We start from the raw sequence: 115,343 nt of genomic DNA, 5'->3' as shown, positions 1-115,343 counted from the left end.
TTATCCATGAGCCGGGCGTGGACACCTGTGAAGGGCTAAGGCGCATCGTCTGCAGCGGCGAAGCCTTGCCGCTGGACGCGCAGAAACAGGTCTTCGCCAAACTGCCGAACGCCAGCCTCTACAACCTGTACGGGCCGACCGAAGCGGCCATCGACGTGACCCACTGGACGTGCGTCGACGAAGGTGCCGATTGCGTGCCGATCGGTCGGCCGATCGCCAACGTGCGCACCCACGTGCTCGACGCCCAATTGGCGCCGGTGCCGTACGGCGTGTCTGGCGAGTTGTACCTGGGCGGGGCGGGGTTGGCGCGCAGTTATCACCAGCGCCCGGCGCTGACCGCCGAGCGTTTTGTGCCGTGCCCCTTCCATGACGGCGAGCGCCTGTACCGCACGGGCGACCGGGTGCGCCAGCGTGCCGACGGGGTGATCGAATACCTTGGCCGCCTCGACCATCAGGTCAAGCTACGTGGCCTGCGCATTGAACTGGGCGAAATCGAAACCCGCCTGATGCAGCACCCGCTGGTGCGCGAGGCGGTGGTCTTGGTGCAGGACGGCAAGCATCTGGTGGGTTATCTGGTGCTGGAACACACCCACCCGCACGAGCAGTGGCAGCAGGACGTCAAGGCCTGGCTGCTGAGCAGTCTGCCGGAATACATGGTGCCGACCTACCTGATGCCATTGGCCGGATTACCGGTCACCGCCAACGGCAAACTGGACCGCAAGGCCCTGCCGCAACCGGACGCGGCGCCGCAGCAGGCGTTCGTCGCGCCGCAGGATGCGCTGCAGATCGCGCTGGCTGAAATATGGCAGGACGTACTCGGGCTGGAGCGCGTCGGCCTCGAAGACAATTTCTTTGAGCTGGGCGGTGATTCGATCATCTCCATTCAAGTGGTGAGCCGTGCGCGACAGGTCGGTATCGGCATCAATCCGCGTGATCTGTTCCAGTACCAGACCGTGCGCAGCCTGGCCCTGGTCGCCAGCCTCGACCATCACAGTGCGGTGGATCAGGGGCCCATCACCGGCGCGGCCCTCCTCGGGCCGATCCAGCAGCAGTTTTTCTCGCGGCCGATGAACGCTCGCGAGCACTGGAATCAGTCGCTGCTGCTGACCGCTCGCGAGCCCTTGAATGAGCAATGGCTCGACGCGGCGCTGACCTGCGTGATCAATCATCACGATGCCCTGCGCCTGCGCTTTGTGCCTGGCGCGGACGGCTGGCAACAGAGCCACGGACCGCTGCGGCAAAGCGCGGATCTGTGGCTGCGCGAAGCCCACTCCGCCGAGCAATTGAATGCGCTGTGCGACGAGGCGCAGCGCAGCCTCTCCCTGCAAGAGGGGCCGCTGTTGCGCGCCATGTTGGTGAATCTGGCCGACGGCAGTCAGCGGCTGGCGCTGGTCATCCATCACCTGGTGGTGGACGGCGTGTCGTGGCGGGTGTTGCTGGAAGATTTGCAGCAGGCTTACGAACAACTGGCGGCGGGTGGCGGCGTGACCTTGCCGGCCAAGACCAGTGCGTTCCAGAGCTGGACCGCGCGTCTGGACGCCGAAGCGTCGCGCTTTGACGATCAGTTGGCCTACTGGAAAGCCCAGCATCTGGGCGCGCTGGATCTGCCGTGCGACCGGCCCCAAGGCAGCCTGGAAAATGCCCACGGCGCGAAGATCGAATGGCGTCTGGATGCCGAACTGACCCGACAATTGCTGCAGCGGGCACCTGCGGCGTATCGCACCCAGGTCAACGATCTGCTGCTGACCGCGCTGGCCCGCACCATCAGTCACTGGAGCGGGCAGCCGGACACGCTGATCGAACTGGAAGGTCATGGCCGTGAAGCGCTGTTCGAAGACATCGACCTGACCCGGACGGTGGGTTGGTTCACCAGCCTGTTCGCGGTGAAGCTGACGGCCAGCGACGATCTCGGCGGTTCGATCAAGGCGATCAAGGAACACCTGCGCGGCGTCCCGGACAAAGGCCTGGGTTATGGCGTGCTGCGTCATTTGGCGGCACCTTCGGTGCGCGCCGAACTGGCGGATCTGGCGCCCCCGCGCATCACGTTCAACTATCTCGGGCAGTTCGACCGGCAGTTCGATGAGGCGGCGTTGTTCGTGCCCTCCAGCGAAGGCAGCGGCGTCGCCCAGGACCCGACGGCACCCCTGGCCAACTGGCTGACCGTGGAAGGTCAGGTCTATGGCGGCGAACTGGCGATGAGTTGGGGTTTCAGCCGTGAGATGTTCGACCGCGCGACCGTGCAGCAACTGGTCGATCGATACGCCATTGAGCTAAAGGCGCTGATCGAACATTGCGCCAACCTGGTCACGCCGCAAGCCACACCGTCGGATTTCCCGATGGCGTCTGTCACTCAGGCGCAACTCGACGGGCTGCCGGTGCCGGCCGGCCAACTCGACGATCTCTATCCACTGTCGCCGATGCAGCAGGGGCTGTTGTTCCACACCCTCTACGAGCAGGCCGCCGGTGAGTACGTGAACCAGTTGCGGGTGGACGTGCAAGGCCTGGACCCCGAGCGTTTCCGCGCCGCTTGGCAAGCCACCGTCGATGCGCAGGACATCTTGCGCAGCGGCTTCGTCTGGCAGGGGCAATTGCAGCAACCGCTGCAGATCGTCCACAAGAAGGTGCAATTGCCGTTCACGATGCTGGACTGGCGCGAGCGTAGCGATCCGGCGCAGGCCCTTGCCGCGCTGGCCGATACCGAGCGCGCGCAAGGTTTCGATCTGAGCCAGGCGCCGCTGTTGCGCCTGGTGCTGGTGCAGACCGGCACCGACCACTGGCATTTGATCTACACCTATCACCACATCTTGATGGACGGCTGGAGCAATTCGCAGCTGCTCGGTGAGGTGATGCAACGCTACAGCGGCCGCACGTCGGCCAGCGCTGTCGGGCGCTATCGCGATTACATCGCCTGGCTGCAACGTCAGGACGGGCAGTTGAGCGAGGCGTTCTGGAGCGCTCAACTGGCGACTTTGCAGGAGCCGACCCGCTTGGCGCGAGTGATGTCCGCCAGCGAAATCCACAGCGGTCATGGCGATCACTTCCAGACCCTGGACGTTCAGCGCACCCAGGTCCTGGAACAGTTTGCCCGCCAGCAGAAAGTCACCCTCAATACCTTGGTGCAAGCGGCGTGGCTGTTGTTGCTGCAACGCTATACCGGTCACGACTGCGTCGCCTTTGGCGCCACCGTGGCCGGGCGTCCGGCGGACTTGCCGGGCATCGAGCGACAGGTCGGCCTGTTCATCAACACGTTGCCGGTGATCGCCGCGCCGCGCCCGGATCAGTCGGTCGGGGCCTGGCTGCAAGCGGTGCAGGCGCAGAACCTGAGCCTGCGCGATTTCGAACACACGCCGCTGGCCGACATCCAGCGCTGGGCCGGGCAGGGCGGCGAAGCGCTGTTCGACAACATCCTGGTGTTCGAAAACTACCCCATCGCCCAGGCCCTGCAAGAAGGCGCCGGGCAGGGCGTGGTGTTCGGTGAGGTCACACACCAGGAGCAAACCCATTACCCGTTGAGCGTTGCGGTGACCATTGGCCAGAGCCTGGCGCTGCACTACAGCTTCGACCGGGCGCATTTCAGCCCGGCGGCCATCGCTGGCATCAGCGAGCATCTGTTGCAACTGCTGGAACGCTTCGCCGAATCGGCGCTGCGCAACCTGGGGGAAATCGCCTTGGCCGGCGCCGAGGAGCAGGCCCGGCAGCAGGCGGCCAACCACCCGCAGCCATACCCGACCGACATTGCCGTACACCAGCGCATCGCCCATCTGGCGACGCTAAACCCGCACAGTACGGCGGTGATCTTTGACGGCCAGCATTTCAGTTATGGCGACATCGAGCGGCGGGCGAACCAATTGGCCCACGCACTGATAACCCAGGGTGTGGGCCCGGAAACCCGGGTCGGTGTGGCTTTGCCGCGCAGCGAAGGGGTGATTGTCGCGCTGCTGGCGGTGCTCAAGGCCGGCGGTGCGTACGTGCCGCTGGACACCAGCTACCCCCGCGAGCGCCTGGCGTACCTGATCGAGGATTCAGGGCTGGCGTTGTTGCTCACCGACTCCCGGGTGTCGGCGCAGTTGCCGTTGGAAAGCGCCGCCCGGGTGCTGGAACTCGATCACCTGGACCTGAGCCTGCAACCGGTGAGCACACCGTCCGTCCAGATCGACCCGCAGAATCTCGCTTACGTGATCTACACCTCCGGTTCCACCGGTAATCCCAAGGGGGTGAGTGTGGCCCATGGTCCGTTGGCGATGCACTGCCAGGCCATCGGCGAGCGCTATGAAATGCACAGCAGCGATTGCGAATTCCATTTCATGTCCTTCGCCTTCGACGGTGCCCATGAGCGCTGGCTCACCAGCCTGACCCACGGTGCCTCTTTGCTGATTCGCGATGACAGCCTGTGGACCCCGGAACAAACCTATAACGCCATGCGCGAGCACGCTGTGACGGTGGTGGCGTTCCCGCCGGTGTACCTGCAACAACTGGCCGAACACGCCGAGCGCGAAGGCAACCCGCCGAAGGTGCGCATCTATTGTTTTGGCGGCGATGCGGTGGCCAATGCCAGTTTCGAACGGGTCAAGCGCGCCCTGAATCCAGACTTCATCATCAACGGCTACGGCCCGACCGAAACCGTGGTCACGCCGCTGATCTGGAAAGCGGGTCGTGACGTAGTGTGCGGGGCCGCGTATGCGCCCATCGGCAGCCGCATCGGCGACCGCAGCGCCTACGTGCTGGACGCCGACCTGAACCTGCTGCCCCAAGGCATGGCCGGTGAGCTGTACCTGGGTGGCAGCGGTCTGGCCCGGGGTTACCTCAACCGTCCAGGCTTGACGGCCGAGCGGTTTGTCGCCGACCCGTTCAGTGCGGGCGGTGGCTTGCTGTACCGCACTGGCGACCTGGTGCGCCAGCGCGCCGACGGCACGTTCGATTACCTGGACCGCATCGACAACCAGGTGAAGATTCGTGGTTTCCGTATCGAACTGGGAGAAGTCGAAGCCAGCCTGCAAGCCCTCGATGGCGTGCGTGAAGCGGTGGTGGTCGCCCAGGAAGGCAGCGCCGGCAGCGGCAAGCGTCTGGTGGCCTATGTGGTGGCCGATGAATCAATGGTCTCGCGTGCCGATTTCACCGAGCACCTGCGCGACCAACTCAAGGCCACCCTGCCGGCGCACATGGTCCCGGCCTATCTGCTGCTGCTCGAACGCCTGCCGCTGACCCCCAACGGCAAGCTCGACCGCAAGAACCTGCCCAAGCCTGACGTCAGCCAATTGCAGCAACGCTACGTGGCACCGCGCAGCACCCTGGAGCAGCAACTGGTGTCCATCTGGCAGGACGTGCTCAAGCTCGGGCAAGTCGGCCTGCGGGATAACTTCTTCGAACTGGGGGGCGATTCCATCGTCTCGATCCAGGTGGTCAGCCGCGCCCGGCAGGCCGGTATTCATTTCACCCCCAAAGACTTGTTCCAGCACCAGACCGTCGAAGCGTTGGCGGTGGTGGCGCGTCTGGGTGAAACCACGCACGTCATCGATCAAGGCCCGGTGACCGGTGAACTGACCCTGTTGCCGGTGCAACGGCTGTTCTTCGAGCAGGCGATCCCGGAGCGTCAGCACTGGAACCAGGCAGTGATGCTCAAGCCCACACACGCTCTGGATGCCCGTGTGCTGGCGCAAGCCTTGAGCGCGCTGGTGGTGCATCACGATGGCTTGCGCTTGAGCTTCAGCGAACGCAGCGAGGGCTGGCAGGCCTCTTACCGGTCCCCGGCCAGCCACTGCGCAGACCTGCTCTGGGCGGTGGATGTGCCCGACGCTCAGGCGCTGGATAATATTGCCAACCGCGCGCAACGCAGCCTGGACCCGCAAGACGGGCCATTGTTGCGGGCGGTGCTGGCGACGCTGGCCGATGGCAGCCAGCGGCTGTTGCTGGTGATCCACCACCTGGTGGTGGATGGCGTGTCGTGGCGGATTCTGTTCGACGATCTGCAAAGCGCCTACCGGCAACTGGCCGACGGCGCGATGCTGCAGTGGCCGGCGAAAACGACCTCGGCACAGGTCTGGGCCGAACGTTTGCAAGGTTATGCCCGCAGCGCGTCGTTGCAGGAAGAACTGGCCTACTGGCAGACCCAGTTGGAGGGCGTCGATGGGCAGTTGCCGATGGACAATCCCCAGGGCGGCCAGCAGAACCACCTCGCGCTGACGGTACGCACCCGGCTCGATGCTTCATTGACCCGCCAACTGCTGCAAGACGCGCCCAAGGCCTATCGCACCCAGGTCAATGATCTGCTGCTCACCGCGTTGGCCCGGGTCATGGTGCGCTGGACCGGCTCCGACAGCGCGTTGATCCAGCTCGAAGGCCATGGCCGCGAAGCGTTGTTCGATGACGTGGACCTGACCCGCACCGTTGGTTGGTTCACCAGCCTGTACCCGGCCAGACTGACGCCGCTGACGGATCTGGGGAATTCCCTCAAGCAGATCAAGGAGCAGTTGCGCTCGATCCCCAACAAAGGTCTGGGTTTCGGTGCCTTGGCCCATCTGGCGGATAGCCCGACGCAGGCGATCCTTGCCCGGCTGCCGGTACCGCAGCTGACCTTCAATTACCTGGGGCAGTTCGATGCCAGCTTCAGCGAAGCGCAAGGTGCCTTGTTCGTGCCGGCCAGCGAAGGCGCCGGCGATGAATTGAGCGCCCAGGCACCGCTGTCCAACGTCCTGGCGCTTAACGGCCAAGTGTTTGGCGGCGAACTGAACCTGGGCTGGACCTTCAGCCGCGAGCAGTTCAACGAAGCCACCGTCCAGGCTCTGGCCGACGATTACGCCCGCGAGTTGCAAGGCCTGATCGAACATTGCTGCCACGGCGAGCATGGCGGCGTGACGCCGTCGGACTTCCCCCTGGCCCGCCTGAACCAGCAGCAACTCGATGGATTGCCGGTGGCGACGGCGCAGATCGCCGACCTGTATCCGTTGTCGCCGATGCAACAAGGGATGCTGTTCCATAGCGTCTACGGCGACGCCACGGGCGACTACATCAACCAATTGCGTCTGGACGTCGAAGGGCTTGACCCGCAACGTTTCCGTCAAGCCTGGCAGGCAGCGGTGGACGCCCATGACATCCTGCGCACGCGGTTGGTCTGGCAGGGTGACCTGCCAGATCCGGTGCAGATCGTCAGCAAGCAGCTGGACTTGCCTTACCGCTTGCATGATTTGCGGGACGCTGCGCAGCCCGATGAGACCTTGCAGGCCCTGGCCGAAGCCGAGCGCCAGCAGCTGGACCTAAGCGCACCGGCCCTGTTGCGGCTGCTGATGGTGCGGCTCGATGAGCAGCGCTATCAGTTGATCTACACCCACCATCACATCCTGATGGACGGCTGGAGCAATTCCCAGTTGCTGGGGGAAGTGTTGCAGCGCTACAACGGCCAGAGCGTTTCGGTGCACGGCGGTCGTTACCGCGATTACATCGCCTGGTTGCAACGCCAGGATGCGGCGGCCAGCGAAGCGTTCTGGAGACCGGCGCTGCAGCGCCTGGAGACGCCGACGCGTCTGGCCGATGCTGTGGCGAAGTCCGGGGAGGCCGACACGGGCTACGGTGATCATGTGCAGGTCCTGGACGAGGCGCTGACCCGGCGCCTGGAAACGTTTGCCCGCGCCTCGAAAGTCACCGTCAACACGCTGGTGCAGGCGGCGTGGCTGCTGTTGTTGCAGCGTTACACCGGCAAAGACACCGTGGCCTTCGGCGCGACGGTGGCCGGTCGCCCGGCGGACTTGCCCGGTATCGAGCAGCAGATCGGTCTGTTCATCAACACCTTGCCGGTGATCGCCAGCCCCCGGGCCGAACAGTCCCTGGACAGCTGGTTGCAAGCCGTGCAAGGGCAAAACCTGGCGCTGCGCGAGTTCGAGCACACCGCGTTGCTGGATATCCAGCGCTGGGCCGGGCAGGGTGGTGAAGCGCTGTTCGACAGTTTGCTGGTGTTCGAGAACTATCCGATTTCCCAGGCCTTGGAGCAGGGCGCACCGGACGGTTTGCGCTTTGGTCCGCCGCTCACTCAGGAACAAACCAGCTATCCCTTGACGCTGTTGGTGGGGGTGGATCGGCAACTGTCGGTGCACATGAGCTACCAGCAGGCGAGTTTCTCGGCGGCCACCGTGGAACGGCTGGCGGTCCATCTCGCTCAGTTGCTGGGACAGATGACCGATGGCGGCGAGCGTTGCCTGGGTGAACTGTCGATGCTGGAGTTCGATGAGCATCAGCGCCTGACCCACGACTGGAACCCGGTTGATGCGCCCTTCGAACAAGCGCTGTGCATCCACCAGATGATTGCTCGCCAGGCCGAGGCCGCACCGGATGCCCTGGCGGTGACCTTCGCCGACACCCGTCTGAGCTACAGCGAACTCGATGGCCGCGCCAATCGCCTGGCTCACCAGCTCATCGAAATGGGCGTGGGTCCGGAAGTGCGGGTGGGCGTGGCGATGCCGCGCTCCGAACACCTGCTGATCGCCTTGCTGGCGGTGCTCAAGGCCGGCGGCGCCTACGTGCCGCTGGACCCGGATTACCCGGCCGAGCGCGTGGCCTACATGCTCGACGACAGCCGCGCGCGGGTGTTGCTGACTGAACAACCCGTGGCGGCGACGCTGAACGTGCCGGCCGAAACCGCTGTGCTGATGCTGGATCAGCTCGACCTGGCGCACTACCCATTGAGCGCACCGCACACAACGGTCACGCCAGATAACCTGGCCTACGTGATCTACACCTCCGGCTCCACCGGCCAACCCAAGGGGGTGGCGATTGCCCATCGCAACGTGCTGGCGCTGATCGACTGGTCCAGATCGGTCTACAGCCAGGACGACATCCAGGGCGTGCTCGCTTCGACTTCAGTGTGCTTCGACTTGTCGGTGTGGGAGCTGTTCGTGACCTTGGCCAACGGCGGTTCGCTGATCATCGCCCGTAACGCCCTGGAGCTGCCGCAACTGCCGGCCCGCGATCAGGTACGGCTGATCAACAGCGTGCCGTCGGCCGTCGCCGCGTTGCAGCGCAGCGGCGAAATTCCGGCCAGCGTGCGCATCATCAACCTGGCGGGTGAGCCGCTGAAGCAAAGCTTGGTGGATGAGTTGTATCAGCATCCTCCCCAGCCTGTAGGAGCAACGCCTGTGGGAGCAAAGCTTGCTCGCGATGGCGTCCTATCAGCTGACTTGTGCGTGACTGACTCACCGCTATCGCGAGCAAGCTTTGCTCCCACAGACCTGCTCCCACAGTTGGCAGGGATTGAGCATGTCTACGACCTCTACGGCCCCTCGGAAGACACCACCTATTCGACCTGGGCCCGCCGCACCGCTGGCGGCACGGCGAACATCGGCCGGCCCCTCAAGCACACCGCCAGCTACCTGCTGGGCGCCGACCTGCAACCCGTCCCCCAAGGTGTGTCGGCCGAGCTGTACCTGAGCGGTGCGGGCATCACCCGTGGCTACCTCGGGCGGGCGGCGATGACCGCCGAGAAGTACGTGCCCAACCCGTTTTCCACCACCGGCGAACGTCTATACCGCACGGGTGACCTGAGCCGTTATCGCACCGATGGCGTGCTCGAATATCAGGGCCGCATCGACCATCAGGTGAAGATTCGCGGCTTCCGCATCGAGTTGGGGGAAATCGAGGCGCGACTGCTGCAACAGCCCCAGGTGCGTGACGTGGCGGTGCTGGCCCAGGACGTGTCGGGCGGCCAGCAATTGGTGGCCTACCTGGTCGCGCCGTCGCTGAACCTGAAGGGCGCCGAGGAGCAACGCGCACTGCGCGATGAACTCAAGGCCAGGCTCAAGGAACACCTGCCCGACTACATGATTCCGACCCATCTGCTGTTCCTCGATCAATTGCCGCTGACCCCCAACGGCAAGCTCGACCGCAAGGCCTTGCCGGCTGTGGACACCGGTCTGTTGCAGGCCGGTTATGTCGAGCCCGTCACTGAGCTTGAGCAGCAGGTCGCGGCGATCTGGGCACAGGTGCTCACGGTGCAGCGCGTGGGCCTGAACGATCACTTTTTCGAGTTGGGCGGCCATTCGCTGCTGGCGGTCAATGCCGTCTCGCGCATGGCCCTCGAACTGGGCTTGACCCTGACCCCGCAACTGATTTTCCAGCACCCCGTCCTGAGGGATTTTGTCGCGCAACTGGACACCGGGGACGCGCCAATCAATGAACAGAAACTCAGCAAGCTGCAAGCCCTGCTTGATGAAATGGAGGAAGTCTGATGGACAAGAGTGTTGCTTTGACGATTGCCAAGCGCTTTATCACTCTGCCGCTGGACAAACGTAAGCTGTACCTGGAGAAGATGCTCGAAGAGGGTGTTTCGCCGGCCAATCTGCCGATTCCCGAGGTGCGTCTGGGGTTCGAACACATCCCGCTCTCCTATGCCCAGGAACGTCAATGGTTCCTCTGGCAAATGGACCCCCACAGCTCGGCTTACCACATCCCCAGTGCCCTGCGCCTCAAGGGGCAACTGGACGTGCCGGCCCTGGAGCGCAGCTTCAACGCACTGCTCGAGCGCCACGAGAGCCTGCGCACCACTTTCATCGAGAACGGCGAGCAAGCCGTGCAGGTCATTCACCCGAACATGCCGCTGTGCATCGCGGTCCAGGCCTTGACTGCCGGTCCGTTGGCCAGCCTGGACGACGACATCAAGGCGTTCGTCGAGGCTGAAACCGCACGCCCGTTCGATTTGCGCCAGGGGCCGTTGCTGCGGGTTTCGCTGTTGAAAATCGCCGAGGATGACCACGTGCTGGCGCTGATCCAGCATCACATCATTGCCGATGGCTGGTCGATGCAGGTGCTGGTGGATGAGCTGGTGCGGCACTACGCGGCCGACACCGCCGGCCAGCCGTTGGCGTTGCCAGCGCTGAGCGTGCAATACGCCGACTATGCGATCTGGCAGCGTCACTGGCTCGAGGCCGGTGAGCGTGAGCGGCAGTTGGCCTACTGGGTGCAGACCCTGGGCGACGAACAACCCGTATTGGAGTTGCCCCTCGATCATCCGCGCCCGCCCGTGCAGAGCTTTCGCGGTGCACGCCTGGACCTGAACCTGCCGCCGGAACTGGGCGCGGCGCTCAAGCAGTTGGCCCAGCGCGAAGGCGCCAGTCTGTTCATGGTCTTGCTGGCGTCTTTCCAGGCCTTGCTGCATCGCTACAGCGGCCAGCCGCAGATTCGCGTCGGCGTGCCGGTGGCTAACCGCAATCGGGTCGAGACCGAGGGCCTGATCGGCTTTTTCGTCAACACCCAGGTGCTCAATGCCCATGTGGATGGACAACTGCCGTTCGACCGCTTGCTCGCGCAGGTCAAGCAGTCGGCCATGGCGGCCCAGGCTCATCAGGACTTGCCGTTCGAGCAGTTGATCGAGGCCCTGCAACCTGAACGCAGCCTCAGCCACAGTCCGATCTTCCAGGTCATGTTCAACCACCAGACCGCCAGCGACACCCAGAACCGACAACTGCAACTGCCGCACTTGAGCGTCGAAGACCTGGTGTGGGAAGGGCGCACCGCCCAGTTCGATCTGACCCTGGGCACTTATGAAACCGGGCAGGGTGTGGCGGCGGAGCTGACTTACGCCACCGACCTGTTCGAACCGCAGACGATTGAACGACTGGCGCGCCACTGGCAAAACCTGTTGCAGGGCATCGTCGATGCGCCGCAGCAGCGCATCGGTGAGTTGCCGCTGCTCGACACCGCCCAGCAGCGCCGCACACAGCAAGACTGGCACCGTGTGGTCGACCATGGCAGCGCCGCCCTCTGCGTGCACCAGCGCATCGCCGAACAGGCGCGCGACACGCCCGATGCACTGGCGTTGACCATTGATGGACAGGCCTTGAGCTACGGGCAACTGGACGCACGCGCCAACCAGCTCGCCCACCACCTGATTGCCCTGGGCGTGACGCCGGATCAGCCGGTGGGCATCGCGGTGCAGCGCAGCGCCGAGATGATCGTCGGCCTGCTGGCGATTCTCAAGGCCGGTGGCGCTTATGTGCCGTTGGACCCGGCGTACCCCGAAGATCGCCTGGCCTACATGATCCAGGACAGCGGCATCGAGTGGCTGCTGACTCAGGCCCCTTTGCAAGCTCAACTGCCGATCCCTGCGACCCTCCAGACCCTGTTGCTGGACCAGCCGGACGCCGCTTGGCTCGATGCACCGCGCACTTGTCCGGCGGTGCCATTGACCGCCGAGCACCTGGCCTACGTCATCTACACCTCCGGCTCCACTGGCAAACCCAAGGGCGTGATGGTGCGTCATGGCGCGCTGAGCAATTTCGTCACCAGCATGATCGCCCAGCCGGGTCTTACGGCCAGCGATCGCATGCTGTCGCTGACGACGTTTTCCTTCGACATTTTTGGCCTGGAAATCTACGGGCCATTGTCGGCTGGCGCCAGCGTGGTGCTGACCGGGCAGAACGTGCACCAGGATCCGCAAGCGGTGTTGGCGCTGATCGAACAACACGATGTGACGGTGTTGCAAGCCACGCCTTCGAGCTGGCGTATGTTGCTCGATCATGAGCACTCGGCGTTGCTGGCCGGTCGCACGTTCCTCTGTGGCGGCGAGGCGTTGCCCCTGGAGTTGGCGCAACGACTGCTGGCGCTTTCGCCGAGGGTCTGGAATCTCTATGGCCCGACCGAAACCACGATCTGGTCGGCGGTGCATCCGCTGAGTCTGGAAAGCAGCCGTCCGTTCCTGGGCAAGCCGCTGGACAACACTGCGCTGTATATCGTTGGCAGTGACCTGACGCTCAACCCCGCGGGCGCGCCGGGTGAGTTGCTGATCGGCGGTGACGGGCTGGCCCGCGGCTACTTTCAACGTCCGGCGTTGACCGCCGAACGTTTTGTGCCGGACCCGTTCTCCACCCGCGGCGAGCGGCTGTACCGCACCGGCGACCTGACCCGCTATCGGGCCGAAGGCGTGGTGGAGTACATCGGACGCATCGACCATCAGGTCAAGATTCGTGGCTTGCGCATAGAACTGGGTGAAATCGAAGCCGCGCTGCTGGCGCAGGACAGTGTGCGGGAAACCGTGGTGGTGGCCCATGAAGCCCCGACCGGTGCGCAACTGGTGGGTTACGTGGTGCCCGCGACCGGTGAAGTAGCGGACGAGTCTTCGTTACGCGCTTCGCTCAAAGCTGCGCTCAAGGCGCAATTGCCCGAGTACATGGTTCCGGCACACTTGGTGTTCCTGGCACAACTGCCGCTGACGCCCAATGGCAAGGTCGATCGCAAGGCGTTGCCGGCGCCTGATGTTGGCGACGTGCAACGGCTTTACGTGGCACCCCGCAGTCAACGTGAGCAACAGGTGGCAGCGATCTGGCAGGAGGTGCTCAAGCTTGAACGAGTAGGGCTGGAGGACAACTTTTTTGAGTTGGGTGGGCACTCGCTGCTGGTCACCCAAGTGGTGTCTCGGGTCCGTCGGGCGCTGGAAATCGAAGTGCCGCTGCGCAGTCTGTTCGAACACAGCACGTTGCAGGATTTTGTCGGCGCCCTCGACGCCGACCAAGGCGAACAGGCGCCTGCGATGGTGCCGGTGTCGCGTGACACACCGCTGCCGCTGTCGTTTGCCCAGGAACGCCAGTGGTTCCTGTGGAAAATGGACCCCGACAGCGCCGCCTACAATATTCCGACCGCGCTGCGGATACGCGGTGCGCTGGACAAAATCGCCCTGCGTCACAGCTTTGAAGCGCTGCTGGAACGTCACGAAAGCTTGCGCACGGCGTTCGTCGAGGACGATGGCCGCACCTGCCAGGTGATTCGCCCGCAGGGGCAGGTCCACTTCGTCGAGCACCGCCTGGCAGTGGCGGACGAGGCCAGTATTCAGGCGTTCCTCGAGCAGCAGACGCAACGCCCGTTCGATCTGCTCAGCGAGGCGCTGTTGCGCGTGGCGCTGCTGCAGCTGAGTGAGCAGGAGCACCTGCTGGTCCTGACTGTGCATCACATCGTTGCCGACGCCTGGTCGTTGCAGGTGATGGTCGATGACCTGATGAGCCTGTATTCGGCTTTCATTCAGGAGCAGCCCGCGCAGTTGCCGCCTCTGGCGGTGCAATACGCCGACTATGCCGTCTGGCAGCGGCAATGGATGGCCGCCGGCGAACAGGAGCGACAACTGGCGTACTGGACCGGGCAACTGGGCAGCGAGCAACCGCTGTTGGCGCTGCCCACAGACCATCCGCGCCCGGCGCAGCAAAGCCTGCGCGGCGCGCGTATGCCGATTGTGCTGGATCGCGCGTTGAGCGATGCCCTCAAAGCCCTGGCCCGACGGGAAAACATCACGCTGTTTGTGCTGCTGCTCGGCTCTTTCCACGCTTTGTTGCACCGCTACAGCGGTCAGGCCGACATCCGCGTCGGGGTGCCGATTGCCAACCGTCAACGCCTGGAAACCGAGCGGTTGATCGGTTTCTTCGTCAATACCCAGGTGCTGCGGGCCGAGTTCCACAGCGATCTGACCGGCGCCGGTTTGTTGCAACAGCTCAAGCAGACGGCCATGGCGGCGCAGATGCATCAGGACCTGCCGTTCGAGCAATTGGTCGATGCCTTGCAACCGCAGCGCAACCTGAGCCACAGCCCGTTGTTCCAGGCCATGTTCAACCATCGCAACGAAACCGGTGCGACACTGGCCCATGCCTTGCCGGGCTTGGCGGTCGAACCGTTTGGCTGGGCGCAGCGCACCGCACAATTCGACCTGAGCCTGGATACCACCGACAGCCCGCAAGGGCTGCACGCCGCCCTGACCTACGCCACGGATCTGTTCGAGCCGGCCACCGTCGAGCGCATGGGCCGGCATTGGCTCAACCTGTTGCAAGGCCTGGTGCAGGACCTGCATCGCCCCGTTGCGCAGTGGGCGCTACTGGACGATGACGAACGGCGGCGGATGCTGGTCGACTGGAACGCAACGACGGCCCAATATCCCCTTGATCGCAGTGTGCACGGGCTGATCGAAGAACAGGTGCGGCGAACCCCGGATGCGCCGGCACTGGTTTTCGGCGAGCACCGTCTGACCTATGCCCAGCTCAACGCCCGGGCCAATCGGTTGGCTCACCGGCTGATCGAGCTGGGCGTCGGTCCGGATGTGCTGGTGGGCATTGCCGTGGAACGTTCCGTGGAAATGGTTCTGGGGTTGCTGGCGATTCTCAAGGCCGGCGGTGCCTATGTGCCGCTGGACCCGGAATATCCACGGGAGCGCTTGGCCTACATGTTCGACGACAGCGGCATCGGTTTGCTGCTGACCCAGAGCCACTTGCTTGAACAATTGCCGATCCCGCAGGGGCTGCGCAGCCTGGTGCTGGATCTGCCCGATGACGGGCTGCAAGCAGGCCGCGACGCCAATCCGCAGGTCAAACTCGACGGGGAGAACCTGGCGTATGTGATCTACACCTCGGGGTCCACCGGTAAGCCCAAGGGCGCGGGCAATCGTCATTCGGCGTTGGTCAACCGGCTGTGCTGGATGCAGGATGCGTATCGGCTGGAGGCGAACGACAGCGTGCTGCAAAAAACGCCGTTCAGTTTCGACGTGTCAGTCTGGGAGTTTTTCTGGCCGCTGCTGACCGGCTCGACGCTGGTGGTGGCCGCGCCGGGCGCTCATCGCGACCCGACGCAACTGATCGAACTGATCACGGCGCAGCGCATCACCACGCTGCACTTCGTGCCGTCGATGTTGCAGGCTTTTCTGCAAGACCCACACGTGGCCGAATGCACCAGCCTGAAACGCATCGTGTGCAGCGGTGAAGCCTTGCCGGTGGATGCACAACAGCAGGTGTTCGCCAAACTGCCCAATGCCGGCCTGTACAACCTCTACGGTCCGACCGAGGCGGCCATCGACGTGACCCATTGGACCTGTGTCGAGGAGGGGCGCGACAGCGTGCCGATCGGTCAACCGATTGCCAACCTGGGCACTTGCATCCTCGATGATGAACTGTCGCCGGTGCCAGTGGGGGTAGTCGGCGAGCTGTACCTGGCGGGCGAGGGCCTGGCCCGTGGTTACCATCGACGTGCGGCGCTGACGGCCGAGCGGTTCGTGACCGGCCCCTTCGGCAATGGTCAGCGGCTGTATCGCACCGGTGACCTGGCGCGATACCGCGCCGATGGCGTGATCGAATACGCCGGGCGGATGGATCATCAGGTGAAGATCCGTGGCCTGCGCATCGAGTTGGGTGAAATTGAAGCGCGCCTGGCCGAGCACGACGACGTGCGCGAAGCGGTTGTCATCGCTCAGGACGGGACCTTGCTGGTGGCCTACGTGGTGCCGGCGTGCGCCGAGTGGCTGGTCGCCGAAGACATCGTTCGCCAGACCCTGCAAGGTCGTCTCAAGGAGCATTTGAGCCAGGCCTTGCCCGACTACATGGTGCCGCAGCACTGGTTGTGGCTGGAAAAAATGCCCGTTAGCCCCAACGGCAAACTGGAGCGCAAGGCGCTGCCCAAAACTGATGCCACTGCCAGCCTCAAGGCTTACACCGCACCGGTCACCGCCATCGAACAGACGCTGGCCGGTATCTGGCAAAGCGTGCTCGGGCGTGGGCAAGTGGGTGTCAGTGACAACTTCTTCGAGCTGGGGGGCGATTCGATCATCTCCATCCAGATGGTCAGCCGGGCCCGTCAGGCAGGCATCCATTTCAGCCCCAAGGATCTGTTCATGCACCAGACCATCCAGGGCCTGGCCAACGTGGCGACCCTGGGTGACAGCGGGCTGGGTATCGATCAGGGGCCGGTGACGGGAGAGACGCTGCTGCTGCCGTTTCAGCAATGGTTTTTCGACCAGCCTATGGCCGAGCCTCATCACTGGAACCAGTCGGTGCTGCTCAAGGCGTTACGGCCTGTACACGCGGGGCATCTGGAGCAAGCGTTGCAGGCATTGGTTGCCCATCACGATGCCTTGCGCCTGGCCTTCAGGCGTGAGGACGACGCGTGGACCGCTCGCCATCAAACACTCGCCGAACAGCAGGCGGTTTGGCGCCGCTCACCGCTGTTGTGGACCGCTGAGGTGGCAGATGCCCCGGCGCTGGAGCGCTTGGCCGAACAAGCCCAGCGCAGCCTGGACCTGGAAAGCGGCGCGTTGTTGCGCGGTGTCCTGGCGAACCTGGCCGACGGCAGCCAACGGCTATTGCTGGTGATCCATCACCTGGTGGTGGACGGGGTGTCCTGGCGCATTCTGCTGGAAGACCTGCAACAGGCTTATGAACAATTGCAGGCCGGCCAGACGCCGAAACTGCCGGCCAAGACCAGTGCCACCCAGGCCTGGGCGCAACGCTTGAAAACCCATGCTGGCAGTGCAGCGCTCAACACCCAGAGGGCGTACTGGCAGGGGCAACTTGAGGGCGCTCGCGACGATTTGCCCTGTGACCGGCCGCAGGGCGAACTGCGCAGGTGCCACGGGGCGCAGGTCCAGACGCGTCTGGATAAAAATCAGACCCGCCAACTCTTGCAGCAAGCGCCAGCGGCCTATCGCACTCAGGTCAACGATCTGCTCTTGACGGCCCTGGCCCGGGTGATCGGTCGGTGGACCGGGGATGCCTCGACCTTGATTCAACTGGAGGGACATGGCCGTGAGGCACTGTTCGATGACCTGGATTTGAGTCGCAGTGTCGGCTGGTTCACCAGCCTGTTCCCGGTACGGTTGACTCCGGCGGCTACCCCTGAAGATTCGATCAAGGCGATCAAGGAGCAATTGCGGGCGATACCCGATAAGGGCCTCGGATTCGCTGTGCTGCGCTACCTGGGGGATGAGCAGACGCGGCGTACCCTTCAGGCGTTGCCGGTGCCACGGATCACCTTCAACTATCTGGGCCAGTTCGACAGCGGATTTGCGGATGACGCCGCCGGGCTGTTTATCCCGGCCAGCGAATCGGCGGGCACGCCACAGAGCCCGCTGGCGCCACTGGACAATTGGCTGACGCTCAATGGCAGCGTCTACGCGGGCGAATTGAGCATCGACTGGACGTTCAGCACGCAGATGTTCGATGAGTCGACGATCCAGGCGCTGGCCCTGGATTACGCTCAGGAGCTGCAGGCGTTGATCGAACACTGCTGCCAGACCCGGCATCAGGGTTTCACTCCGTCGGACTTCCCGCTGGCCGGGTTGACCCAGGCCCAACTGGACGCCTTGCCGCTGGCTCCGCGGGAGATCGAAGACATTTATCCGTTGTCGCCCATGCAGCAAGGCATGCTGTTCCATACGCTATATGAGCAACAGGCCGGCAATTACATCAATCAGCTGCGTGTTGATGTCGCAGGCTTGGACGTCGAGCGTTTCCGTCAGGCTTGGCAGGCGGCCATGGACGCCCATGAAGTGCTGCGCAGCAGTTTCGTCTGGGAAGGTGATTTCAAGCGGGCGCTGCAGGTTGTACACAAGCAGAGGGAGGTTGCATTCCTGTTCCACGATGGGTGCGCCGCAGCGAATCCATCCCTGGACCTGGACGCCCTGGCGTTGGCGCAGCGCCAGCAGGGTTTCGAGCTGGATGCGGCGCCGCTGTTGCGCTTGCTGGTGGTGCGCGTGGCGGAAGACCGCTATCACCTGATCTACACCAGCCATCACATCCTGATGGACGGCTGGAGCAACTCGCAGTTGCTCGGTGAAGTGCTGCAGCGCTACAGCGGCCAGGCACCGGCCCGACCGTCTGGACGTTACCGGGACTACATCGACTGGTTATCGCTTCAGGACTCACAGGCCAGCGAGCAATTCTGGACGGCACAACTGGCCGAACTGGACGAACCGACCCACCTTGCGGGGGTCTTTGCCCGGGACCATCGCGGCGAGGCAAGCGACGGCCACGGCGAATATGAACAGGTGCTCGATACCCATGCCATGGCCCGGCTGCATGCCTTTGCCCGCGAGCAGAAAGTGACGGTCAACACGCTGGTGCAGGCGGCCTGGCAGCTATTGCTGCAACGTTGCACCGGGCAGTCAGTGGTTGCCTTCGGCGCCACGGTGGCCGGACGCCCTGCGCATATCCCGGGCGTGGAGCAACAGATCGGTCTGTTCATCAACACCTTGCCGGTGGTCGGCAACCCACGTCCGGAGCAGAGCGTCGGTCAATGGCTGCAAGAGGTCCAAGGGCGCAACCTGAGCCTGCGCGAACACGAACACACGCCGCTGTTCGACATCCAGCGCTGGGCCGGGCAGAGCGGTGCGGCGCTGTTCGACACCTTGCTGGTGTTCGAGAATTATCCGGTTTCCCAGGCGTTGCAGCAGGGCGCACCGGACACGTTGCGTTTCGGTGAGGTGGCCAATCACGAGCAAACCAACTATCCACTGACCCTGGCGGTGAACCAGGGGGAAACGCTGTCGTTGCTCTTGAGTTACAGCCGCGACAGCTTCGCGCCAGACGACATTGCCCGTATCGGCCAGTACCTGTGCAATCTGCTGGAGCAAATGGCGCTTGGCGGCGCGCGCGCGGTGGGGCAACTGTCCTTGCTCGATGCGCAACAGCAAAGGGGGCAGCAGGGCTGGAATGCCACCGCGACGGCGTACCCCCTTGATTGCACTGTGCAGCGACTGATTGAAGCGCAGGTGGAGAAAACCCCTCACGCCCTTGCTTTGGTATTTGAAACCCAACGGCTGAGTTATGCCGCCCTTAACGCCCAGGCCAACCAACTGGCCCATGTGCTGATCGAGCAAGGTGTCGGCCCGGATGTGTTGGTGGGCATCGCCGTGGAGCGTTCGGTGGACATGGTGGTCGGCCTGCTGGCGATCCTCAAGGCCGGTGGTGCCTATGTGCCGCTGGACCCTGAGTACCCACAGGATCGCCTGGCCTATATGTTCGAAGACAGCGGCATTGGCTTGTTGCTGACCCAGCGCCACTTGCTTGAACACCTGCCGGTGCCGGCGGGCCTGCGCAGCCTGGTGCTGGATCAGCCGGGCGACTGGCTGGCTGGCCGCAGCGAGGCCAATCCGGTGGTCGAGCTCAGCGGCGAAAACCTGGCCTATGTGATCTACACCTCCGGTTCCACCGGCAAACCCAAGGGCGCGGGCAACCGGCATTCGGCCCTGGTCAATCGGTTGTGCTGGATGCAGGACGCCTATGGGTTGGAGGCGAACGACAGCGTGCTGCAAAAAACACCGTTCAGTTTCGACGTATCGGTCTGGGAGTTTTTCTGGCCATTGCTGACCGGTTCGACCCTGGTGATGGCACCGCCGGGTGCCCACCGCGATCCGGCGCAGTTGATCGAGTTGATCACCGCGCAGCAGATCACCACCCTGCACTTCGTCCCATCGATGTTGCAGGTCTTCATGCAAGACCCTGCGGTCGGCCGCTGCCAGAGCCTGAAGCGAATTATTTGCAGCGGTGAAGCCTTGCCGGTGGATGCCCAGTTGCAGGTGTTCGCCAAGTTGCCGGCCGCCGGCCTGTACAACTTGTACGGCCCCACCGAAGCGGCCATCGACGTGACGCATTGGACCTGCGTCGATGAAGGTTGCGACGTGGTGCCGATCGGTCAGCCGATTGCCAACCTGAGCACGTTTATCCTCGATCACAACTTGTCGCTACTGCCGGTGGGGGTGACGGGCGAGTTGTATCTGGGCGGCGAAGGCCTGGCTCGCGGCTACCATCGTCGCCCGTCGTTGACGGCCGAGCGCTTTATCACCAGCCCATTCGGTGACGGCGCGCGCTTGTACCGCACCGGCGACCTGGCGCGCTACCGTGCCGATGGCGTCATCGAGTACGCCGGGCGCATGGACCATCAGGTAAAAATCCGTGGCCTGCGCATCGAGTTGGGGGAGATCGAGGCGCGGCTGGCCGAGCATGCCGAGGTCCGCGAAACCGTGGTGATCGCCCAGGACGGCACGGTGCTGGTGGGCTATGTGGTGCCGCAACGCCCGGCGTTGTTGAGTGCCGAGGACGATATCCACCACGAATTCGAGCAGGCATTGAAGGCCCACTTGAGCCAGCATCTGCCGGACTACATGGTCCCGCAGCACTGGGTACTGGTGGAGCGCATGCCGGTGAGCCCGAACGGCAAGCTGGAACGCAAGGCGCTGCCTCGGTTCGACGCCAGCCAGTCGCAGCAAGGCTTCGTGGCACCTGAGGGTGAGCTGGAGCAACAGATTGCCGGTGTCTGGCAAGAAGTGCTGGAAGTGGAACAGGTCGGTCGCAACGATCACTTCTTCGAGCGCGGGGGGCACTCATTGCTGGCGACCCAGGCCGTTTCACGCTTGCGCAAGCTGACCCGCTATCCGCTGAGCCTGCGTGACCTGTTCAATCATCCGCAGCTCAAGGCGCTGGCGGCGCTGATGGCCGGCACCGCCGATGGGCCGGTCCGGGCGGGCGATTCCCGTGAGGTGCGGCTCCAGGCCCATGGGCCACGACGTTCGGCGCCGCTGTCGTTGGTGCAGCGGCGTTTGTGGGTCGCCGAACAATTGTCCGGCGGCACTTCGGCCTATGGCATGCCCATGGCGCTGCGCCTGTGTGGTGAGTTGTCGGTGGAGCGTCTGATGAGCAGCTTTGCCGACGTGGTAGCCCGTCATGACGTATTGCGCACTGCCTATAGCCAGAACGAAGAAGGGGATCCGGTGGCGCTGATTGCCGAGAAGGTCCAACTGGACTTCCCGGTGATTGATCTGTCTGGCTTGTCCCCCAGTGCCCGGCAGGAACAGGTGGCCCAGGCGACGCTGGAAAATGCCCGCACCCCGATCGATCTGGAGCAGGCACCGCTGCTGCGTGGGCGGATCCTGCACCTGGGGCCGACCGAACATGTGTTGCTGTACGCCATGCATCACATCATCTCCGATGGCTGGTCGATGGGGCTGTTGATCAACGAACTGGTGCAGGTCTACGAGGCCTCCCTCAAAGGTGAACCGATGCCGCTGGCGCCCCTGGAGATTCAGTACCATGACTTCGCCTTGTGGCAGCAGGCGCTGGAAGAGCAGGGCGTCTTGGCGCGTCAGGCCGACTACTGGAAACATCGGCTCAGTGGCTATGAGGGGCGCCTGAACCTGCCGCTGGCAAGTCCTCGGGGCCAGACCGCCTCCTATGACGGTGATGCGCTGCAGTTCCAGCTTCCCACCGGGCTCACCGAGGCCTTGCGCCGGCTGTCCAGCGAAGCCGGGGTCACGCTGTACAGCACGCTGCTGGCATCCTTCCAGGTGTTGCTGCATCGGCTCTGCGCTGCGCAAGATCTGGTGGTTGGCGCCGACGTGGCGGGTCGTGAACAGCCGGAGCTGGAGCGGCTGATCGGTTTCTTCGTCAACGTGCTGCCCCTGCGTTCGCGCTTGGACGCCAATGCCACGTTCGCAAGCTTTTTGGCGCAAACCCAGGACAACCTGCTCAGCGCCCTGGAGCATCAGGACTTGCCGTTCGACCAGATTGTCGAAGCCTCGGGCGTGCCGCGACACAAGGGCATGAACCCCTTGCTCCAGGTGTTGTTCGTGATGAACAACGTGCCGGTGCGCACCCGCTCTATAAAGGGGTTGAGCGTGGAACTGCTGCCGGCGCTGGAGACCCATTCTAAATTCGACATGGCGTTGTTCGTTGACGAAGAAGAAGGGCAATTGCGCGGCACTTGGCAATTCGCCACAACCTTGTTCGGACATGAGCGCATTCAGCACCTGATTCAGGCCTGGACCGCCCTGTTGGAACAGATCGTCGCTGATCAGAACATTCAATTGGGAGCTATCAGCATGCCAGTCGACCACTTGGCGGCCGCCGCCAGGCCTGCCACCGTCCCAGGGCCCAAGGCCGATAAGCTGGGCAAGTTTCTCAAACGCTCCGTGACACCGCTCGCCCAGCCTCGACCGGCGCGGGTGCGTGAATCACTGGTGGCTGCACCGCTGCGATTCCCGTTGATGCTGGAGCCGGGTGAACCCCAGCTGGATGTCATCGAGTGGATTCACCAGAACCGGCCGCTGATCGAGCAAAAGCTGGCCGAACACGCGGGCATTCTGTTCCGCGGTTTTGAACTGGACGGCATCCAGGGCTTTGAAGCGTTCGCCGAGGCGATCCAGCCCGGCCTGTATGGTCAGTACGGTGATCTGCCGAAGAAGGAAGGGGGCAAGAACACCTACCGCTCCACGCCGTACCCGGAGCGCAAGATGATTCTGTTCCACAACGAAAGCTCCCATCAGGACCGCTGGCCGCGCAAGCAGATGTTCTATTGCGAGCAAGCCGCGCCTGTGGGCGGTGCGACGCCGGTGGTCGATTGCCGGTTGATGTACGAAAAGCTGCCGTCGGACCTTCGCGAGAAGTTCGAAGACAAAGGGCTGCTGTATGTGCGCACCTTCACCGACAAACTCGACGTGTCGTGGCAGCACTTCTTCAAGACCGAGGACCGCCGCGAAGTGGAGGCCCGGTGTCGGGCGGGCGGTATCCAGTGGCGCTGGCTCGACAACGACGAGTTGCAGACCCGCACCCCGGCGCCCGCGATCATCACGCACCCGATCACCGGGGAGAAGTCGTTCTTCAATCAGGTGCAATTGCATCACATCTATTGGCTGGAGCCGGATGTGCGTGAGGACCTGCTGTCGATGTTCGGCCTGGAACGCATGCCTCGGCATGTGTATTACGGCGATGGCACCCCCATCGAGGATGAGGTGATGGCGCTCATTGGTGATGTGTATGAAGCCTGTGCGGTGCGTTTCGACTGGCGCAAGGGCGACGTGATCCTGCTGGACAACATGTTGGTGGCCCACGCCCGCGACCCGTTCGAGGGCCCTCGCAAGATCGTGGTTGCCATGGGCGATATGTATGAGCGCAGCGCGCTGGAGGGCCAGGCCGATGCTGGGTCCGCCGTCCTGGGCATCCGCAACCTGGAGGAAACCGGAGCATGAACGAGGTATTGATGGACCAACAGAACCCCGGCTTTGCCTTGACCCCCGGGCAACAAGCGATGCTCGAGCAACTGTCGAACACAGCGACCTGTGGCGAAGCCTTGCGTTGGCTGAACGTGGTCATCGACGGTGATCTCGATCCGCAGCGATTGCAGTCCGCGTTCAATACGCTCCTGGCGCAGCAGCCAATGCTGCTGGCCAGGCTGGGCAAAGTGGCCGGTTTCCACGGTTTACGTCAGGCTGCCAGCGGTGCCGCTCGCTTCCCGCTGACGATACAGGCAAGCGTGCAACGGGCCGAAGATGTCCAGGCGCAGATCGAGGATTGGCTGGGCCGTGCTTTTGTGGTGGGCGAATCGCCAAACGTCCAGGCTGTGCTTTATCGTCTGGCGCCGCAGCAATGGCAATGGGTGCTGGGTATCGCCCGCTACAGTGCCGATGCGCAATCGCTGAATCTGCTGCTGGAGCAAATCCAGCAAGCGTACGCCGCCGTTCAGGCACCGGAAGACGACGCGCCGGGCGAGTTTGCCCAGTACCTGGAATGGCGCAGTGAGGTGGTGCTTGATGAAGATGCCGCCAGCGCACGCACCTACTGGCAGCAACACCTGCAAGGAGTGCAGACGGACATCGCCACGCCGTGGCTGGCCGCGCGCAGCGCCGGCAGTGAGGCGGGGGCCGCCGATACCTGTGCGTCGCTGACACTGGAACCGGCCCAGCGCGACGCGTTGCAACGGTTGGCCGAGCAGCTCGGTCAGCCGCTTTCCACGGTGTTGCAAGGCGCATGGTGGGTGTTGCTGGGACGTCTGAGCGGCCTTGAGCAGGCGCTGGTGGGCGTGCGCCATGACAGCCGTGGCGACTATGAGTACTTCGCCAATGCCGTGGGGGTGTTCGAGAAAACCCTGCCGCTTAACGTTTCATTGCCCGCGACGGTGTCGTTCAGCGAGTGGCTGGACGAGCTGGCGGCGCGCCTGGAAGCCCATCGTACCTGGCAGGAATACTGGGCGCCGGAACTGTCGCCTGAGGCAGCGCGGCCGACCTACGGCTTTACGCTGGGGCAGGAGAGGCCTACCGGGACCCGTGGCGGTCTGAACTGGGCAGTCGCAGAGTCCGTGCGTGTGCCGGCAGACTCGTTTGAATTGCTGTTGCAGGTTAAATTGAACGCTGCCCAGCAGCTTGCCGCGGTCAATCTGTATTACGCCAGCTCACGTTATTCGCCGGCCTCGGCCAGCGCCGTGTTGGAACAGTACGGGGTGCTGTTGGCGTCGATCCTTGCCGCTCCACACACCGCGTTGGCGCAGCTCAGCTTGCTCAGTCGCAGCGAAGAGCAGCGCTTGCTGGCAATCAACCCAGTGATGCAGGCATTGGCCGATGGCCGTTATCTGCCGCAGCGCATCGCTGATCTGGCGCTGCATACGCCGAACGCCATCGCCCTGACCGATGGCCGTCAGCAATTGAGTTATGGCCAGTTGCAAGCCCGGGTCGACAGCATGGCGCAGGGCCTCAAGCAGCAAGGCGTGGGCGCCGGTTCGATTGTCGCGCTGGCGTTGCCGCGTTCGGTGGATCTGGTGATTGCAATGCTGGCGAGCTGGCGCCTTGGTGCGGCGTATTTGCCCCTTGATGTGCAGTGGCCCCAGGCGCGTCAGGCGTTGATGCTGGAACAGGCCGGCGCGGCAGTGTTGTTGACCGATGCGGCGTATCTGTCGGCCTGGCAGGATCAGCCGTATAAGGCGCTGACCGCGGCTGAGCTGAGCCACCCGGCTATGGCACTGCCTGCGCTCGCTACCCAAGGCAACGACATCGCCTATGTACTGTTTACCTCCGGCTCCACCGGTGTGCCCAAAGGCGTGGTGATCGAGCATCGGCAACTGCTCAACTACACCGCCCAGGCCAGTCAGGCGCTGGGGCTTGCCCAGTGCAAAAACGTCGCTTTCAGTTCCACCGTGGCGGCGGACCTGGGCAATACGGCGTTGTTTGGCGCGTTGTTCAACGGCGCGACTCTGCATGTGGCCAGCGATGAGCAGATGCAGGACGGCGCGCTGTTTGCCCAGTACCTGCAACAGCAACAGATCGATTGCCTGAAAATCGTGCCGTCGCACCTCGGTGCGCTGCTGGACAGTGAACGGGCGATCCTGCCGCGTACGCTGGTACTGGGTGGTGAGCCAATTGCGGTGACGTTGGTCGAGCGCATCGCCCGGTTGCGCAGCGATTGCCGGGTGTTCAACCACTACGGGCCGACCGAGGCCACGGTGGGGGTGATGATTCATCCGTTGTCACTGAACGGCGCTGCCAGCGACTGTTCGGCGCTGACCCAGGTGTTGGGCAACAACCAGGTTTACGTGCTGGACACCGATCTGCGTTTGGCGCCGGTGGGCGTTCTGGGCGAGGTGTACCTGGGCGGAGCGCAGTTGTGCCGGGGTTATCTGAATGCCGAGGCCGATGAGTCTATGTTCATTCAGAGTCCGTTCGATCCGGCGCAGCGTTTATATCGCACCGGCGACCTGGCGCGTTATCGGCCGGACGGGGCGATCCAGCTATATGGACGGCGCGACCAGCAGGTCAAGGTGCGTGGGTTCCGCATTGAACTGGCGGAGATCGAGGCCGTGCTTCTACGCATGCCACAAGTGGCCGAAGCATTGGTGTTGCCGGCAGCGTCGGTCGAGCAGGGGCTCCTGGCCTTTGTAGTACCGCAGTCGGGGCCGTCGACGGGTTTGCTCGACGCCGCCCGCGCTGAGCTGAGCGCCCGCTTGCCCAGCGTGATGGTGCCGCAGCACATGCAACTGATCGAACATTTTCCGCGACTGGCCAACGGCAAGATTGATCGCAAAGCATTGCAGCAGTTGGCGGGGGTGGTAGCGGATGACGCAGACGCCGCGCCACGCGATGCGCTGGAGCAATTGCTCGCCGCACGCATGGCGCAGTTGCTTGGGCTGGAGCGACTGGGCATTGATCGCGATTTCTTCGCCGCCGGAGGGCATTCGTTGCTGGTGATCAAACTGGTGGCTGGTATTCGCAAGTTGTTGCAGTGCGAAATTCATCCGGGACTGGTCTTCGATCATCCGACCGTGGCGTCGTTGGCCCTGGCCTTGCGGGCGCTAGAGAGCAGTCCGGGGCAGTTGGAAAAAATGGCCCAAATGCGCCTGCGCATGGAGGCGATGAGCCCCGAGGAAAAGGCACTGCTGACCGAACAGGCTCGGCAGCTGCAAGCCGCCAAGGCTGCGCCAGGCATCTGAAAACTCATGAACCAAAGGCCGACGCCCACCAGCGTCGGCTTTTTTTTATTTTTTGCGCGAATGATAAATAAACTCATTCCGGTTTTTGACAGGTGCTGCGTCTTACTAAGGTATGTGGGCAAATCGGTCGGGCAGGACGCTCAGGCACCGGGTTTGTTCAGCAAAGATTTCGCCGTCGTCCAGCCGGATGACCGTGCCCGGGGAGGGGGCGGTCGGCCACGCACTAAAACATTGCCCTGGGGCAATCGATCGTGCGGGTTCTCTCGTGCTGGCGAGCGGCGGGCCCTTCGGCCCCATGGACTTTTACTTCTACCAATAATAGAGAGCACGATGTCATCCATTCATGAGTTGAAACCTCTGTTCAAGGCACTCGTCATGTCCCGCGGCCTGCGTTCGCGTCGGGTGTTGACCGGTCTGGGGCTGGTCTGCCTGCTGCCACTCAGCGCTCAGGTGATGGCTGAAGACGTCAGCGTCAACATCCCTGCGCAATCGCTGGCGCAGGCACTGCAAGCGTTCGGTCAGCAGACCAACCAGCAAGTGATCTACAACGCCGGCGATATGGCCGGGCTGAAAAGCAACCGCGTCAGTGGCAAGATGAGCCCGCAGGCGGCCCTCGCCGAATTGCTCAAAGGCACGGGCGTGCGCTACAGCATTGAGGGCAACACCTTGATGCTGGTGCGTGGTTCCGCCGCTGAAACCCTTGAGCTGGGCGCGACCACCGTTAAAGCTCAGGCGTTGGCTGCGACGACCGAAGGCAGCAACTCATACACCAGTAACGCCGTGACTATCGGCAAGGGCACCCACACCCTCAAGGAAATTCCCCAGTCGATCACTGTGATGTCGCGCAAGCAGATGGATGACCAGAACCTGGTCAACCTCAAGGACGCCGTCAACCAGACCACCGGTATTGTCGGCCTGCAGGGCGTCGGGCAAGGCATGATCCTGTCGTCACGCGGGTTCCAGATCGACGACTGGCAGTACGACGGCGTGCCGATCCCGCGTAACACCTATTCGCTGGGCAACTGGGCGACCCAGGACCTGATCTTTTTCGACCGTCTGGAAATCATGCGCGGCGCCTCCGGCCTGCTGCAAGGCACCGGCAGCCCCGGTGGTGCCGTCAACCTGGTGCGCAAGCGTGGCCAGAATGCACCGACCGTGACCCTGACCGGCAAGGCCGGATCCTGGGATCACTACGGCCTGCAACTGGACGCCGGCGGCCCGCTGAACCAGGCCGGCAACATCCGCGGTCGCATCGTGGTCGACGAAGACCAGAGCAATTCATTCGTCGACCATGCGTGGAGCAAGACCCACTCGCTGTACGGTGCCCTGGACGTCGACCTGAGCGAAGACACCACCCTGGGTTTCGCGGTCAGCCAATCCAACGGCGAATCGCGGGGCAACATCCGCGGCCTGCCACGCTACGCCGATGGCAGGATGCCGGACGTGTCGCGCTCGACCTATACGGGCGCGCGCTGGAACCGGTCCGAAATCGACGTCACCACCCTCTATGCCGATCTGGAGCACCGCTTCAACGAGGACTGGGCGCTGAAGGTCGGCGCGGTGCACATGAGCGAAGACAACCAGGCGAAAAACCAGCGCGTCCAAAGGGGGGGTGGTCTCTTGCCTGATGGCAGCGGCGTGCAATATGCCGACTTCCTGACCGATTTCCAGTCCACCAAGGTCGGTCTCGACATGAACCTGACCGGCAAGTTCGAAGCCTTGTCGATGGAGCAGGAAGTCATGCTGGGCGGCAACTACTCCCAGCTGGAGACCGATGACCGCTACGCCCGTACATTCAACAACACCAGTGACTCCATCTTCGACATCGACAATGACCGTCCGGACATCAGCTACGATAGTTTGATCGCCGCGGGCGGCCTGGGCGTCCTCAGCAAATACGATATCCGCCAGAAGGGTGTGTACGGTACCTGGCGCGTCAAGCCAGTTGACGATCTGACACTGGTGCTGGGCTCTCGCGTCAGTTGGTATGACTACAGCTACAAGGCGAAAAACGAAACCTCAGCCGGTATTACCCCCTACTCGGGAACCACCGGAACTGAAACTGGCGTGGTCACGCCCTACGCGGGCATCATCTATGACCTGAGCCGCGAATGGGCCGTGTATGCCAGTTATACCGACGTGTTCCAGCCGCAGACCAATCTCGATGCCAACGGTTCGGTGCTCAAGCCGATAGTCGGCACCAACTACGAAGTCGGCCTCAAGGGCGAGTTGATGGACGGTCGGGTCAATACCTCCCTGGCCATCTTCCGCTACGACCATGAGAACCGTGCCATCAACGACGGTGGTTCGGGGTGTGGCGGCTCGGGTTGCTCGGTAGCCTCGGGCAAAGTGCGCAGCCAGGGTATCGATGCCGAAATCAGTGGTGAAGTGATAGACAACCTGCAGCTGTTCGCGGGCTACACCTACAACACCACCAAGTACCTGGAGGATCCGGACAATGAAGGGAGTGTCTTCAGCACCTGGACGCCGAAACACATGCTGCGCGTGTGGGGCAACTACCAGTTCACCGGCGACTGGAGCCGTGTCAGCACCGGCTTGGGCTTCACCACCCAAAGCCACACGCTGGTTTACGACTATGATCGTGAAGTCCCGGGTTACACCGTATGGAACGCCCGCGTCGGCTACCAACTGACGCCGGAAATCGCTTTGGCGGTCAACGCCAACAACCTGTTCGACAAAACGTACATAACGTCCGCTTACAACCAGATCAATGGCAACAACAACTTTGGTGATCCACGCAACCTGATGTTCAGCGTGACGTACAAACCGCAGTTCTGATCCCCGCAAGAGTGAAATAGACCTGCCTTTTGGGTCATGCTGTTCACTTAAGGAAACGGCGCTTTTCGAGACGGGAAAGCGCCGTTTTTTTTGCCGAGGTGCCCACTGCGCAACACCTGCGCTCGGCCAGCGTGGTAACGGGGCGCCGAGATCAACGTCCACCGCGAGGCGGCCTGTCTCTTTCGGGTGTACACCCATCCGACCTGTTTGAGCAGTGGCTGTGGGAGCAAAGCTTGCTCGCGAAAGCGGCGGCTCAGTTTGCGTAGATGTTGGACGTGCCGACGTCATCGCGAGCAGGCTCGCTCCCACAGGTTTTGTGTCGTCTGCAGATGCTGTGAATGTTCGCAACCCCATGTGGGAGCGAGCTTGCTCGCGATAGCGGTGGTTCAGGCACACCTACCCCAAGCGCTTTTCCCTTTCAATCGCACTGGCCAGAAAACTCTCGATCAGCGAATCAAGTAACCCATCATCAAAAATCATGCTGCGATGGCGTAACGGGGAATGCACCGAGCATTGCAGCTCGCCGGTCAGGCTGTAGTCCTTGATCAAGGCTTCACAGAAGGCCAATTCCTCCGGGGTTTTTTCCGCCTGCGTCCACCAGCAGCTCGGGCGGACTCGTACCGGCTTGAAGGTGAATCCGTCAAACGCTTCCAGCAAACGATCATGCACCGAGAACGCCTGGGCGTTCATGACTTCATCCTTGATGCGCTGCACGGTCGCCAGCAAGTCGCCTCGCTCCGGCTCGATCTGGCTGGCGGCCCAGTCATGGAATGCCTTGACCGTGCTCATGGGGTGCTCACGCCGATAAGCCGCCGTGCGTTCCGTGAGGGTCGGAAACAGCAGGTCGAAGTATTCGATGGCTTCAATCAGGTCTTGGGAGGCCGGGTCGGCTTTTTCCAGGCCTGGCAGATGCCGATGACGCGGCAACGCTGCGGGATACAGATGCTCTGGAACCGTGCTGTCCACCAGGCCGAGAAAACTCACGGTGTGGCCCTGGCTTTCCAGCGTCGCCGCGATGTCCAGCGCAATGGCGCCGCCCAACGACCAGCCCATCAGGTAATAGGGACCTTGCGGCTGGGCCTTGACGATTTCCTGGCTGTAATCGGCGATCATCTCGCGCCAGGCTTCAGGCCCGACATGCGGTTCACTGAAGCCGCGGTGCATGACGCCAATGGTGCGCGCCCGATGTTGGAGTTTGCGCGCCAGCGGCTGGTAACAGAACACGATGCCGCCGCTGGGATGCAGGCAAAACAGCTGCGGTGCGTTGACCGGTGCGTTGTTCAGTTCGACAAGGCACTGGGTCTGCTCCCGATGTTTTTGCGAGACGAACAGGGCCAGCTCGGCCACGCTCGGGTTGGCCAGCAGCTCTTGCAGCCGCACGCTGATATTCAGGTGTGTCTTGAGGTTGGCAATCAGTTCGATCGCCAGGATCGAATGCCCGCCCAGTTCAAAGAAGCTGTCGTTGATACCCACGCGCGCAACCTTGAGGGACTGTTGCCAGAGCTGTGCCAGGGCTTCTTCCAGCTGAGTGCGAGGCGCCAGGTAATGGGAATGCCAAAGACCGGCGTCGGGTTCCGGCAAGGCCTTGCGGTCGAGCTTGCCATTGGCATTGAGCGGGAAATGATCGATGAACAGCAGGTGGCTGGGCACCATGTAGTCCGGCAACTGCGCTTTGAGTGCGCTTAATACGCCCTCGCGTAACTCGGCCGTGGCCGGTTGCGCGGCAATCACGTAGGCGACCAGTTGCAGGCCGCCTGGGCCTTCATGGGTTAACACGACCCCATCTCGCACCGCCGGCAGCGTTTGCAGACGCGCCTGGATTTCCCCCAGCTCGATGCGGAACCCGCGAATCTTGACCTGATGATCCAGGCGCCCGATGTATTCGATGCTGCCGTCGGTGCGGTAGCGGGCCAAGTCCCCGGTGCGATAAAGGCGGCCACCCGGCAGCGGGTCGAACGGGTCGGGGATGAAGCGGGTGGCGGTCAGGTCGGCACGTCGGTGATAGCCGCGGGCCAGACCGGCCCGGCCAACGTATAGCTCACCGATGCAACCCTTGGGCACCGGGTTCAGATGAGCGTCGAGCAAATACCAGGACAGGTCGACGATGGGTTCGCCAATGGGGCTTGCGGCCTCGCTGTGCAAGTCACTCATCGACAACGGCCGCCAGGTGACATGCACGGTCGTTTCCGTGATGCCATACATATTGATCAGTTGCGGCGTCTGGTCGCCGAAGCGTTCGAACCAGGGGCGGAGACTCTGTACATCGATGGCTTCGCCGCCAAAAATCACCTGTCGTAGCCGGTGGGCAAGAGGCTGCCCAGGCTCGCAGGCGACCTGCAGCAACGCCTTGAACGCCGAAGGTGTCTGGTTGAGCACCGTGACGTTTTCCTGGCAAAGCAGGGCATGGAAATCCTGCGGCGAACGGCTCACGGCGTGGGGCACGATGACCAATCGGCCGCCGTGCAGCAGAGCGCCGAAGATCTCCCACACGGAAAAGTCAAAGGCATAGGAGTGAAACAGGCACCACACATCCTGATGATCGAAGCTGAACCAGTGGTCCGTGGCCTGGAACAATCGGCTGACGTTGTGGTGCGCCAGCAACGCGCCTTTGGGCCGGCCGGTCGAGCCTGAGGTGTAAATCACGTAGGCCAGGTTGTCCGGGTCCATCGGCACATTTGGATTGTGCTCGGGGTAGGCGCCATCGGCATCGGCCGGATCCAGCAACAGACAGTTTATGCCAGCGGGCAGCGCCAGCGATTCACGCAGATGGGCCTGGGTCAGGATCTGCGTGACGCCGCTGTCGGCAATCATGTAGGCCAGGCGGTCGGCCGGGTAGGCCGGGTCCAGCGGCACGTAGGCGCCCCCGGCCTTGAGAATCGCCAGCAGGCCGATGATCATCTGTGGCGTACGCTCGACGGCGATGCCGACCAGCACATCGGGCCCGACGCCTTGCTCGATCAGCCGATGGGCCAGTTGGTTGGCCTGTCGGTTGAGTTCGGCATAGCTCATGTGCTGCCCTTCAAAGGTCAGGGCGATGGCCTCACCCGTGGTGGAGGCATGGCTTTCGATCAACGAGTGCAGGCACTGTCCGCGGTGCAGCCGGGTTGGCTGGCGGTTCCAGTCGTTCAGGGTTTTCTGGTGCTCATCAGCGTTGAGCAATTGCAGTTCGCCGAGGGCGCGTTCAGGCGTCTCGATCAGGCTCTGCAACAGGTGCTGCCAGTGCTCGGCCATGCGCTCGATGGTTTCAGTGCGATAGAGATCACGGCTGTATTCGAAGGTCGCCCGTATCTGCTGCTGTGAATAATCGACATCCAGCGACAAGTCGAACTTGGCCTGGTTGTCACCGGTACTGAGAAACTCCAGCTTCAGTTGACCCAGGCTTGGCGCCGACGGTGAGGACGAGCCGGTGCGCCAGTTGAACAAGACCTGGAACAGCGCACTGGCGCCCTGTGCACCGGGACGTTGCAACTGATCAAGGATCAGTTCCAGGGGGTAGTCGGCATGTTCCAGCGCGGCGAGCGACTGTGCGCGCAGGTCCCGGAGGAAATCCAGCGCGCTGCGGGTCGAGTCGATCCGAGCCCGATACACCTGGCTGCTGACGAAAAATCCCACCAGCTCCTGGCTGTCATGGCTGTTGCGGTTGGCGTTCGGAACGCCGACGGTGAGGTCGTTCTGGTTGCTGTAGCGGCCCAGCAACAGTTGCCAGGCACCCAGCGCGACCACGAAAGGCGTAAGCCCCTGGCGTTGGCAGAATGCATCCAGGGCTTGGGCCAGCGCAGGTGCAAGCGTCACCTGCACGCGCCCGGCTACAGGTTGCTGGCCCGCGACGCGGGGGAAGTCTTGAGGAAGTTCCAGCGTGGGCAGGTCGTGGCCCAGGTACTGACGCCAGTATTCGCCACTGCGCTGGCAGGCCGTGCTTTGCACATACTCGTCTCGCTGGTGGGTCGCGTAATCGGCGTATTGCATGGGCAACGGCGGCAGTGGCGACGAATCGCCGAGCACGGCCCGGGCATAGGCCTGGGTCATGTCGTGCATGAGGATTGTGTTGGACCAGGCGTCGGAGACGATGTGATGCATATTGAGCAACAGCACCTGTTCATCGCTGCCCAGCCTGAGAAGTGTTGCTCGCATCAGCGGCGCGCGGGTGAGATCGAACGGATGTCGGGCGTGCTGCTCGATGCGTTGTGCGAGCGCCACGGCACGGGCCTGTTGGTCGAGCGCGCCGAGGTCCTCGCGGTGCAGGCTCAGGCAGGCGTTGCGCTCGACCACCTGGGTGGCGGCGCCGTCGAGGTCATTGAACGCGGTGCGCAGGATGTCGTGTCGGTCGATGACGCGATTGAGTGCCTGCTCCAGGGCGTCGGCATCAAGGTTGCCCGTCAGGCGCAGGGCGCGCGGCAGGTTATAGGCCGAGCGGCTCGGGTCGCGCTGTTGCTCCAGCCACAAGCGCTGCTGGGCGAAGGACAAAGGTGCGCGGTCCGGCCGGCTGCGGCTGGAGCGGGCTTGCATGTCGTCGGCGTCCTCCTCCAGCAGCAAAGTCAGCAGGTCATCATCTAGCAATGGGTTCATGGTGTTCTCGCGGCAAATAGCAGGGCGTCAGGCAGGTTCAGGCAAAGGCTGCGGGGGCTTTTTCACTGATGACCTGACCGGCCTGCATCCGGACCAGTTGATCGGCGATGTCGAAATAGCGGTCGTCGTGGGAAATGACGATGATGGTTTTGCCCAACGCCTTCAGCTCCGGCAGCAGTTCGGTATAGAAAACCCGTCGGAACACCGGGTCCTGGTCGGCGGCCCATTCATCGAACACCAGCACTGGGCGCTCCTCAAGCCAGGCGTTGAGCAACGCCAGGCGTTTGCGTTGGCCGGTGGACAGATCGGTGGTGCTGAAGACCCCGTCGTGAATGCTGACCTTATGGGCGATTTCCAAGCGTTGCAGGTAGCGGTTGGCGTCTTCAGGCACTTGTTGATCGCCTTGGACCAGTTCATCGAACAGGTAGTAGTCGGCGAAAATCGTCGTAAACAATTGGCGATAATCGTCGCGGCCTGCAGCCACTACCGGCTTGCCATCCAGGAGGATTTCGCCGCCTTGGGGCGAGTAAAGGCCCAGCAGCAGTTTGATCAGCGTGGTCTTGCCGCCACCGTTCTCGCCGACAATGAACACAATCTCGCCCTGGGCGATGGACAGGTTGACCGGTCCGAGGGCGAACGGTTGGCCGCCAGCGACCGCCGGGAAGGCGTAGTGCACGTCACGCAGTTCAAGCTGTTGGATCGTCGGCTTGGGGACGCTCTTGTCGTTGAGCAACAGGTGCGGCTCCGGCGAAGAAAATTGCTCGGCCAGTTCGGCGATGCGCTTGAAGGCGATGTTTGCCCGGCTGATCACCGGCAAGGTCATCACCAGATATTCCAGCGGCCCCTTCATGTACAACAACACCAGCACGAAACCGCTAAGCACGGCTTTATCAGTGCCCAGCCACAGCGATTGCAGGGCCAGGACCAGGCCGATGACCACGAAAAACAGCATCGAGCCGAAGGTCTTGGCAATCACGAACGTGTTGACCGAGCGGATGTTGGTGTCGCAGATCTGGTCGGCGGTGGCTTCGATACGCTGGCTGAACATGCGCTGGCGGCGTGGGCGATGGATGCGCAATTCCTTGGCGCCGGCGGCGATTGCGCTGTAGTGCTTTTGCAAGGCGTCTTCGGCCTCGCGGGCCGCTTCGAAACCGCGGATTCCACGGGCCCGTGCCACGTATTGGATGACAGTGCCGATCACCAGCGCCACCAGCAACAGCGCAAACATTGGCAATGACAGGTAGGCCAAGTAGCCCAGGCAACCGAGGGTGACGGTGAAGGCAATGGCCAGTGGCGCGAAGGAAAACGCAAAGTTGCTGACCATGTTGACGTCGTGGGTCAGTATCGGGATGAGCCGATGACTGCGAAAACGTTCGATCTGCTCGATGGGCGCCAGCAGGACTTTCTGGCCGAGGGATTTGCGCAGACTGGCGATGATGTTCTGGCCGACGTGGTTGGTGCCGATGTCCGACAGAATCGACGTCAGCAGCGCCGCCGCGCAAAGCCCGGCGAAGGTTGCGAGTACTTGGGGTGTGGGCCCGGCATCGGCGTTCAATGCGTCGTTGATGGTTGCCAGCAGGGCAGTGATGCTCAGGCCGCCCAGCATGCCCAAGAGGATGGAGCCCACGACAATCAGCCGGAAGGGTTTGAGCAGGATGAACAGTTCATTGATCACCCCGCGTGTTGGTTGGCTCATGGAGGTTTCCCTGCGTGATGAAAAGGGCGAAGGCCATCGCGGGTGGTCGCCGGGAGGGCTTTAGGGCGCAGGCGCGCCTGTCTGTAAGACGGTTGATGTGGGAGGGGATTTAACGGCGAATGGCCTGAGGAACACCGTTTGTGGCGAGGGGATTTATCCCCGCTGGGCTGCGAAGCAGCCCCAATGAATATTGCCTGGATATTCCTGACTGATCTGTGTTGCCTGTTTGGGGGCTGCTTCGCAGCCCAGCGGGGATAAATCCCCTCGCCACAAGGTATTTGGGTGGGCCTACCGATTTACATATCCCGCGCCACCCGAAAGCCGATCCAGTCTCCACGCACACGGGGCACCAGCGCGTTGCGGTTGCCGGAGCGGGAGAAAACCGGGGCTTCACCCCAATCGTTGCCGCGGATGCGCTGGTACTCGCACTTGCCGGTCAGCCAAGCGCTGCCGTCACTGGGTGCGCCGGCGTAGTTTTCGTTGTAGCAATCGGCCGTCCACTCGTAGACGTTGCCGTGCATGTCGTACACCCCGAATGCATTGGGCGGATAAGTGCCGGCCGGTGCCGTGAAGTTGTAACCATCGGCCGCGCCGTAGGTGTTGGCGTGTTGGGCGATGCTGTATTGCTTGCCTTCATCGAACGGGAAGGGGAACGGCCCCGTGGTGCCGCCGCGTGCCGCGTATTCGCGCAGGGATTCACTGACCAGCCGGTAGTGTTTGCCGGTTTTTTTCGACAGCCACGCCACGTAGGCGTTGGCCTCTTCGAAGTTCATGCACACCGCCGGATGCCGGTCGGTGTATTGCTTGCGCGGGTCGCTGCCTTGGTAATCAGGAATCCCGGCCTTGCACGCGCGACCAGGACGTTTATCGCCGTCGGGCATCTGATAGCCGGTGTCACGCAGGTAGGCGAACCATTCGCCCTTGAGCACCTGAAAGCGGCTGATCGCCAGCGGTTTGGCGAAGGTCACCGGGTGCATCGGGCCTTCGTCGGGCTCGCGTCCCACTTCATCTTCCGGGGTGCCCATCTGAAAGGTGCCGGTGGGCAGCACGACCATTTCCGGGCAGTCCTTGCAGTCGCGGAAGACCTGGCCCGGTTGCGACGCCTGGGCACCGGAGGGCAGCAGGGCGGCGAGGGCCAGTGCCGGGAATAGCTTCAAGGAAAAACTGTTCATCCATCTCTCTCGATAGTCAGGTTCAGAGTGTCTTGCCCAGCAAGCCCATGAAGCGATCAATCTCGGCTTCGGTGTTGAGCAGGCCCGGCGCGGTTCGAATGACAGGCCCGGCATCGCGATGCACGGCGTCGGCGATCACCCGGTTTTGCATCAGGTAGGCGGCGATCTCATCGCTCTTGCGACCCTTGACCCGGAAGAAGGTGAAACCGGCCGACACGTCCGGGCTCATGGGTGTAACCAGCTCGATTTGCGGCAACGCCAGCAGCTGTTTTTTCAAGTAGGTATTGAGCGCGTGAATGCGCGCTTGCACCTCGGCCTTGCCCAGTTGCAGGTGCAGCTTGAACGCCTCGTCGGCCGCCCAGCGATGCTCGAAGGCGTGGTAGCCGCCGGGTGTCATGGTGGTGGAAAACGTCGTGGCTTCGGAAAAGGTCGGGATGATCGGCGTGACGTACTTGAGCACTTCGCTGCGGCTGCACACCAGGCCGGTGCCCCGTGGGCCGAACATCCATTTGTGGGTGCCGGCGATGAAGAAGTCGCAATTCATCGCTGGGAAGCTCAGGTCTTCAACACCGAAGCCGTGCACGCCGTCCACCACGTAGATGATGCGTTGCGCATCGCTGCGGCCCTGGTTGTGCTTGTCCACCAGCGCGCCGATCTTGTCGATCGGCAGCTTCACGCCGCTGCCCGAATGCACCCAGGTCATGCCCAGTACGCGGGTTTCGGGGCGGATGTTGCGATCGATGGTGCTCAGGATTTCATCGTGGCTGGCGTTGTGGGCGTTCTCGAACAGTTTGATCTTGCGCACCCGGGTGCCGTCTCGTTGGCTGCGCAGATCGAGAATGGTGTGGGTGGCGTAGTGTTCGTGGGCGGTGCTGAGAATTTCCTGATCGGCGCTCACATGAACACCGCCGTAGATCATCGCCAGCCCCTCGGTGGTGCTGCCGGTGAGGGCGATCTGCGCAGGGTTTGCTTGCAGGTATCGGCCGGCCCAGGCGCGGACGTTTTCCTCACGCTCTTCGGTGACGCCCAGGTCCCAGTCCATCAACAGGCCCGGGTTTTTATCCAGGGCGGCGCGATGCCTGTCGATGGCCTCGCGCACCGGGCGCGGGTGGGTGGTGACCAGGAAATTGGAGAAGTGCAGGTAGTCCGGGTCCTGGTTGAACAGCGAGCGCAACTGCGCCCATTTGTCTCGGGGCAGCGGCGGCAGCGGATCGGCGATAGCGGTGCCAGGCAGGCTGGTGGCCAGCGGCAAGCCGGCGGCGAGGATCCCGGCCTGCTTCAGGAAGGTACGGCGTTCGTTCATGGTTGGCCGGCCTTCTGGTTCGAAGCCACGGCGGGACGAGCGGCTTGCTGGACCTGATCCCAGACCCGCAGAAAGTTGCCGCCCCACAACTTGGCAATGTCCGCTTCTGAATAGCCGCGGGTCAGCAGTTCGGCGGTGACGTTGCGAATATCCCCCACGTCTTCCCAGCCTTTGACGCCGCCGCCTTCGTTGAAGTCCGAACTGATGCCGACATGGTCGATGCCGATCTTGCGCACGGTGTAATCGATGGCGTCGCCCAGGTCCTTGAGGCTGGCCTTGGGTTCCTCCTCCAGAATGCCGTAGAGCTGGCCGGCGTATTCACCGAATTTCTGTTCCGGCCACGCGGCGATGATCGGATCGCCCGGCATCAGCGCCATGGCCAGGTTGGGCAGCGGTGGCAGGTCGAAACGTTGGCGCAGGTCGTTGAGTTTGTCCTGGGTTTTTTGCGTCAGCGGGCGCAGGTACTGGGAGAAACCGACGACCTGCACCACGCCGCCGCTGGCCTTGATCAGCTGCATTTCCTTGTCGCTGAGGTTGCGCGGGATGTCCACCATGGCCCGGGGTGCGGAATGGGAGGCCACCAAGGGCGTGCGGCTCAGTTGGGCAACCTGCTCCAGGGCCTGGGTCGACATCTGCGACACGTCGATGATCACGCCCAGGTCGTTCAGGCGCGTCACCGCTTGCTTGCCAATCTCCGACAGGCCGCCGAGGGCGTCGGGTGAGTCGTTGAAGAACGGCAGTGGGCGCGAGGAGTCGGCCCAGTCGTTGTTACCGATGTAACTGAAGCCGAACATGCGCATGCCCCGCGCCGTCCACAGGTCCAGCAGGCTCAGGTCATGGCCCAGGGGATAGGCGTTGAGCATGCTGATGAAAATCGCGAACTTGCCTTCGCCATGCAGGCGCCGAAAATCATCCGGGGTGTAGGCGATGGCGACCTGGTTGGGAAAGTCGCGGACCATGCCGGTGATGATCTTGTAGCGCACTTCCTGCTGATTGCGCGCTTCCTCGACAAAACCTGCGGTGGGCTTGTGCGGCGCATTGGGGCCGTTCCACAGCTCCGGCCAGCCGAAAATCGTCAGCGCCGCGCCGGACAGATGCCCGCGGTTGGCTTTGACCAGGTCGAACTGGCCTTTACCGTCCTTGTCCGCCTCGTGACCGGCGGTGCCGAAATTCAGTGGCACGGAGATGTGGCTGTCAAAGGAGAGCAGGCGCTCGTGCAGCTCGCGGGCTTCTTTCATCACCTTGACCGGGTAGCCGGGGTTGTCTCGCCACCAGTGGTCCCAGGCCGCGAGGCCGCCACCGACCACCAGTGCAAGGGCCAGGGGCACGCCGATGAGGAGAGCTTTTTTCGAACGTGGTGTTGTCATTGCCGATCTCGGTCAGGTTCGCTGCGGGGGGCTTTGCTATCTGGGAAGAACGAGTGATCGGGCAGGAAATTTAGGTGAGCCTGATGGTCCCATCGCGAGCAAGCTTTGCTCCCACAGTGGAATTCAGCGCGGTCACCTGTGGGAGCGGGCTTGCTCGCGAAGGCGGCCTTGAACTCATCAAATTTTCATCGAATGTACGCACCTCTATTGTGGGAGCGAGCCTGCTCGCGATGAGGCCCTCACAGCCTCTATAAATTTGTTGGCCCGCCCATCGTTCTAGCTTGGATAACGCCCGCCTCAGGGCCGAACACAGGTAAGGCAATGACGATTTCTCGACGATGGTTCATGGCGGGCCTGGCGCTGACCGGTGCCGCCGTGCCTGCGGTGTATTACGGGCATCGCGAACTGACCCGGCCGGACCCCACCATCACCCCCGGCGAGGCCTCATTCGATGTGGCGGACGTGGCGGGGCAGCGCCGGGCCGATACGCTGCGGGGGATCTGGACGATCCGTTTTTCAGGAAGCGACGCGGGCCTGGACGGCTTGCCCCAGGACGGTCTGCAAGTGTTCCTCGACATTGCCCACAAGGGCCGTGGCTTGGTGGGCTGCCTCGACACCGCTGAACGCCTGCGCGCCGGTGATGAGCCTCATTATCGAGTGCTGGGCGATTTGGCCGGAACCGATCCGAAACAACTGAGCTGGCGCCTGATCGGTGCCCAGCATGGGGCACCGGACTACGAATTCATCATGACCCTGGACGAGGTCTGGGCCGGCTTCGGCAATGCCGGCACCGCGACCCTCAGCGGTCGCGTGTTGCGCCTGGATCGCCCGCTGGCGCTGCCGGAACTCGACAATCAATTCATCGCCCGCAAGCTGCCGTTCCCCGAAGCCCGGGAACGCACGCCGCTGAGCCCGCCGTTGCTGGCCTGGCTGGTGTCGCCGGAGCATCGGCTGTTTCACCAGCTCTGGCATGCCTCGCGAGACAAATGGCACAGCCTGGACGAAGACAAGCGCAACGCCCTGCGTGGCATCGGCTGGCAGCCCGGCCCACGGGACCATGAACGTGACGCTCGCGGCAAGCGCAAGGATCGCAACGGCTCGGGCGTGGACTTCTTTTTCATGCACCGGCACATGCTTGGCACGGCCCGTTCGTTCCAGCCACTGCCGTCGTGGCCGCGCTTCCCGTTGCCGCAACCGGAGCTGGAGCGTGATCGGCTGGGCTTTGCCCGGTATTTCGATAACCACGATGGCACGGCCTTGCCGCCCACTTGGCTGGCCAGCGGCGACGAGCAGTACGCCCAATGGGTGAGTGACATCAAGACTGCCGAGACCTATCACAGCAATTTCCAGGTCTGGGAATCGCGCTACCGCGACCCGCGCTACCTGTCGAAACTGACCCTGGGCCAGTTCGGTTCGGAAGTGGAACTGGGCCTGCACGACTGGCTGCACATGCGCTGGGCTTCGGTGCCTCGCGATCCTTCCAACGGCCACCCGGTGCCCTTCGCCCGCGACCCGGCCGACTTCGCCCAGCGCTGGTATGAGCCGGAAAACGACTTTCTGGGCGATCCGTTTTCCTCCCATGTGAACCCGGTGTTCTGGGCCTTCCATGGCTGGATCGACGACCGCCTCGAAGACTGGTTCCGCGCCCACGAACGTTTCCATCCGGGTGAAGTGAGCCGGCTTGAGGTCAACGGCGTGCCCTGGTTTGCCCCGGGCCGCTGGGTGGAAATCGCCGACCCTTGGCTGGGGCCGGTCACCCACGGTTGCAGCACCACGCCGGGGTTGCAGCCTGGGCGCTCGGTGGAGATGGACCCGGAAACCATGAAACTGGCCCTGCGCATCACCTTCGGCAGCGACGACAAAAAACTCTCTGAACTGTTTCGCCGCGTGCCGCAACGGCCTTGGTATGCGCGCAATCTCAAGGCCAAGCCGGTGTAAAGCTTCGCTTCCCAAAGAAAACCAAAGCGAACGCTGTTGTGGCGAGGGGATTTATCCCCGCTGGGCTGCGAAGCAGCCCCAAACCAGCGCACTCAAAACAACTGACTCACCGAGGTGCCGGCTAATGGGGCTGCTGCGCAGCCCAGCGGGGATAAATCCCCTCGCCACAAATATCACTTGGCTTTAGAGGGCATGCGCCTTTAACGCGGCACTGCGATGTCCAGCGCGCGGCTCGCCAGCAGCTCACTCAGTTCGACCATCTGCTGGATCCCCAAGGCAAAACTCCGTCGCGCGCCGTCCAAATCAAATGCCAGCTCGTTGGCCATGACGTTGACCGAAGCCAGGGTTTCGCTGAGGTTGGCCAGCAGGCATTCCAGATCCGCGCCTTCGGCCACGGTGAACAACTGGCCCGGTGGTGGGTTGGGTTTTTCGGATTTGGGGTCGAGGTAAAAGGCGAGGGCGCGGTCGGCGGCTTCGTTGAGTTTTTTGGAATCGTCTTCGGGGGGATTGGGGGTGATCTTGAACATGGTGCAGCTCCTGATTATTCAAAGGGCGCTGCCAGGCATCACTTGCAGATGATGGGGTGGCAGCTATGCGCGGGTCTGCAAGACCGGGAAACCAGGAACCCGGCAGACCCGAAGGTCTCCCGCACACAGCCGCCATGGAACGAACACAGATGTGTCGACCTTTGGCTATGCGCCTGATATTCGTCGGGCTTGCAGACCCGATCACTGATGAGCAGTGACAGGGAACAAGTTATCGATGGGGTGCCAGGCGCACAAGCCGGCGGATTCTGGCGCAGTTGTAGGTAACGGCGCAAGGCGATGTAGCCTCGCTCGGGAGTCCTACATGGCCGGATAAACAGAACCAAAGCCGAACACCCTTTATTGGGCGGGGAATTATCTGTGGCGAGGGGATTTATCCCCGCTGGGCTGCGTAGCAGCCCCAAATCAGCTACCCCCAATACACCTGATACACCGAGGTGCCGGCTCTGGGGGCTGCTGCGCAGCCCAGCGGGGATAAATCCCCTCGCCACAGGTGTGTGTGGCTTGGCTTGAGAACCTGGGGTGGCGTTACATCACCCGCCAACCCCCACCCAACGCCTTGTACAACGCCACGCTCGCCTGCACCCGCGCCAATCGCAATTGCACGTTCATGTCCTGGGCGGCGTAGAGGGTGCGTTGGGTTTCCAGCACGGTGAGCAGGTCTTCGGCACCGGCCTGATAACGGCGCTGGGCGATGTCGAATGCGCGCTGGGCCTGAAGCAGTTCTTCGCTCTGCCACTGCCGTTGCTGGTCCAGGCCATGGATGCCGTTCAGGGCTTTTTCGACGTCGGCGAAGCCGTTGATGATGGCGGCGCGGTAGGTTTCCAGCAGCTCCTCCTGGCGCGCGGTGGCTTTGTCCCGTTCGGCACTCAGGCGACCGTTGTTAAAGATCGGCGCGGCCAAACCGGCGGTGAGGTTGTAGACGTTGTTGCGCAGCAGTTGCTCGGCGATGTCGGCGCCGGTGGCCAGGCTCAGGCCCAGGGTCACGGAAGGCAGCAGGGCCGCGCGGGCCACGCGGATGTCCGCCTGGGCGGCGGCGAGGCGCGCTTCGGCGGCGGCGATGTCGGGGCGACGACTGAGCAGGTCACTGGGCACCCCGGCGTCGATGGCGGGCCAGTGCAAACGGTCGAAATGCTCATCGTCGAGACTGACCGACTGCACCGGTTGGCCCAGCAGCGCCGCCAAAGTAATCAACGCTTCCCGGGCCTGCTGCTGCACTTGGGGCAACCTGCGCTGCTGGGCCGCCACCAGGCTTTTTTGCTGTGACACCTCCAGGGCCGTGGCGCTGCCGGCGTCGTAGCGGGTTTGTACCAGATCGAGCACGCTCTGGGCATTGGCCAGGTTCAGCTCGGCGATGCGTTGCTGTTCACGCAGGGACAACGCCTGGGTGTAGCTGTTGGCGACAGCGCTGAGCAGGGTCAGCTCCACGGTCGCCCGGTCGAACTGGCTGGCCGACAGGTTGCTCAGTGCACTGTCCCGGGCCGCCCGCTTGCCGCCCCAGAAATCCAGTTCATAACTGGCGCTGAGGTTGGCGTCGTAGTAATCGATGGTGCGATTGTCCCGGTTGACATCCAGTTGGCTGTAACCTTTGCCGCGCAACAACTCCTGGCGATTGCCATTGAGCCCGGCCTTGATTTCCGGCAGTAACGGAGCACCGGCAATGATCGCGCTGGCCTGGGCCTGACGAACCCGGGCCACGGCAGCGGCCAGATCGTGACTGTCCAGGCGCGCCTGTTCGATCAGCCGGTCCAACTGCGGGCTGCCGAACTGCGTCCACCATTGCTGGTGATCGGCGCGAGCGCCTGGTGTCTCGAGGCTTTGCCAGGCCGCGGGCGGCTGGATGCCGCTGTCCGGCACCGGCAGAGGGCTGCCGCAGGCCGCCAGTAACAGGCCCGTGGCCAGGAGGGTCAGGTGCGCTTTCATAAGATGAGGTTCATTCACTGGTGAGGGCCGCGACCGGGTCGAGGCGAGCGGCCTTGCGGGCCGGCATGAAACCGAAGACAACGCCGGTGACCAGGGCGCAGCCGAAGGCGCCGAACACCGCCAGCCACTCGAAGGCCACGGCGATCTTGCCCAGCAGCAGCGCACCGCCCACCAGCAAGGCCAAGCCGATACCGGTCAGTCCGCCGACCACCGAGAGCATCACCGCTTCGGTGAGGAACTGGCGCAGGATGTCCCGCTGGCGGGCGCCGGTGGCCATGCGAATACCGATCTCGCGGGTTCGCTCGCGCACGGTCATGAGCATGATGTTCATCACCCCGATGCCGCCCACCAGCAGCGAAATCGCCGCAATGGCACCGAGCATCAGCGACAGCGTGCCTTGGGTACGCGCCTCGGCCTGGATCATCGCGGCGTTGTTGGTCAATTCGAAATCCTGCTTGCCGTCGTGCAGGCGCAACAGGGTGCGGGAGATGGCCTGTTCGGCCTCCGTGACCTTGCCCGCGTCCTTGGCGGCGATCACCACGTACTCGGGATGCCGGCTGCCGAACAAGCGCACGCTGGCGGCGGAGTAGGGCACGGCGATGCGGTTGTCGGCGTCGGAATCCCCGGAGCTGGCCCCTTTTTCCGCCAGCACGCCGACCACCTGGAATGGCACGTTCTCAATCAGGATGTAGCGGCCAATGGGGTCGTCGACCTCCTTGAGCAGCTTGTGCCGGACCTTGTGACCGATCACCGCCACTGCCGCGGCGCTGCGTTCATCGGCATCGGTGAAGTAGCTGCCCTGGGCCACCGGCCAATTGAAGATGGTCGGAAAATTCGTATCGTTGCCACCCACGTAGCTGGTGTGGTCGAGGTTGCCGAAACGCACGCTGGCGTCGGCGCCGTTGACCGGCATGATCCGCTGCACCTCGGGCAGCGCGCCAAGAGCCGCCAGGTCATGTTCGCTGATGATGCCCTTGGCGGCGCGCGGGCTGGGCGCGCTGCCGTTGAGGTAGATGATGTTGGAGCCGAAGGCGCCCATCTGGGCCATGACCTGACGCTTGCTGCCTTCGCCCACCGCCAGCATCACCACCACCGAGGCCACGCCGATGATAATCCCCAGCAAGGTCAGGGCGGTGCGAAAACGGTTGATCCACATCACCCGCCACGCCGCTTGCACGGCGTCGAGCAGTTCGCCTTTCCAGGCGCCGTTGTGTTCGCTGCCGGCGCTCAGGCGCTGGCGCAGATCCACCGCTTGCAACGCGTTCGGGTTGGCGTGGTGCGGCGTCGGATCGCCGCCGGCGCTGTCGCTGATGATCAGCCCGTCGCGAATCTCAATGATGCGCTTGGCCCGCGCCGCCACTTCGCGGTCGTGGGTGATCAGGATCACCACATGACCCTGGCTTGCCAGTTCGTCGAGCAACGCCATGACCTCGATGCCGCTCTGGCTGTCGAGGGCCCCGGTGGGTTCGTCGGCGAGGATGATGTGGCCGCCGTTCATCAAGGCCCGGGCAATCGACACCCGTTGCTGCTGGCCGCCGGACAGTTGGTGAGGGCGGTTGCCGGTACGGCTGGCCAGCCCCAGGCGTTCGAGCAGGGCGCTGGCCCGGCTGTGACGCTCGGCGGCCGAGGTGCCGGCGTAGATCGCCGGCATTTCGACGTTTTCCTGGGCGGTGCCGGACGGGATCAGGTGATAGCCCTGAAAAACAAACCCGAACGCTTCGCGCCGCAGCCAGGCCAGTTCGTCGCTGCCCAGGCCTGCGACGTCTTCGCCGGCAAACCGGTATTCGCCGCTGGTGGGGCGGTCGAGGCAACCGAGGATGTTCATCAAGGTGGACTTGCCGGAGCCGGACGCCCCGACAATCGCCAGAAATTCCCCAGCGTGAATGGATAAATCGATGCCGCGCAGCACCTCCACCCGAGGGCTGTCGCCACCGCCGTAGGCCTTGCGAATGTCCCGCAGTTCGATCAGGGGCGTGTCCATTCAGCCTCCGCTGCCGGCGGCCGGACCGATCAGCACCCGGTCGCCTTCGCTCAGGCCGTCGAGAATTTCGGTACGCAGCCGATCACTGACGCCGGTACGCACGGTGCGCGGCTGGACATCGCCATTGTCGGCCACCACCTGCACTTGCCCGGCGTGGGCCTGCAACGCGGCGCTGGGAACGGTCAGTACATCGCGTGCCTGGGCGGCAACAAAAAACACCTGGGCGGTCATTTCTGTCATCAGGGCGCGGTCGGCGTTATCCACATCCAGCAACACGGTATAGAGCACCACCCGTTCGCTGCCACTGCGCCCGCCCGTGAGGCTGCCGCCCTGGCTCGCCTCCAGCGGGCGCGGCGGCACCGGCAGAATCTGACGCACGGTGCTGCTCCAGCGACGGGCGCCGCCGGCCAGGGTGGTGAAGTAGGCGGTCATGCCCGGTTTGACGTGACCGATGTCCGCTTCCGAGACTTCGGCCCAGACGGTCATCGGCGACAGGCGGGCGATGCGCAGAATCAACGGAGTTTGCTGTTGGGCGTTGAGGGTCTGGCCTTCCCGGGCACCGACGGCGACCACGGTGCCGCTCATGGGCGCGAAAATGCGCGTATAACCCAGCTCGGCCTCGTCACTGCGCAGGTTGGCCTGGGCCTGGCGGATCTGGGCCTGGAACATGTCGATGCGCGCCTGGGTCGCCCGCACTTCGGCCTGGGCGGTCTGCACGTCTTCCTCGCGGGTGGCGCCGCCGGCCTTGAGCTGCTGCTGTCGGCGGAATTTCTGCTGGGCCAGATCGTGCTGGGCTCGTTGTTCCTGGAGCTGGGCCTTGAGGTTTTCAATGGAGAAGCGTCCGGCGTCCAGCTTGGCCTTTTGCGTGGAGGGATCGATCTCAACCAGCAATTGGCCTTCGCGAACGTCGTCCCCGGCTTCTACATGAATCTTGCGGATCTGCCCGGACGCCTGGGCGCCGACGTCCACGTAACGCCGTGGTTGCAAGGTGCCCAGGGCGGTGACGCTGTTTTCGATATCGCCACGGGTGACGGGTGCGGTCATCAGCGATTCACGGCTCGGGGCCACCGCTTGCCAGGCGGCAAAGGCCACGGCTGGGAGCAGAGCGAAGGTTAAAAGCCAGGCGCGTCGGGTAGGGCGGGGACGTTTCATGCAGGGTTCCGGCCAGTGATATCGGGCCCGTTCCACGAGGGGGCAGGGACGGGAGGCTGTTTTGGTAAACGAGCACTTGGGGCGGGAATTTACTGGCTTGAAACACTTGGTAGCAGGTTGCGGGAAGGCAACTCAGTAGCCGAGCCAGGTGATGTTGTGGCGAGGGGATTCATCCCCGCTGGGCTGCGAAGCAGACCCCACAGCCAGCGACTCGGTGTCTCAGGTGTACTGAGTGGACCGGTTTTGGGCCGCTTAGCAGCCCCAGCGGGGATGAATTCCCTCGCCACAAAACCGTGCCTGACGCCAGATCAACTGAACGAATCAGCCTCAATGCAAACCAAAGCTTTAAATCTATATGAGAATTACTATAAATTACGCGATTGAATTTGCCACTATCGTGCCATTGCCTATCCAGGCACGCCGATTTGGCACAGAGATAGCTGGCGCAGCCATTGCGCACGGGAGTCATGTTGGAAAACTACTATCGCGAGCTGGTGTGTTTCCTGAACGCCAGGCTTGGCAACCGCCAGGCGGCCGAGGATGTGGTGCATGACGCCTATGTGCGGGTGCTTGAGCGCGCCAGTGACACGCCCATCGAGCAGCCCCGGGCGTTCCTCTACCGCACCGCGCTGAACCTGGTGATCGACGGGCATCGGCGCAATACCCTGCGTCAGGTCGAATCCCTGGACGTGCTGGACAGCGAAGAGCGGTTCTTCACGCCATCGCCCCATACCAGCCTTGACCATGGCCAGCGCCTGGACATGCTCCAGCGCGCCCTGGCCGAATTGCCGCCGCTGTGCCGCGAGAGTTTCCTGCTGCGCAAGCTTGAAGGCTTGTCCCACCCGCAAATCGCCGAGCGCCTGGGCATTTCACGGGCGCTGGTGGAAAAGCACATCGTCAACGCCATGAAGCATTGCCGCATTCGCGTGCGGCAGTGGGACGCGCATTAATCCCTCCACGCCGGTCGCATCGCGGTAAATTTTTTTTCACTGTCCTCGTTCCTCTCAACAGACGACTTGCCGGCTTGCCAAAGATCGGTCGGGTCACCCAGGCTTTTCGCGCCCTGTTGAGGGGCCTCTCCAGAGGACACTGGACATGACACAGGCAATTGCTTCGCCCAACGTTCACGACTTGATCGGTATCGGCTTCGGCCCCTCGAACCTGGCGCTGGCCATCGCGCTGCAGGAACGGAGTCCGGTTCAGGGTGAACTGGATGTGCTGTTCCTCGACAAGCAGGCCGACTACCGCTGGCATGGCAATACCCTGGTGACCCAGAGCGAGTTGCAGATTTCGTTCCTCAAGGACCTGGTGACCCTGCGCAATCCCACCAGCCCTTATTCGTTCGTCAATTACCTCAAGCATCACGGCCGCCTGGTGGACTTCATCAACCTCGGCACGTTCTACCCGTGCCGCATGGAGTACAACGACTACCTGCGCTGGGTGGCCAGCCAGTTCAGCGGGCAGAGTCGCTATGGCGAAGAAGTGCTGCGCATTGAACCGGTGCTGCACAACCAGCAGGTCGAAGCCTTGCGCGTGATTTCCCGCGACAGCCAGGGTGAAGAGCGGGTGCGCACTGCTCGCTCGGTGGTGGTCAGTGCCGGTGGTACACCGCGCATCCCCGACGCGTTCAGCGCTTTCAAGGAGGACGCTCGGGTGTTCCACCATTCCCAGTACCTGGAGCGCATGGCGACGCAGCCGTGCGTAAACGGCCAGCCCATGAACATCGCCATCATCGGCGGCGGACAGAGCGCCGCGGAAGCCTTCATCGACCTCAACGACAGCTTTCCTTCGGTGCAGGTCGACATGATCCTGCGCGGCTCGGCCCTCAAGCCGGCCGATGACAGCCCGTTCGTCAATGAGGTGTTCTCGCCGGAATTCACCGACCTGGTGTTCCGGCAGCCCCACAGCGAACGCGAGCGGCTGGTCAACGAGTACCACAACACCAACTATTCGGTGGTGGACATCGACCTGATCGAACGCATCTACGGGATTTTCTATCGCCAGAAAGTCTCAGGCATCGCCCGCCATGCCTTCCGTACCCTCACCACCGTGGAGAAAGCCACGGCCACCGATGCCGGCGTGGAGTTGGCGCTGCGCCACAACGCCACCGGTGAGCTGACCGTGCGCCGTTATGACGCGGTGGTGCTGGCCACCGGTTACGAACGGCAGATGCATCGCACATTGCTGGCGCCACTCGAGCAATACCTGGGGGATTTCGAGGTGGATCGCAACTACAAGTTGATCACCGACGAGCGCTGCAAAGCCGCGATTTACATGCAGGGCTTCTGCCAGGCCAGCCATGGCCTGAGCGACACCTTGTTGTCGATCCTGCCGGTGCGCGCCGATGAAATCGCCGGTTCGCTTTACGAGCACAGCATGCATCGCGGACAGAACCGTTCGGTGCGCGACCTGAAGCTGGCCACGGCATAACCCTTGCTGTAGAAGCTGTCGAGCGAAGCGAGGCTGCGATCTTTTCCCTATCTTTTGATCTCAAGCGAAAAGATCAAAAGATCAAAAGATCGCAGCCTCGCTTCGCTCGACAGCTCCTACAACAGTCGCCTGCGGGCAATTTCTCAGAAACTTCCTACACTCACCTCACGTGTCCTGTCTTTCAGGCAGGGCGCGTTGACGGTTCGCTGTTCCCTCGCTTTGGCAGTCTGAACCCATCAGCCGGTCTCCCTGACTTGAGGTGAAGTCGGTGGTGTTCCGGGCCGACTACGCCAAACGAAACATCCTGATTCAGATGACGCTGTTCTTACGCACAGGCCTGGTGGCGCTGTTGCTGGGCTTATCAAGTGTGGCGCCGCCGGTTGGCGCGGCCCCCGAGTCTCTGCAAGTGCTCGGGCGTTCCAGTGTGAGCGACTATTCGGTGTCCTTGGGGGAGGCCGACAAGAACTGGCTACGCCGCAAGGGGACGTTGCTGTTAGGGGCCTCGGCGCCGGATTACGCACCTTTCGGTATCACCAGCAATGGCCGCGACTATGAGGGCCTCACGGCTGACTATGCCCAGCTGCTGGGGCAGATGTTGCATGTCGATGTGCGGGTGCAACGCTACGCGTCACGGGAGGCATCGCTCCAGGCTTTGCGCAGTGGTGAGATCGACATGCTCGGAACGGCCAACGGCTTCGAAGCCAGCGACCCCGAGTTGGCGATGTCCCAGCCCTATGCCGATGACCTGCCCACCCTGGTGGCCCGGGTCGCGGATAGCCAGGATTTGCCCACGGACCTGGCGGGCATGCGGGTGGCGATGCTGTATCACTATCTGCCCACCGATACGGTCAAGGCGTTTTATCCGGATGCGGCCTTGCAGTTGTACCCCTCGACCTTGAGCGCGATCGGCGCCGTGGCCTTTGGGCAGGCCGACGTCTATCTAGGGGATTCGATCAGTTCCAATTACCTGATCAGCAAGAACTACCTGAACAACGTCCAACTGGCTGATTTCTCACGCATGGAAGTGCAGCCGTTCGCCTTTGCGGTCAGCCGCGAGAACGCACGCCTGCTGCGCATTATCAACGCCGCGCTGCAAGCCATTCCCGCCAGTGAACGCATGAGCATCCTGCGCCGCTGGAGCGCTGGCGGCGCGAGCATCCCCGGTCAGCAACCCCTGCATTTCAGTGTCAAGGAACAGCGTTGGCTGGATGCACATCCGCGGATCACGGTGGCCGTCAACCAGAACTTCCCGCCACTCACGTTTATCGATGAAGGGCATTTGCGGGGTATCAGCGCTGATGTGCTGGCCAGGATCAGCCTGCGCACCGGCCTCAAGTTCGATATCCAGTGGGGTACCTCGCTTCATGATGTGATTGGGCGCGTCAGCAGCGGTCGGGCCGACGTACTGGCCGCCGCGCCACCCAGCACCGAGCTTGAGGGGACGTTGCGTTTTACCCGGCCTTACCTGAGCAATCCGTTTGTGCTGGTGGCGTCCGCCGGGGGCAAGGTCCCGTTGACGTTGGACCAGATGGAGGGCAAACGCCTGGCGCTGATTCGTGGCAATGCGCTGCGTGAATATCTGCTGGAACAATTTCCCCGGGTGCACCTGGTGCCGGCTGAAAACTCAGCGGACGCGATGTCCATGGTCGCCGCCGGTACGGTGGACGGCGCGATCAATTCGCTGATCAGCGCCCGCTATATGATTTCTCGCCAATACCGCGGCAAACTGCACATCACCAGTACCGTGGGGACATTGCCGGCGCGCGTGGCCCTGGCAACTCATCGTGACGCGCCGGAGCTGCATTCGATCCTGGACAAGGCGCTGCTGAGTATTTCTCCCGAAGAAATGGACGAGCTGACCAATCGTTGGCGCAGTGAAGTGGTGATCGACGACAGCTACTGGTTGCGCAACCGCACCACCATCGTCCAGGGGTTTGCCATCGCCGCGCTGCTGTTGCTGCTGGCATTGGGGTGGGCCTTTTACCTGCGGCGTCTGCTGGAACAGCTGCGCGTGGCCAAGCAAAGCGCCGATGATGCCAATCGGGCCAAGACCACTTTTCTGGCGACCATGAGCCATGAGATCCGTACACCGATGAACGCGGTGATCGGCATGTTGGAACTGGCCCTGAAAAAAGCCGACCAGGGTGTCATGGACCGGCTCGCCATCGAAGTCGCGTCAGGCGCCGCCCGCGGCATGCTCGACTTGATCGGTGACATCCTCGACATCGCCCGCATCGAGTCAGGCAGGCTGTCGCTGACACCGCAGCGGGCCAATCTGCGGGAGCTGACCGAGTCGGTGGCGCGGATCTTTGAAGGCCTTGCCTGGCAGAAACACTTGCACTTGCAGTTGGCACTGGATGCCGCGATCAACCGCGACGTATTGATCGATCCGTTGCGTTTCAAACAAATCGTGTCGAATCTGCTGAGCAACGCCATCAAGTTCACCGATCAGGGACAGGTGCGCTTGAGTGTGCGAGCCGAACCGGGCGGTGACGCTCAATGCTTGCCAATCCGCCTGCGTGTTGAAGACACCGGCTGTGGTATTTCGGCCGAGGATCAGCGCCGCCTGTTCAGCCCTTTTACCCAGGCCAGCAACAACACCCAGTCGGCCCGCAGCGGCTCCGGGCTGGGTCTGGTGATCAGCCGCACGCTCTGCGAAATGATGGGCGGCACCCTGACGTTGAGCAGCGTGCCGGGGGAGGGCACGCAGATTGAAGTTCTGCTGAGCTTGCCCGTGCTTGATGCCTTGGCTCAAGCCCCGTCGGCTGAGAGCGAAACGCTGGTGCCCGTACGGGCGCTGAACATTCTGGTGGTGGACGACTATCCGGCCAACCGCCTGCTGCTGGCCCAGCAATTGAACTATCTGGGGCATCGCGTCCGGGACGCCGAGGACGGTGTCCAAGGGCTGCGCGTCTGGCGTGCCGAACCATTCGATGTCGTCATCACCGACTGCAACATGCCGGTGATGAGTGGCTACGAACTGGCCCGCGCCATTCGCGACGAGGAGCGGGCCGCGGGTTTGTCGCCGGGGGTGATCCTGGGCTTCACGGCCAATGCCCAGCCCGAGGAAAAGGTCCGCTGTGTCGAGGCCGGCATGGACGATTGCCTGTTCAAACCCATCAGCCTCCAGGAACTAAATGCGCGCCTGGCTTCGGTCACGCAAGATTGCGCCCCAGCGCCCGATGAAGCGGCACCTTCCTCGGCCACCGACGACATCGATTTGAGCAGCCTTGAACAATTGAGCGGAGGTGACACTGCCTCAATCAAAAAATTGCTGGGGGAACTGGTCAGCAGCAATGCCGCAGATCAGGCGCAATTGATGCGCCTGTTCACCCGGTACGACCTGCCCGGGCTGGCGGACCTGGCGCACCGGGTCAAGGGCGGCGCGCTGATCATCAGGGCCCCAGGCCTGATTGCAGCCTGTGAAGCCCTGGAGAATGCCTGTCGCGAGGCCGACCGGCCGTTGCTTGCCGCCGCCGTGAATGACATGCACCAAACCATGGAACATCTGACTGAACGATTGGAGGCCTATGTGGTGAGGGAGCGTGCTCCCGCTGGGCCGCGAAGCGGTCCCCGCGGGTCTTCTCATGGCTAAGCGAGCCGCGTAGTCATCCCGAAGCTACATGCGAAGTACCTTTTTCCTCCCTTTTTTGGGATTCGTCCTACAGCGCCTCTCAAAAGCTTCCTCTAGCCTGACGCCCCTTAACGATTGGGATGCCTGTCATGCCGAACAAAGCATTACGTATCATGATTGCCGACCCGCAACATGCTCATCGAATGAGGCTTGAATACCTGTTCAATCAACAGGGTTATTTTCGGATCGCCCCCGTGAGTGGCTTGCAGGAGCTGTTGACGCTGGTGGAGTACGGCAGCGAGCCGTTCGACCTGGTCGTGGTCAATGCCGGCCTGGCCAAGGGCGCGCTGGACCTGCACGATTTCATCCTCGACAACCCGCAGCTTCGTCACGCGATGATTTACAACACGCCACGGGGCGGCCCGTCCCCGGCGACTGTCGCGTGTCGACCGGGCTTGCACTTGAGCCCGGCCGTACTGCCTGACCTGGCTTCATTGGCGAGCCTGATGCAGCGTGTCGACCCCCAGGCCAGCGAGTTATCGCGATCCTGGCTGCGCCCCCTCAGGCAAGGTCACGCAGGGTGAAGCTGTACCGTTGGTCGGCACTGTCAGATCTGACAGGTGGCCGGGCCTGTCGTTTGTGCAACAGTCCCGAGCGGTCATGGCATCGGCGCCGTTTGCATTTACGTGGGGAGTTGCCTTGAAAGACGTATTGATCGTGGATGACCACCCTGTCATACGAGGGGCATTGCGGCTCATATGCCAGAACGAGGGGTTCACACGAATCAGGGATGCTAGCGGCGTAGCCGACGCCAGGGCGTTGATCAAGGAAGGGGCGCCAGACCTGGTGATTCTGGACCTGGTGATGAACGGATTCGATGGCATGGACCTGTTGGTCTGGATCATGGCCCAGTTCCCTGGGTGCGGTGTGCTGGTGTTCACTTCCCAGGATGCGCAGCACTTCTGCAACCGCTGCATCTCGGCCGGAGCCAGGGGCTTTGTCACCAAGAAAAGCGACCTGAAAGAACTGAGCAAGGCCATTCATGCCCTCAAATCCGGCTACTCCTATTTCCCTCAAATGCCGGTCAGGCTGGATTTTCAACAACGCACTGAACAGCAAACCCTGGAAACGCTCTCCACCCGCGAGCTATCCATTCTGCGAATGCTGGCCATGGGGATGCGCGGCAAGGATATCGCCGAGGCCTTGTTCCTGAGTCCGAAAACCGTCAGCACCTACAAGACCCGTCTACTGGAAAAACTTGGCCTCAAGACGCTGGTGGGCTTGTCGGATTTCGCCAAGCGCAATCACCTTTGAATAACACCAGAACTTGTGGGAGCGGGCTTGCTCGCGAATGCGGAGTGTCAGTGAAGTAAATGTTTGCTGACACACCGCGTTCGCGAGCAAGCCCGCTCCCACAGGGGGGACTGTGGTGACTTGCAGTTTTTCTGGGTCCTTCATTGTTCTCCAAATAGAACGCTAAGACCGGTTTTTGCTGTCTAGTGCTTCAAGGGGGGCGGTTTTAAGCTATGCCCATCAAATCGCAGTCCCTGATTTTGGAGACACAGCATGAAAAATATCATCGGCGTCTACACCAGCCCCCGAGCCCATTGGGTCGGTGACGGCTTCCCAGTTCGTACGCTGTTTTCCTACGACAACCTGGGCAAGCACATCAGCCCGTTCCTGCTGCTGGACCACGCCGCCCCCACGCCATTCGAACCCACCACTGAGCGTCGCGGTGTCGGCCAGCACCCTCATCGCGGTTTCGAAACCGTGACGATCGTCTACCAGGGCGAACTGGAACACCGGGATTCCACTGGCAGCGGCGGCAAGATCGGCCCTGGCGACGTGCAATGGATGACCGCCGCCTCCGGGATCATTCACGAAGAGTTCCACTCCGAAGCCTTCGCCCGGCAAGGCGGGTTCATGGAGATGGTCCAACTGTGGGTCAACCTGCCCGCCAAGGACAAAATGGCCCCGGCCGGCTACCAGACCCTCCTCAACGGCGACATTCCCCGCATCGACCTGAAGGACAACGCTGGCAGCCTGCGCCTGATTGCCGGCCGCTTCGAAGGGCATCAAGGCCCGGCGAAAACCTTTACGCCCATCGATGTCTGGGACATGCGCTTGAATGCCGAAAAAAACCTGGCCCTCGACGTACACGATGGCCGCAACACCGCACTGGTGGTGCTGCGTGGCACGGTTCAGGTCAACGGTCGCGAGCGGGTCGAGGCCGGGCAACTGGCGCTGTTCGACCGGGCCGGCGAGCAGTTGCACCTGTACGCCAATCAAGACGCGGTGGTGTTGCTGCTCAGCGGTGAGCCTATCGACGAACCCATCGTCGGCCATGGTCCGTTCGTGATGAACAGCGAGCAGGAGATTCACCAGGCTTTCAACGATTTCCACTCCGGTCGTTTTGGCGCGATGGACGACTGAGGCGAAACAACAGCCCCCCAAAGCTATGTGGGAGCGGGCTTGCTCGCGAACGCGGTGTATCAGGCACATAGACGTTGCCTGACACACCGCATTCGCGAGCAAGCCCGCTCCCACACTGGTTTGGGTGATCTCTACAGCGTGTTCAATTTGTGCCAATCTTCGCTCCATGACCTTTCTGGAGCTGTCCCGATGCTGTCGCTGATCTCCGATCACCCACTGCTCAGTGCCCTGGTGCTGCTTGTGCTCGACATTCTGCTGTGGCGGCAGGTCAGCGCTGATCGGACCTATTGGAAGATCGGCGGGCGGCTGCTGATTTTTTCGTTGTTCAGCACGCTGCTGTTCAACGAAGGCCTCAACCCCCTGCAGCCGGCGCAGTGGGTTGACGACGTGCCACGCCATTTGGCGTCCACCGGTTTACAAATTGCCTGGTGGCTGTTCGCCGCGCGGACCCTGACGGTGATGATCGGCGCGGTGATGATGCAGCGGGTGGGGCATACCGGTCGGCTCTTGCAGGATTTGATCGGCGCGGTGATTTTCCTGATCGCCGTCATCGCGGCCCTGGCGTATGTGCTGGACTTGCCGGTCAAGGGCGTCCTGGCAACGTCCGGGGCGATGGCGATCATCGTCGGTCTGGCCTTGCAGAGTACCCTCAGTGATGTGTTCTCCGGGATCGTGCTCAACACCACCAAGCCCTATCAAGTCGATGACTGGATTTCCATCGACGGCACCGAAGGCCGGGTCACCGACATCGACTGGCGCGCCACACGGTTGCAGACCGCCCAGGGCAGCATGGCGGTGATTCCCAACTCCTTGGCAGCCAAGGCCAAGATCGTCAATTTCAGCCGGCCCAGCGATGTTCACGGGTTATCCATCAGCGTTCCGGTCAGCCCCCATGCACGGCCACAAACCGTGATCGATGCGCTGGAGCGGGCGATGATCGGCTGTCGTTCCCTGCTTGCCAGCCCGGCACCCTGCGTGACACTCAAGAGCACCGGCAGCACCGGGGCAGAATATGAAATCAGCGGGTTCGTCGCGTCCATGGGCCAGAAGCGCGAGGTGCGCAATCAGCTGTTCGACCTGGCGTTCCGGCATTTGCAGGCTTCGGGCGTAAGCCTGTTGTCCACCAGCGAAAGCGCGTCCGCCAATGGCGTGTCGCGGCCCCGTGCGTTGCTGGAAAGCTCCAGTATCTTCTCCACCCTACGCCCGGATGAGAAAGACACCTTCAGCCAGAACATGACCCTGCAGACCTTCCGCGCCGGCGACATGATTTTGCCGGCCGGTGAGGTCAGCGATCATTTGTTCATCATCGAGTCGGGGGTGGTCAGCGTGACCCTGTTTCGTAACGGCCAGCCCTTCGAGGCCGGGCGCATGGGGCCGGGGGAAGTGATCGGTGAAGCCGGGATCGTCTCTGACCAGGCCGCGCTGGCGAACTTTTCCGCCAAGACCTTTTGCACCCTTTATCGCATCGAGAAGAGCTACCTCAAACCCTGCCTCGACGCTCGCCGCGACATCAACGACGCCATGAAAAACCTGCTGGACGTGCGCATGCACCTGGCCCAAAACCTGACCCGCGACGTTCCCAAACCGGTCGCCAAAAAGCGCTTCCTGCAATGGTTGCGCAACCGGGCCTGAGCGGGCGTGCATTTGCCCCCTGTGGCGAGGGAGCTTGCTCCCGCTGGGCCGCGAAGCGGCCCCAAAACCCGCTGAATGCGGTGGGTCAGGCATACCGAATCCATCGCTTTACGACTGCTGCGCAGCCGAGCGGGAGCGAGCTCCCTCGCCACAAACGTCATTCTCCATTGCTTCAAGGTAAACCCGACGTCTGCGCCCATTGGCCACCCGAACTTCCCAACAATTGGCTATTTGTACCGCGCCAGCGCAACGCTAACGTAGCGCCACACCCAATTGTTCTGGAGTTCACCATGCAACCGCGTATCGATTTCTACACCGCTTCCCCGGACGCTTTCAAAGCCATGATGGCGTTCGAAACCGCTGCTTCGAAACTGGGCCTGGAAAAGTCCCTGCTGGAGCTGGTCAAGCTGCGCTCTTCGCAAATCAACGGTTGCGCCTTCTGCATCGACATGCACACCGCCGATGCCCGCAAGGACGGCGAAACCGAACGCCGACTGTACGCCGTGACCGCCTGGCGCGAAGCCCCGTTCTTCACCCCTCGTGAACGCGCCGCGCTGGCCTGGACCGAAGCGCTGACCCGCTTGAGCGACACCCATGCGCCAGACGCCGACTACGAACAGCTGAACCAGCATTTCACGCCCAAGGAAATGGTCGACCTGACCGTGGCAATCAACGCCATCAATGGCTGGAACCGCCTGGCGGTGGGCTTTCGCAAGATGCCTGAGGCGTAGTCGAAAGCAGAAACTACCTGTGGGAGTAAAGCTTGCTCGCGATAGCGGTCAGACAGTTTATGCACCATCGACGGACACACCGCCATCGCGAGCAAGCTTTGCTCCCACATAGATTTAATTCTCAGCTTTGAAAGCTTCGGACGACAGGCACTGCAATACGTTTGCTTCGGCTTAATAGGAAGCATTACTATTCACGCCCCATCCCCACAGCGCAGTGCGATGACCCCCACGCCGCCCCGCAGACCAGGCTTTTTCGAACATTACGAAGAGTTGATCGGCACCTGGACCCGTCGTCTGCGCAATCGCCAGCAGGCCGAGGATCTGGCTCACGATACCTTCGTGCGGGTGCTTGAGTCCGATTCGGCCGATGTCCAGCAGCCGCGGGCCTATCTGCATCAGACAGCGCGCAACATTGCGGTGGATGGCTATCGGCGCGAAGATCGGCGGGGCGCCATGGAGGAGGCGGCGCTCGATCACAGCCAGTCGCTTTCGGGCGACCCGGAGCACTACATGCACGCGATCCAGTTGGCAGACTCCATCGAAAGGGCACTGGCCGAGCTGCCGGCCAATTGCCGTACGGTGTTTGTCTGGCAGAAGATCGAAGGCTTGACCCAGGCGGAAATCGCCGAGCGCCTGGGCTTGTCAAAAAACATGGTGGAAAAGTATATGATCCGCACCCTGCGGCATCTGCGCGATCGTCTCGACGGGCCTGGCCAATGATCCGCCGTTATCTTCCACCTGAGCCACAGGACCTTCCATGATGGATAACCGTGAATGCCCGTGCGGGCAGAACCGGGTTCGCGACGAAGCGGCACAATGGTTCGTGCGTTTGCAAGCCCCCGTCATGGGTGTCGATGAGCGCCAGCGTTACGAGGCCTGGCTGGACGAACACCCCAACCACCGCGATGAAATTCAATTGCTGCAGGGCATTTGGAGCGCCACGGATTTGCTGCCCAAGGAGCGTCTGCAAGCGTTGTGCGAACCACCTGCCAAACGTCCCAAGCGTCGACCGCTGTTGCGCTTCGCCGTGGCCGCCGGGCTGCTGGCAATGGCGGTTGGGCTGGGGTTGTTCAGCGGCTTGGGCGCTTCCAGCGATTACAGCGCTGAATTTGCCACGGCCCTGGGCGAGCGCCGGCATATCGCGCTGCCGGACGGTTCGGTGATCGACCTCAACAGCCGCAGCCGTGTGCGTGTTCAGTTTGCCCACCATCAACGGCGCGTAGAGCTGGCCGAAGGTGAGGCGTTGTTTCGCGTCGAGCATGACGCCGGCAGACCGTTTACGGTGGAGGCGGGCAACGGCCGGGTGACGGTGACCGGCACGCGCTTCGATGTGCGCCGCGATGCCGACTCAACCCGGGTGGCGGTGGAGCAGGGCAGTGTCAAGGTTCAGGGGCGCGACGCGTCGCAGGCCGAGTTCGTCAGCCTCACGGCCGGCCTTGGCACGCGTATCGATGCTCAGGGCAAGGTCGGCGCACCTTATGGTATCAACGCCCATGAACTCACCGCCTGGCGCCACGGCAAACTGGTGTTCAACAACGCTCCCTTGAGCGAAGTTGCTCAGGAGGTGTCCCGTTATCGCGCTAAACCCCTGCGCATCGGCAGCGCGGCGGTGGGCAACCTGCGTCTGACCAGCGTGTTTCGCGCCGATAACCCCGAGGCGCTGCTCAAGGCTTTGCCGAACATTCTGCCGGTGGCCGTGCGCACCCTGGATGACGGCAGCCAGGAAATAATTGCGCGGTAGATTCAGGTTTTTTTCGAGTTCTTCGTCTTCTTGTCCAACTGCAACTGGTTTGCATTAACAGGCGCGTATTTTTGCGATTCAACAGGACAAGGTTCGACGTGAAAACCTCCCTCAAAAACAACAACCGCACCCCCGTCCGCTGGCTGCCGCTGGCCCTGACCCTGGCCGTCAGCGCTGCGCTGCCCCAGGCTTTCGCCGATCAGGCGGCCACGCCCATTCACATCCAGGCGCAACCGCTGGCTCAGGCTTTGAGCCAGCTCGGTCAGCAGACCTCTTTGCAGGTGTTCTTCAGTCCGGAACTGGTGGCCGGCAAGCAAGCCCCGGCAGTGGACGGCAACGTGTCCCCGGAAGCGGCCCTCGGCCAACTGCTGCACGGCAGCGGCCTGCAATACCAGATCGATGAAGGTTCGGTAACCGTGCTGCCTGCGCCCTCGGCATCCGCTGATGGCCCGCTGGAGCTGGGGGCCACCGCCATTCAGGTGGTCGGTGACTGGCTCGGCGATGCCAATGCCGAAGTGGTGCAGAACCATGCTGGCGCGCGTACGGTCATCCGCCGCGAAGCGATGGTGGAGCAGGGTGCGATGAACGTCGGCGATGTGCTGCGGCGTGTGCCGGGTGTGCAGGTGCAGGACGCCAATGGCACCGGCGGCAGCGACATCTCGCTGAACGTCGGCGTGCGCGGTCTCACCTCGCGCCTGTCGCCCCGTTCCACGGTGCTGATCGACGGCGTACCGGCAGCGTTCGCGCCTTACGGTCAGCCGCAACTGTCCATGGCGCCGATTTCTGCGGGCAACCTGGACAGTATCGATGTGGTGCGCGGCGCCGGGTCGGTGCGTTACGGGCCGCAGAACGTCGGCGGGGTGATCAACTTCGTGACCCGCGCCATTCCGGAAAAAACCACCGGTGAAATCGGCACCACCCTGGAAACCTCCCAGCGCGGCGGTTGGAAGCACATCGATACTGCTTTTCTCGGCGGCACGGCCGATAACGGCATGGGCGTTGCGCTCCTGTATTCGGGGGTCAACGGCAATGGCTATCGCCGCAGCAACAACGACAATGACATCGACGACGTCATCCTCAAGACCCACTGGGCGCCCACCGAGGTGGACGACTTCTCGCTGAACTTCCATTACTACGACGCCAAGGCCGACATGCCCGGCGGCCTGACCCAGGCGCAATACGACGCGGACCCGTATCAGTCCGACCGTGACTGGGACAACTTCGCCGGCCGGCGCAAGGACGTGTCGTTCAAGTGGATCCGCGAGATCAGCGACCGTACCCAGGCCGAAGTGCTGACCTATTATTCCGACAGCTACCGGGGCAGCACCATCGCCAACCGGGACCAGCGCAACCTGGTGTCCTACCCGCGCACTTATTACACCTTCGGCATCGAGCCGCGGGTGTCCCATGTGTTTGACCTCGGCTCGACCACTCAGGAAGCCAGCGTCGGTTATCGCTACCTCAAGGAAGGCATGCACGAAGAGGCCAGTCGCCTGGCGCTGCGCGATAATCAGCCGGTGGTGCGGCCGGGGTCCGACGGCCATGTCTATCAGGACCGCACCGGCGGCACTGAGGCCCACGCGGTCTACATCGATGACAAGATCGACGTCGGCAAATGGACCATCACCCCGGGGATCCGCTTTGAACGCATCAGTACTGAGTGGCACAACCGCCCGGTACTCGACACCGCCGGCCGCCCGGTTGAGGAGAAACGCCGCAGCATCGACAGCAACGAACCGCTGCCGGCCCTGAGCGTGATGTATCACCTGTCCGATGCCTGGAAACTGTTCGCCAACTACGAAACCTCGTTTGGCAGCCTGCAGTATTTCCAGCTCGGCCAGGGCGGTAACGGCAACAACACCGCCAACGGCCTGAGCCCGGAAAAAGCCAAGACCTACGAGATCGGCACGCGCTACAACGATGACGTGTGGGGCGGGGAAGTGACGCTGTTCTACATCGACTTTGACGACGAGTTGCAGTACATCAGCAACGACGTGGGTTGGACCAACATGGGCGCGACCAAGCACCAGGGCCTGGAAGCCTCGGTGCGCTACGACATGGCTGCGCTGGATCCACGCCTGGAAGGCCTGAGCGCCAATGCCGGTTTCACCTACACCCGTGCAACTTATGAAGGTGATATTCCAAGCTTCAAGGGCCGTGACCTGCCGTTCTACTCACGTCAGGTGGCGAACATGGGGTTGCGTTATGAGATCAATCGCTGGACGTACAACCTCGATGCCTTTGCTCAGTCCAAACAACGTTCCCCCGGCAACAGCGTGAACCCCGACGGCAGTTTCAGCGACGACTACATCACCGACGGCAGCGCCGATGGACGCTACGGTGACATGCCCGGTTACGTGCTCTGGAACGTGCGCGCTGGCTACGACTTCGGCTCGCAGCTGTCGAACCTGAAGGTCGGGGCCGGGGTTAAGAACCTGTTCGACCATCAGTACTACACCCGCTCCAGCGACAACAACTCGGGCATCTATGTGGGCGCACCCCGGACGTTTTTTGTGCAGGCGAGTGTAGGGTTCTGATGAACAACCAGGGTTGACGCGTACTCCTGTGGCGAGGGGATTTATCCCCGCTGGGCTGCGCAGCAGACCCGAAGCGGCAGGCTCAATCTGCCTGACACACCGAGTGGGTGATTTTAGGGCTGCTTTGCAGCCCAGCGGGGATAAATCCCCTCGCCACAGATAAATCTCCTTTCCACAGAGAGCGTGGTGTAACGCTTCAAACCTTCAACACTTTCCCACTCACCGCCACGGCCACCAACGACAGCGCAATCAACCCAAAGGCAAAGCTCAGGCTGCTGCCATGGGCGACGAATCCGATCAGCGCCGGGCCGGCAAGGATGCCGGCGTAGCCGATGGTGGTGATGGCCGGTACGGCGATCGCTTCGGGCATCAGCGTTTGCTTGCCGACCGCGGTGTACAACACCGGCACGATATTCGAACAGCCTACCCCCACCAGCGCATACCCCAACAGCGCCGCCTGCCACATCGGCGCCAGGGTCGCCAACAGGAACCCGGCTGCCGCAATGGCGCCACCGTAGATAATCACGCGTTTGGCGCCCAGGCGATGCACCACCGAATCCCCCGTCAACCGGCCGACGGTCATGGTCAGCGCGAACGCGGCATAACCGAGCCCGGCATAGGCCGTATCCATATCACGCTCGGCGACCAGGAATACCGCGCTCCAGTCCAACACCGCGCCTTCGGCCAGGAAAACGACGAAACACAGGATGCCGATAAACAGCACCACGCCGTGGGGAATGGCGAACGCCGGGCCCGAACTTTCACTGCCATAGGGCAGCAGATGCGGCGCCGCCTTGAACAGCGCCACCAGCAACACTGCGTTAACCACCAGCGTCGCCCCCAGCGGCGACAGGCCCAGGCCGAGCAGCGCGCTCACACCGGCCGCGCCAATGATCCCGCCGAGGCTGAACATGCCGTGAAAACCCGACATCATGGTCTTGCCGCTGGCCCGCTCGACGATCACCGCCTGCAGGTTGACGGTCGAGTCCACGGTGCCGAGGCCGGCGCCAAACAAAAACAAGGCTGCCACCAGCCAGGGCAAAGACGTCATCGTTGCCAGCGCCGGCAAGGCCAGGCAGATCAGAATCGTGCCGCCGCTGAGCACCCGACGGCAGCCAAACCGCGCCGCCAGGGCGCCGGCAATCGGCATCGCCAGAATCGACCCCACCCCAAGGCATAACAACAGCAACCCGAGCGTGCCTTCGTCCAGGTTCGCCCGCACTTTGGCGTATGGCACCAGCGGGGCCCAGGCCGCGATCCCGACACCGGCGATGAGATAGGCAATGCGGGTGGACATCTGTTCCAGGCGTCCGGGGATGAAGGTGGGCGGTGGCGTAATGGCAGTCATGAAACGTCCTTGGTTTTGCGAGGCGATGGTGCGGGCGGGCCCTATGCTTGCACATCCACTGACCGCGCCGCGACCTCAAGGTGCCGAAGAGGTGCGTGGGTGGCAAGCACGCTTTGCCTGCACAGCCTTGGCCGGAATAAAGTATCGGCTTTCGCTGGCTGAATCCGGGTCTGGTCCATGACGCAGTTTTATGATGCACGGGGCAATATTTATGGCGTGGTCTCACCGCAGCAAGTCCGTGCCCAAGGCATTGACCTGCCGCCGACAGCCGCCCAGGCTGCCCAGGCACGCCAAGCCTGGAGCCAAGCGGCAGTGCAGGCCTTCTGTCGTTGGGCGCCGGGGCAGGCGCCGCCGGATGCCAAGGCCCATCGCAGCGATGGTCTGCTGATTGGCCCGTTCCAGAGCGAGCCACCGTTTGACCTGTTGATCGTCAACACCGACGGCACCCTGGCCGAGCGCAGTGGCAATGGCCTGACGATTTTCTCCCAGGCCCTCAAAGCGCAAGGCCTGATGCCGAGCGACGGTGAGTGCGTGCTACAGGTTCATCACGACAAACGTGAAGGCGGGTCACCGTTGCAAACGGCGGTACGCGCGGCTGAGTACGAAGGTCTCTCGGGTTTCTGGCTGGACTTGGGAAAACCGCTGTTTGGCCCCAGCGCTGTAGCGGCTCAAGATGTGCAAAGTGTGATCGTCAACCAGCGCGAGGTCAGCCGTGTGGCTGCGCTTCATGCTTTGAATCCGGCCTGGGGCAGCAGTCAGTTCGTGAACATCGGCAACCCGCACTGCGTGACCCTGGTGGACAGCGCCGAGACGTTGCCAAGTAACCCGCAGATGCGTGCCCCGGCGTTGGCGCAAAGCCTGACGCGCATTGCCTATGCGCCGCCCGGTGGGGCCGGCGTGCCCTGCCTGGCGGGGGTGAATCTGCAATGGGCCTGGCTCGAAGCCGAAGGGCGCGTGGTTGCCCGGGTGTTCGAGCGGGGTGAAGGCCCCACCGCCTCCTCGGGCACCAGCGCCAGTGCCGTGGCCAGCGCCGCGTGGCGGGTGGGCTGGGTGAAGGTGGGGCCGGTGAGTGTGGTGATGCCGGGTGGCACTGCACCGATTCTGCTGGAAGAACAGGCGGGTGAGTTGATGCGGGTGAGGTTGTTTGGTGTAGCACGGGCTGTGTCATAGACGATCTGCGCCGCAGTCAATGACGCCATCGCGAGCAGGCTCGCTCCCACATTTGATCTTCAGCGGGCACAAAAATGTATGTGCGACAACGCCACTGTGGGAGCGAGCCTGCTCGCGATGACGCAGGCACATTCGCCATCAAAACAACTGAACCACCGCTATCGCGATGACCTCAGCCTGGCTGAACCGCAAACTCCACCACCGGCATCTGCCGCTTCATCAGCACTTGGCCATTGCGAATGGAATAAAGCGGCAGCCCTTGGCTGCGAATCACTTCGTAGTCACTGTCGGCCGAGAGGATCAGCAGGTTCGCCGGGCGCCCGGGTTCCAGGCCGTAGCGCTCGCCCAGGGCCATGGCCTTGGCACTGTTGTCGGTGACCAGGTCCAAGGCGCTTTGCAGGTTGCGATAACCCAGCATGTGGCAGATGTGCAGGCCGGCTTCCAGTACCCGCAGGATATTGCCGTTGCCCAGGGGGTACCACGGGTCGACGATGGAGTCCTGGCCGAAGCACACGTTCATCCCCGCTTCGAGCAGTTCATTGACCCGAGTGACGCCACGGCGTTTAGGGAAGTTATCGAAGCGTCCTTGCAGGTGGATGCTTTCGGTGGGGCAGGAAACGAAGCTGATGCCCGAGTGCCCGAGCAGGCGAAACAGCTTGGCGCAGTAGGCATTGTCATAGGAGCCCATGGCCGTGGTGTGGCTGGCGGTGACACGGGCGCCCATGTCGCGGCTGCGGGCTTCTTCGGCCAGCACTTCGAGAAAACGCGAGTGCGGGTCGTCGGTCTCGTCGCAATGCACGTCCACCAGGCAACCGGTGCGCTCGGCCAGGTCCATCAGGAATTTCACCGAGCTGACGCCTTGATCCCGGGTGTACTCGAAATGCGGAATGCCGCCCACCACGTCGGCACCCATTCGAATCGCTTCTTCCATCAGTTCGCGGCCGTTGCGGTAGGACTCGATGCCTTCCTGGGGAAACGCGACAATCTGCAGGTCGATCAGGTGACGACTTTCCTCACGCACTTCAAGCATGGCTTTGAGGGCGGTGAGGTCAGGGTCGGTGACGTCGACATGGGTGCGTACATGCTGGATGCCATGGGCGGCCAAGGCCTGGATGGTTTTTTTGGCGCGGGTCTTGGTGTCTTCCTGGGTGATGGTGGCCTTGCGCTCGCCCCAGCACTCGATGCCCTCGAACAGCGTTCCGCTCATGTTCCAGCGGGGTTCGCCGGCGGTGAGGGTGGCATCCAGATGAATGTGCGGTTCGACGAAGGGCGGCACCACCAGATTACCGCCAGCGTCGAGGTCTTGCGGGCCAAGGCTCGGGGCTTCGGTCTGGCGGGCAATGCTGGCGATCAGGCCGTTTTCCAGGTGCAATTCATGCAAACCTTCGCGGTTGCGCAGGCGGGCGTTGATGATGTGCATCAAGCGAGTCCTTCTCAAAGATCTTGTAGGGGCGTATCGGTGGCGCGAATTCCCAATAGACCGATCAATATCACATACGTTAGCGCGCCGGTGGCGATTCCTACCAATGGCGCAACCCAAGGCGACGTGAACGCCGCGAGGGTGCCTGCGCCGTATGCAAACAGCCCCGGCCAGTTGAACGCCGGTAGCTGCGCCTCAGCCAAGCGTGGATAGCGGCCGCGCCAGCGGAAGAAGAAATCGGCCATGATCACTCCGCCAATCGGCGGGATCACCGTGCCCAGCAAAATCAGGTAAGGCACCAGCAGGTCGTACATGCCCAGCAGGGCCAGCAGTGTGCCGATCGCCGCGCCGCCCAGGGTCACGGTTTTGCGCCGACGGGTGCGCAGCAGGTTGCAGCCAGCCACGGCGAAGTTGTAGATGGTGTTGTCCTGGGTGCTCCAGATGTTGAGCAGCAGCATCGCCATCGCCGCCATGGCGAAGCCTTGCAACAGCAGCACTTCCACCACGTCCGGCTGCTGATAGACGATGGCTCCGTAGGCGCCGATCAATACCATCAGGCCGTTGCCGATGAAAAAGCCGATCAGGCTTGCCAGCACCGCGATCTTCGCGGAGCGGGAAAACCGCGTCCAGTTGGTCGCCTGGGTGGCACCGCTGACGAACGTGCCGAACACCAGCGTGATGGCGGTGGACCAATCGAGACTGCCCGTCGGCACCACCGCCAGCAACCCATCCAGACCTCCGACCTTTACCGTGGCGACCCACATCGACAACATCAGCAGCAACATCATGGCCGGCACGGCGATGTACGACAGGATCTCCAGCCCGCGATAACCAATGTAGGCGGTAACGCAGAAGCCCAGGCCGAACAGCACCATCAGCCCCAGCACGGTGCCTTCGTTCAAATGAAAATACTTGCCCAGTACCACCGCCGCCGTCGCCGTGCCCCAGGCGTACCAGCCGATCTGGGTGAAACCCAGGATCAAGTCGCTGAGTTTGCTGCCCACCTCACCGAAGCAGAAGCGACCCATCAACACCGAATTAAGCCCGCTCTTGAAGGCGATATAACCCAGGCCAGCGGCGTACAGGCCCAACAGCAGATTGCCGATCACGATGACCGTGAGCATCTCGGCAAACCCGAACGCCACGCCCAGCTTGCCACCGGCAAACATCGTGGCGGTGAAAAAGGTGAAGCCCAGCAGCACCATGGCCGTGGAGGCCAGGCCCTTGCGGGCATGCATCGGCACTTCGCTCAAGGGATAGTCGTTAGCCGGATCGTTTTGAGTCATGTGGAGGTCCTTGCGCAGGAGGGAGATGTCGCAAGCGTGCAGCGCCCGTGCCAAACGGGTGAGCGCGAGGTTATTTATAGACAATCTTTGGGGTTGGGTGGGCAAAGAGGGCGAAAGCGGTGCGGCGGTGGTTCAAGTTGGAACACAGTGTCCACGGCCTATGCGGGTTTCCTTGTGGGAGCGGGCTTGCTCGCGAAGGCGGAGTGTCAGTTACGAATACACTGGCTGACACACCGCCTTCGCGAGCAAGCCCGCTCCCACAAGGCCATGCGGTTTCTTCAGGTGGGAGAGTGCAGCGCTAGGAACCGCAACACCGCCGCAACGATGGCCTCCGGCGCGTCTTCCTGGACCAGATGCCCTGCGTTTGGGACAGGATGGAACTGCGCGCCGGGGATCAGTTTTTGTAACGTCCGGCCGCGTTCGATGGGAATCCACTGATCGTCCTCTCCCCAAAGGATCTGCGTCGGGCAGCGCACGGTTGCATACAGCGGCTCGACCTCGCGGGTATAGCGCTCGTCCATCTGCGCGATCTGCCGATAGAGCGCGGCCTGGCCGGTCTCGCCCAGCCAGGGCTGCACGTACGGCGCCAGTTCTTCATCCGGGATCTGCCGTTTGATCGCTCCCCGAATATACGTCGGCACGATGGCCCGCTGAATGTAATCGGGCAGGCCACTGAACGCCGCTTCATACTGGCGCACATGCTGGACAAAGGGTGAACCCCAGGGCGACAGCGCCACCGGGTCGATCAGGGTCAGGCTGCGGTAGTGCCTGCCGTTGAGCAGGTGCGTGCGCAGGGCGGTTGCGCCGCCAAAATCGTGGGCCACCACGTCCGGGCAATCCAGACCCCAGTGTTCCAGCAATTGTGCGAGCAACTGGTTTTGCACACCGAGGGAAACATCTGCGTCCGGCTGTTCGGATTGGCCATAACCCAGCAGGTCAAAGTAATGCACCTTGTGAGTGGCGCAGAACAGCGGGGCGATTCGGTGCCACACGTAGGAAGAGAAGGGCGTGCCGTGGACAAACACCAGCGGCGGACCGTCGCCGTGGACGGCGTAACGGATGCGATGCCCGTTGAAGTGGTATTCGTGATCCAGGGGCCAGTTGGTCATGATGGGAGCTTCACTGGAAATGGCTCAGGGACAGAGCATAGACCCGATTCACATGGGAAAAAACCGATTGTGGCGAGGGCGCTTGCTCCCGCTGGGCCGCGAAGCGGTCCTCAAGCCTGAAGTTGCGGTGCATCAGGTTGAATAGAGTCGCTGCTTTTGGGGCTGCTGCGCAGCCCAGCGGGAGCAAGCTCCCTCGCCACAGGAAGCTCCCTTGCCACAAGGAAAGTGGTTACTCGCCGCGGTAGATGCAACCGCTGGTGCAGGTCTCATGGATGCGAATGGCGCAGAGCTCCGGCAACAATGGCTTCAACTCGTTCCAGATCCACTTGGCCAGGACTTCGCTGGTGGGGTTCTCCAGGCCAGGGATGTCGTTGAGGTAGTTGTGGTCCAGGCGCTCGTAGAGCGGCTTGAAGATCGCCTTGATCTCCGAGAAGTCCCGAATCCAGCCGGTGTGCGAGTCGATGTCACCGCTCAGGTGAATGGCCACTTTGAACGAGTGGCCGTGCAGGCGGCCGCACTTGTGACCGTCCGGCACGTGGGGCAGGCGGTGGGCGGATTCGAAGGTAAATTCTTTGAAGATTTCCACAGGTTCAGGCTCTTTAAAGGTAGCGGTCGCGAGGCAGGCGGCGGAGTTTATCAGTTTGGTTACGGCGTTGCGCGACCGTGCTGACTAAAGGGTCAGCAAACGCTCGCCCAGCCCACCGTTGGCCGCCAGCTCCAGGAACTCGTCACCGAGCCGGCGGCTTTCGTCCATCGCTGTGCGCCAGTATTTGCGGCGGCTCGTGTCATCGCCCATGAAACGCTTGAAGTCGTTCCGGTCCGGCAGTTTGCCGAAGGGCAGGCGCGCGAGGTATTCACGGGACGGCGCCAGCAACAGCACGTTCTGCAAGCGTTCGATGTTCCCCCGGCGCCATGGCAGGCCCTTGTCGAACCAGCCAGGAATGACCCGGTCGGTGAAGTGCGGATACAACACGATGTCCTCGCCGCTGTAGGGCAGGTCCAGGTGATAGTCCAACAGGCCGCCGTCGCGGTAGGTGCCAGCACCGGCGCCCGGCAGGTCACGCACGCCTTCCATCACCATCGGAATCGAGCCGGATGCCAGCAGCGCCTGGCGTAGATTCCCGGCCTCCAGCGGGACGAAGCGTGACGGAAAGTCGTTCAATGGATGCAGCGGCGGCGCCTGGCGTGGGTCGTGGACGATCAGCCGTTCGAAATGCCGCGACAGACGCGCTCGGCCTCGCAGGTTGTCGGCGATCACCGACGACAATCCCAGGCCAAGGCGGCCGCGATGATCCTGGGCCAGCCAGCCGTGACTTTTGACCACCATGATGTTGAGCCGGTAATGCGGGTTGTCGAGGATCGACGTGTCGCGACCCTGGAGCAAATCATCGAGCATGCGCTGCGAACTCTGGCTGACCCCGGCCATGGTCACGCCTTTGGCAAAGCTTTGCTCGTTGTACAGGGTGCCCAGGCGCCGGATCCCCTCGGCGGCATCCGGCAAGCAGGCGCTGGCGAAGCGCCAGGAGCCCACCGAGGCACCGATCAGCGAGCGCTCCCGCGGCGCGGCAGGCAGCCACTCGCCGAACAGCGCCAGGTCCAGCCCCTGAATGCCCAAGGCCTTGGGGCCACCGGCGGCGCCCGGCAGAATGCCAACATCGGCAGCGTTCAGGCCTGCCTGGCGAATGCGTGCCAGAGCACGAGGGCCGGCCTTGAGGGTCAGGGCAGGGAATTTGATGTGGATGGCGGTCATACCGGTCTCGAAGCGTAAAGCATTAATTAACGACATCAGCCCCTGCGGGAGCAAGCCTGCTCGCGATGGCGGTACGTCAGTCCCATCCATGTTAACTGACCGACCGCTATGGCGAGCAGGCTTGCCAGATTGATCTGCGTTCAATGATGGCAATTCAGTTTCAGTTAAGTTCGTCCCGATACAGTCGTTGTGTGAAGATTATAAGAAGGAGACAAACCGTGAACCGCCTGACTGCCTTTTTCATCGCGATTTCCATGATCCTCGGCGCCGGCCTGGCCCAGGCACGAGACCTTGATGCCGACGAAGCCCAAAAATTGCAGGACGCTGGTACCATTCAGTCCGTTGAAAAACTCAAGGCCGCTGCCTTGGCCCAGCACCCCGGCGCCACGTTGACCGATGTCGAGCTGGAGCAGGAGTACGGCAAGTACATCTTCCAGATAGACCTGCGCGATGCCAAGGGTATCGACTGGGACCTGGAATTGGATGCTGTGTCCGGCAAGGTGCTCAAGAATCATCAGGATCTGTAATGAAGCTTAATTTACGTCCCCGCAGCCGTTGGGCGCTGGCGCTGCTGGTGTTCTGTTCACTGGCCGTTGCCCGGGACCTGGACCAGGATGAGGCCCTGCATTTACGGCAGCAGGGCGTGATCCTGCCTCTGGAACATCTGCTGCAACAGGCGCTGGATCGCCACCCCGGCGCCAAGCTGCTGGAGGCCGAGCTGGAAGAAAAACACGGCGTCTATATTTACGAGGTCGAATTGCTGGCGACCGACGGCGTCGTCCGCGAGCTGGACCTGGAGGCCGCGACCGGCCGTTTACTCAAAGATAAGGAAGACTGATGCGCCTGCTTCTGGTGGAAGATCATGTTCCCCTGGCCGACGAAGTGATGGCCGGGCTGACGCGGCAGGGTTACGCCGTCGACTGGCTCGCCGATGGTCGCGACGCGGTTTATCAGGGCAGCAGCGAGCCTTATGACCTGATCATCCTCGATCTCGGTTTGCCCGGTGTGCCAGGGCTTGAAGTGTTGGCTCAATGGCGCGCAGACGGCCTGAGCACGCCTGTGCTGATCCTGACCGCCCGCGGTTCCTGGGCCGAACGCATCGAGGGCCTCAAGGCCGGGGCCGACGATTACCTGACCAAACCCTTTCACCCCGAAGAACTGCACCTGCGCATCCAGGCACTGCTGCGCCGCTCTCATGGTCAGGCCAACCAGCCGACGCTCCAGGCGGCCGGGCTGCATCTGGATGAAGGACGCCAGTGTGTGAGCCGTGACGGCGTGGAGATCCAACTGACCGCGGCCGAGTTTCGCCTGCTGCGCTACTTCATGCTTCATCCCGAGCAGATCCTTTCCAAGAGCCATCTCGCCGAACACCTGTATGACGGTGAAACCGAGCGCGATTCCAATGTGCTGGAAGTCCATGTCAATCACTTGCGGCGCAAGCTGGGCCGCAGCGTGATCGAAACCCGTCGCGGCCAGGGGTACCTGTTCGGCGGGCAGGCGCAGTGAGATCCATCCAGCGGCGCCTGAGCCTTGGCTTGATCGGTGTAATGGTGGTGGTCGGCCTGGTTCTGGCGCAGACCAGTCTGTGGCTGTTCGAACTGGGTTTGCAGCGGTATCTGGAGGCGGGGCTGCGCAACGACAGCGAAAACCTGCTGGTCGCCCTGGTGCGTGGCCCGCAAGGCCTGCAACTGGATGAGCGACGCTTGTCGCCGGCCTATCTGCGACCGTTTTCCGGGCACTATTTCCGCATTGATTTTGCCGATGTGCACTGGCGCTCCCGCTCTCTGTGGGACCAGGAGTTGCCTCGCCTTGACCATCCGGGGCTGCACAGCAACCTGAAATTGGGGCCTGACGGTCAGAAACTGCTGGTACTGCGCACCGACTATCGGCGTCTGGGCCAGGCGATCTCCATCAGCGTGGCCCAGGATTACACACCGGTGCGGGACAGTTTCCTGCGCATGCAGCAGATCGGTCTCGGTCTCGGGCTGGCGGGTCTGCTGCTGATTCTGTTGTTGCAACGCATCACGGTGCACCGCGCCTTGCGCCCGCTGGACAAAGCCCGGGAGCAGATCGCCCAGTTGCAGCGCGGGCAACGTTCGCAACTCGATGAACAGGTGCCCCGGGAACTGGAACCGCTGGTGGCGCAGATCAACCATTTGCTGGCCCATACCGAAGACAGCCTCAAACGTTCGCGCAATGCCCTGGGCAATCTGGGTCACGCTCTGAAAACCCCGCTGGCGGTGCTGCAAAGCCTGGCGTCGAATGAAAAACTCGATCCTTACCCCGAGCTGCGCAAGCTGTTGCTTGAACAACTGGAGCAGGTCCGCCAGCGCCTGAACCGCGAACTCAACCGCGCTCGATTGTCCGGCGACGCCTTGCCCGGCGCCCATCTTGACTGCGACGCGGAACTGCCGGCGCTGCTGGCCACGTTGAACATGATCCATGGTGAGCACTTGAGCTTGGCTTATGTCGCGCCGCCCGGCCTGCACCTGCCCTGGGATCGTGAAGACCTGCTGGAACTGTTGGGCAACCTGCTGGACAACGCCTGTAAATGGGCCGATGCGCAAGTGCGCCTGACCGTGACCGAGACGGCCGAGGGGTTCAGCCTGGCGGTGGAAGACGATGGTCCAGGCATTCCCGCAGACCGTCGCGACCAGGTCTTCAGCCGGGGCACGCGGCTCGATGAGCAGACCGACGGCCACGGCCTGGGGTTGGGCATCGTGCGGGACATCGTCGACACCTGGGGCGGGACGCTGGCGCTGGGCGACAGCGAATGGGGCGGGCTGAAGGTCACGATCGAACTGCCCAGACGCTGATGTGGAGTACCAGTCCCTGTGGGAGCGGGCTTGCTCGCGAATGCGGTGTGCCAGTCATGAATTTTTACCTGACGGACCGCATTCGCGAGCAAGCCCGCTCCCACACTGGTTTGGGTTGATCCAAAAAAGTCCGTTGACCGCGCCCATGTGGCGAATTCATGTATTGCAACCAACTTAAAACCCGCCGCATGCCCCTTGCAGCTTCTCGCCGCTTCCTGCAAAGTCGCGACCTTTTTGTCCGGTGGCTCTCCATCGCTGTGCTTTGAGGTAATGATGATAAATGCAGTAATTGCCGCGGTTGGCGTGATGCTGGTGCTCAGTCTGTCCCGCGTGCATGTGGTGATCGCGCTGATTATCGGCGCTCTGGTGGGCGGCCTGACGGGTGGCTTGGGCATCGACGCCACGCTCAAGGCGTTCAATGCCGGCCTCGGTGGCGGGGCAACGGTGGCGTTGTCCTACGCCTTGCTTGGCGCTTTCGCCGTAGCGATTGCCAAGTCCGGCATGGCCCACGCGTTGGCCGACAAAGCCCTGGCCATGGTGGATCGCCAGGATGTTGCCGGTGGCTCGGCGGTCAAATGGGTCCTGATCGGTCTGCTGGGAACGGTCGCGGTCGCCTCGCAGAATATTCTGCCGATCCATATCGCCTTTATCCCGCTGTTGGTGCCGCCGCTTCTTTATGTACTGACCAAGCTGCAGCTGGACCGCCGGTTGATTGCCTGCGTCATGACCTTTGGCCTGATCACGCCCTACATGTTCCTGCCGGTGGGCTTTGGCAACATCTTCCTCAACGAGATCCTGCTGGCCAACGTCGCCCGCAGCGGCGTGGACGTCAGTGACATCAACATCACCCACGCCATGGGCATTCCGGCGCTGGGCATGGTGTTTGGCTTGGCCATGGCGTTTTTCACGTATCGCAAAAAGCGCGTGTACGACCTGAAAAAAATTGCCAGGGCTGAGCAGGTCACCACACGCTACAACCCGTTGAGCCTGCTGGTGGCGGGGCTGGCGATCGCGGCGGCGTTCGTGATTCAGCTACTGCTGGATTCGATGATCATCGGTGCCCTGGCCGGGTTCCTGATTTTCTCGGTCTCGGGGGTGGTGCGCTGGCGCGAAACCGACGACCTGTTCACCGAAGGCATGAAGATGATGGCGATGATCGGTTTCATCATGATCGCCGCCTCGGGTTTTGCCGAAGTGATGAAGGCGACGGGTGAAGTCCAGAGCCTGGTGGAAACCTCGGCGGCCTGGATCGGCCATAACAAGGGCATCGGTGCCCTGTTGATGTTGCTGGTGGGGTTGCTGGTGACCATGGGCATCGGCTCGTCGTTCTCCACGGTACCGATCCTGGCGACGATATTTGTGCCGCTGTGCCTGCAGTTGGGTTTCAGCCCGCTGGCGATCGTCTGCATCGTCGGCACCGCCGGAGCCTTGGGCGATGCCGGCTCGCCCGCTTCGGACTCGACCCTGGGCCCGACTTCCGGCCTGAACATCGATGGTCAGCATCACCACATCTGGGACACCGTGGTCCCGACCTTCATCCATTACAACCTGCCGTTGCTGGTGTTTGGCTGGGTGGCGGCGATGGTGTTGTAATCAAGGACGCAGTCGCCCCTTTCGCGAGCAAGCCCGCTCCCACAATGGCTCAGCGGTGAACACAGAAAATGTGAGCATCAGCGATCCATTGTGGGAGCGGGCTTGCTCGCGAAGAGGCTCTTTAACCCAGCGACTCTGCTGCTGACCACTCGCCCGAGCCCGTTCACCTTGTCCTACAGTTTTCCCACGTCGTGCCGTTAACACAGTTAACCACGCCATAAAACCGACAAGAGTGACCAGTATGCGCCTGAGCCTGAAGGCTAAAGTTCTGTCCTTGGCAATACTGCCTGTATTGCTGTCCGCCGTTATCATCAGCCTGACCACGGCCTTTATTCTGAAGGAACAGGCCAGTAAAGAGGTCCAGCAAACCCGTGAACGCTTGCTCAGCGACGCCAAGGCCACGCTGCAGAATTACGTAGCGGTGGGGCTGACGGCCATCAAGCCGCTATACGATGCGTCGGCGCCCGGGGACAACGCCGCGCGGGCCGAGGCGATCAAGCTGCTGTCGAACGTCGCCTACGGCAAGGACGGCTATTTCTTCGGTTACGACTCCGAAACGGTTCGCCTCTTCAAGGCCAACAGCCCCGACGGTGTGGGCAAAAACTTCAAGGACAACCGCGATCCAAACGGTGTTTATGTCAACCGTGACCTGGTGAAAGTCGCCAAGGACGGGACCCACTATCTGGAATACAGCTCCCCACTGCCCAACAGCAAGGAACTGGTGCCTAAGCTCGGTTACACCGAATACCTGCCCAAGTGGGACATGGCGGTCGGCAGCTCGGTCAACCTGGACGGCATCGAAGCCCAGGTCGCACTGGTGGAAGCCAAGGTTCAAGAACGTTTGCAAGGCGTTCTGCTGAGCATTGTGGGTATTGCTGTCGTGGTATTGCTGTTGATTGCGGTGGTGGGCATGTTGCTGGCCAATGCCATCCTGCGGCCGCTGCACCTGATGAAAGACAACCTCGATGATATCGCGGCGGGCGAGGGTGACCTGACCCGCCGCCTGGCGATCACCAGTCAGGACGAACTCGGCCAACTGGCCGGCTCGTTCAACCGTTTTGTCGACAAGATCCACGGTCTGGTCCGGCAGATCACCGAAATGACCTCGCAACTGACTGGGCTGGTGGCGCAAGTTTCCGAACAGGCACAGCGCTCCGAGCAGGCCATGGAACGTCAGCGTCACGAAACCGACCAGGTTGCCACGGCGATCAACGAAATGTCTTCGGCGGCCCAGGAAGTGGCTCGCAGTGCCCAGGGTGCTGCCGTTGCTGCTCAGCAGACCGACGAAGAGGGTCAGTCCGCCAAGCGTGTAGTAGCCGGCAGCATCCAGCAGATTCATGCACTGGTGAACGATATTCGCAGCAGCGGCGTGTCCCTGGACAGCTTGCAGCAGGACGTGGCTTCGATTGTCAGCGTGCTGGGAGTGATTCGCTCGATCGCCGAGCAGACCAACCTGTTGGCACTGAACGCCGCCATCGAGGCCGCTCGTGCCGGGGAAGCGGGTCGCGGTTTTGCCGTGGTGGCTGATGAAGTCCGGGCCCTGGCCAGCCGGACCCAGCAAAGTACCCAGGAAATCCAGGGCATGATTGATCGCCTGCAATCGGGCACCCACGCGGCGGTGGAAGCGATGCGTCGCTCCAGCGAAGCGGGCGAAGGCACGTCGGTGCAGGCCAACGAGGCCGGGGCGTCCCTGGACACCATGGCGCAGTTGATCGGCACCATCAACTCGATGAACGCCCAGATTGCCAGCGCCGCTGAAGAGCAGACCGCCGTGGCCGAGGAAATCAACCGCAGCGTGCACCAGATCGCCGTGGCGGTGGACAGTGTCGCCGACGAAACCCAACTCGGCGCCCAGACCTCCCGCAGCCTGGCCGATCTGGGTCAGCGCCTGGGCAAATTGGTGGGGCAGTTCCGGATCTGACGTTCAGGAGCTGCCGAAGGCTGCGATCTTTTGCTCTCGATCCAGATGTTTTCACCTGGGCAACCGGGTCTTATCGAGAAAGAAGGATCGCAGCCTTCGGCAGTTCCTGCCGAGGGCTGAAAGCCTGTTAGTTCGCAAACCCTGCATTGACCGCGAAATCTCTGTGGGAGCGGGCTTGCTCGCGAATGCAGTGTGTCAGGCGTGAATGTATTGGCTGACACACCGCATTCGCGAGCAAGCCCGCTCCCACATGTATTGGGTGGTGTCTGATTATTTGACCCTGTCCCTTACGCCTGGCGCACATCACGCATCAATAACCCAAACCGCAAATCCACCGCATCCGGAATCGGCACGTACACCACATGCCCGTCTCCCGGTGCCACGTCGATGCCCTGGCCGTTGACGTTCTGCAACTGATGCAGATCGAAGTGAAAGTTACCCTTGGGCGTCATCAATTCCATGTGATCGCCCAGGCCAAAGCGGTTCTTGACCCGGACTTCGGCCAGACGCTCGCGCCGCTGGCCGGTCAGTTCGCCGACGAACTGCTGGCGCTCCGACACCGAACTGCCGCTCTGGTAGTTTTGGTACTCATCATGCACATGCCGGCGTAGGAAACCCTCGGTGTAGCCGCGCTGGGCCAGGGATTCGAGATCGGTCATCAGGCTGCGGTCAAACTCCCGGCCGGCCACGGCATCGTCGATTGCCCGACGATACACCTGGGTGGTGCGGGCGCAATAAAAGTGCGACTTGGTCCGGCCTTCGATCTTCAAGGAGTGCACGCCCATGCGGGCAAGCCGTTCCACGTGTTGCACGGCCCGCAGATCCTTGGCGTTCATGATGTAGGTGCCGTGCTCGTCCTCGAAGGCCGGCATCGATTCTTCCGGGCGGTTCGCTTCCTGAAGCAGGAACACCTGGTCGGTGGGCGCGCCGAGGCCCAGGGTCGGTTCGGCTGGCCAGGTTTGCACGATATCGCCGACGACGTTTTCCTGCGCCGGTTGCGCCGAATACTTCCAGCGACAGGCGTTGGTGCAACTGCCCTGGTTGGCGTCGCGCCGGTTCAGGTAGCCCGACAGCAGGCAGCGCCCGGAATAGGCCATGCACAGAGCCCCGTGGACGAACACCTCCAGCTCCATGGCCGGCACCTGCTCACGGATTTCAGCGATTTCCTCCAGGGACAACTCTCGGGACAGGATGATGCGGCTCAAGCCCTGTTGTTGCCAGAACTCGACGCTTGCCCAGTTCACCGTGTTGGCCTGCACCGACAGATGAATCGGCATCTGTGGGAAATGTCGGCGCACCAGCATGATCAGCCCGGGGTCGGACATGATCAGTGCGTCCGGCGCCATGGCAATCACAGGTTCCAGGTCTTTGAGGAAGGTACGCAGCTTGGCGTTGTGGGGCGCGATGTTCACCACCACATAAAAGCGCTTGCCCATGGCCTGGGCTTCGCCAATGCCCAAGGCCAGGTTGGCGTGGTCGAACTCGTTGTTACGCACACGCAGGCTGTAGCGCGGTTGGCCGGCGTACACCGCGTCGGCGCCGTAGGCGAAGGCATAGCGCATGTTTTTCAGGGTGCCGGCGGGGGCGAGCAGTTCGGGAGCAGCGAAGGGCATGGTGGCGTCGGATCGCAAAAAGTGGTGAGGGTACGCCACGATCGGTCAAGCGCAATTGACCTGGATCAACTCAAGCGTGCAAAGGCGAAGGCACTCCGGCGAATCCTGGCTGACTAACGTTTATTGCGCCAAGGATATGGAAAACAAATGAACCGAAAGAGCCTGCAAGACAAATCCCAGATGCTGATGTTGATTCTGGTCACCATCGCTTTCATCTGGATCCTCCTGCCGTTTTACGGCGCGGTATTCTGGGCAGTGATCCTGGGGATCGTCTTTGCGCCGATGCAGCGCCGCCTGCAATTGAAACTCGGCTGGCAGCGCAACCTCACTTCGCTGCTCACTCTGAGTATCTGCGTGGTGATTGCGATCTTGCCGGTGATCGTCATCAGCACGTTGCTGGTCCAGGAAGGAGCGGCGCTCTACAAGAGCCTGGAAAGCGGGGAGTTGGACATCGCCGATTATTTGGCCCGCTTCCGTGATGCCTTGCCGCCCTACTTCCAGAACCTGCTCGACCGTTTCGGCCTGGGTAACCTGGACGGACTGAGAGAGAGGATCGTCAAAGGTGCGATGCAAGGCAGCGAGTTTTTCGCCACCCAGGCCTTCAGCTTCGGCCAGGGCACGTTTCAGTTCCTGGTGAGCTTCTTTGTCATGATTTATCTGTTGTTCTTCTTCCTGCGTGACGGCCCTGAGCTGGTGCGTAAGGTTCGTACCGCCGTTCCCTTGGCGGAGTACCAGAAACGTCGCCTGCAGTTGAAGTTCAATCGGGTGGTGCGCGCAACGGTAAAGGGCAACCTGCTGGTGGCCATTACCCAGGGGGCGCTGGGTGGGCTGATTTTCTGGGTCCTGGGGATTCCGACGGTATTGCTCTGGGGGGTGCTGATGGCTTTCCTGTCGCTGCTGCCGGCCGTGGGCGCGGGTCTTGTCTGGGCGCCGGTGGCCTTGTACTTCCTGCTGTCAGGGGCCATTTGGCAGGGTGTGGTGCTGACGCTGTTCGGGATATTCGTGATTGGTCTGGTGGACAATTTCCTGCGTCCGATCCTGGTGGGCAAGGATACGAAGATGCCGGACTACATGGTGCTGGTCTCGACGTTGGGCGGGCTGGCGATATTCGGCTTGAACGGATTCGTCATCGGCCCGCTGATTGCCGCGCTGTTCATGTCGTGTTGGGCGCTATTCGTCGAAAGCAAGCCGCGGGTGCGATTGCCCTAGGCTGTCAGCAGATAAGGGCCGATGCGTTGTGACAGGGCCTGGGCGGCGGGCAGTGACGTCAGCGGACCGCTGATGGTGATGCCGTCCTGCACCAGATACCAGCAGGCCAACAGACCACGCTCCCTGAGCGGGGCGGGTACGGCGCTGCCAATGACAGACATGATTTGAACCTTGGGCATGGGAACCTCCTTCAATCGATGGGGGTTACCTTACGACTCAGCAGGGGGGAGGAAAAATCAACTGCTTCAATAGTAGGAATCGATGCCGCTCAATCGACGACCAGATCGAGCATGTGCACCACTTCCTGCTCGTTGAGCAGGCCCTTGCGCACCAGGTTCTGCGTCAGCAGTGAAAGGAACTTGGCGCTGCGGTGGCCTTCCAGATGCTTGAGTTCAGTCAACGCGGTGTACACCTTGCTGGAGGTGCACAGGTCATTGTTGCGGTGAGGGTTTTGCGTGGGCATGCCTTCGTCCTTGTTGTTGTGGAGATGTTGTTGGCGGACAACGCCAGTTTGCGACGTCCTCATGACGCACATGTGACGGTCAAGTCTGGAAAATTCAAGCAGGATTCAGACCATGATGCCTGTTCGGGCCGGGCTGATTGTTCTGGCAGCGACATCGGCAGGTCTTTTCAATCATCAGCACTTTTTTTGCCCACAAAAAAGCCCCTGAATCTTTCAATTCAGGGGCTTGATTTGCTGCTGTCTGGCTCCACGACCTGGACTCGAACCAGGGACCCAGTGATTAACAGTCACTTGCTCTACCAACTGAGCTATCGCGGAATGACGCGTATGTTACTGATTGGAAAAGAGAAGTCAAGCTTCTCTTGCCGGCCGGCGCATTCCTCAGGTCCGTTGGCGATTAATCGGTGATTGGCGGTTACCGCAACGGCAGGAGAGGGCTACCATGGTCCCCCGGAAGTGGCTGCACGCGCTGCCGGCCATTCGCCAAGCAAAGGTTTGTGCCATGAATCATCTGTTACCGCTTCACACAGACAGCCACACCGAGGTGTGCCTATGAGCACCGCCCAGATCAGCTTGCCCAAGGGCGTGGGACCGCACGCCGAGAAACTCTACGATGCCATCACCCAGGCCAGCACCGCCGACGAACTGAACCGTGCCGGTGGCAAGGCCGAGGGGTTTGTCCTGGGGCTGGAAAGCACCAAGGCCATCAAGAGCCAGATTGCCGAGTCGTTGTATGTGATCTACGACGATGCCGCGAGTCAGCGGGCGACGGAGTTGTAGCCTCGACAATAGTGTTATGCCTGGCGCTTATGTGGCGAGGGGATTTATCCCCGCTGGGCTGCGTAGCAGCCCTGAAATCGTCTGGCGCGGTGGGGCAGGTTGATTGAGTCGATCTGCTTGGGGGCTGCTTCGCAGCCCAGCGGGGATAAATCCCCTCGCCACAGGTTAGGGGTATGCCTGACTGATAGGCATGCTCAAAAAAACGGGAAACCCAATGGCTTCCCGTTTTTCATCCGGCGCCGAAGGTTCAGATCACCTGAACAATGGCCTTGGTCACCGCATCGATGTTGTTCTGGTTCAGCGCGGCCACGCAGATGCGGCCGGTGTCCAGGGCATAGATGCCGAATTCATTGCGCAAGCGGGTCACTTGTTCAACGGTCAGGCCGGAGTAGGAAAACATCCCGCGCTGGCGTGCGACGAAGCTGAAATCCCGCTGCGGAGCGGCTTTAGCCAGCATGTCCACCATCTGGTTACGCATGCCGCGAATCCGCAGGCGCATTTCGGCCAGTTCCGCTTCCCACTGGGCCCGCAGTTCCGGGCTGTTGAGCACGGCCGCGACAATGCTGGCGCCGTGGGTCGGCGGGTTGGAGTAGTTGGTGCGGATCACACGCTTGACCTGGGACAGTACCCGGGCACTTTCCTCTTTCGACTCGCTGACGATCGACAGGGCGCCAACGCGCTCGCCGTACAGCGAGAACGATTTGGAGAACGAACTGGAGGCAAAGAAAGTCAGGCCCGACTCGGCGAACAGGCGCACAGCGGCGGCGTCTTCGTCGATCCCGTCGCCAAAGCCCTGATAAGCCATGTCCAAAAATGGAACGTGGTTCTTGGCTTTGACCACGGCCAGGACGTTTTTCCAGTCCTCGGGGCTCAGGTCCACGCCGGTGGGGTTATGGCAGCAAGCGTGCAGCACGACGATCGAGCGGTCGGGCAGGGCGTTGAGGTCTTCCAGCAGGCCGCTGCGGTTCACGTCATGGGTGGCGGCGTCGTAGTAGCGGTAGTTCTGCACCGGGAAACCGGCGGTTTCGAACAGCGCGCGGTGGTTTTCCCAGCTTGGATCGCTGATGGCCACGACAGCGTCAGGCAGCAGTTGCTTGAGGAAGTCGGCACCAATCTTCAGTGCGCCGGTGCCGCCCACGGCCTGGGTGGTGATGACGCGGCCGGAGGCGATCAATGGACTGTCTTTGCCGAACAACAAGGTCTGGACCGCCTGGTCGTAGGCCGCAATGCCGTCGATTGGCAGGTAACCACGGGAAACGTGTTGGGCCACGCGGATCGTCTCGGCTTCGACAACGGCGCGCAGAAGTGGAATACGCCCCTCCTCGTTGCAGTAAACACCCACGCCCAGATTGACCTTATTGGTACGGGTGTCGGCGTTGAATGCTTCGTTGAGGCCCAGGATGGGGTCGCGTGGTGCCAATTCGACAGCGGAAAACAGGCTCATTATTGCGCGGCTCTGAATGGAGTGTGAGGGGACGTGTAGCGCTCCAGCCGAATGCACTAGAGCGGTGCACAAACGGGGAGCTAGTATAGAGGCCATCACCGGGCGCGGCGACAGGCGATTCGGTTTTTAAGGCAAGTATTTTCGTTTTTTTTCGACCGTTAGTCCCCTGGCGGCGTCAAAGACTTCAAGGCGTGTAGGACGTTCGTCTTGAAAGCGAAGGCATTCACCTCCACATTGTACGAATCCCAGTTTTTTCCTCGGGCGACATCAGTCGTTTCGGTCTTTCTCGTTCCTGTTGGCTGGCCGACAGGGGTGAATCCAGAGGTTATGTCATGTCTGAATTCCAGCTAGTCACCCGATTCCAGCCCGCCGGCGACCAGCCCGAAGCCATTCGCCTGATGGTCGAAGGCATCGAGGCCGGGCTGGCGCACCAGACGCTGCTCGGTGTGACCGGCTCGGGCAAGACTTTCAGCATTGCCAACGTGATTGCCCAGGTGCAGCGCCCGACCCTGGTGCTGGCACCGAACAAGACCCTGGCGGCGCAGCTGTATGGCGAGTTCAAGGCGTTTTTCCCCAATAACGCGGTGGAGTACTTCGTCTCCTATTACGACTACTACCAACCCGAGGCCTACGTACCGTCCTCGGACACCTTCATCGAGAAGGATGCTTCGATCAATGATCACATCGAGCAGATGCGGCTCTCGGCCACCAAGGCATTGCTCGAACGCAAGGACGCGATCATCGTCACCACGGTGTCGTGCATCTACGGTCTGGGTAGCCCGGAAACGTACCTGAAGATGGTCTTGCACGTTGATCGCGGCGACAAGCTCGACCAGCGAGCCTTGCTGCGCCGCCTGGCGGACCTGCAATACACCCGCAACGACATGGATTTCGCCCGGGCAACGTTCCGGGTCCGTGGCGATGTGATCGACATCTACCCGGCCGAATCGGACCTGGAGGCGATCCGCATCGAGCTGTTCGATGACGAAGTGGAGAGTCTTTCGGCGTTCGATCCGCTGACCGGCGAGGTGATCCGCAAGCTGCCGCGCTTCACCTTCTACCCCAAGAGCCACTACGTGACGCCCCGGGAAACCCTGCTGGACGCTATCGAGGGGATCAAGGTTGAATTGCAGGAGCGCCTGGAATACTTGCGGTCGAACAACAAGCTGGTGGAAGCCCAGCGGCTGGAGCAGCGGACCCGTTTCGACCTGGAGATGATCCTGGAGCTGGGTTACTGCAACGGCATCGAAAACTACTCGCGCTACCTGTCGGGTCGCCCGGCGGGCGCGCCACCGCCTACGTTGTATGACTATCTGCCGGCCGATGCCTTGCTGGTGATCGACGAATCCCACGTCAGCGTGCCCCAGGTCGGCGCCATGTACAAAGGCGACCGCTCCCGCAAGGAAACCCTGGTGGAATACGGTTTCCGCCTGCCCTCGGCGCTGGATAACCGGCCGATGCGCTTTGATGAATGGGAAAGTGTGAGTCCGCAGACGATTTTCGTCTCCGCCACCCCAGGCAACTACGAGGCCGAGCATGCCGGCCGGGTGGTCGAACAGGTGGTGCGGCCCACCGGGCTGGTCGATCCACAGGTTGAGGTGCGCCCGGCGCTGACTCAGGTTGATGATCTGCTCTCGGAAATCTCCAAGCGTGTGGCAGTGGAGGAGCGGGTGCTGGTCACCACGCTGACCAAGCGCATGGCCGAAGACCTGACCGATTATCTCGCTGACCACGGTGTGCGGGTGCGCTACCTGCACTCGGACATCGACACGGTGGAGCGGGTCGAAATCATCCGTGACCTGCGTCTGGGCACGTTCGACGTGCTGGTGGGGATCAACCTGCTGCGCGAAGGCCTGGACATGCCGGAGGTGTCACTGGTGGCGATCCTGGACGCCGACAAGGAAGGTTTCCTGCGCTCCGAGCGTTCGCTGATCCAGACCATCGGTCGGGCGGCGCGTAACCTCAACGGTCGGGCGATTCTTTATGCCGATCGCATCACCGGTTCCATGGAGCGGGCCATCGGCGAGACCGAACGTCGTCGCGATAAACAGATTGCCTTCAACCTGGCCAACGGCATCACGCCCAAAGGGGTGTTCAAGGACGTCGCCGACATCATGGAAGGCGCCACCGTGCCCGGTTCGCGCAGCAAGAAGCGCAAGGGCATGGCCAAGGCCGCCGAAGAGAGCGCCCGTTACGAAGCCGAACTGCGCTCGCCGAGCGAAATCAGCAAGCGTATTCGCCAGTTGGAAGAGAAAATGTACCAACTGGCCCGGGACCTGGAGTTCGAAGCCGCGGCGCAGTTGCGTGACGAGATTGGCAAGCTGCGCGAGCGGTTGCTGACTGTCTGAAACTTGTAGGGGCTTCGAAGGCCTCTTCGCGAGCAAGCCCGCTCCCACAGTTGACCGAGTTGCTCAGGCTTTACGCGATCTACCGTGGGAGCGGGCTTGCTCGCGAATGGAGCGACTCGGTCTGACCGGTGCCACACAAATCCCCCTCTCACTGGAGCCCGCCCACCATCGCCTGTTACCATTCGCCCTCTGTTTCATCTTCGCTTTTATATTCTTTCCGAGACATGCCATGACCACCGTCCGCACCCGCATCGCGCCTTCGCCCACTGGCGATCCCCATGTCGGCACCGCTTACATCGCTTTGTTCAACTATTGCTTTGCCAAGCAGCACGGCGGTGAGTTCATCCTGCGGATCGAGGACACGGATCAGTTGCGTTCGACTCGCGAGTCCGAACAGCAGATTTTCGACGCCTTGCGCTGGCTGGGTATCGACTGGAGCGAAGGCCCGGACGTTGGCGGCCCGCACGGTCCGTACCGCCAGAGCGAGCGCGGCGATATCTACAAGCAATATTGCCAGCAACTGGTAGACATGGGTCACGCCTTCCCGTGCTTCTGCACCGCCGAAGAACTGGACCAGATGCGCGCCGAGCAGATGGCTCGCGGCGAAACCCCGCGTTACGACGGCCGCGCGCTGCTGTTGTCCAAGGAAGAAGTCGCCCGTCGCCTGGCCGCTGGCGAGCCCCATGTGATCCGCATGAAGGTGCCGACCGAAGGCGTCTGCGTGGTGCCGGACATGTTGCGTGGCGATGTCGAGATCCCGTGGGATCGCATGGACATGCAAGTGCTGATGAAGACCGATGGCCTGCCGACGTATTTCCTGGCGAACGTGGTCGACGATCACCTGATGGGCATCACCCACGTCCTGCGCGGTGAAGAGTGGCTGCCGTCGGCGCCGAAACTGATCCTGCTCTACGAATACTTCGGCTGGGAACAACCGCAGCTGTGCTACATGCCGTTGCTGCGTAACCCTGACAAGAGCAAATTGTCCAAGCGCAAGAACCCGACTTCGGTGACTTTCTATGAGCGCATGGGCTTCATGCCTGAGGCGATGCTCAACTACCTGGGGCGCATGGGCTGGTCGATGCCGGATGAGCGCGAGAAATTCTCGCTGCAGGAAATGGTCGAGCATTTCGACCTGTCGCGGGTGTCGTTGGGTGGCCCGATCTTCGATGTCGAGAAACTCTCGTGGCTCAATGGTCAGTGGTTGCGTGACCTGCCGGTAGAGGAGTTTGCTGCGCGAGTACAGCAGTGGGCATTCAACCCCGAGTACATGATGAAAATCGCTCCCCATGTGCAGGGCAGGGTGGAGACGTTCAGCCAGATTGCCCCACTGGCCGGCTTCTTCTTTGCTGGCGGCGTGACTCCGGATGCCAAGCTGTTCGAGTCCAAGAAACTTTCCGGTGATCAGGTGCGCCAGTTGATGCAATTGATCCTGTGGAAACTCGAAAGTCTGCGTCAGTGGGAAAAGGACAGCATCACCGCGACCATCCAGGCTGTGGTCGACTCGCTGGAGCTGAAACTGCGTGATGCCATGCCGTTGATGTTCGCCGCCATTACTGGCCAGGCCAGCTCGGTGTCGGTGCTCGATGCCATGGAGATCCTCGGCCCGGACCTGACCCGTTTCCGTCTGCGCCAGGCCATCGATCTGCTCGGTGGTGTGTCGAAGAAGGAGAACAAGGAGTGGGAAAAACTGCTGGGCGCGATTGCCTAATGGCCCCGTAGGAGCTGTCGAGCGAAGCGAGGCTGCGATCTTTTTATCATTGGCTTGAGATTCAGTTGGCTGGGGAAAGATCGCAGCCTCGCTTCGCTCGTCAGCGCCTACGAAACAGGCGAAGTCCCAGTTTTACGGGGGAAGGTGGTAAGTGATTGTTATCCCGGCAAAAAACTTTCAAATTTGTTGAAAATAAATTTGACAGCCCTCTGATACGCCCTTAAGATTCGCCCCGTCCTCAGCGATGAGGGGCTATAGCTCAGCTGGGAGAGCGCTTGCATGGCATGCAAGAGGTCGACGGTTCGATCCCGTCTAGCTCCACCAATTTACACTTCAAGACCTGGCCACACCGGCCTTGAAGCGATCAACACTCAGCGTTGATCAGTTGTATAGAAGGGTTTGCGTCCCCTTCGTCTAGTGGCCTAGGACACCGCCCTTTCACGGCGGTAACAGGGGTTCGAGTCCCCTAGGGGACGCCAGTTTTACAGAAGTGATGTTGCAAAATGTCGCTCCGCCGCGAGGCGAAAAATCCGGGGCTATAGCTCAGCTGGGAGAGCGCTTGCATGGCATGCAAGAGGTCGACGGTTCGATCCCGTCTAGCTCCACCAATTACAGGTTCAAGGTTTGGCAACAGCGGCCTTGAATCGATCAGTTCTCAGCGCTGATCACGTCAGAAGGTTTGTGTCCCCTTCGTCTAGTGGCCTAGGACACCGCCCTTTCACGGCGGTAACAGGGGTTCGAGTCCCCTAGGGGACGCCACGATTACCCGCTCTGCGGGATTTTATAAGGGTCATTCAATTCTTGAATGGCCCTTTTGTTTGTCTGGCGTTCGGCCAATCTTCAATTCCTTTAACGATGCTTCTGACCAGCGGTCAAAATTTCCGCTTGCGGAAAATTATTACATGGATAATATTTCAGTCGTAATATTTGGAGGTGGCGATGAGCGATAAAAAAGCACAGACCCGTGAACGCATTCTCAAGGCGGCCAGCGATGCGCTGATTCTGCGTGGCCCGGCGGAGCCGAGCGTGGGCGAAGTGATGGGCGCAGCCGGGCTGACGGTAGGCGGTTTTTACGCCCACTTCGAAAGCAAGGATGCCTTGATGCTGGAGGCGTTCAAGCAGTTGCTCAGTCGGCGTCGCCGCTTGATCGCCGACATGGATACCGAACTGACGGGTGAAGAGCGGCGTGCTTTGGTTGCGGCGTTCTATCTGTCGCGCAAGCACCGCGACTCCACCGAGCAGGCCTGTCCGATTCCGGCGTCAGTGGGTGAACTGGGTCGGCTGCCGGACGAGTTTCGTGCAGTGCTCAATGAGCACATAGAACTGTTGGTCGCCCAGTTGGCGGCCAGCCCGGAGGATGCCGACAAGGCCTTGGCCGACGTCGCCTTGATGGTTGGCGGCCTGGCCCTGGCGCGGGCGTTGGGCCCGGGCGACTTGTCGGACCGTTTGCTGCGCGCCGCCAAGTCGGCAGTGCGATGAGCTAAGGCGCAAGCCCTGGAGATGAGCGATGGACAGGTTGAGCTGGATTCGTGGCGTCAATGGCACGTTGGGCCGGGTGGCTCCGCGCCTGGTGGCGAAAAAAATGCGGGCACTGTTCATGCGTCCCCGAAACCTGCCGCTACGTGACTGGGAGTTGCCTTTACTGGCGACTTCCGAGCGTATCACCCTGCGCTTCGGTCTTTCGGCCCTGCGCTGGGGCAAAGGCCCGACTGTCTTGCTGATGCACGGTTGGGAAGGGCGGCCTACTCAGTTCGCGGCGCTGATCATGGCGCTGGTGGATGCCGGTTACACGGTGGTAGCGCTGGACGGTCCGGCCCATGGTCGTTCTCCTGGCCGCGAAGCGAATGTCTTGCTGTTTGCCAGGGCCATGCTCGAAGCGGCGGCGGAGTTGCCCCCGCTGCAAGCCGTGATCGGGCACTCCATGGGGGGCGCCAGTGCCATGCTCGCGGTTCAGTTGGGGTTGCGGACCGAGACTCTGGTCAGCATTGCAGCGCCTGCGCGTATTCTTGGCGTGCTGCGTGGGTTCGCCCGGATGATGGGGCTGCCGCCCCAGGCGCGATCGGCCTTCATTCGCCAAGTGGAAAACGATGTGGGCATGCCGGCTTCGAGGATGGATGTAGCCCATTACCAGCTGGACGTGCCCGGGCTGATTGTCCATGCCGAGGACGACACCTTCGTTTCGGTCAAGGAGTCGCAACTGATTCACGAAGCCTGGTTCGACAGCCGCTTGCTGCGCTTGCCGCAGGGCGGCCACCAGCGGGTGCTGGCCGATCCTCGCGTCATTGATGGTGTGTTATCACTGCTGGCCGGGCGCAGTCTGCAAGCGCGGCAATCGGCTTGATCCGGGGGAGCAAGGCTTGCCCGCGATGGCGGTCAAGCTCGGATCCGTTACACTGGCCCCCACCAAATTCGACCGGGAGAGGGGCATGGGCTGGGATCGGGCAACGCCGTTCATTATTGATCTTCAAGTAAATGCCGAAGACATCGACGGGCTGGGCCACGCCAACAACGCGGTGTACGTCACCTGGCTCGAGCGCTGTGCCTGGCGCCATTCCCAGCGCCTCGGGCTGGATCTGGTGGAGTATCGGCGGCTGGACCGGGCCATGGCGGTTGTGCGTCATGAGATCGATTACCTGGCGGCGGCCTACGAAGGTGACGAGCTGCAACTGGCTACCTGGATCGTCGACTGGGATCAGCGGTTGAAGATGAATCGGCATTTCCAGCTGATTCGCCCCAGCGACAACACCACGTTGCTGCGCGCCCAGACCACCTTTGTTTGCATCGAATTGTCCACTGGCAGGCCTAAGCGCATGCCGCCGGAGTTCATCGAGGGTTATGGTCCTGCGTTGATGACATCCGGCATCCTCATTGACTGACCCACCGCTTTCGCGAGCAAGCCCGCTCCCACAGGGATTGGCGGTGGACCCCGACTCTGTGAACGCCCCGGAGCCAGGGTGGGAGCGAGCTTGCTCGCGAAGGCGCTCCCACAGGGATTGGCGGTGGACCCCGACTCTGTGAACGCCCCGGAGCCAGGGTGGGAGCGAGCTTGCTCGCGAAGGCGATGGTAAATCCAACATCAATGCAAACTGACCCGCCGCCATCGCGAGCAAGCTCAGCTCCCACAGGGATTGGTGGTGGACTCCAATTCCGTGAACGCCCTGAAGCCAGGGTGGGAGCGGGCTTGCTCGCGAAGGCGATGGTAAATCCAACATCAATGCAAACTGACCCACCGCCATCGCGAGCAAGCTCAGCTCCCACAGGGATTGGCGGTGGACCCCCGACTCTGTGAACGCCCCGGAGCCAGGGTGGGAGCGAGCTTGCTCGCGATAGCGACGGTACATTCAGCATTTCCGCAAGCTGACCCACCGCCATCGCGAGCAAGCTCAGCTCCCACAGGGATTGGTGGGGAATTCCGATGTCATGGGCAAAATCCGGTAAACTGCCGCACGTTTTTCGTTGAGTGTGTTTTTCCATGCAAATTGCCCTGGCGCCCATGGAGGGGTTGGTTGACAACATCCTGCGGGACGTTCTGACCCGTGTTGGCGGTATCGACTGGTGCGTGACCGAGTTCATTCGCATCAATGACCGTCTGCTCACACCGGCCTATTTCCACAAGCTTGCCCCTGAGCTGCTGACCGGTGCCCGGACCGCTGCCGGCGTGCCGCTGCGGGTGCAATTGCTCGGTTCCGATCCGGTGTGCCTGGCGGAGAATGCCGCCTTGGCCTGCGAGCTGGGTTCGCAGGTTATCGACCTGAACTTCGGCTGCCCGGCCAAGACGGTGAACAAATCACGAGGCGGGGCGGTGTTGCTCAAGGAGCCGGAGCTGCTCAACGAAATTGTCGAGCACGTGCGCCGCGCGGTGCCCCGGCACATTCCCGTCACCGCCAAGATGCGCCTGGGTTTCGACAGCCCGGATGGGGCGCTGGTGTGTGCCACGGCATTGGCCGAAGGAGGAGCGGCGCATATTGTGGTGCATGCCCGGACCAAGACCGACGGCTATAAACCACCGGCCCACTGGGAGTGGATCCCGCGGGTTCAGGAAGTGGTCAAGGTGCCAGTGTTCGCCAACGGCGATATCTGGAGCGTAGAAGACTGGCGTCGGTGCCGCGAGATCAGCGGCGTGGAAGACATCATGCTTGGCCGCGGCCTCGTTTCCCGTCCTGATCTGGCCCGGCAGATCGCTGCGGCCAGGGCCGGGGAAGAGGTGATCGAGCTGTCCTGGGCCGAGTTACAACCCATGCTCCAGGACTTCTGGGTGCAGGTGGTCGAGCAATTGACCCCACGCCAGGCGCCCGGCCGATTGAAGCAGTGGCTGGCGATGCTGACCCGTAATTACCCCGAAGCGGTGGAACTGTTTACCGCCCTGCGCCGGGAAACCGACTTGGACGCGGTAAGCCATTTGCTCGGTGTGCAGCGCACCGAAGCGGCCTGAAAAAAATTTCAAAACAACCTCTTGAAAAGTTTTTGGCGGTCCCTAGATAGGGATTACGCGATGCCGAATTCGGGTCGCGGAGACAAAAAAACTTGCTGAACTTTTCAGGAGATTTGAATCATGAGTACTGCATTTTCTCTGGCCCCTCTGTTCCGTTCCTCGGTGGGCTTCGACCGTTTCAACGATCTGTTCGAAACCGCCTTGCGCAACGAACCGGGCAGCAGCTATCCACCCTATAACGTGGAAAAACATGGCGATGACGAGTATCGCATCGTGGTTGCCGCCGCCGGGTTCCAGGAAGAAGACCTGGACCTGCAAGTGGAAAAAGGTGTGCTGACCATCAGCGGCGGTAAGCGCGAGGCGAGCAACGACAGCGTGACCTACCTGCACCAGGGTATCGCCCAGCGTGCGTTCAAGCTGTCCTTCCGGTTGGCCGATCATATCGAGATCAAATCCGCCGGCCTGAGCAACGGTCTGTTGAGCATCGACCTGTTGCGAGTAATCCCGGAAGAGGCGAAAGCCAAGCGCATCCCCATCAACGGGGCGCAGCAACAACCCGCGCTGCAAAACTGATGCATCGCAACTGAAGAAGGGCGCCCAATGGCGCCCTTCTTCATTGGGGTATTACGGTGTGAAGATTCCATTGTGGCGAGGGGATTTATCCCCGTTGGGCTGCGAAGCGGCCCCAAAAACCAGCCGCCTCGGTATGTCAGGCGGGTCAGTGTCGTTCAATTTCTTTGGGGCTGCTGCGCAGCCCAACGGGGATAAATCCCCTCGCCACAGTGTCATTCCACAAGGGTTTGTTCCATAGCGCTATTACGGCAACAACCGCTCAAACCCCTCCAGCGGCAACGGCCGACTGTGAAGGTAGCCTTGATACAAATGGCAACCCAGCCCCTGCAGGAAGCTCAGTTGCTCCGGCGTCTCGACACCTTCGGCAATCACCTCCAGCTCAAGGCTACGGGCCATGGCAACGATGGCGCGGATGATTTCAGTATCGTTGGGGTCGCTGGTGGCGTCACGCACGAATGACTGATCGATTTTCAGGGTGTCCACCGGCAGGCGTTTGAGATAGGTCAGCGACGAATAACCGGTCCCGAAATCGTCCATGGCGAAGCTCACCCCCAATTTTTTCAGGCGACGCATCTTGGCGATGGTGTCATCCAGATTCTGGATCACGATGCCCTCGGTGATTTCCAGCTTGAGCATGGCGTTAGGCAGGCCATAGGTGGCGAGGCAGCTTTCGATGCGCTCGACGAAGTCGCTCTGGCGGAACTGCCGTGGGCTGATATTCACGCACAGGCTGAATTGCAGCGGATCGACCTTGCCCTTGGCGATCAGTTGTTTGAAGCCGTTGCAGGCCTCCTCGAGGATCCAGGTTCCGACTTCCAGGATCAGCCCGCTGTCCTCCAGCACTTTGATGAATTCATTCGGCGACTGGGCGCCCAATTCGGGGTGATGCCAGCGCACCAGCGTCTCGGCGCCGATGATGCGGTTGTCCCGGGCGTCGACCTGGGGTTGGAAATGCACGCTGAACTCGCCTCGGGCCAAGGCCTGGCGCAGGTCGGTCTCCATGCGCAGCCGTTCGCTGGCGGCTTTTTGCATGGTGGTATGGAACATCTGTGAAGTGTTGCGCCCCGAGTCCTTGGCGCGGTACAGCGCAATGTCGGCGCGCTTGAGCAGGTCGGTCGGGGTGGAGCCGTGGTCGGGGATCAGCGCCATGCCGATACTCGGCGTGACCTGCAACCGTTGGCCATCGAGAAACATCGGCTCCGACAGTAATTCGCGCAGGGTGTCGGCCAGGTTCTGGACCTGTTGGCTCACTGCGTTGCGGGTGCCTTCCAGGCCGCTGAGCAGCACCACGAATTCGTCGCCGCCCAGCCTCGCCACGGTGTCTTCCAGGCGCACGCTGGCTTCCAGGCGCGCTGTGATGATTTTCAGCACCGTGTCGCCCACCGGGTGACCCAGGGAGTCGTTGATGTGCTTGAAGTGGTCCAGGTCCAGAAACAGCAGGGCGCCCCTCAGGTTATGCCGCTTGAGCAAGGCGATCTGCTGGCTCAGCCGATCCATCAGCAAGGCGCGGTTGGGCAGGTTGGTCAGCGGATCGTGATAGGCCAGATGGCGGATCTGTGCTTCGGCATTGCGCAGCAGGCTCACGTCCCGGGCAGTCAGCAACAGGCAGGCTGTTTCATTGAGCATGATGGGTTCGACCGAGACCTCCACCGTGAGGATCTCTCCGCGTTTGTTGCGCCCGAGCATTTCCTGGTGGTGCACCCGGCCCTTGAGTTCCAGTTCGGTCAGCAGCGCCATGCGTTGTTTTTCTTCGGCCCAGATACCCACCTCGTAGACCGTGTGCCCGATCACTTCGTCGGCGCGGTAACCGGTCAGGCGGCAGAAGCCGTCATTGACTTCGAGGTAGCGACCGCTGTCGCGTTCGGTGATGGTGATGGCGTCAGGGCTGGAATGAAAAGCCTTGGCGAATTTCTCTTCGCTGGCCTTGAGGGCCGCTTCGGAGCGCTGTTGCTGGGAGATGTCCCGCAGGGTGGTGACGATGCAGGGCTGGTTGCCGACATTGATCTGACGACTGGAAATGACGCATGTCAGCGGCTGGCCGTTTTTATGGTGGACGACGACGGCCACGTTGTTCAGGGAGCGCTCGCGGATCACTCTTTCAATGCGTTGCAGGCTGCTCCCCGAGGCATCCCACAGGCCGATTTCGTCGGCGCTCAGGCCGATCACATCGGCGGCTGACCAGCCAAAGGTCTGGGTGAAGCTGGAGTTGATTTCAAGGAACCGGCCGCTGTCCTGATGAGTGACGCAGATCGGATCGGGGCTGACTTGAAACAGCGTGGCGAACTTCTCTTCCGATGCCGCCAGGCTCTGTTCGCGTTCCACCTGGTCAGTGATATCCAGCAAGGTGCCGGCCATGCGCAACGGGCTGCCATCGTCGTTACGATAGAGGCGTGCGCGGCTCTCCAGGTAGCGGGAGCTACCGTCCGGCATTTGTACGCGGTAGGTCAGTTGATAATTCCCCGCCGGACCTTCCCGCAGGCTGCGGTAGGCGTTGCGCATGTTGTTGCGTTCGTCATCGGGCACCCCTTCGAAAAAAGCATCGAACGACTCGTGGAACGGTTTGGGCTCCAGGCCATGCAACTGCGCCGCTCGGGCCGAGCCGTAGAGCATGCCGCTGGGAATATGCCAGTCCCAAGTGCCCAATTGCGCCGAGTCGAGGGCCAGATCGAGGCGTTCCTGGCTGTCCTTGAGGGCCTGTTCGGCGAGCTTGCGTTCGGTGGTGTCGAGGAAGGTGCTCAGCAGGTAGGGCTGACCTTCCAGCTCGACCTTCTGGGCGCTGAGCAGGCCGCTGTGGATCTGACCATTGCTGGCTTGCAGCTCCACCTCCAAACTCGCTATTTCGCCATTGGCCTTGAGAGTCTCCACCAGTTTTGTCCGTTGCCCAGGGTCGACCCATAGGCCCAGTTCCAGCGTCGTACGGCCGATGATGTCGTGCAGCGGCCAGCCAAACAGACTTTCGAAATACTGGTTGGCCTCGATGATCAGCCCGTCTTCCTGGCGGGTCAGCAGCACCATGTTCGGGCATAGATGAAAAAGTGTGGCAAAGCGTTTTTCCGAGCTGCGCAGTGCCTGCTCCCGTTCGCGCTGGTGGGTGATCTCCCGGATCACTCCGATCATTCGCGGGCGGCCGTGTTTGTCGGGTAATACGCTGCCGCTGATTTCCAGCCAGTGCAGGCTGCCGTCGGGCCAGACGATGCGGTGATGCATGGCCTGTTCCAGGGGAGCACCGGCCACGGCCGCATGAAAGGCGCGGATGGCCTTTGCTCGGTCTTGGGGGAGCAACAGGTCCAGATAGTCCACATCCGCCGGCAATGGCTGACGCGGATCGAAGCCGAACAGCGCCTGGGTGCCCCGTGACCAACTGATCTGCCCGGTATCAATGTCCCACGACCAGGCTCCCAGCCGCGCGCCGTTCAAGGCGGCCAGCAACTGCGGGGCGCTGTCCCAGCTTTGCTCGGACCGTTTCGGGTCTAGCGCCTGAATGCGCGGCAGGGGCGGGAATTGGTCAGCGGATCTGGGCATTATCTCGCGAGCCTTGGGCAATTTGGGGTGTTGGGCGCAGGCGTTTCGGCTCTATAGGAGTAGCACAACCTATGCCCTTGTCCCTGGCAGATCGATTTGTGCGTCCAGTAAGGACATGAAAGCCCGTGCAGCATTCGACAGCGTCCGTTCGGTGTGCAAGATATAGCCTAGCTGGCGACTGAGCTGTATGCCCGGCAAAGGAATGCGTGCCACTTGGTCATCGAGCATGGTGCGTGGCAGGACGCTCCAGGCCAGGCCGATGGAAACCATCATTTTTATGGTTTCCAGATAATTCGTGCTCATGGCGATGTTCGGCGTCAGGCCCTGGGCTTCGAACAAGCGTTGAACAATGTGGTGGGTAAAGGTATTGCCACCGGGAAAAACCGCCGGATGCAAGGCGATGTCTGACAGGCTGACCGGGCCGTTGTCCAGCAGCGCGTGTTCCGGCGCCACCACGAAATCCAGGGGGTCGTCCCACACTGGCGTGGCGCGCACCAGCGTGTGCGGCTCCGGGGCCAAGGTAATGACTGCCAGTTCCGCCCGACCGTGGAGAATTTCTTCGTAGGCCACTTCCGAATCCAGAAACTGAATATCCAGCGCCACCTGTGGGTAGCGTCGGGTGAACGCCCTCAATATCGGGGGCAGTCGATGCAGGCCGATATGGTGGCTGGTGGCGAGCGTCAGGCGTCCGGTCACTTCACCGGTCAGGTTGGTCAGGGCGCGGCGGGTGTCATCCAGCACGTTAAGAATCTGATAGGCCCGTGGCAGAAGGGCTCTACCGGCCTCGGTCAGGCCGACTTCTCGGCCGAGCCGATCGAACAGACGCACTTTGAGTTGTTGCTCCAGCCCGGCGATACGCTTGCTGATGGCCGGCTGGGTCAGGTGCAGGCGTTCGCCGGCGCCGGAGAAACTGCCGGTCTCGGCAATGGCAATAAAGGCGTTGAGGCTGGCAAGGTCCATGGTTGTCCTGGTCGAATTCCAAATGGTTATGCAAAGCATGAAAAATATGAATTTGAGTTATTTAATGTAGCCTCATAAGATCAGCCTCACAAGCCAAGGGGTTATTGATTTCACTCAGGACCCGGGGCATAGAAACAAGCTGATGAGGAACCGTCTGATGGCCGGCAAAACGCTCTACGACAAGCTCTGGGATTCGCATTTGGTCAAGCAGCGCGACGATGGTTCGGCGCTGATCTACATCGATCGACACATCATCCACGAGGTGACTTCGCCGCAAGCCTTCGAAGGCCTGCGTCTGGCTGGACGCAAGCCGTGGCGCATCGATGCCAACATCGCGACCCCGGACCACAACGTGCCGACCACGCCGGAGCGCAAGGGCGGCATCGAAGCGATTGCCGATCAGGTCTCGCGCTTGCAGGTTCAGACCCTCGACGATAACTGCGACGAATACGGCATCGTCGAATTCAAGATGAATGATGTGCGCCAGGGCATCGTCCACGTCATCGGCCCGGAGCAGGGCGCGACCTTGCCCGGCATGACCGTGGTCTGCGGCGACTCCCACACCTCCACCCATGGCGCATTTGGCGCTTTGGCCCACGGCATCGGCACCTCCGAGGTCGAGCACGTGCTCGCCACCCAGTGCCTGGTCGCCAAGAAAATGAAAAACATGCTGGTGCGCGTCGAGGGCCAGTTGCCGTTCGGCGTGACCGCCAAGGACATCGTCCTGGCCGTGATCGGCAAGATTGGTACTGCTGGCGGTAACGGCCATGCCATCGAGTTCGCCGGCAGCGCCATCCGCGATTTGTCCGTGGAAGGGCGCATGACCATCTGCAACATGTCCATCGAAGCCGGCGCTCGTGTCGGGCTGGTGGCCGCCGATGAAAAAACCGTGGAATACGTCAAGGGTCGTCCGTTCGCCCCCAAAGGCGCCGAATGGGACATGGCGGTCGAAGCCTGGAAAGACCTGGTCTCCGACGCCGACGCCAAGTTCGACACGGTGATAGAGCTCGACGCGACCCAGATCAAGCCGCAAGTCAGTTGGGGCACTTCCCCGGAAATGGTTCTGGCCGTGGACCAGAACGTGCCCGATCCTGCCAAAGAGATGGATCTGGTCAAGCGTGACTCCATCGTCCGTGCCTTGAAGTACATGGGCTTGAGCGCCAACCAGGCGATCACCGACATTCAGCTCGATCGCGTGTTCATCGGTTCCTGCACCAACTCGCGGATCGAAGACCTGCGCGCAGCGGCGGTGATCGCCAAGGGCCGCAAAGTCGCCTCGACCATCAAACAAGCCATCGTGGTGCCAGGCTCAGGCCTGGTGAAGGCCCAGGCCGAAGCGGAAGGGCTGGACAAGATTTTCCTCGAGGCCGGTTTCGAATGGCGTGAGCCTGGGTGCTCGATGTGCCTGGCGATGAACCCGGACCGTTTGGAGTCGGGCGAGCATTGCGCCTCCACCTCCAACCGTAACTTCGAAGGCCGTCAGGGCGCCGGTGGCCGCACGCATCTGGTCAGCCCAGCCATGGCCGCGGCGGCCGCCGTCAACGGCCGTTTTGTCGACGTCCGTGAACTGATCTGAAGGAGCGCAGCATGAAAGCTTTTACCCAGCACACTGGTCTTGTCGCGCCTTTGGATCGTGCCAACGTCGACACCGACCAGATCATCCCCAAGCAGTTTTTGAAGTCCATCAAGCGCACCGGCTTCGGCCCGAACCTGTTTGACGAGTGGCGTTACCTGGACGTGGGGCAGCCGTACCAGGACAACTCCAAGCGCCCGTTGAACAAGGATTTCGTGCTCAACGCCGAACGTTACCAAGGCGCCAGCGTGTTGCTGGCCCGCGAAAACTTCGGCTGTGGTTCGAGCCGCGAGCATGCGCCATGGGCGTTGGAAGAGTACGGTTTTCGCAGCATCATCGCGCCGAGCTACGCCGACATCTTCTTCAACAACAGCTTCAAGAACGGTTTGCTGCCGATCATCCTCAGCGATGCTGAAGTGGATGAGCTGTTCCAGCAGGTCGAAGCCAACCCCGGCTATCAACTGCAGATCGACCTGGCCGCCCAGACCGTGACCCGTCCGGATGGCAAGGTGTTGAATTTCGAGATCGATGCATTCCGCAAGCACTGCCTGCTCAACGGTCTGGACGACATCGGCCTGACCTTGCAGGACGGCGAGGCGATTGCCGCGTTCGAGGCCAAGCACCGTGCGAGTCAGCCTTGGTTGTTTCGCGATGCTTGATTGATCTGAAATTGATGTAGTCAGTGCTGGCCTCTTCGCGGGCAAGCCCGCTCCCCCAGGGTGTGTGAACACCACCAATCCAATGTGGGAGCGGGCTTGCTCGCGAAGGCGGCGGTACTCACAACGGCAAGCTACAACCCAAAAGGAAGTCCCATGACCACCACCGCCCACAGTGAGGTCGTACAAAAGCAATTCGGCGAACAGGCTTCGGCCTATCTGAGCAGTGCCGTGCACGCCCAGGGCACCGAGTTCGCGCTGCTGCAGGCTGAGCTGGCAGGGCGCGGCGATGCCCGTGTGCTGGACCTGGGCTGTGGCGCCGGTCACGTGAGTTTCCATGTGGCGCCACTGGCCGGTGAAGTGGTGGCCTATGACTTGTCCCAGCAAATGCTTGACGTCGTGGCCGCTGCCGCAGTGGATCGTGGCCTGAGTAACATCACCACGGTGTGCGGCGCTGCCGAACGCCTGCCGTTCGCTGACGCTGAGTTCGACTTCGTGTTCAGCCGCTATTCGGCGCATCATTGGAGCGACCTGGGCCTGGCGTTGCGGGAAGTGCGCCGGGTGCTCAAGCCGGGTGGAGTGGCGGCGTTCATTGATGTCCTGTCACCCGGCATACCGCTGCTGGACACGTACCTGCAAAGCGTTGAGGTGCTGCGTGACACCAGCCATGTTCGCGATTATTCGGCCGGCGAGTGGTTGCGCCAGGTCAGCGAGGCGGGGTTGCATACCCGCAGCACCACGCGCCAGCGTCTGCGTCTGGAGTACCAGTCGTGGGTGGAGCGCATGCGCACCCCCGAAGTGATGCGTGGGGCGATCCGTGAGCTGCAGCGATCGATGGGTGTCGAGGTGCGTGAATATTTTGAGATTGAGGCCGATGGTTCGTTCAGTACAGACGTACTGGTGCTGTGGGCCGAGCGATAGCACTTTTCCCGGCCCGTCCAAGCGCGGGCCGACAGAGCAAACGAGGAAAACATGAGCAAGCAGATTCTGATTCTCCCAGGCGACGGCATTGGCCCGGAAATCATGGCCGAAGCGGTCAAGGTCCTGGAGCTGGCGAACGACAAGTACGGCCTGGGCTTCGAACTCAGCCACGACGTGATCGGCGGCGCGGCCATCGACAAGCATGGCGTACCCCTGGCCGATGAAACCCTGGATCGCGCCCGTGCCGCCGATGCCGTACTGCTGGGCGCCGTGGGCGGTCCGAAATGGGACAAGATCGAACGCGACATCCGTCCAGAGCGCGGCCTGCTGAAGATCCGTGCGCAACTGGGCCTGTTCGGCAATCTGCGTCCGGCGATCCTCTACCCGCAACTGGCTGACGCTTCGAGCCTGAAGCCGGAAATCGTTTCGGGCCTGGACATCCTCATCGTTCGTGAACTGACCGGCGGTATCTACTTCGGCGCCCCGCGCGGCACCCGTGAGCTGGATAATGGCGAGCGTCAGGCCTACGACACCTTGCCGTACAGCGAGAGCGAAATCCGCCGTATCGCCCGGGTCGGTTTTGACATGGCGCGGGTGCGCGGCAAAAAGCTGTGCTCGGTGGACAAGGCGAACGTCCTGGCTTCCAGCCAACTGTGGCGCGAAGTGGTCGAGCAGGTGGCCAAGGATTACCCGGACATCGAACTGAGCCACATGTACGTCGATAACGCCGCCATGCAATTGGTGCGCGCGCCCAAGCAGTTCGACGTGATCGTCACCGACAACATGTTCGGCGACATCCTGTCCGATGAAGCATCGATGCTCACCGGCTCCATCGGCATGCTGCCGTCGGCCTCCCTGGATGCCAACAACAAAGGCATGTACGAGCCGTGCCACGGTTCGGCGCCGGACATTGCCGGGCAGGGCATTGCCAACCCGCTGGCAACCATTCTGTCGGTGTCGATGATGCTGCGCTACAGCTTCAGTCTCAATGACGCGGCTGATGCCATCGAGAAGGCGGTCAGTGTGGTATTGGATCAAGGTTTGCGCACGGGCGACATCTGGTCGACCGGTTGTACCAAAGTCGGTACGCAGCAAATGGGTGATGCAGTAGTCGCCGCGTTGCGTAATCTGTAATCTTTGCGGCCCACCGCTTCGACGGTGGCCCACTTTTGTATAGGTGTAGTTGCGATGAAACGTGTAGGTCTGATCGGTTGGCGCGGCATGGTCGGTTCCGTGCTCATGCAGCGAATGCTGGAAGAGCAGGATTTCGATCTCATTGAACCGGTGTTTTTCACCACTTCCAATGTCGGTGGCCAGGGCCCGTCCGTGGGCAAGGACACCGGTGCGCTCAAGGATGCCTACAGCATTGACGAGCTCAAGACCCTCGACGTGATCCTGACCTGTCAGGGTGGCGACTACACCAGCGAAGTCTTCCCGAAACTGCGTGAAGCCGGCTGGCAGGGTTACTGGATCGACGCCGCCTCCAGCCTGCGCATGCAGGACGACGCGGTGATCATCCTCGACCCGGTGAACCGCAAGGTCATCGACCAGCAACTGGACGCGGGCACCAAGAACTACATTGGCGGCAACTGCACCGTCAGCCTGATGCTGATGGGCCTGGGCGGTCTGTTCGAAGCCGGTCTGGTGGAGTGGATGAGCGCCATGACCTATCAGGCGGCCTCCGGGGCCGGCGCGCAGAACATGCGTGAGCTGATCAAGCAAATGGGCGCCACTCACGCCGCTGTCGCCGATGACCTGGCCAACCCGGCCAGCGCCATCCTGGACATCGACCGCAAGGTCGCCGAGGCGATGCGCAGTGATGCGTACCCGACCGAGAACTTCGGCGTGCCGCTGGCCGGCAGCCTGATCCCGTGGATCGACAAGGAATTGCCGAACGGCCAGAGCCGTGAAGAGTGGAAGGCCCAGGCCGAAACCAACAAGATCCTCGGTCGCTTCAAGAGTCCGATCCCGGTGGACGGCATCTGCGTGCGTATCGGCGCCATGCGCTGCCACAGCCAGGCGCTGACCATCAAGTTGAACAAGGACGTGCCGATCGCCGACATCGAAGGGCTGATCAGCCAGCACAACCCTTGGGTCAAGCTGGTGCCGAACAACCGCGAGATCAGCATGCAGGAGCTGAGCCCGACCAAGGTCACCGGCACCTTGAACGTACCGGTGGGTCGTCTGCGCAAGTTGAACATGGGCTCGCAATTCGTCGGTGCCTTCACCGTCGGCGACCAGCTGCTGTGGGGCGCGGCCGAGCCGTTGCGTCGCATGCTGCGGATTCTGCTCGAACGTTGATCGGTCACTGCTGTGAAAGAACCCGTGCCTTGTGAGAGGTGCGGGTTTTTTTATGGAAACGGTGTCGTCCGTGACATCGCCATCGCGAGCAGGCTCGCTCCCACAGTGGATTTTCAGTGGCCGCAAAGCCTGTGGGAGCGAGCCTGCTCGCGATGGGGTCAGTACAACCACTGCAAATCTCCCTGCCAATTGCCTGCATACCCCCCACCCGGTAAAGTGCCGCTCCCCACGTTTTACCTGAGGTAGACCCATGAGCCAGTCCTTTGATATTGCCGTGATCGGCGCCACCGGTACTGTCGGCGAAACCCTTGTCCAGATTCTCGAAGAGCGTGATTTCCCGATCGGTAACCTGCACCTGCTGGCCAGCAGCGAGTCGGCGGGAAGCTCGGTGATGTTTCGCGGCAAAAATGTGCGGGTGCGCGAAGTCGACGAATTTGATTTCGGCAAAGTCCAATTGGTGTTTTTTGCCGCCGGCCCAGCGGTGACCCTGAGCTTCGCCCCGCGTGCCACGGCGGCTGGTTGCGCGCTGATTGATCTGTCCGGCGCCCTGGCGCCTGAGCAGGCGCCGCAGATCGTGCCGGAAGCCAACGCCGGGTTGCTGTCGGGTCTGAGCAAGCCGTTTCAAGTCAGCAGCCCCAGTGCGTCGGCGACCGCGTTGGCCGTGGTGCTGGCGCCGCTGCGCCAATGCCTGGAGTTGCAGCGCATCAGCCTGACCGCCAGCCTTGCTGTGTCCGCTCAGGGGCGCGCCGCCGTCAGTGAACTGGCCCGCCAGACCGCCGAGTTGCTCAATGCACGTCCCCTTGAGCCGAAATTTTTCGACCGGCAGATGGCGTTCAACCTGCTGGCTCAGGTCGGCGCCCCGGACGAGCAGGGGCATACGCTGTTGGAAAAGCGTCTGGTGCGCGAATTGCGCCAGGTGCTGAATCAGCCTTTATTAAAGATTTCCGTCACTTGCATTCAAGCCCCGGTGTTTTTTGGCGATAGCTTTAGCGTGACTGTGCAGGCAGCCAGCCCCGTCGACCTGGCGAAAGTCAACGCAGCCCTGGAGGCGGCCCCTGGCATTGAGCTGGTGGAGGCGGGTGATTACCCGACCCCGGTAGGCGATGCGGTAGGGCAGGATGTAGTCTACGTTGGACGTGTGCGCGGGGGGATCGATGACCCGGCGGAACTAAATATGTGGCTGACGTCAGATAACGTACGCAAGGGCGCGGCGCTCAATGCTGTGCAAGTGGCTGAGTTGTTGATAAAAGACCTGCTGTAAAAGATACTTGGCAACAATTTGTCGAATGATTCTAGCTGGGCGCTATGCTTGGCCAGAGTGCTGAAGGCGAACCTCCCTCTCGGGGTTTTCCCCGGGCATGAGTGAAACGATCGCGCGCGCCGTCGCTTCGGGGTGGCGCGCAATGCCTTACGGCAGCGGCATCAACACCTTCTCGCTGGCCGAGGAATGTTCAAACAAAGGAAGAGGCTATGGTTCAAGTTCGCAAACTGGTGTTAGCAATAGCGGCCGCCTCGGCGCTGTCCTCCGGTATGGCGCAAGCGCTCGGGCTCGGGGAATTGACCCTGAAGTCGCCGCCGAACCAGCCTCTGGTCGCCGAGATCGAGCTGCTCGACGTCCAGCAATTGACGGCCGCCGAAGTCGTGCCGAGCCTGGCTTCGCCGGAGGAGTTTGCCAAGGCCGGGATCGACCGCCAGGCCTTTCTCAATGACCTGACCTTCACCCCGGTGATCAATGCCAATGGCAAGAGCGTCCTGCGGGTGACGTCCAGTCAGCCGCTGTCGGAGCCAATGGTCAAGTTCCTGGTGCAGGTGATGTGGCCCAATGGCCGCCTGCTGCGCGACTACAGCGTGTTGATCGACCCTTCCAAATTCTCCCCCCAGGCGGCTGACGCCGCCCGGACGAAGCCGTCCCAGGTCGTCTCCACGCCGGTGACGGGCGCCACCAAGGCCTCCCAATACACCACCACGCCGCGCGATACCCTTTGGGAAATTGCCGCCAAGGCACGCAACGGCGGGTCGATCCAACAAACCATGCTGGCGATTCAGGCGTTGAACCCGGACGCATTCATCAACGGCAACATCAACCTGCTCAAGACCGGCCAGGTACTGCGGCTGCCGGACCCGGTGCAAAGCACCGCGTTGCCGCAACCCCAGGCCATTGCTGAAGTGGCTGCGCAGAATGCCGCCTGGCGCCAGGGGCGGCGGGGCGTTGCGCGTTCCGGCCAGCAGCAGTTGGACGGGACCAAGCGAGGTGGCAGCGAAGCCGCACCGGCCCAGACGGCCGGTCGCGATAACCTGAGTCTGGTCTCCGCCGAGGCCGCGAAGGCGGGCGCCAAAGGCGCCGCCGGCGATGCCCAGGCCTTGAGCAACAAGCTTGCGGTCACCCAGGAAAGTCTCGACTCGGCTCGCCGCGACAATGAAGAACTCAAAAGCCGCATGGCGGATCTGCAAAGCCAACTGGACAAGCTGCAACGCCTGATCGAGCTGAAGAACAATCAGTTGGCCAAAATGCAGGCCGAAGGTGTTGCTGTACCGCCGGCCGACGAGTCGGCCCCGGCGATGTCGGCAGAATTGACGCCGGACCCAGCGGCGCAAGCCCCCGCGCCTGAAGCGACGCCGCCCGCGACTCCCGTGGAGCCAGCCCCGGCCGCGTCCAACGAACAAAAGTACAACGATCTGCTGACCAACCCGATCCTGTTGGGCCTGGTCGGCGGTGGCGCATTGATCCTGCTGTTGTTGCTGTTGTTGCTGGCCCGTCGCCGCAAGGCACAACAGGAAGCCGAGAAGCACTTGCGCATGGCCCGAGCCCTTGAGGAGGAGGCCGACTTCTCCCCGGAGCTCGATCTGCCCCCGAGCAGCTTCGAGGGCATTGAAGTTCCGCCACCCAGCGTAAAACTCGAACCACAACCCGCTCCTGCGCCAGCGCCAAAGCCGGCCCCGGTGATTGCGCCCGTGATTGTCACGCCACCGATCGCGGCGCCGTTGGTGGCTCCGGCTGCCGAGCGTTCCGACGATGTGCTGGGTCAGGCCCAGTCCCACATCGATCGTGGTCGTTTGAATCAGGCTGCCGATCTGCTTGAGCAGGGCATCAAGGCCGAGCCTCAGCGCAGTGACCTGCGCCTGAAGTTGATGGAAGTCTACGGTCAGCAGGGCGACCGCGACGCCTTTGTTGCGCAAGAACGTCAACTGGTGGCCAACGGCGAAAACTATGCCCAGGTCGAACAACTCAAAAGCCGTTTCCCGGCCATGGTGGTCGCCACCAGTACGGGGCTGGCCGCAGCGGCAGTCGCTGCCGAGCTGGACGCCCAGTACGTCAAGGATCTGCTGGAAGACAAGCCGGCGACCGATGAGGAGCTCGACAGCGCCTTTGACCTGAGCCTTGAGGATCTGGAAGCCGCACCGGCAACGCCTGAGCCAGAGCCTGTCGCCGAGCTGGATGCATTTCCGTCCGATGATGACCTGGACTTCGAATCGTTGCTCAAGCAGCAGACCGAGGCCAATGAAAGCCTGGATGACCTGTCAGAGTTCGATCTTGACCTGGGCGCCGACGCCCCGGCGCCGGCCCTGGCCGACGAAGACTTCCTGCTGGATCTGGATGACGACCTCAAGGGCCTGGATGAGCCTGCCGCCCAAACCCCTGCCGTGGCCGACACACCGTCCGACGACCTCGAGTTGCCGGAAGATTTCGACCTGTCCCTGGCCGATGAAATGGATGTGCAAGACAAGCCCAAGGACGCCTTCGAGTCCGAACTGGACGATGTCAATGCCGAGCTTGAGCGCCTGTCCGACAGCCTGGCTCAGCCCACGTTCACGGCTGAAGACGCGTTGGCCAGTGCCGACGATGAGCCGGATTTCGACTTCCTCAGCGGCACCGACGAAGTGGCGACCAAGCTCGATCTGGCCCAGGCCTACATCGACATGGGTGACAACGACGGCGCCCGGGATATCCTCGGCGAAGTCCTCAGCGAAGGCGATGCCACGCAGAAGAGCGAGGCGCAGGAAATGTTATCGCGCCTGGCCTGAGGTCATCGGGTAAACCAAAGCGGCAGCCAGTAAGGCTGCCGTTTTTGTTTGGGACAGGGGAGGTAATGGTGTTGGGGCTGGCGCCATCGCGAGCAGGCTCGCTCCCACAAGGGATTGGGCGGCAGCGCAGGCCCCATGAACCCCCGAGACCCCCTGTGGGAGCCGAGCTTGCTCGCGATGACGGCGGCATATTCAACATCTTCGCAAGCTGACCCACCGCTATCGCGAGCAAGCTCAGCCGGCGGCATATTCAACATCTTCGCAAGCTGACCCACCGCTATTATCGCGAGCAAGCTCAGCTCCCACAGGGATTTGTGCTTGGACACAGGATTTGTGAATACCCGAAAACCTCTGTGGAAGCGAGCCTGCTCGCGATGACGGCGGCATATCCAACATCTTCGCAAGCTGACCCAGCGCTATCGCGAGCAAGCTCAGCTCCCACAGGGATTTGTGCTTGGACACAGGATTTGTGAATACCCGAAAACCTCTGTGGAAGCCGAGCTTGCTCGCGATGACGGCGGCATATTCAACATCTTCGCAAGCTGACCCACCGCTATCGCGAGCAAGCTCAGCTCCCACAGGGATTTGTGCTAGGACACAGGATTTGTGAACACCCGAAAACCTCTGTGGGAGCCGAGCTTGCTCGCGATGGCACCAGTGCATTCAACACATGACGACCGGTTGGACTGGCATCCCCTCCCGTGCGCCTTATAATGCCCGCCTTTGCGTACCTCAGCAGGCTGTAATTCCTTGGCAAACATAGATAACCCGGCCGCCGAAATGGCGGCTGACGGCTTTTTCCGGATCGCCCTGGGCGTTGAATACAAAGGCTCGCGCTATCGCGGCTGGCAACGCCAGGCCTCCGGTGTGGCGACGGTGCAGGAAACCCTCGAAAACGCGCTGTCCAAAGTCGCCGATTCGCCCGTGTCGCTGCATTGCGCCGGCCGAACTGATGCCGGCGTACACGCCTGCGGCCAGGTGGTGCATTTCGACACCCAGGTCGAGCGCTCGATGAAGGCCTGGGTCATGGGGGCCAATATCAACTTGCCTCACGACGTCAGTGTCAGTTGGGCCAAGGCAATGCCGGCGCACTTCCATGCACGCTTCAAGGCCATCGCCCGGCGTTATCGCTATGTGATCTACAACGACCAGATCCGTCCCGCGCATCTGAACGAAGAAATCACCTGGAACCACCGTCCGCTTGACGTCGAGCGCATGGCTGAAGCCGCGCAGTACCTGGTCGGCGTGCATGATTTCAGTGCCTTTCGCGCCGGCCAGTGCCAGGCCAAGTCACCGATCAAGGAGCTGCATCACCTGCGGGTGACCCGCCACGGCAAAATGATCGTGCTCGACATCCGTGCCAGCGCCTTCCTGCATCACATGGTGCGCAACATTGCGGGCGTGCTGATGACCATCGGTGCCGGTGAGCGGCCGGTGGACTGGATCAAGGAAGTGCTCGAAAGCCGCATCCGCCGCTCCGGAGGTGTGACGGCGCACCCGTTTGGCTTGTACCTGGTGCAGGTCGAGTATCACGATGAATTCGAGTTGCCGCAGCGTTACATCGGGCCACATTTCCTCACGGGCTTCTCGGAACTCGACGGCTGACGCCCTGCACAGCATTTGCTACCATCCGGGACTTTCACGGATTTGCCTGAGGTTTTGACGACATGCCGGCCGTTCGCAGCAAGATTTGCGGGATCACCCGCGTCGAGGACGCGCTGGCGGCGGTGGAGGCCGGGGCCGATGCCATTGGGCTGGTGTTTTATGCCAAGAGTCCGCGCGCGGTCACGGTGCAGCAGGCGAGGGCGATCATCCGGGCCTTGCCGCCGTTCGTGACCCCCGTTGGCCTGTTCGTCAACGCCAGTCGTTGCGAGCTGGGCGAGATACTCGACGCGGTGCCATTGGCCCTGTTGCAGTTCCACGGGGACGAGGCGCCGGCCGATTGCGAGGGCTGGCATCGTCCGTACATCAAGGCGTTGCGGGTCAAGGCCGGTGATGACATCGCGGCCAGTTGCGATGCCTTTGCCGGTGCCAGTGGCATACTGCTGGACACTTATGTGGAAGGCGTTCCCGGTGGGACCGGTGAAGCATTCGATTGGTCGCTGGTGCCCCAGGGCCTGAGCAAACCGATTATCCTCGCCGGTGGGCTGACGGCGCAAAACGTGGCCGAAGCCATCCATCAGGTTCGCCCTTACGCGGTAGATGTCAGCGGTGGGGTAGAGCAAAGCAAGGGCATCAAGGATCCGGCCAGGATTCGTGCGTTCATGGCCGCTGTACGCAGCACTCAGTAGTCAATGTGACGGCTGGCAGACTGCCGCCGTCCATACCAGCACTGTACAAAGCAGGCAGGCGCCGCCTCCGGGTGGGCCGATAGCGTAGTGGTCACCGCCGTATCGCGGTGGCCGGGATGGCTGAGGAAGTTGGGCCGCACGCAGGTCATGTTTCGCGCTGATCGTGGTGGTCCCTCGAACCTCGCCGCACAATGAATTTAGCTCAAGGGCATACGCGGGACCGCGAACCAGAGCGTTCGGGTCACCGGTACTGGAGAAAGAAAGCATGAGCAACTGGTTGGTAGACAAACTGATCCCTTCGATCATGCGTTCCGAGGTGAAGAAAAGCTCGGTGCCTGAAGGTTTGTGGCACAAATGTCCATCCTGCGAAGCGGTGCTGTACCGTCCTGAGCTGGAAAAGACCTTGGACGTTTGCCCCAAGTGCAACCACCACATGCGCATCGGCGCGCGTGCCCGTATCGACATCTTCCTGGACGCCGAAGGCCGTGTTGAGCTGGGCGCCGACCTGGAACCGGTGGACCGCCTGAAATTTCGCGACGGCAAGAAGTACAAGGATCGCCTGACCGCGGCCCAGAAGCAGACCGGCGAAAAAGACGCGCTGGTGTCCATGAGCGGCACCCTGCTGGGCATGCCAGTGGTGGTTTCGGCGTTCGAATTCTCCTTCATGGGCGGTTCCATGGGAGCCATCGTCGGTGAGCGCTTCGTGCGTGCCGCCAACCATGCCCTGGAAAACCGTTGCCCGATGATCTGCTTTGCCGCTTCCGGCGGTGCACGTATGCAGGAAGCCCTGATCTCCCTGATGCAAATGGCCAAGACCTCCGCGGTGCTGGCGCGTCTGCGTGAAGAAGGCATTCCGTTCATCTCGGTGCTGACCGATCCGGTCTACGGCGGTGTTTCCGCCAGTCTGGCGATGCTGGGCGATGTCATCGTTGGCGAGCCGAAGGCGCTGATCGGTTTTGCCGGCCCGCGCGTTATCGAGCAGACCGTGCGCGAAAAACTGCCAGAAGGTTTCCAGCGCAGTGAGTTCCTGCTGGAGCACGGCGCCATCGACATGATCATCCATCGCCAGGAATTGCGTCCGCGTCTGGGCAACCTGCTGGCGCAGCTGATGGGCCTGCCGACGCCGAAATTCGTCGCCGCCCCCATCGAGCCGATCGTGGTTCCGCCGGTGCCAGCGAACATATGACCCAACGTACCCTGGGCGATTGGCTTGCCTACCTTGAGCAGTTGCATCCGTCAGCCATCGACATGGGGCTGGAGCGCTCGCAAGCGGTAATGTCCCGCATGGGACTGGCCAAGCCGGCGCCCCGGGTCATCACTGTTACCGGCACCAATGGCAAGGGTTCTACCTGCGCCTTTGTGGCCTCGTTGCTGCGGGCCCAGGGGCTGTGCGTCGGTGTCTACAGTTCGCCGCACCTGTTGCGTTACAACGAGCGGGTGCAGGTCAACGGCGTTGAAGCCTCCGACAGTGAGCTATGCGAAGCCTTCGCGGCGGTGGAAGCCGGGCGGGGCGAGATTTCCCTGACTTATTTCGAGATGGGCACGCTGGCAGCGTTCTGGCTGTTCGCGCGTGCCGGTCTTGATGCCGTGGTGCTTGAAGTCGGCCTGGGTGGCCGGCTCGATGCTGTCAATCTGGTGGATGCGGACGTTGCGCTGGTCACCAGCATTGGTGTGGACCATGCCGATTATCTGGGTGACACCCGCGAGTCCGTCGCCTTCGAGAAGGCCGGTATCTTCCGCCCGGGCGCGCCTGCGCTCTGTGGTGACCTCAATCCCCCTCAGCCGTTGCTGGACAAGGTTCGTGAGTTGGGCTGCCCGTTCTTTTTGCGCGGGCGCGATTTCGACTTGGCAATGACTGAGCAGCATTGGCAATGGCGGGGCAGTGATGCCCAGGGCAATCCGGTGGAGTTGCGCGATTTGCCGCTGCTGGAGCTGCCGATGGAAAACGCCGCGTTGGCGCTCCAGACCTACCTGTTGCTGGATCTGCCCTGGCATGCCGGACAAATTATCGACGCGTTGCAAGCGACCCGCGTCGTGGGTCGTCTCGATCGCCGTCAGTTCGATTGGCACGGCAAGGGCCTGAATCTGCTGCTTGATGTTGGCCACAACCCCCATGCGGCGCAGTACCTGGCCGAGCGTCTGGCGCGGCGGCCGTTGGCCGGGCGCCGTCTGGCGGTGTTCGGGCTGCTCTGTGACAAGGATCTGGATGGCGTTGTCGATGCGTTGGGTGCTAGTGTCCAGCATTGGGCGGTAGCGCCGCTGGATTCACCGCGTTCGCGTCCGGCGGCCGAGCTACAGCAAGCCTTGCGGCAGCGTGGGGCTTGCGTGGAAACTTATGACAGCGTGGCCGCGGCGCTGGAAGGGCAGTGCGCCCTGGCGACGGTCGACGATGAGATCCTGCTGTTCGGATCATTTTTTTGTGTTGCCGAGGCCCTTCAATGGCTGGCCCGGCGCTCCACGGAGGAAGCTGCAGATGGCATTGCTGGATAAGGCGTACAAGCAGCGCATGGTGGGGGCCCTGGTATTGGTGGCCTTGGCGGTGATTTTCCTGCCGATGCTGTTTTCTCGTCAGGATGAGCAGCGCCAGGTTACGGTCGACGCTCCGGCTGCCCCTCAGGCGCCGTCTATTGCGCCCGTGCAGGTCGAACCGGTGGTGGTGCCTGAACCTGAAGCGCTACCCCAGGAACCCGTTCCGAGCGACGAGGAGCTGGCCGAGCAACCTGCGCCTTCCCTGCCGATCGAACCTGCGCCGGCGGCGCCCGTCACGCCAGCACCGGCTCCGAGCAAGCCGGCAGTCGCTCCAGCCCCGGCAGCACCGGTGGCCAAGCCGGCGCCGACCCAGCCGATTACCGCAGCCCCGGCCAAGCCGGACACGACGCAAAGCCGCGTGGACGCCAACGGTCTGTCGGTCAGTTGGTCCGTTCAATTGGCCAGCCTGAGCAATCGTGAGAGTGCTGAAAAACTGCAGAAAACCCTGCGCAGCCAGGGCTACAACGCTTATATCCGCACCGCCGATGGCAAGAATCGCGTATTTGTGGGGCCGCTGATCGAGCGTGCCGAGGCTGACCGGCTGCGGGACTTGCTCAGTCGCCAGCAGAACCTCAAGGGCTTTGTCGTGCGTTTTCAGCCTGAGCGCGGCTAACAGCGGTTTGCCTGATTTGAATCACACTGACAATCGCAGCTTACCGACAGCTCTGGCCTCTGCTAAAATGCGCCGCCTTATCCGTCTGTAGGCTGCACCGTGCCATTTACCTGGGTTGACTGGGCGATCGTTGCAATCGTCGCCATCTCCGCATTGATCAGTCTGAGCCGCGGCTTCGTCAAGGAAGCCCTCTCGCTGCTGACCTGGATCATCGCGGGGGTCGTAGCCTGGATGTTTGGTGGTTCGTTGTCCCAGTACCTCGCCGGATACATCGAAACTCCGTCGGCCCGCGTGATCGCGGGCTGTGCCATCTTGTTTATCGCCACCTTGCTGGTCGGCGCAATGATCAACTATCTGATCGGCGAACTGATTCGCGTCACCGGGCTTTCCGGGACAGACCGGTTCCTGGGCATGGCCTTCGGCGCGGCGCGTGGCGCGTTGCTGGTGGTCGTGGCCGTCGGGCTATTGAGCCTGGGGCCGGTACAGCAGGATACGTGGTGGCAGGAGTCCCGGCTCGTGCCACAATTTCTATTGGTTGCAGACTGGTCCAAGAACCTCATCCTGGGTTGGAGCAGTCAGTGGCTTGCCAGCGGTATCAGCGTACCCGCTGAAATACCGTTCAAGGAACAACTCTTGCCGATGGCCAAAACGCCGCAGTGAGTGTTGTTCAGTCCAGATCCATTAAGTAGGGGTTGTGTCGCATGTGTGGCATCGTCGGTATCGTCGGTAAGTCGAACGTCAATCAGGCGCTGTATGACGCGCTAACCGTGCTCCAGCACCGCGGCCAGGACGCTGCCGGTATCGTGACCAGCCATGACGGCCGGTTATTCCTGCGCAAGGACAACGGGCTGGTGCGTGACGTGTTCCACCAGCGTCACATGCAGCGCCTGGTCGGCCACATGGGCATTGGCCATGTGCGCTACCCGACAGCGGGCAGCTCGACGTCGGCCGAAGCCCAGCCGTTCTACGTCAACTCGCCGTATGGCATCACGTTGGCGCACAACGGCAACCTGACCAACGTCGAGCAGTTGGCCAAGGAGATCTACGAATCGGACCTGCGCCACGTCAATACCAACTCCGACTCGGAAGTGATGCTCAACGTCTTCGCCCATGAGCTGGCCCAGCGCGGCAAGCTGCAGCCGACCGAAGAAGACGTGTTCGCCGCCGTGACTGACGTGCATAACCGCTGCGTCGGCGGCTACTCGGTCGTGGCGATGATCACCGGCTACGGCATCGTCGGTTTCCGCGATCCCCATGGCATCCGCCCCATCGTGTTCGGCCAGCGTCACACCGACGAAGGCGTTGAGTACATGATTGCCTCCGAAAGCGTGTCCCTGGACGTGCTGGGTTTCACCCTGATTCGCGACCTGGCCCCGGGCGAAGCGGTCTACATCACCGAAGACGGCAAGTTGTTCACCCGTCAGTGCGCGACCAACCCGAGCCTGACCCCGTGCATCTTCGAGCACGTTTACCTGGCGCGCCCGGACTCGATCATCGACGGCATCTCGGTCTATAAGGCTCGCCTGCGCATGGGTGAGAAACTCGCCGACAAGATCTTGCGCGAGCGGCCTGAGCACGACATCGACGTGGTCATCCCGATTCCGGACACCAGCCGCACCGCGGCCCTGGAGCTGGCGAATCACCTGGGCGTCAAGTTCCGCGAAGGCTTTGTGAAGAACCGTTACATCGGCCGTACTTTCATCATGCCCGGCCAGGCCGCGCGGAAAAAATCCGTACGTCAGAAGCTCAACGCCATCGAGCTGGAGTTTCGCGGCAAGAACGTGATGCTGGTGGACGACTCCATCGTGCGCGGAACCACCTGCAAGCAGATCATCCAGATGGCCCGTGAAGCCGGTGCCAAGAACGTGTACTTCTGCTCGGCGGCACCAGCCGTGCGTTATCCGAACGTCTACGGCATCGACATGCCGAGTGCTCACGAGCTGATCGCCCACAATCGCACTACCCAGGAAGTGGCCGACCTGATCGGTGCCGACTGGCTGATCTACCAGGATCTGCCGGACCTGATCGAAGCGGTGGGTGGTGGCAAGATCAAGATCGAGCAGTTCGACTGCGCGGTGTTTGACGGCAAGTACGTCACCGGTGACGTCGATGAGGCCTACCTGAACAAGATCGAGAACGCTCGTAACGATGCGTCCAAGGCCAAGACCCAGGCGGTCAGCGCGATCATCGATCTGTACAACAACTGAGTGACCAACCGGCCCTGAGGGGCCGGTTTGCGTTTAATGACTACAGGAGCGACAGCATGAGTCAGGATTGGGATGCCGGTCGGCTGGACAGCGACCTTGAGGGTGTAGCGTTCGATACCCTGGCGGTTCGCGCCGGTCAGCACCGCACGCCGGAAGCCGAGCACGGTGATCCGATGTTCTTCACGTCCAGCTATGTGTTCCGCACCGCTGCCGATGCGGCGGCACGGTTTGCCGGCGAAGTACCGGGTAACGTCTACTCGCGCTACACCAACCCCACCGTGCGGGCTTTCGAGGAGCGCATCGCCGCCCTGGAAGGTGCCGAGCAGGCCGTGGCCACCGCCACTGGCATGGCGGCGATTATGGCCGTGGTCATGAGCTTTTGCAGCGCTGGCGACCACGTGCTGGTGTCGCGCAGCGTCTTCGGTTCGACCATCAGCCTGTTCGAAAAGTACTTCAAGCGCTTTGGCGTGGAAGTCGATTATGTGCCTCTGGCGGAGTTGTCCGGGTGGGATGCCGCGATCAAGGCCAATACCAAGCTGCTGTTCGTCGAATCGCCGTCCAATCCCCTGGCTGAGTTGGTGGATATCGCCGCACTGGCGGAAATCGCCCATGCCAAGGGTGCCATGCTGGTGGTCGATAACTGCTTCTGCACCCCGGCGCTGCAACAGCCGCTGAAGCTGGGTGCCGACGTGGTGGTGCATTCGGCAACCAAGTTCATCGACGGCCAGGGCCGTTGCATGGGCGGCGTCGTGGCCGGTCGTGGTGAACAGATGAAAGAAGTGGTGGGCTTCTTGCGCACCGCGGGGCCAACCCTGAGTCCGTTCAACGCCTGGATCTTCCTCAAAGGCCTGGAAACCCTGGGCCTGCGCATGAAAGCCCATTGCGCCAATGCCCAGGCCCTGGCCGAGTGGCTGGAGCAGCAGGACGGCATCGAGAAAGTGCATTACGCCGGCCTCAAAAGCCATCCGCAACATGACCTGGCCACGCGTCAGCAGCGCGGTTACGGTGCAGTGGTGAGCTTTGAGGTCAAAGGGGGCAAGGAGGGCGCCTGGCGCTTCATCGACGCCACCCGGTTGATTTCCATCACCGCCAACCTGGGTGACAGCAAAACCACCATCACTCACCCGAGCACCACCTCCCACGGTCGCCTTTCGCCGCAGGAGCGTGAAGCTGCGGGCATTCGTGACAGTCTGATCCGGGTCGCGGTCGGCCTGGAGGACGTGGCTGACCTGCAAGCCGATCTGGCCCGTGGGTTGGCGGCCTTGTGATTGAGCTGGCAACGCCGCGCGGCGGCACCCATGGCCGCGTAGCGCTGGTGACAGGCGCTGCGCGGGGCATCGGCCTGGGGATTGCCACCTGGCTGATCTGCGAAGGCTGGCAGGTGGTGCTGACTGACCTGGATCGTGAGCGCGGCTCCAAGGTCGCCAAGACGTTGGGAGAGAACGCCTGGTTCATCACCATGGACGTGGCGGACGAGACCCAAGTCGCCACGGGGATCGCCGAGGTGTTGGGCCAGTTTGGGCGGCTCGACGCGCTGGTGTGCAACGCGGCCATCGCCGATCCCCACAATATCACCCTGGAAAGCCTGGATCTGGCCTATTGGAATCGGGTCCTGGCGGTGAACCTGGGTGGTCCCATGCTGCTGGCCAAGCATTGTGCGCCTTACCTGCGCGCCCACAATGGCGCCATCGTCAACCTGGCCTCGACCCGTGCCGCACAATCAGAACCCGACACCGAAGCCTATGCGGCGAGCAAGGGCGGCTTGCTCGCCCTGACCCACGCCTTGGCGATCAGTCTTGGCCCGGAAATCCGGGTCAACGCTGTCAGCCCCGGCTGGATCGACGCACGGGACCCGTCCCAGCGTCGTGCACAGCCGCTCACCGATGCCGACCATGCCCAGCATCCGGCGGGCAGGGTTGGCACGGTGGAGGATGTAGCGGCCATGGTGGCGTGGCTGTTGTCACGCAACGCCGGTTTTGTCACGGGCCAAGAGTTTGTGGTGGACGGCGGCATGACCAAGAAAATGATTTATGAGTGAGGAACAGCTGCAAGGGGCGAGCGACAAGCTTTAAGCGATTATGCGGAGTTGACGCTTTTAACTTGCAGCTTGCCGCTCAAAGCTGTTTTTGAAAAAAACTCAACCCTGCTATTGACTTAGCTTCGGTACCTGCGTAAATTTCGCGGCCTCAACGAAGCAAAGGGTGATTAGCTCAGCTGGGAGAGCGTCTGCCTTACAAGCAGAATGTCGGCGGTTCGATCCCGTCATCACCCACC

The 115,343-nt window shown here is 62.1% G+C and carries 69 protein-coding genes, 6 tRNA genes and 1 pseudogene (1 of these 76 running past the window's edge); 54 read left to right on the top strand and 22 right to left on the bottom strand.

What is annotated here, in order from left to right:
- The 4 genes from AAIS01_RS21915 to AAIS01_RS21900 form a co-directional block, all read left to right on the top strand.
- Nucleotides 1-10,211, top strand: the 3' portion of a protein-coding gene (locus AAIS01_RS21915) for a non-ribosomal peptide synthase/polyketide synthase (protein WP_343470649.1). Its footprint begins 2,275 nt before the window's first position; the window shows 10,211 of its 12,486 coding nt (coding positions 2,276-12,486); the start codon falls outside the window, past its left edge; it ends in the stop codon at nt 10,209-10,211.
- A complete protein-coding gene (locus AAIS01_RS21910; protein WP_343470648.1) occupies nt 10,211-23,740 on the top strand; it encodes a non-ribosomal peptide synthase/polyketide synthase in 13,530 nt (4,509 codons plus the stop codon). The genes AAIS01_RS21915 and AAIS01_RS21910 overlap by 1 nt, the downstream gene beginning before the upstream one ends.
- The gene (locus tag AAIS01_RS21905) at nt 23,737-26,967 is read left to right on the top strand and encodes a non-ribosomal peptide synthetase (RefSeq protein WP_343470647.1); all 3,231 of its coding nucleotides are present in this window, start codon (nt 23,737-23,739) and stop codon (nt 26,965-26,967) included. Before AAIS01_RS21910 ends, AAIS01_RS21905 begins: the two co-directional genes overlap by 4 nt.
- Before the next feature lie 330 nt (nt 26,968-27,297).
- Entirely contained in the window at nt 27,298-29,766 is a 2,469-nt protein-coding gene (locus AAIS01_RS21900) for a TonB-dependent siderophore receptor (protein ID WP_343470646.1), read from the top strand.
- Between the two features lie 396 nt (nt 29,767-30,162).
- Here the strand turns inward: AAIS01_RS21900 and AAIS01_RS21895 are convergent, their stop codons facing one another.
- The 5 genes from AAIS01_RS21895 to pvdM form a co-directional block, all read right to left on the bottom strand.
- A complete protein-coding gene (locus tag AAIS01_RS21895; RefSeq protein WP_343470645.1) occupies nt 30,163-34,332 on the bottom strand; it encodes an amino acid adenylation domain-containing protein in 4,170 nt (1,389 codons plus the stop codon).
- 37 nt (nt 34,333-34,369) lie between these two features.
- Nucleotides 34,370-36,028 carry a cyclic peptide export ABC transporter gene (locus tag AAIS01_RS21890; RefSeq protein ID WP_092400310.1) on the bottom strand — a complete coding sequence of 553 codons (1,659 nt, stop codon included), beginning with the start codon at nt 36,026-36,028 and terminating at the stop codon, nt 34,370-34,372.
- Between the two features lie 296 nt (nt 36,029-36,324).
- The gene (gene pvdO / locus AAIS01_RS21885) at nt 36,325-37,200 is read right to left on the bottom strand and encodes a dihydropyoverdine dehydrogenase (protein ID WP_343470644.1); all 876 of its coding nucleotides are present in this window, start codon (nt 37,198-37,200) and stop codon (nt 36,325-36,327) included.
- Nucleotides 37,201-37,222: 22 nt separating this feature from the next.
- Complete coding sequence (gene pvdN / locus AAIS01_RS21880; protein WP_343470643.1) at nt 37,223-38,503, bottom strand: pyoverdine-tailoring periplasmic protein PvdN; 1,281 nt, start codon at nt 38,501-38,503, stop codon at nt 37,223-37,225.
- Nucleotides 38,500-39,870 (bottom strand): pyoverdine-tailoring dipeptidase-like protein PvdM, encoded by a 1,371-nt coding sequence (pvdM, locus tag AAIS01_RS21875; protein ID WP_343470641.1) that lies wholly within the window; start codon nt 39,868-39,870, stop codon nt 38,500-38,502. Before pvdM ends, pvdN begins: the two co-directional genes overlap by 4 nt.
- 321 nt (nt 39,871-40,191) lie before the next feature.
- Here pvdM and pvdP point away from each other — a divergent pair, with 321 nt between their 5' ends.
- On the top strand, nt 40,192-41,808 hold the full coding sequence (gene pvdP, locus AAIS01_RS21870; RefSeq protein WP_343470640.1) for a pyoverdine maturation tyrosinase PvdP: 1,617 nt from the start codon (nt 40,192-40,194) through the stop codon (nt 41,806-41,808).
- A gap of 200 nt (nt 41,809-42,008) precedes the next feature.
- On the opposite strand, the gene AAIS01_RS21865 is transcribed toward pvdP, so the two are convergent.
- The 4 genes from AAIS01_RS21865 to AAIS01_RS21850 all read right to left on the bottom strand — a co-directional run bounded on the left by AAIS01_RS21865 (nt 42,009) and on the right by AAIS01_RS21850 (nt 47,409).
- Nucleotides 42,009-42,335: a DUF6124 family protein gene (locus tag AAIS01_RS21865; RefSeq protein WP_343470639.1), complete on the bottom strand. Its 327-nt coding sequence runs from the start codon at nt 42,333-42,335 to the stop codon at nt 42,009-42,011.
- A gap of 546 nt (nt 42,336-42,881) precedes the next feature.
- Nucleotides 42,882-44,276 (bottom strand): efflux transporter outer membrane subunit, encoded by a 1,395-nt coding sequence (locus AAIS01_RS21860; protein WP_343470638.1) that lies wholly within the window; start codon nt 44,274-44,276, stop codon nt 42,882-42,884.
- Between the two features lie 10 nt (nt 44,277-44,286).
- The gene (locus AAIS01_RS21855) at nt 44,287-46,257 is read right to left on the bottom strand and encodes a MacB family efflux pump subunit (protein ID WP_343470637.1); all 1,971 of its coding nucleotides are present in this window, start codon (nt 46,255-46,257) and stop codon (nt 44,287-44,289) included.
- Nucleotides 46,258-47,409 (bottom strand): efflux RND transporter periplasmic adaptor subunit, encoded by a 1,152-nt coding sequence (locus AAIS01_RS21850; protein ID WP_343470636.1) that lies wholly within the window; start codon nt 47,407-47,409, stop codon nt 46,258-46,260.
- Nucleotides 47,410-47,876: 467 nt separating this feature from the next.
- Between AAIS01_RS21850 and AAIS01_RS21845 the strand changes: the two genes are divergently transcribed.
- From AAIS01_RS21845 to AAIS01_RS21795, 11 genes are all read left to right on the top strand, one after another.
- Entirely contained in the window at nt 47,877-48,359 is a 483-nt protein-coding gene (locus AAIS01_RS21845) for a sigma-70 family RNA polymerase sigma factor (protein ID WP_025214723.1), read from the top strand.
- 145 nt (nt 48,360-48,504) lie between these two features.
- Nucleotides 48,505-49,839, top strand: coding sequence for a lysine N(6)-hydroxylase/L-ornithine N(5)-oxygenase family protein (locus AAIS01_RS21840; RefSeq protein WP_343470635.1), 1,335 nt, complete (start codon nt 48,505-48,507; stop codon nt 49,837-49,839).
- A 313-nt stretch (nt 49,840-50,152) separates the two neighbouring features.
- Nucleotides 50,153-53,434: a transporter substrate-binding domain-containing protein gene (locus AAIS01_RS21835; RefSeq protein WP_343470634.1), complete on the top strand. Its 3,282-nt coding sequence runs from the start codon at nt 50,153-50,155 to the stop codon at nt 53,432-53,434.
- A 128-nt stretch (nt 53,435-53,562) separates the two neighbouring features.
- Nucleotides 53,563-53,997, top strand: a complete 435-nt coding sequence (locus AAIS01_RS21830) for an ANTAR domain-containing protein (protein WP_343470633.1) — start codon at nt 53,563-53,565, stop codon at nt 53,995-53,997.
- A gap of 115 nt (nt 53,998-54,112) precedes the next feature.
- The gene (locus tag AAIS01_RS21825; protein WP_343470632.1) at nt 54,113-54,727 is read left to right on the top strand and encodes a response regulator; all 615 of its coding nucleotides are present in this window, start codon (nt 54,113-54,115) and stop codon (nt 54,725-54,727) included.
- A 252-nt stretch (nt 54,728-54,979) separates the two neighbouring features.
- Nucleotides 54,980-55,846 (top strand): pirin family protein, encoded by an 867-nt coding sequence (locus AAIS01_RS21820; protein ID WP_343470631.1) that lies wholly within the window; start codon nt 54,980-54,982, stop codon nt 55,844-55,846.
- A gap of 189 nt (nt 55,847-56,035) precedes the next feature.
- A complete protein-coding gene (locus AAIS01_RS21815) occupies nt 56,036-57,478 on the top strand; it encodes a mechanosensitive ion channel domain-containing protein (protein WP_343470630.1) in 1,443 nt (480 codons plus the stop codon).
- A 290-nt stretch (nt 57,479-57,768) separates the two neighbouring features.
- Complete coding sequence (locus AAIS01_RS21810; protein WP_343470629.1) at nt 57,769-58,209, top strand: carboxymuconolactone decarboxylase family protein; 441 nt, start codon at nt 57,769-57,771, stop codon at nt 58,207-58,209.
- A 219-nt stretch (nt 58,210-58,428) separates the two neighbouring features.
- On the top strand, nt 58,429-58,929 hold the full coding sequence (locus tag AAIS01_RS21805; RefSeq protein ID WP_343470628.1) for a sigma-70 family RNA polymerase sigma factor: 501 nt from the start codon (nt 58,429-58,431) through the stop codon (nt 58,927-58,929).
- Nucleotides 58,930-58,966: 37 nt separating this feature from the next.
- On the top strand, nt 58,967-59,950 hold the full coding sequence (locus AAIS01_RS21800; RefSeq protein ID WP_343470627.1) for a FecR family protein: 984 nt from the start codon (nt 58,967-58,969) through the stop codon (nt 59,948-59,950).
- Between the two features lie 98 nt (nt 59,951-60,048).
- Nucleotides 60,049-62,487 carry a TonB-dependent siderophore receptor gene (locus AAIS01_RS21795; protein ID WP_343470626.1) on the top strand — a complete coding sequence of 813 codons (2,439 nt, stop codon included), beginning with the start codon at nt 60,049-60,051 and terminating at the stop codon, nt 62,485-62,487.
- 196 nt (nt 62,488-62,683) lie between these two features.
- On the opposite strand, the gene AAIS01_RS21790 is transcribed toward AAIS01_RS21795, so the two are convergent.
- Entirely contained in the window at nt 62,684-63,835 is a 1,152-nt protein-coding gene (locus AAIS01_RS21790) for an MFS transporter (protein ID WP_343470625.1), read from the bottom strand.
- Nucleotides 63,836-64,012: 177 nt separating this feature from the next.
- Between AAIS01_RS21790 and AAIS01_RS21785 the strand changes: the two genes are divergently transcribed.
- The gene (locus AAIS01_RS21785) at nt 64,013-65,005 is read left to right on the top strand and encodes a diaminopimelate epimerase (protein WP_343470624.1); all 993 of its coding nucleotides are present in this window, start codon (nt 64,013-64,015) and stop codon (nt 65,003-65,005) included.
- A 172-nt stretch (nt 65,006-65,177) separates the two neighbouring features.
- Here the strand turns inward: AAIS01_RS21785 and codA are convergent, their stop codons facing one another.
- From codA to AAIS01_RS21760, 5 genes are all read right to left on the bottom strand, one after another.
- Nucleotides 65,178-66,425, bottom strand: coding sequence for a cytosine deaminase (gene codA, locus AAIS01_RS21780; RefSeq protein ID WP_092400356.1), 1,248 nt, complete (start codon nt 66,423-66,425; stop codon nt 65,178-65,180).
- Between the two features lie 14 nt (nt 66,426-66,439).
- Nucleotides 66,440-67,711, bottom strand: a complete 1,272-nt coding sequence (codB, locus tag AAIS01_RS21775) for a cytosine permease (protein WP_186658582.1) — start codon at nt 67,709-67,711, stop codon at nt 66,440-66,442.
- A 278-nt stretch (nt 67,712-67,989) separates the two neighbouring features.
- Nucleotides 67,990-68,820, bottom strand: coding sequence for an alpha/beta fold hydrolase (locus tag AAIS01_RS21770; protein WP_343470623.1), 831 nt, complete (start codon nt 68,818-68,820; stop codon nt 67,990-67,992).
- A gap of 229 nt (nt 68,821-69,049) precedes the next feature.
- Nucleotides 69,050-69,406, bottom strand: a complete 357-nt coding sequence (gene queD / locus AAIS01_RS21765) for a 6-carboxytetrahydropterin synthase QueD (RefSeq protein ID WP_186657966.1) — start codon at nt 69,404-69,406, stop codon at nt 69,050-69,052.
- An 84-nt stretch (nt 69,407-69,490) separates the two neighbouring features.
- Nucleotides 69,491-70,570 carry a patatin-like phospholipase family protein gene (locus tag AAIS01_RS21760; protein WP_343470621.1) on the bottom strand — a complete coding sequence of 360 codons (1,080 nt, stop codon included), beginning with the start codon at nt 70,568-70,570 and terminating at the stop codon, nt 69,491-69,493.
- Between the two features lie 218 nt (nt 70,571-70,788).
- On the opposite strand from AAIS01_RS21760, the gene AAIS01_RS21755 reads away from it, so the two are divergent.
- From AAIS01_RS21755 to AAIS01_RS25740, 7 genes and pseudogenes are all read left to right on the top strand, one after another.
- On the top strand, nt 70,789-71,097 hold the full coding sequence (locus tag AAIS01_RS21755) for a PepSY domain-containing protein (RefSeq protein WP_431191939.1): 309 nt from the start codon (nt 70,789-70,791) through the stop codon (nt 71,095-71,097).
- A complete protein-coding gene (locus tag AAIS01_RS21750; RefSeq protein WP_343470620.1) occupies nt 71,097-71,408 on the top strand; it encodes a PepSY domain-containing protein in 312 nt (103 codons plus the stop codon). The genes AAIS01_RS21755 and AAIS01_RS21750 overlap by 1 nt, the downstream gene beginning before the upstream one ends.
- A complete protein-coding gene (locus AAIS01_RS21745; RefSeq protein WP_343470619.1) occupies nt 71,408-72,076 on the top strand; it encodes a response regulator transcription factor in 669 nt (222 codons plus the stop codon). The genes AAIS01_RS21750 and AAIS01_RS21745 overlap by 1 nt, the downstream gene beginning before the upstream one ends.
- Nucleotides 72,073-73,386 carry an ATP-binding protein gene (locus AAIS01_RS21740; RefSeq protein WP_343470618.1) on the top strand — a complete coding sequence of 438 codons (1,314 nt, stop codon included), beginning with the start codon at nt 72,073-72,075 and terminating at the stop codon, nt 73,384-73,386. Before AAIS01_RS21745 ends, AAIS01_RS21740 begins: the two co-directional genes overlap by 4 nt.
- 276 nt (nt 73,387-73,662) lie before the next feature.
- Nucleotides 73,663-74,979, top strand: coding sequence for a Na+/H+ antiporter family protein (locus tag AAIS01_RS21735; protein ID WP_343470667.1), 1,317 nt, complete (start codon nt 73,663-73,665; stop codon nt 74,977-74,979).
- Nucleotides 74,980-75,220: 241 nt separating this feature from the next.
- Nucleotides 75,221-76,042, top strand: a pseudogene (locus AAIS01_RS25745) (cache domain-containing protein); the annotation flags it as partial.
- 36 nt (nt 76,043-76,078) lie between these two features.
- Nucleotides 76,079-76,900: a methyl-accepting chemotaxis protein gene (locus tag AAIS01_RS25740; protein WP_431191940.1), complete on the top strand. Its 822-nt coding sequence runs from the start codon at nt 76,079-76,081 to the stop codon at nt 76,898-76,900.
- A gap of 287 nt (nt 76,901-77,187) precedes the next feature.
- Here AAIS01_RS25740 and trhP read toward each other — a convergent pair whose 3' ends face one another.
- Complete coding sequence (gene trhP, locus AAIS01_RS21725) at nt 77,188-78,513, bottom strand: prephenate-dependent tRNA uridine(34) hydroxylase TrhP (protein ID WP_343470616.1); 1,326 nt, start codon at nt 78,511-78,513, stop codon at nt 77,188-77,190.
- Nucleotides 78,514-78,660: 147 nt separating this feature from the next.
- On the opposite strand from trhP, the gene AAIS01_RS21720 reads away from it, so the two are divergent.
- Nucleotides 78,661-79,722, top strand: coding sequence for an AI-2E family transporter (locus AAIS01_RS21720; protein ID WP_343470615.1), 1,062 nt, complete (start codon nt 78,661-78,663; stop codon nt 79,720-79,722).
- On the opposite strand, the gene AAIS01_RS21715 is transcribed toward AAIS01_RS21720, so the two are convergent.
- The 3 genes from AAIS01_RS21715 to AAIS01_RS21705 form a co-directional block, all read right to left on the bottom strand.
- Entirely contained in the window at nt 79,719-79,901 is a 183-nt protein-coding gene (locus tag AAIS01_RS21715) for a hypothetical protein (protein WP_343470614.1), read from the bottom strand. The genes AAIS01_RS21720 and AAIS01_RS21715 overlap by 4 nt on opposite strands.
- 89 nt (nt 79,902-79,990) lie before the next feature.
- Nucleotides 79,991-80,185 (bottom strand): hypothetical protein, encoded by a 195-nt coding sequence (locus tag AAIS01_RS21710; protein WP_214914395.1) that lies wholly within the window; start codon nt 80,183-80,185, stop codon nt 79,991-79,993.
- Between the two features lie 242 nt (nt 80,186-80,427).
- Nucleotides 80,428-80,503 (bottom strand) — tRNA-Asn (locus AAIS01_RS21705).
- A 234-nt stretch (nt 80,504-80,737) separates the two neighbouring features.
- On the opposite strand from AAIS01_RS21705, the gene AAIS01_RS21700 reads away from it, so the two are divergent.
- A complete protein-coding gene (locus AAIS01_RS21700) occupies nt 80,738-80,965 on the top strand; it encodes a hypothetical protein (protein ID WP_047229257.1) in 228 nt (75 codons plus the stop codon).
- A 247-nt stretch (nt 80,966-81,212) separates the two neighbouring features.
- Here the strand turns inward: AAIS01_RS21700 and AAIS01_RS21695 are convergent, their stop codons facing one another.
- Nucleotides 81,213-82,409: an amino acid aminotransferase gene (locus tag AAIS01_RS21695; protein WP_092400383.1), complete on the bottom strand. Its 1,197-nt coding sequence runs from the start codon at nt 82,407-82,409 to the stop codon at nt 81,213-81,215.
- Between the two features lie 332 nt (nt 82,410-82,741).
- Between AAIS01_RS21695 and uvrB the strand changes: the two genes are divergently transcribed.
- The 11 genes from uvrB to AAIS01_RS21640 all read left to right on the top strand — a co-directional run bounded on the left by uvrB (nt 82,742) and on the right by AAIS01_RS21640 (nt 91,473).
- Entirely contained in the window at nt 82,742-84,757 is a 2,016-nt protein-coding gene (gene uvrB, locus AAIS01_RS21690; RefSeq protein WP_092400385.1) for an excinuclease ABC subunit UvrB, read from the top strand.
- A gap of 229 nt (nt 84,758-84,986) precedes the next feature.
- Complete coding sequence (gltX, locus tag AAIS01_RS21685; RefSeq protein ID WP_343470612.1) at nt 84,987-86,468, top strand: glutamate--tRNA ligase; 1,482 nt, start codon at nt 84,987-84,989, stop codon at nt 86,466-86,468.
- A 248-nt stretch (nt 86,469-86,716) separates the two neighbouring features.
- Nucleotides 86,717-86,792: transfer RNA gene (locus tag AAIS01_RS21680), tRNA-Ala, on the top strand.
- A gap of 79 nt (nt 86,793-86,871) precedes the next feature.
- Nucleotides 86,872-86,947: transfer RNA gene (locus AAIS01_RS21675), tRNA-Glu, on the top strand.
- Nucleotides 86,948-87,000: 53 nt separating this feature from the next.
- Nucleotides 87,001-87,076 (top strand) — tRNA-Ala (locus AAIS01_RS21670).
- Between the two features lie 75 nt (nt 87,077-87,151).
- Nucleotides 87,152-87,227, top strand: a tRNA-Glu gene (locus tag AAIS01_RS21665).
- Nucleotides 87,228-87,407: 180 nt separating this feature from the next.
- Nucleotides 87,408-87,947, top strand: a complete 540-nt coding sequence (locus AAIS01_RS21660) for a TetR/AcrR family transcriptional regulator (RefSeq protein ID WP_214914403.1) — start codon at nt 87,408-87,410, stop codon at nt 87,945-87,947.
- 28 nt (nt 87,948-87,975) lie between these two features.
- The gene (locus AAIS01_RS21655) at nt 87,976-88,809 is read left to right on the top strand and encodes an alpha/beta fold hydrolase (protein ID WP_343470611.1); all 834 of its coding nucleotides are present in this window, start codon (nt 87,976-87,978) and stop codon (nt 88,807-88,809) included.
- Between the two features lie 85 nt (nt 88,810-88,894).
- Nucleotides 88,895-89,344, top strand: coding sequence for an acyl-CoA thioesterase (locus AAIS01_RS21650; RefSeq protein WP_047229251.1), 450 nt, complete (start codon nt 88,895-88,897; stop codon nt 89,342-89,344).
- 596 nt (nt 89,345-89,940) lie between these two features.
- Nucleotides 89,941-90,900 carry a tRNA dihydrouridine synthase gene (locus tag AAIS01_RS21645; protein WP_343470610.1) on the top strand — a complete coding sequence of 320 codons (960 nt, stop codon included), beginning with the start codon at nt 89,941-89,943 and terminating at the stop codon, nt 90,898-90,900.
- A gap of 120 nt (nt 90,901-91,020) precedes the next feature.
- Complete coding sequence (locus AAIS01_RS21640; RefSeq protein ID WP_003203872.1) at nt 91,021-91,473, top strand: Hsp20 family protein; 453 nt, start codon at nt 91,021-91,023, stop codon at nt 91,471-91,473.
- 243 nt (nt 91,474-91,716) lie between these two features.
- On the opposite strand, the gene AAIS01_RS21635 is transcribed toward AAIS01_RS21640, so the two are convergent.
- Both AAIS01_RS21635 and AAIS01_RS21630 read right to left on the bottom strand, forming a co-directional pair.
- Nucleotides 91,717-94,995, bottom strand: a complete 3,279-nt coding sequence (locus AAIS01_RS21635) for an EAL domain-containing protein (RefSeq protein WP_343470608.1) — start codon at nt 94,993-94,995, stop codon at nt 91,717-91,719.
- A gap of 69 nt (nt 94,996-95,064) precedes the next feature.
- Entirely contained in the window at nt 95,065-95,955 is an 891-nt protein-coding gene (locus AAIS01_RS21630; RefSeq protein ID WP_343470607.1) for a LysR family transcriptional regulator, read from the bottom strand.
- 157 nt (nt 95,956-96,112) lie between these two features.
- On the opposite strand from AAIS01_RS21630, the gene leuC reads away from it, so the two are divergent.
- The 17 genes from leuC to AAIS01_RS21545 all read left to right on the top strand — a co-directional run bounded on the left by leuC (nt 96,113) and on the right by AAIS01_RS21545 (nt 115,341).
- A complete protein-coding gene (gene leuC, locus AAIS01_RS21625) occupies nt 96,113-97,531 on the top strand; it encodes a 3-isopropylmalate dehydratase large subunit (RefSeq protein WP_092456841.1) in 1,419 nt (472 codons plus the stop codon).
- An 11-nt stretch (nt 97,532-97,542) separates the two neighbouring features.
- Nucleotides 97,543-98,187, top strand: coding sequence for a 3-isopropylmalate dehydratase small subunit (gene leuD / locus AAIS01_RS21620; protein WP_092400399.1), 645 nt, complete (start codon nt 97,543-97,545; stop codon nt 98,185-98,187).
- Between the two features lie 153 nt (nt 98,188-98,340).
- Complete coding sequence (locus tag AAIS01_RS21615) at nt 98,341-99,105, top strand: class I SAM-dependent methyltransferase (protein ID WP_343470606.1); 765 nt, start codon at nt 98,341-98,343, stop codon at nt 99,103-99,105.
- 51 nt (nt 99,106-99,156) lie between these two features.
- On the top strand, nt 99,157-100,239 hold the full coding sequence (gene leuB, locus AAIS01_RS21610; protein ID WP_047229243.1) for a 3-isopropylmalate dehydrogenase: 1,083 nt from the start codon (nt 99,157-99,159) through the stop codon (nt 100,237-100,239).
- Between the two features lie 54 nt (nt 100,240-100,293).
- Nucleotides 100,294-101,406 (top strand): aspartate-semialdehyde dehydrogenase, encoded by a 1,113-nt coding sequence (gene asd / locus AAIS01_RS21605; protein ID WP_047229242.1) that lies wholly within the window; start codon nt 100,294-100,296, stop codon nt 101,404-101,406.
- 250 nt (nt 101,407-101,656) lie between these two features.
- A complete protein-coding gene (locus AAIS01_RS21600) occupies nt 101,657-102,667 on the top strand; it encodes an aspartate-semialdehyde dehydrogenase (RefSeq protein ID WP_343470605.1) in 1,011 nt (336 codons plus the stop codon).
- A gap of 209 nt (nt 102,668-102,876) precedes the next feature.
- Entirely contained in the window at nt 102,877-105,429 is a 2,553-nt protein-coding gene (locus AAIS01_RS21595) for a FimV/HubP family polar landmark protein (RefSeq protein WP_343470604.1), read from the top strand.
- Between the two features lie 780 nt (nt 105,430-106,209).
- Entirely contained in the window at nt 106,210-107,034 is an 825-nt protein-coding gene (gene truA / locus AAIS01_RS21590; RefSeq protein WP_343470666.1) for a tRNA pseudouridine(38-40) synthase TruA, read from the top strand.
- Nucleotides 107,035-107,096: 62 nt separating this feature from the next.
- Nucleotides 107,097-107,720, top strand: a complete 624-nt coding sequence (locus tag AAIS01_RS21585) for a phosphoribosylanthranilate isomerase (protein ID WP_343470603.1) — start codon at nt 107,097-107,099, stop codon at nt 107,718-107,720.
- Nucleotides 107,721-107,985: 265 nt separating this feature from the next.
- Complete coding sequence (accD, locus tag AAIS01_RS21580) at nt 107,986-108,906, top strand: acetyl-CoA carboxylase, carboxyltransferase subunit beta (RefSeq protein WP_047229238.1); 921 nt, start codon at nt 107,986-107,988, stop codon at nt 108,904-108,906.
- Nucleotides 108,903-110,210, top strand: a complete 1,308-nt coding sequence (folC, locus tag AAIS01_RS21575; protein WP_343470602.1) for a bifunctional tetrahydrofolate synthase/dihydrofolate synthase — start codon at nt 108,903-108,905, stop codon at nt 110,208-110,210. Before accD ends, folC begins: the two co-directional genes overlap by 4 nt.
- Nucleotides 110,194-110,862 carry an SPOR domain-containing protein gene (locus AAIS01_RS21570; RefSeq protein WP_343470601.1) on the top strand — a complete coding sequence of 223 codons (669 nt, stop codon included), beginning with the start codon at nt 110,194-110,196 and terminating at the stop codon, nt 110,860-110,862. The genes folC and AAIS01_RS21570 overlap by 17 nt, the downstream gene beginning before the upstream one ends.
- A 99-nt stretch (nt 110,863-110,961) precedes the next feature.
- The gene (locus AAIS01_RS21565; protein WP_039593931.1) at nt 110,962-111,522 is read left to right on the top strand and encodes a CvpA family protein; all 561 of its coding nucleotides are present in this window, start codon (nt 110,962-110,964) and stop codon (nt 111,520-111,522) included.
- 41 nt (nt 111,523-111,563) lie between these two features.
- A complete protein-coding gene (gene purF / locus AAIS01_RS21560) occupies nt 111,564-113,069 on the top strand; it encodes an amidophosphoribosyltransferase (RefSeq protein WP_214914437.1) in 1,506 nt (501 codons plus the stop codon).
- Between the two features lie 56 nt (nt 113,070-113,125).
- On the top strand, nt 113,126-114,337 hold the full coding sequence (locus AAIS01_RS21555) for an O-succinylhomoserine sulfhydrylase (protein WP_343470599.1): 1,212 nt from the start codon (nt 113,126-113,128) through the stop codon (nt 114,335-114,337).
- Nucleotides 114,334-115,107 carry an SDR family oxidoreductase gene (locus tag AAIS01_RS21550; protein ID WP_188251360.1) on the top strand — a complete coding sequence of 258 codons (774 nt, stop codon included), beginning with the start codon at nt 114,334-114,336 and terminating at the stop codon, nt 115,105-115,107. Before AAIS01_RS21555 ends, AAIS01_RS21550 begins: the two co-directional genes overlap by 4 nt.
- 161 nt (nt 115,108-115,268) lie before the next feature.
- Nucleotides 115,269-115,341: transfer RNA gene (locus AAIS01_RS21545), tRNA-Val, on the top strand.
- Nucleotides 115,342-115,343 lie beyond the last annotated feature (2 nt).

The sequence above is a fragment of the Pseudomonas halotolerans genome (genome assembly GCF_039581215.1).
In the GTDB taxonomy this organism is placed as follows: Bacteria; Pseudomonadota; Gammaproteobacteria; order Pseudomonadales; family Pseudomonadaceae; genus Aquipseudomonas; species Aquipseudomonas tehranensis.
This window is presented reverse-complemented; position numbering and strand designations above follow the sequence as displayed.

Bases quoted from the DNA above. Each gene is read 5' to 3' on its own strand.
- AAIS01_RS21720 (WP_343470615.1), top strand. From the start codon at position 78,661: ATGAACCGAAAGAGCCTGCAAGACAAATCCCAGATGCTGATGTTGATT.
- codB (WP_186658582.1), bottom strand. From the start codon at position 67,711: ATGACTCAAAACGATCCGGCTAACGACTATCCCTTGAGCGAAGTGCCG.
- AAIS01_RS21890 (WP_092400310.1), bottom strand. From the start codon at position 36,028: ATGAGCCAACCAACACGCGGGGTGATCAATGAACTGTTCATCCTGCTC.
- AAIS01_RS21820 (WP_343470631.1), top strand. From the start codon at position 54,980: ATGAAAAATATCATCGGCGTCTACACCAGCCCCCGAGCCCATTGGGTC.
- purF (WP_214914437.1), top strand. From the start codon at position 111,564: ATGTGTGGCATCGTCGGTATCGTCGGTAAGTCGAACGTCAATCAGGCG.
- trhP (WP_343470616.1), bottom strand. From the start codon at position 78,513: ATGCCCTTCGCTGCTCCCGAACTGCTCGCCCCCGCCGGCACCCTGAAA.
- AAIS01_RS21850 (WP_343470636.1), bottom strand. From the start codon at position 47,409: ATGAAACGTCCCCGCCCTACCCGACGCGCCTGGCTTTTAACCTTCGCT.
- AAIS01_RS21860 (WP_343470638.1), bottom strand. From the start codon at position 44,276: ATGAAAGCGCACCTGACCCTCCTGGCCACGGGCCTGTTACTGGCGGCC.
- AAIS01_RS21905 (WP_343470647.1), top strand. From the start codon at position 23,737: ATGAACGAGGTATTGATGGACCAACAGAACCCCGGCTTTGCCTTGACC.
- AAIS01_RS21555 (WP_343470599.1), top strand. From the start codon at position 113,126: ATGAGTCAGGATTGGGATGCCGGTCGGCTGGACAGCGACCTTGAGGGT.
- AAIS01_RS21595 (WP_343470604.1), top strand. From the start codon at position 102,877: ATGGTTCAAGTTCGCAAACTGGTGTTAGCAATAGCGGCCGCCTCGGCG.
- AAIS01_RS21895 (WP_343470645.1), bottom strand. From the start codon at position 34,332: ATGAACCCATTGCTAGATGATGACCTGCTGACTTTGCTGCTGGAGGAG.
- AAIS01_RS21900 (WP_343470646.1), top strand. From the start codon at position 27,298: ATGTCATCCATTCATGAGTTGAAACCTCTGTTCAAGGCACTCGTCATG.
- AAIS01_RS21800 (WP_343470627.1), top strand. From the start codon at position 58,967: ATGATGGATAACCGTGAATGCCCGTGCGGGCAGAACCGGGTTCGCGAC.
- pvdP (WP_343470640.1), top strand. From the start codon at position 40,192: ATGACGATTTCTCGACGATGGTTCATGGCGGGCCTGGCGCTGACCGGT.
- AAIS01_RS21700 (WP_047229257.1), top strand. From the start codon at position 80,738: ATGAGCACCGCCCAGATCAGCTTGCCCAAGGGCGTGGGACCGCACGCC.
- AAIS01_RS21710 (WP_214914395.1), bottom strand. From the start codon at position 80,185: ATGCCCACGCAAAACCCTCACCGCAACAATGACCTGTGCACCTCCAGC.
- AAIS01_RS21855 (WP_343470637.1), bottom strand. From the start codon at position 46,257: ATGGACACGCCCCTGATCGAACTGCGGGACATTCGCAAGGCCTACGGC.
- truA (WP_343470666.1), top strand. From the start codon at position 106,210: ATGGCGGCTGACGGCTTTTTCCGGATCGCCCTGGGCGTTGAATACAAA.
- AAIS01_RS21655 (WP_343470611.1), top strand. From the start codon at position 87,976: ATGGACAGGTTGAGCTGGATTCGTGGCGTCAATGGCACGTTGGGCCGG.
- AAIS01_RS21600 (WP_343470605.1), top strand. From the start codon at position 101,657: ATGAGCCAGTCCTTTGATATTGCCGTGATCGGCGCCACCGGTACTGTC.
- AAIS01_RS21645 (WP_343470610.1), top strand. From the start codon at position 89,941: ATGCAAATTGCCCTGGCGCCCATGGAGGGGTTGGTTGACAACATCCTG.
- AAIS01_RS21640 (WP_003203872.1), top strand. From the start codon at position 91,021: ATGAGTACTGCATTTTCTCTGGCCCCTCTGTTCCGTTCCTCGGTGGGC.
- leuD (WP_092400399.1), top strand. From the start codon at position 97,543: ATGAAAGCTTTTACCCAGCACACTGGTCTTGTCGCGCCTTTGGATCGT.
- pvdO (WP_343470644.1), bottom strand. From the start codon at position 37,200: ATGAACAGTTTTTCCTTGAAGCTATTCCCGGCACTGGCCCTCGCCGCC.
- AAIS01_RS21815 (WP_343470630.1), top strand. From the start codon at position 56,036: ATGCTGTCGCTGATCTCCGATCACCCACTGCTCAGTGCCCTGGTGCTG.
- codA (WP_092400356.1), bottom strand. From the start codon at position 66,425: ATGCACATCATCAACGCCCGCCTGCGCAACCGCGAAGGTTTGCATGAA.
- pvdM (WP_343470641.1), bottom strand. From the start codon at position 39,870: ATGACAACACCACGTTCGAAAAAAGCTCTCCTCATCGGCGTGCCCCTG.
- AAIS01_RS21585 (WP_343470603.1), top strand. From the start codon at position 107,097: ATGCCGGCCGTTCGCAGCAAGATTTGCGGGATCACCCGCGTCGAGGAC.
- AAIS01_RS21715 (WP_343470614.1), bottom strand. From the start codon at position 79,901: ATGCCCAAGGTTCAAATCATGTCTGTCATTGGCAGCGCCGTACCCGCC.
- AAIS01_RS21615 (WP_343470606.1), top strand. From the start codon at position 98,341: ATGACCACCACCGCCCACAGTGAGGTCGTACAAAAGCAATTCGGCGAA.
- AAIS01_RS21760 (WP_343470621.1), bottom strand. From the start codon at position 70,570: ATGACCGCCATCCACATCAAATTCCCTGCCCTGACCCTCAAGGCCGGC.
- AAIS01_RS21845 (WP_025214723.1), top strand. From the start codon at position 47,877: ATGTTGGAAAACTACTATCGCGAGCTGGTGTGTTTCCTGAACGCCAGG.
- AAIS01_RS21660 (WP_214914403.1), top strand. From the start codon at position 87,408: ATGAGCGATAAAAAAGCACAGACCCGTGAACGCATTCTCAAGGCGGCC.
- uvrB (WP_092400385.1), top strand. From the start codon at position 82,742: ATGTCTGAATTCCAGCTAGTCACCCGATTCCAGCCCGCCGGCGACCAG.
- AAIS01_RS21695 (WP_092400383.1), bottom strand. From the start codon at position 82,409: ATGAGCCTGTTTTCCGCTGTCGAATTGGCACCACGCGACCCCATCCTG.
- leuC (WP_092456841.1), top strand. From the start codon at position 96,113: ATGGCCGGCAAAACGCTCTACGACAAGCTCTGGGATTCGCATTTGGTC.
- asd (WP_047229242.1), top strand. From the start codon at position 100,294: ATGAAACGTGTAGGTCTGATCGGTTGGCGCGGCATGGTCGGTTCCGTG.
- AAIS01_RS21865 (WP_343470639.1), bottom strand. From the start codon at position 42,335: ATGTTCAAGATCACCCCCAATCCCCCCGAAGACGATTCCAAAAAACTC.
- AAIS01_RS21650 (WP_047229251.1), top strand. From the start codon at position 88,895: ATGGGCTGGGATCGGGCAACGCCGTTCATTATTGATCTTCAAGTAAAT.
- pvdN (WP_343470643.1), bottom strand. From the start codon at position 38,503: ATGAACGAACGCCGTACCTTCCTGAAGCAGGCCGGGATCCTCGCCGCC.
- AAIS01_RS21570 (WP_343470601.1), top strand. From the start codon at position 110,194: ATGGCATTGCTGGATAAGGCGTACAAGCAGCGCATGGTGGGGGCCCTG.
- AAIS01_RS21790 (WP_343470625.1), bottom strand. From the start codon at position 63,835: ATGACTGCCATTACGCCACCGCCCACCTTCATCCCCGGACGCCTGGAA.
- AAIS01_RS21630 (WP_343470607.1), bottom strand. From the start codon at position 95,955: ATGGACCTTGCCAGCCTCAACGCCTTTATTGCCATTGCCGAGACCGGC.
- gltX (WP_343470612.1), top strand. From the start codon at position 84,987: ATGACCACCGTCCGCACCCGCATCGCGCCTTCGCCCACTGGCGATCCC.
- AAIS01_RS21750 (WP_343470620.1), top strand. From the start codon at position 71,097: ATGAAGCTTAATTTACGTCCCCGCAGCCGTTGGGCGCTGGCGCTGCTG.
- AAIS01_RS21810 (WP_343470629.1), top strand. From the start codon at position 57,769: ATGCAACCGCGTATCGATTTCTACACCGCTTCCCCGGACGCTTTCAAA.
- AAIS01_RS21830 (WP_343470633.1), top strand. From the start codon at position 53,563: ATGCCGAACAAAGCATTACGTATCATGATTGCCGACCCGCAACATGCT.
- AAIS01_RS21635 (WP_343470608.1), bottom strand. From the start codon at position 94,995: ATGCCCAGATCCGCTGACCAATTCCCGCCCCTGCCGCGCATTCAGGCG.
- AAIS01_RS21785 (WP_343470624.1), top strand. From the start codon at position 64,013: ATGACGCAGTTTTATGATGCACGGGGCAATATTTATGGCGTGGTCTCA.
- AAIS01_RS25740 (WP_431191940.1), top strand. From the start codon at position 76,079: ATGACCTCGCAACTGACTGGGCTGGTGGCGCAAGTTTCCGAACAGGCA.
- accD (WP_047229238.1), top strand. From the start codon at position 107,986: ATGAGCAACTGGTTGGTAGACAAACTGATCCCTTCGATCATGCGTTCC.
- folC (WP_343470602.1), top strand. From the start codon at position 108,903: ATGACCCAACGTACCCTGGGCGATTGGCTTGCCTACCTTGAGCAGTTG.
- AAIS01_RS21805 (WP_343470628.1), top strand. From the start codon at position 58,429: ATGACCCCCACGCCGCCCCGCAGACCAGGCTTTTTCGAACATTACGAA.
- AAIS01_RS21910 (WP_343470648.1), top strand. From the start codon at position 10,211: ATGGACAAGAGTGTTGCTTTGACGATTGCCAAGCGCTTTATCACTCTG.
- leuB (WP_047229243.1), top strand. From the start codon at position 99,157: ATGAGCAAGCAGATTCTGATTCTCCCAGGCGACGGCATTGGCCCGGAA.
- AAIS01_RS21745 (WP_343470619.1), top strand. From the start codon at position 71,408: ATGCGCCTGCTTCTGGTGGAAGATCATGTTCCCCTGGCCGACGAAGTG.
- AAIS01_RS21770 (WP_343470623.1), bottom strand. From the start codon at position 68,820: ATGACCAACTGGCCCCTGGATCACGAATACCACTTCAACGGGCATCGC.
- AAIS01_RS21835 (WP_343470634.1), top strand. From the start codon at position 50,153: ATGACGCTGTTCTTACGCACAGGCCTGGTGGCGCTGTTGCTGGGCTTA.
- AAIS01_RS21840 (WP_343470635.1), top strand. From the start codon at position 48,505: ATGACACAGGCAATTGCTTCGCCCAACGTTCACGACTTGATCGGTATC.